100 protein-coding genes and 4 pseudogenes (1 of these 104 only partly in view) are annotated in these 115343 nt (G+C 37.1%); 8 read left to right on the top strand and 96 right to left on the bottom strand.

Translation table 11 applies throughout. The annotated features are described in order from the left end of the window. Nucleotides 1-259: the 5' portion of an amphi-Trp domain-containing protein gene (locus tag CD003_RS17190; protein ID WP_096202482.1), read on the bottom strand. It extends 23 nt beyond the left edge of the window; the window shows 259 of its 282 coding nt (coding positions 1-259); its start codon is at nucleotides 257-259; its stop codon lies off the left edge, out of view. Between the two features lie 391 nt (nucleotides 260-650). Between CD003_RS17190 and clpP the strand changes: the two genes are divergently transcribed. Beyond that, nucleotides 651-1238 carry an ATP-dependent Clp endopeptidase proteolytic subunit ClpP gene (gene clpP / locus CD003_RS17185; protein WP_096202481.1) on the top strand — a complete coding sequence of 196 codons (588 nt, stop codon included), beginning with the start codon at nucleotides 651-653 and terminating at the stop codon, nucleotides 1236-1238. Between the two features lie 331 nt (nucleotides 1239-1569). Here clpP and CD003_RS17180 read toward each other — a convergent pair whose 3' ends face one another. The 39 genes from CD003_RS17180 to cspD all read right to left on the bottom strand — a co-directional run bounded on the left by CD003_RS17180 (nucleotide 1570) and on the right by cspD (nucleotide 41997). Next, nucleotides 1570-1824 carry an HPr family phosphocarrier protein gene (locus CD003_RS17180; protein ID WP_096202480.1) on the bottom strand — a complete coding sequence of 85 codons (255 nt, stop codon included), beginning with the start codon at nucleotides 1822-1824 and terminating at the stop codon, nucleotides 1570-1572. 89 nt (nucleotides 1825-1913) lie between these two features. Then, nucleotides 1914-2858 (bottom strand): DNA-binding protein WhiA, encoded by a 945-nt coding sequence (gene whiA / locus CD003_RS17175; protein ID WP_096202479.1) that lies wholly within the window; start codon nucleotides 2856-2858, stop codon nucleotides 1914-1916. Between the two features lie 73 nt (nucleotides 2859-2931). Continuing rightward, nucleotides 2932-3876, bottom strand: coding sequence for a gluconeogenesis factor YvcK family protein (locus CD003_RS17170; RefSeq protein WP_096202478.1), 945 nt, complete (start codon nucleotides 3874-3876; stop codon nucleotides 2932-2934). Further along, a complete protein-coding gene (gene rapZ, locus CD003_RS17165; protein ID WP_096202477.1) occupies nucleotides 3873-4769 on the bottom strand; it encodes an RNase adapter RapZ in 897 nt (298 codons plus the stop codon). The genes CD003_RS17170 and rapZ overlap by 4 nt, the downstream gene beginning before the upstream one ends. A 292-nt stretch (nucleotides 4770-5061) precedes the next feature. Beyond that, nucleotides 5062-5526, bottom strand: coding sequence for an NUDIX hydrolase (locus CD003_RS17160; protein WP_096202476.1), 465 nt, complete (start codon nucleotides 5524-5526; stop codon nucleotides 5062-5064). Between the two features lie 528 nt (nucleotides 5527-6054). Further along, on the bottom strand, nucleotides 6055-6987 hold the full coding sequence (gene trxB, locus CD003_RS17155; protein ID WP_096202475.1) for a thioredoxin-disulfide reductase: 933 nt from the start codon (nucleotides 6985-6987) through the stop codon (nucleotides 6055-6057). Between the two features lie 119 nt (nucleotides 6988-7106). Next, on the bottom strand, nucleotides 7107-8138 hold the full coding sequence (locus tag CD003_RS17150) for a tetratricopeptide repeat protein (protein WP_096202474.1): 1032 nt from the start codon (nucleotides 8136-8138) through the stop codon (nucleotides 7107-7109). A 284-nt stretch (nucleotides 8139-8422) separates the two neighbouring features. Continuing rightward, nucleotides 8423-9067, bottom strand: coding sequence for a bifunctional phosphoribosyl-AMP cyclohydrolase/phosphoribosyl-ATP diphosphatase HisIE (hisIE, locus tag CD003_RS17145; protein WP_096202473.1), 645 nt, complete (start codon nucleotides 9065-9067; stop codon nucleotides 8423-8425). Beyond that, nucleotides 9064-9822 (bottom strand): imidazole glycerol phosphate synthase subunit HisF, encoded by a 759-nt coding sequence (gene hisF / locus CD003_RS17140; RefSeq protein WP_096202472.1) that lies wholly within the window; start codon nucleotides 9820-9822, stop codon nucleotides 9064-9066. The genes hisIE and hisF overlap by 4 nt, the downstream gene beginning before the upstream one ends. Beyond that, nucleotides 9812-10555 (bottom strand): 1-(5-phosphoribosyl)-5-[(5-phosphoribosylamino)methylideneamino]imidazole-4-carboxamide isomerase, encoded by a 744-nt coding sequence (hisA, locus tag CD003_RS17135; RefSeq protein WP_096202471.1) that lies wholly within the window; start codon nucleotides 10553-10555, stop codon nucleotides 9812-9814. Before hisA ends, hisF begins: the two co-directional genes overlap by 11 nt. Before the next feature lie 2 nt (nucleotides 10556-10557). After that, on the bottom strand, nucleotides 10558-11190 hold the full coding sequence (gene hisH / locus CD003_RS17130) for an imidazole glycerol phosphate synthase subunit HisH (RefSeq protein WP_096202470.1): 633 nt from the start codon (nucleotides 11188-11190) through the stop codon (nucleotides 10558-10560). Next, nucleotides 11191-11781: an imidazoleglycerol-phosphate dehydratase HisB gene (gene hisB / locus CD003_RS17125; RefSeq protein WP_096202469.1), complete on the bottom strand. Its 591-nt coding sequence runs from the start codon at nucleotides 11779-11781 to the stop codon at nucleotides 11191-11193. Further along, nucleotides 11778-13052: a histidinol dehydrogenase gene (hisD, locus tag CD003_RS17120; RefSeq protein ID WP_096202468.1), complete on the bottom strand. Its 1275-nt coding sequence runs from the start codon at nucleotides 13050-13052 to the stop codon at nucleotides 11778-11780. Before hisD ends, hisB begins: the two co-directional genes overlap by 4 nt. Further along, the gene (gene hisG / locus CD003_RS17115; RefSeq protein WP_096202467.1) at nucleotides 13052-13693 is read right to left on the bottom strand and encodes an ATP phosphoribosyltransferase; all 642 of its coding nucleotides are present in this window, start codon (nucleotides 13691-13693) and stop codon (nucleotides 13052-13054) included. Before hisG ends, hisD begins: the two co-directional genes overlap by 1 nt. Then, nucleotides 13693-14877, bottom strand: a complete 1185-nt coding sequence (locus tag CD003_RS17110) for an ATP phosphoribosyltransferase regulatory subunit (RefSeq protein WP_096202466.1) — start codon at nucleotides 14875-14877, stop codon at nucleotides 13693-13695. Before CD003_RS17110 ends, hisG begins: the two co-directional genes overlap by 1 nt. Nucleotides 14878-15368: 491 nt before the next feature. Beyond that, entirely contained in the window at nucleotides 15369-15737 is a 369-nt protein-coding gene (locus tag CD003_RS17105; RefSeq protein ID WP_096202465.1) for a hypothetical protein, read from the bottom strand. Between the two features lie 180 nt (nucleotides 15738-15917). Next, nucleotides 15918-16442: an acyltransferase gene (locus CD003_RS17100; RefSeq protein WP_096202464.1), complete on the bottom strand. Its 525-nt coding sequence runs from the start codon at nucleotides 16440-16442 to the stop codon at nucleotides 15918-15920. Then, entirely contained in the window at nucleotides 16439-17086 is a 648-nt protein-coding gene (ppaX, locus tag CD003_RS17095; RefSeq protein ID WP_096202463.1) for a pyrophosphatase PpaX, read from the bottom strand. Before ppaX ends, CD003_RS17100 begins: the two co-directional genes overlap by 4 nt. Next, on the bottom strand, nucleotides 17076-18029 hold the full coding sequence (locus CD003_RS17090; RefSeq protein WP_096202462.1) for a nucleoside recognition domain-containing protein: 954 nt from the start codon (nucleotides 18027-18029) through the stop codon (nucleotides 17076-17078). Before CD003_RS17090 ends, ppaX begins: the two co-directional genes overlap by 11 nt. 24 nt (nucleotides 18030-18053) lie before the next feature. Beyond that, nucleotides 18054-18923: a prolipoprotein diacylglyceryl transferase gene (lgt, locus tag CD003_RS17085; RefSeq protein WP_096202461.1), complete on the bottom strand. Its 870-nt coding sequence runs from the start codon at nucleotides 18921-18923 to the stop codon at nucleotides 18054-18056. 547 nt (nucleotides 18924-19470) lie between these two features. Next, entirely contained in the window at nucleotides 19471-20403 is a 933-nt protein-coding gene (gene hprK / locus CD003_RS17080; RefSeq protein WP_096202460.1) for an HPr(Ser) kinase/phosphatase, read from the bottom strand. 163 nt (nucleotides 20404-20566) lie between these two features. Continuing rightward, nucleotides 20567-20926 (bottom strand): phage holin family protein, encoded by a 360-nt coding sequence (locus CD003_RS17075; RefSeq protein WP_096202459.1) that lies wholly within the window; start codon nucleotides 20924-20926, stop codon nucleotides 20567-20569. Further along, nucleotides 20926-21126, bottom strand: coding sequence for a PspC domain-containing protein (locus CD003_RS17070; RefSeq protein ID WP_096202458.1), 201 nt, complete (start codon nucleotides 21124-21126; stop codon nucleotides 20926-20928). Before CD003_RS17070 ends, CD003_RS17075 begins: the two co-directional genes overlap by 1 nt. A 520-nt stretch (nucleotides 21127-21646) precedes the next feature. Then, the gene (locus tag CD003_RS17065) at nucleotides 21647-22738 is read right to left on the bottom strand and encodes a DUF4097 family beta strand repeat-containing protein (RefSeq protein WP_096202457.1); all 1092 of its coding nucleotides are present in this window, start codon (nucleotides 22736-22738) and stop codon (nucleotides 21647-21649) included. A gap of 198 nt (nucleotides 22739-22936) precedes the next feature. After that, nucleotides 22937-25807, bottom strand: a complete 2871-nt coding sequence (gene uvrA, locus CD003_RS17060; RefSeq protein WP_096202456.1) for an excinuclease ABC subunit UvrA — start codon at nucleotides 25805-25807, stop codon at nucleotides 22937-22939. 7 nt (nucleotides 25808-25814) lie between these two features. Further along, complete coding sequence (uvrB, locus tag CD003_RS17055; RefSeq protein WP_096202455.1) at nucleotides 25815-27791, bottom strand: excinuclease ABC subunit UvrB; 1977 nt, start codon at nucleotides 27789-27791, stop codon at nucleotides 25815-25817. A 270-nt stretch (nucleotides 27792-28061) separates the two neighbouring features. Next, nucleotides 28062-28286, bottom strand: a complete 225-nt coding sequence (locus tag CD003_RS17050) for a DUF2198 family protein (protein ID WP_096202454.1) — start codon at nucleotides 28284-28286, stop codon at nucleotides 28062-28064. 31 nt (nucleotides 28287-28317) lie between these two features. Beyond that, nucleotides 28318-29511, bottom strand: a complete 1194-nt coding sequence (locus CD003_RS17045) for a PDZ domain-containing protein (RefSeq protein ID WP_096202453.1) — start codon at nucleotides 29509-29511, stop codon at nucleotides 28318-28320. Between the two features lie 165 nt (nucleotides 29512-29676). Then, on the bottom strand, nucleotides 29677-31137 hold the full coding sequence (locus CD003_RS17040; RefSeq protein WP_096202832.1) for a S41 family peptidase: 1461 nt from the start codon (nucleotides 31135-31137) through the stop codon (nucleotides 29677-29679). Nucleotides 31138-31324: 187 nt separating this feature from the next. Next, a complete protein-coding gene (locus tag CD003_RS17035; RefSeq protein ID WP_096202452.1) occupies nucleotides 31325-32605 on the bottom strand; it encodes a murein hydrolase activator EnvC family protein in 1281 nt (426 codons plus the stop codon). A 36-nt stretch (nucleotides 32606-32641) separates the two neighbouring features. Beyond that, entirely contained in the window at nucleotides 32642-33535 is an 894-nt protein-coding gene (gene ftsX / locus CD003_RS17030; RefSeq protein WP_096202451.1) for a permease-like cell division protein FtsX, read from the bottom strand. After that, nucleotides 33525-34211, bottom strand: coding sequence for a cell division ATP-binding protein FtsE (gene ftsE / locus CD003_RS17025; protein ID WP_096202450.1), 687 nt, complete (start codon nucleotides 34209-34211; stop codon nucleotides 33525-33527). Before ftsE ends, ftsX begins: the two co-directional genes overlap by 11 nt. 430 nt (nucleotides 34212-34641) lie before the next feature. Then, nucleotides 34642-35034 (bottom strand): c-type cytochrome, encoded by a 393-nt coding sequence (locus CD003_RS17020; protein ID WP_096202449.1) that lies wholly within the window; start codon nucleotides 35032-35034, stop codon nucleotides 34642-34644. A 68-nt stretch (nucleotides 35035-35102) separates the two neighbouring features. Continuing rightward, nucleotides 35103-35969, bottom strand: coding sequence for a YitT family protein (locus CD003_RS17015; protein WP_257008392.1), 867 nt, complete (start codon nucleotides 35967-35969; stop codon nucleotides 35103-35105). 342 nt (nucleotides 35970-36311) lie between these two features. Continuing rightward, entirely contained in the window at nucleotides 36312-36710 is a 399-nt protein-coding gene (locus CD003_RS17010) for a hypothetical protein (RefSeq protein WP_096202448.1), read from the bottom strand. A gap of 126 nt (nucleotides 36711-36836) precedes the next feature. Beyond that, nucleotides 36837-37944, bottom strand: a protein-coding gene (prfB, locus tag CD003_RS17005) for a peptide chain release factor 2 (RefSeq protein ID WP_096202447.1) whose coding sequence is annotated in 2 segments (ribosomal slippage) — nucleotides 36837-37871 and nucleotides 37873-37944 — 1107 coding nt in all. Because the reading frame shifts where the segments join, the coding sequence is not laid out codon by codon here. A 76-nt stretch (nucleotides 37945-38020) separates the two neighbouring features. Continuing rightward, nucleotides 38021-40537: a preprotein translocase subunit SecA gene (gene secA, locus CD003_RS17000; RefSeq protein ID WP_096202446.1), complete on the bottom strand. Its 2517-nt coding sequence runs from the start codon at nucleotides 40535-40537 to the stop codon at nucleotides 38021-38023. Nucleotides 40538-40958: 421 nt separating this feature from the next. After that, entirely contained in the window at nucleotides 40959-41498 is a 540-nt protein-coding gene (hpf, locus tag CD003_RS16995) for a ribosome hibernation-promoting factor, HPF/YfiA family (RefSeq protein WP_096202445.1), read from the bottom strand. Between the two features lie 301 nt (nucleotides 41499-41799). After that, on the bottom strand, nucleotides 41800-41997 hold the full coding sequence (gene cspD / locus CD003_RS16990) for a cold-shock protein CspD (protein WP_096202444.1): 198 nt from the start codon (nucleotides 41995-41997) through the stop codon (nucleotides 41800-41802). Between the two features lie 732 nt (nucleotides 41998-42729). Here cspD and CD003_RS16985 point away from each other — a divergent pair. Next, nucleotides 42730-43572: a DUF6612 family protein gene (locus CD003_RS16985; protein ID WP_096202443.1), complete on the top strand. Its 843-nt coding sequence runs from the start codon at nucleotides 42730-42732 to the stop codon at nucleotides 43570-43572. Between the two features lie 82 nt (nucleotides 43573-43654). On the opposite strand, the gene CD003_RS16980 is transcribed toward CD003_RS16985, so the two are convergent. The 33 genes and pseudogenes from CD003_RS16980 to CD003_RS16835 form a co-directional block, all read right to left on the bottom strand. Beyond that, nucleotides 43655-44236, bottom strand: a complete 582-nt coding sequence (locus CD003_RS16980) for a Uma2 family endonuclease (protein WP_257008373.1) — start codon at nucleotides 44234-44236, stop codon at nucleotides 43655-43657. A 146-nt stretch (nucleotides 44237-44382) separates the two neighbouring features. Then, nucleotides 44383-46176 (bottom strand): flagellar hook-associated protein 2, encoded by a 1794-nt coding sequence (locus tag CD003_RS16975; RefSeq protein WP_179295604.1) that lies wholly within the window; start codon nucleotides 46174-46176, stop codon nucleotides 44383-44385. Between the two features lie 145 nt (nucleotides 46177-46321). Next, nucleotides 46322-46516, bottom strand: a complete 195-nt coding sequence (locus tag CD003_RS16970) for a YjfB family protein (protein WP_096202441.1) — start codon at nucleotides 46514-46516, stop codon at nucleotides 46322-46324. 52 nt (nucleotides 46517-46568) lie between these two features. Then, entirely contained in the window at nucleotides 46569-46793 is a 225-nt protein-coding gene (locus CD003_RS16965; protein WP_096202440.1) for a hypothetical protein, read from the bottom strand. Nucleotides 46794-46948: 155 nt separating this feature from the next. Continuing rightward, the gene (locus CD003_RS16960) at nucleotides 46949-47311 is read right to left on the bottom strand and encodes a flagellar protein (protein WP_096202439.1); all 363 of its coding nucleotides are present in this window, start codon (nucleotides 47309-47311) and stop codon (nucleotides 46949-46951) included. Continuing rightward, the gene (gene fliS, locus CD003_RS16955; RefSeq protein ID WP_096202438.1) at nucleotides 47311-47706 is read right to left on the bottom strand and encodes a flagellar export chaperone FliS; all 396 of its coding nucleotides are present in this window, start codon (nucleotides 47704-47706) and stop codon (nucleotides 47311-47313) included. Before fliS ends, CD003_RS16960 begins: the two co-directional genes overlap by 1 nt. A gap of 51 nt (nucleotides 47707-47757) precedes the next feature. After that, a complete protein-coding gene (fliD, locus tag CD003_RS16950; RefSeq protein ID WP_096202437.1) occupies nucleotides 47758-49803 on the bottom strand; it encodes a flagellar filament capping protein FliD in 2046 nt (681 codons plus the stop codon). 128 nt (nucleotides 49804-49931) lie between these two features. Beyond that, nucleotides 49932-50324 carry a flagellar protein FlaG gene (locus CD003_RS16945; protein WP_096202436.1) on the bottom strand — a complete coding sequence of 131 codons (393 nt, stop codon included), beginning with the start codon at nucleotides 50322-50324 and terminating at the stop codon, nucleotides 49932-49934. Between the two features lie 333 nt (nucleotides 50325-50657). Next, on the bottom strand, nucleotides 50658-50963 hold the full coding sequence (locus CD003_RS22390; RefSeq protein WP_257008372.1) for an IS66 family transposase: 306 nt from the start codon (nucleotides 50961-50963) through the stop codon (nucleotides 50658-50660). Nucleotides 50964-51065: 102 nt separating this feature from the next. Then, a complete protein-coding gene (locus CD003_RS22385) occupies nucleotides 51066-51368 on the bottom strand; it encodes an IS66 family transposase (protein ID WP_257008371.1) in 303 nt (100 codons plus the stop codon). A 128-nt stretch (nucleotides 51369-51496) separates the two neighbouring features. Further along, nucleotides 51497-51724 (bottom strand): hypothetical protein, encoded by a 228-nt coding sequence (locus tag CD003_RS16935; RefSeq protein WP_179295603.1) that lies wholly within the window; start codon nucleotides 51722-51724, stop codon nucleotides 51497-51499. A 183-nt stretch (nucleotides 51725-51907) separates the two neighbouring features. Beyond that, the gene (locus tag CD003_RS16930; protein ID WP_096200279.1) at nucleotides 51908-53023 is read right to left on the bottom strand and encodes an IS4 family transposase; all 1116 of its coding nucleotides are present in this window, start codon (nucleotides 53021-53023) and stop codon (nucleotides 51908-51910) included. Nucleotides 53024-53887: 864 nt separating this feature from the next. Continuing rightward, a pseudogene (locus CD003_RS21550) lies at nucleotides 53888-54016 on the bottom strand (transposase); the annotation flags it as partial. Between the two features lie 284 nt (nucleotides 54017-54300). Continuing rightward, nucleotides 54301-54648: a hypothetical protein gene (locus CD003_RS16925; RefSeq protein ID WP_096202434.1), complete on the bottom strand. Its 348-nt coding sequence runs from the start codon at nucleotides 54646-54648 to the stop codon at nucleotides 54301-54303. 11 nt (nucleotides 54649-54659) lie between these two features. Further along, nucleotides 54660-56570, bottom strand: a complete 1911-nt coding sequence (locus tag CD003_RS16920; RefSeq protein WP_096202433.1) for a motility associated factor glycosyltransferase family protein — start codon at nucleotides 56568-56570, stop codon at nucleotides 54660-54662. A gap of 70 nt (nucleotides 56571-56640) precedes the next feature. Next, nucleotides 56641-57102, bottom strand: a pseudogene (locus CD003_RS22740) (flagellin); the annotation flags it as partial. 990 nt (nucleotides 57103-58092) lie between these two features. Next, nucleotides 58093-58401, bottom strand: a pseudogene (locus CD003_RS22735) (flagellin N-terminal helical domain-containing protein); the annotation flags it as partial. Nucleotides 58402-58989: 588 nt separating this feature from the next. After that, complete coding sequence (locus CD003_RS16910) at nucleotides 58990-59175, bottom strand: hypothetical protein (RefSeq protein WP_096202431.1); 186 nt, start codon at nucleotides 59173-59175, stop codon at nucleotides 58990-58992. 105 nt (nucleotides 59176-59280) lie between these two features. Then, on the bottom strand, nucleotides 59281-59517 hold the full coding sequence (gene csrA, locus CD003_RS16905; RefSeq protein WP_096202430.1) for a carbon storage regulator CsrA: 237 nt from the start codon (nucleotides 59515-59517) through the stop codon (nucleotides 59281-59283). Beyond that, entirely contained in the window at nucleotides 59518-59973 is a 456-nt protein-coding gene (gene fliW / locus CD003_RS16900) for a flagellar assembly protein FliW (protein WP_096202429.1), read from the bottom strand. Nucleotides 59974-59990: 17 nt separating this feature from the next. Next, nucleotides 59991-60401 carry an HI0074 family nucleotidyltransferase substrate-binding subunit gene (locus tag CD003_RS16895; protein ID WP_096202428.1) on the bottom strand — a complete coding sequence of 137 codons (411 nt, stop codon included), beginning with the start codon at nucleotides 60399-60401 and terminating at the stop codon, nucleotides 59991-59993. Beyond that, nucleotides 60389-60697 carry a nucleotidyltransferase family protein gene (locus CD003_RS16890; RefSeq protein ID WP_096202427.1) on the bottom strand — a complete coding sequence of 103 codons (309 nt, stop codon included), beginning with the start codon at nucleotides 60695-60697 and terminating at the stop codon, nucleotides 60389-60391. The genes CD003_RS16895 and CD003_RS16890 overlap by 13 nt, the downstream gene beginning before the upstream one ends. A 258-nt stretch (nucleotides 60698-60955) precedes the next feature. Continuing rightward, on the bottom strand, nucleotides 60956-61537 hold the full coding sequence (locus tag CD003_RS16885) for a DUF6470 family protein (protein WP_096202426.1): 582 nt from the start codon (nucleotides 61535-61537) through the stop codon (nucleotides 60956-60958). Nucleotides 61538-61708: 171 nt separating this feature from the next. Then, complete coding sequence (gene flgL / locus CD003_RS16880) at nucleotides 61709-62800, bottom strand: flagellar hook-associated protein FlgL (protein WP_096202425.1); 1092 nt, start codon at nucleotides 62798-62800, stop codon at nucleotides 61709-61711. Between the two features lie 18 nt (nucleotides 62801-62818). Beyond that, a complete protein-coding gene (flgK, locus tag CD003_RS16875) occupies nucleotides 62819-64504 on the bottom strand; it encodes a flagellar hook-associated protein FlgK (protein ID WP_306453965.1) in 1686 nt (561 codons plus the stop codon). After that, on the bottom strand, nucleotides 64488-64982 hold the full coding sequence (locus tag CD003_RS16870) for a flagellar protein FlgN (RefSeq protein WP_096202424.1): 495 nt from the start codon (nucleotides 64980-64982) through the stop codon (nucleotides 64488-64490). Before CD003_RS16870 ends, flgK begins: the two co-directional genes overlap by 17 nt. A 15-nt stretch (nucleotides 64983-64997) precedes the next feature. Next, nucleotides 64998-65258, bottom strand: coding sequence for a flagellar biosynthesis anti-sigma factor FlgM (gene flgM, locus CD003_RS16865; RefSeq protein WP_096202423.1), 261 nt, complete (start codon nucleotides 65256-65258; stop codon nucleotides 64998-65000). Nucleotides 65259-65419: 161 nt separating this feature from the next. After that, nucleotides 65420-65866, bottom strand: coding sequence for a TIGR03826 family flagellar region protein (locus CD003_RS16860; protein WP_096202422.1), 447 nt, complete (start codon nucleotides 65864-65866; stop codon nucleotides 65420-65422). 136 nt (nucleotides 65867-66002) lie between these two features. Next, nucleotides 66003-66722, bottom strand: a complete 720-nt coding sequence (locus tag CD003_RS16855; RefSeq protein WP_096202421.1) for a ComF family protein — start codon at nucleotides 66720-66722, stop codon at nucleotides 66003-66005. After that, entirely contained in the window at nucleotides 66719-68221 is a 1503-nt protein-coding gene (locus CD003_RS16850) for a DEAD/DEAH box helicase (RefSeq protein WP_306453964.1), read from the bottom strand. The genes CD003_RS16855 and CD003_RS16850 overlap by 4 nt, the downstream gene beginning before the upstream one ends. A 414-nt stretch (nucleotides 68222-68635) precedes the next feature. Beyond that, the gene (locus CD003_RS16845) at nucleotides 68636-69490 is read right to left on the bottom strand and encodes a DegV family protein (protein WP_096202420.1); all 855 of its coding nucleotides are present in this window, start codon (nucleotides 69488-69490) and stop codon (nucleotides 68636-68638) included. Nucleotides 69491-69586: 96 nt separating this feature from the next. Next, entirely contained in the window at nucleotides 69587-70294 is a 708-nt protein-coding gene (locus CD003_RS16840; RefSeq protein ID WP_096202419.1) for a response regulator transcription factor, read from the bottom strand. A 72-nt stretch (nucleotides 70295-70366) separates the two neighbouring features. After that, entirely contained in the window at nucleotides 70367-71491 is a 1125-nt protein-coding gene (locus CD003_RS16835; protein WP_096202418.1) for a sensor histidine kinase, read from the bottom strand. 176 nt (nucleotides 71492-71667) lie between these two features. On the opposite strand from CD003_RS16835, the gene CD003_RS16830 reads away from it, so the two are divergent. Next, nucleotides 71668-72300 (top strand): YigZ family protein, encoded by a 633-nt coding sequence (locus CD003_RS16830; RefSeq protein WP_096202417.1) that lies wholly within the window; start codon nucleotides 71668-71670, stop codon nucleotides 72298-72300. Nucleotides 72301-72477: 177 nt separating this feature from the next. Here the strand turns inward: CD003_RS16830 and CD003_RS22090 are convergent, their stop codons facing one another. From CD003_RS22090 to CD003_RS16800, 6 genes are all read right to left on the bottom strand, one after another. Continuing rightward, nucleotides 72478-72672 carry a nucleotidyltransferase domain-containing protein gene (locus CD003_RS22090; RefSeq protein WP_218838265.1) on the bottom strand — a complete coding sequence of 65 codons (195 nt, stop codon included), beginning with the start codon at nucleotides 72670-72672 and terminating at the stop codon, nucleotides 72478-72480. Nucleotides 72673-72778: 106 nt separating this feature from the next. Beyond that, a complete protein-coding gene (gene nikC / locus CD003_RS16820; protein ID WP_096202827.1) occupies nucleotides 72779-73681 on the bottom strand; it encodes a nickel transporter permease in 903 nt (300 codons plus the stop codon). Nucleotides 73682-73729: 48 nt separating this feature from the next. Next, nucleotides 73730-74731, bottom strand: a complete 1002-nt coding sequence (locus CD003_RS16815) for an ABC transporter permease (RefSeq protein ID WP_096202416.1) — start codon at nucleotides 74729-74731, stop codon at nucleotides 73730-73732. A gap of 156 nt (nucleotides 74732-74887) precedes the next feature. Further along, a complete protein-coding gene (locus tag CD003_RS16810) occupies nucleotides 74888-76543 on the bottom strand; it encodes an ABC transporter substrate-binding protein (RefSeq protein ID WP_096202415.1) in 1656 nt (551 codons plus the stop codon). A gap of 54 nt (nucleotides 76544-76597) precedes the next feature. Next, on the bottom strand, nucleotides 76598-77566 hold the full coding sequence (locus CD003_RS16805) for an ABC transporter ATP-binding protein (protein WP_096202414.1): 969 nt from the start codon (nucleotides 77564-77566) through the stop codon (nucleotides 76598-76600). After that, nucleotides 77559-78551 (bottom strand): ABC transporter ATP-binding protein, encoded by a 993-nt coding sequence (locus CD003_RS16800; protein ID WP_096202413.1) that lies wholly within the window; start codon nucleotides 78549-78551, stop codon nucleotides 77559-77561. The genes CD003_RS16805 and CD003_RS16800 overlap by 8 nt, the downstream gene beginning before the upstream one ends. 443 nt (nucleotides 78552-78994) lie before the next feature. Here CD003_RS16800 and CD003_RS16795 point away from each other — a divergent pair, with 443 nt between their 5' ends. Then, nucleotides 78995-79957, top strand: coding sequence for an LCP family glycopolymer transferase (locus tag CD003_RS16795; RefSeq protein ID WP_096202412.1), 963 nt, complete (start codon nucleotides 78995-78997; stop codon nucleotides 79955-79957). 135 nt (nucleotides 79958-80092) lie between these two features. On the opposite strand, the gene CD003_RS16790 is transcribed toward CD003_RS16795, so the two are convergent. The 7 genes from CD003_RS16790 to CD003_RS16760 all read right to left on the bottom strand — a co-directional run bounded on the left by CD003_RS16790 (nucleotide 80093) and on the right by CD003_RS16760 (nucleotide 89322). Then, the gene (locus tag CD003_RS16790; RefSeq protein ID WP_096202411.1) at nucleotides 80093-80446 is read right to left on the bottom strand and encodes a hypothetical protein; all 354 of its coding nucleotides are present in this window, start codon (nucleotides 80444-80446) and stop codon (nucleotides 80093-80095) included. A 117-nt stretch (nucleotides 80447-80563) separates the two neighbouring features. Beyond that, nucleotides 80564-81619 carry a glycosyltransferase family 4 protein gene (locus CD003_RS16785; protein WP_096202410.1) on the bottom strand — a complete coding sequence of 352 codons (1056 nt, stop codon included), beginning with the start codon at nucleotides 81617-81619 and terminating at the stop codon, nucleotides 80564-80566. A 431-nt stretch (nucleotides 81620-82050) separates the two neighbouring features. After that, nucleotides 82051-83709, bottom strand: coding sequence for a stalk domain-containing protein (locus CD003_RS16780; protein WP_096202409.1), 1659 nt, complete (start codon nucleotides 83707-83709; stop codon nucleotides 82051-82053). Between the two features lie 239 nt (nucleotides 83710-83948). Next, nucleotides 83949-85019 carry a polysaccharide pyruvyl transferase CsaB gene (gene csaB / locus CD003_RS16775; RefSeq protein ID WP_096202408.1) on the bottom strand — a complete coding sequence of 357 codons (1071 nt, stop codon included), beginning with the start codon at nucleotides 85017-85019 and terminating at the stop codon, nucleotides 83949-83951. Then, the gene (locus CD003_RS16770) at nucleotides 85019-86998 is read right to left on the bottom strand and encodes a DUF5693 family protein (RefSeq protein ID WP_142302889.1); all 1980 of its coding nucleotides are present in this window, start codon (nucleotides 86996-86998) and stop codon (nucleotides 85019-85021) included. Before CD003_RS16770 ends, csaB begins: the two co-directional genes overlap by 1 nt. Nucleotides 86999-87019: 21 nt before the next feature. After that, nucleotides 87020-88588 carry a putative polysaccharide biosynthesis protein gene (locus tag CD003_RS16765; RefSeq protein ID WP_096202406.1) on the bottom strand — a complete coding sequence of 523 codons (1569 nt, stop codon included), beginning with the start codon at nucleotides 88586-88588 and terminating at the stop codon, nucleotides 87020-87022. Next, nucleotides 88585-89322 (bottom strand): WecB/TagA/CpsF family glycosyltransferase, encoded by a 738-nt coding sequence (locus CD003_RS16760; RefSeq protein ID WP_257008370.1) that lies wholly within the window; start codon nucleotides 89320-89322, stop codon nucleotides 88585-88587. Before CD003_RS16760 ends, CD003_RS16765 begins: the two co-directional genes overlap by 4 nt. 185 nt (nucleotides 89323-89507) lie before the next feature. Here CD003_RS16760 and secA2 point away from each other — a divergent pair, with 185 nt between their 5' ends. Together secA2 and CD003_RS16750 are read left to right on the top strand one after the other, a co-directional pair. Further along, a complete protein-coding gene (secA2, locus tag CD003_RS16755; protein ID WP_096202405.1) occupies nucleotides 89508-91877 on the top strand; it encodes an accessory Sec system translocase SecA2 in 2370 nt (789 codons plus the stop codon). 5 nt (nucleotides 91878-91882) lie between these two features. Then, nucleotides 91883-92800 (top strand): accessory Sec system S-layer assembly protein, encoded by a 918-nt coding sequence (locus tag CD003_RS16750; protein ID WP_096202404.1) that lies wholly within the window; start codon nucleotides 91883-91885, stop codon nucleotides 92798-92800. 84 nt (nucleotides 92801-92884) lie between these two features. Here the strand turns inward: CD003_RS16750 and CD003_RS16745 are convergent, their stop codons facing one another. The 3 genes from CD003_RS16745 to CD003_RS16735 all read right to left on the bottom strand — a co-directional run bounded on the left by CD003_RS16745 (nucleotide 92885) and on the right by CD003_RS16735 (nucleotide 99114). Further along, nucleotides 92885-94633 carry an N-acetylmuramoyl-L-alanine amidase gene (locus CD003_RS16745; protein ID WP_096202403.1) on the bottom strand — a complete coding sequence of 583 codons (1749 nt, stop codon included), beginning with the start codon at nucleotides 94631-94633 and terminating at the stop codon, nucleotides 92885-92887. A gap of 125 nt (nucleotides 94634-94758) precedes the next feature. Continuing rightward, nucleotides 94759-96729 (bottom strand): S-layer homology domain-containing protein, encoded by a 1971-nt coding sequence (locus tag CD003_RS16740; RefSeq protein WP_179295600.1) that lies wholly within the window; start codon nucleotides 96727-96729, stop codon nucleotides 94759-94761. Nucleotides 96730-96852: 123 nt separating this feature from the next. Further along, a complete protein-coding gene (locus CD003_RS16735; protein WP_096202401.1) occupies nucleotides 96853-99114 on the bottom strand; it encodes an S-layer homology domain-containing protein in 2262 nt (753 codons plus the stop codon). A 327-nt stretch (nucleotides 99115-99441) separates the two neighbouring features. Between CD003_RS16735 and CD003_RS16730 the strand changes: the two genes are divergently transcribed. Beyond that, the gene (locus CD003_RS16730) at nucleotides 99442-101283 is read left to right on the top strand and encodes an S-layer homology domain-containing protein (RefSeq protein WP_096202400.1); all 1842 of its coding nucleotides are present in this window, start codon (nucleotides 99442-99444) and stop codon (nucleotides 101281-101283) included. A gap of 66 nt (nucleotides 101284-101349) precedes the next feature. Here the strand turns inward: CD003_RS16730 and CD003_RS16725 are convergent, their stop codons facing one another. Both CD003_RS16725 and CD003_RS16720 read right to left on the bottom strand, forming a co-directional pair. Next, on the bottom strand, nucleotides 101350-104505 hold the full coding sequence (locus CD003_RS16725; protein WP_096202399.1) for a carboxypeptidase regulatory-like domain-containing protein: 3156 nt from the start codon (nucleotides 104503-104505) through the stop codon (nucleotides 101350-101352). A 230-nt stretch (nucleotides 104506-104735) separates the two neighbouring features. Then, on the bottom strand, nucleotides 104736-106469 hold the full coding sequence (locus tag CD003_RS16720) for a stalk domain-containing protein (protein WP_096202398.1): 1734 nt from the start codon (nucleotides 106467-106469) through the stop codon (nucleotides 104736-104738). 361 nt (nucleotides 106470-106830) lie between these two features. Here CD003_RS16720 and CD003_RS16715 point away from each other — a divergent pair, with 361 nt between their 5' ends. Further along, nucleotides 106831-107730 (top strand): accessory Sec system S-layer assembly protein, encoded by a 900-nt coding sequence (locus CD003_RS16715; protein WP_096202397.1) that lies wholly within the window; start codon nucleotides 106831-106833, stop codon nucleotides 107728-107730. Between the two features lie 322 nt (nucleotides 107731-108052). Here CD003_RS16715 and CD003_RS16710 read toward each other — a convergent pair whose 3' ends face one another. From CD003_RS16710 to CD003_RS22370, 5 genes and pseudogenes are all read right to left on the bottom strand, one after another. Next, the gene (locus CD003_RS16710) at nucleotides 108053-109177 is read right to left on the bottom strand and encodes a TolC family protein (RefSeq protein WP_096202396.1); all 1125 of its coding nucleotides are present in this window, start codon (nucleotides 109175-109177) and stop codon (nucleotides 108053-108055) included. Nucleotides 109178-109469: 292 nt separating this feature from the next. Beyond that, nucleotides 109470-110702: a L,D-transpeptidase family protein gene (locus CD003_RS21985; protein ID WP_257008389.1), complete on the bottom strand. Its 1233-nt coding sequence runs from the start codon at nucleotides 110700-110702 to the stop codon at nucleotides 109470-109472. A 233-nt stretch (nucleotides 110703-110935) separates the two neighbouring features. Then, nucleotides 110936-112255, bottom strand: a complete 1320-nt coding sequence (locus tag CD003_RS16700) for a stalk domain-containing protein (protein WP_096202394.1) — start codon at nucleotides 112253-112255, stop codon at nucleotides 110936-110938. Between the two features lie 197 nt (nucleotides 112256-112452). After that, nucleotides 112453-114738 carry a beta-N-acetylhexosaminidase gene (gene nagZ, locus CD003_RS16695; protein ID WP_096202393.1) on the bottom strand — a complete coding sequence of 762 codons (2286 nt, stop codon included), beginning with the start codon at nucleotides 114736-114738 and terminating at the stop codon, nucleotides 112453-112455. Between the two features lie 385 nt (nucleotides 114739-115123). Then, nucleotides 115124-115343: pseudogene (locus tag CD003_RS22370) on the bottom strand (IS110 family transposase); the annotation flags it as partial.

The following is a 115343-nucleotide window of genomic DNA, read 5'->3' as shown; positions in this document are numbered from 1 at the left end:
CGTTTCTCGCTTCTCCTTCAACCCAGTCAAACTCAAATTCAAAGGAATGCTTGTCACCCTTTTGAGTATATTCGATTTCAGTTTTTACCATAGCGCTTGGTTGAACCGTAACTTCTTCCCCATTTTGAACTAACGTAAATTCTTTATTTTCTTTTAACTTTTTCGCGATTGTTTCAAGGAAATTTGCAAGCTCTTCTATTGACTGTTTTTCTTTATACTTAATTAGTGTATTTGTTACTAATGGATTTTGTTCGTTCATTAAATTTCACCTCTATAGTAATTTTAAAAAAGCTACTTTTCTCCATTATAATTAATTTTTGTTAAATTACCACATAAACTAAGAATTACAAGCTGTTAAGATGCACTAAAATTTGATAAACGTTTGCAACAGTGGTATCTTATAGAAGTTTTTAATTTACTGTTTTCATTTAATTCTTATTATTTCCCTCGAAAAGTTTGAAATGCAGAGATTTCGGATAACATGTTAGAGGGATTAAAAAGAAAACAGAGAAATAGTATTATAGAGTAGGTTATTTTTTGTTACTTTTTTTGGTGATAAACTTATCAAAAGGTAAATTATTTGACCTATTTTGACCATCGAGGTATGATGTACATAAGAGAAATAACCCAAATTAAAGGAGGACTAAATTATGAATTTAATTCCAACAGTCATTGAACAAACGAACCGCGGGGAACGTGCCTATGATATTTACTCTCGTCTTCTAAAAGACAGAATTATCATGTTAGGTTCTGGTGTAGACGACAACGTAGCAAACTCGATTGTTGCTCAGTTACTATTCCTTGCAGCTGAGGATCCTGAGAAGGATATTTCATTCTATATAAACAGCCCTGGTGGATCAATAACGGCTGGTATGGCAATTTACGATACAATGCAGCACATCAAGCCAAAGGTATCAACAATTTGTATCGGTATGGCAGCTTCTATGGGTGCATTCCTACTAGCAGCTGGTGAGCCAGGAAAACGTTTTGCACTTCCAAATAGTGAAGTAATGATTCACCAACCATTAGGTGGTACTCAAGGTCAAGCATCTGATATTGAGATCCATGCTAGACGTATCATTGAAATGCGTGGAACGCTAAACCAAATCTTAGCTGATCGTACTGGTCAACCACTTGAGGTTATCCAGCGTGATACAGACCGTGATAACTTCATGTCTGCTGCAAAAGCAAAAGAATATGGACTTATTGACGCTGTTATCGAACCAACGAAAAAATAATATTTACTTATAAGCCGACTTTGTTCGGCTTTTTTTATTTGAATTGAATTATGCAGTACCTTGTAGACAAACGGACAGCGGTTCCTTTATTTCCAAGAAACATTCAACTTTCGTGATGTACCGGTCAACAGTTCCTTTATTCTTAGAAAAATCCTTAAAAATAACTCTCCTATTAGATTATAACGGACCCTTTGTCCGTTCCCTTCAACAAAACATCTATTTTTACATATATAGCAGACTCAGAGTCCGTCTAAACTCATTCCGGCACACTGAACAAGACAAAAAGAACCGCATAGGATTTTGCAAAATCCAAGCGGTTCTTTTCGATACATTATACTTTTTCTAGAAACGTAACTAGCGCTTCCATTGCTTCCTCTTCATCATTACCTTCAATGACTAGATTGAACTCTGTGCCTACGCCTAACGCAAGACTCATTATTCCCATTATGCTTTTCGCATTGACCTTTTTGTTATCTTTTTCAATAAATATATCCGATCTAAAGCGACTCGCTTCCTGTACAAACATAGCTGCAGGACGCGCTTGTAGACCTGTTTTCAATTTAACTTCTACTTGTTTTTCAATCATGCTTAACCCTCCATTCTACACTACTTACTTTACTCACCTTTTCAGTAAAAAGGATCATATTTGAACCTCATCAATAGGTTTTACACTTACTATATACTCTCACCAGATCGAATTCTTTCTGCTATTTCATCAATTTTACGCAGTCGATGGTTCACACCTGATTTGCTAACCTTACCACTTGCCACCATCTCACCTAGCTCCTTAAGTGTAACATCTTGATGTTGCACTCGAAGTTCAGCTATTTCTCGTAATTTATCAGGCAACCGTTCTAAGCCAAAATACTTCTCAACAAAGCGAATATTTTCCACTTGTCTAAGTGCAGCCCCGACTGTCTTGTTTAAGTTAGCGGTTTCACAATTAACTAAACGATTAACCGAGTTTCTCATATCCTTCATAATACGAACATCTTCAAAATAGAGCAACGCTTGATGTGCACCTATAATATTTAAAAATTCTGTGATTTTTTCACTTTCTTTAATATACGTAATAAATCCCTTCTTACGCTCTAATGTTTTCGCATTGAGCTGAAACTCATTCATTAGTTCGCATAGAGCCTGGTTGTGCTCTTCGTAAAGAGAGAAGACTTCTAGATGATAAGATGATGTCTCTGGATGGTTGATTGAGCCTCCTGCAAGAAATGCTCCACGCAAGTAAGCGCGCCTACAGCAATGATCTTGAACTATTGTTTCAGAGATATTTCTTATAAATGTAAATCCTTCACCTATAATACCTAATTTTGATAATAAATTGCGAGCTTCCTGTGAAATTCTCACCAAATAGACATTATTTTTCTTTAATCTCATCTTTTTTCTAACTAATAGTTCTATGTGAATTTCTTTATAGAGCTTCTTTATTAAAACGTATATCCTTCGTGCAATGGCAGCATTTTCGGTTGTGATATCTAAGCCTAGCTTACCATTCCCGAAGGATAACGAACCATTCATTCTAATTAATGCAGCTAATTCTGCCTTTGCACAGCAATCATTCACTTCAGTTTGAGTGAGCTCCTTCTTTGTCTTTGCAGCAAACGACATTAGCCTCACCCCTTTTTTCTTTATCCAATTGTTTAAGCGTCACCGAAAAGGACGCAGAGCTATAACCATTATCTTACACTAACGAAATAAGTGCTTGTGATACCTTCATAGCATCATGTCGTAGTACGGAATCACGATACTGTATAAATTGATCGTTCATAATGGATAATTTCATTTTTGATAAATTATCTTCGTCATACACAACAGGTTCTGCCCCTTCTAAAGCATAACGTTTTAGCATATCATGAGGAACTTTTTGTTTATTAACAATGACATAGTCCAGTAAATCTTCACCACAATGCTTCACTAATGACTGTACATGGTCAGACGCACGATAATCATCCGTTTCTCCCTGTTGAGTCATAACATTACATATATACACTTTCTTAGCCTTTGCCTTCTTTACCTCTTCTGAGATTCCAGGTACAAGTAAATTAGGAAGGACACTTGTGTAGAGACTTCCAGGTCCTATAACTATCAAATCAGCTTTTTCTATAGCCTTAAGACTCTCTTGCAATGGGGTAATTTTTTCAGGAGTTAGAAATACTCTTTTAATCTTTTTCTTAGCTAACGGAATTTGCGATTCGCCACTAACAATTGTTCCATCTGTCATTTCAGCATGGAGAACGATGCTTCGATTCGCAGCTGGTAACACTTTCCCTCTCACATTAAGTACACGGCTTATTTCAGAGATTCCTCTAGCAAAATCTCCTGTTATTGATGTCATACCTGCTAGCAATAAATTACCTAACGAGTGCCCAGATAATCCATTCCCATTTTCGAACCGATGTTGGAACAACTGCTCTACTAATGGCTCTACTTCAGAAAGCGCGACTAATACATTGCGAACATCGCCAGGGGGCGGTATATTTAATTCTTGGCGTAATCGCCCTGAGCTCCCCCCATCATCAGCTACAGTGACAATCGCAGTTATATCAACAGGAAAGGTTTTTAAGCCTCGTAAAATAACAGAGAGGCCTGTTCCTCCCCCAATAACGACAACATTTTTTTTCTTCACTGAGCTGTTCCCTTTCCTTTCTCAATATCTCGATGACTGACATGAACCTTATAATCCTCTGCAAAAATATCACCGTAGTATTCTGCAAGTGTAACGGAACGGTGTTTACCACCAGTACAACCAATTCCAATTACAAGCTGGCTCTTACCCTCTCGCTTATATTGAGGAAGCATGTATTGTAAAAGCCCTGATAGCTTTTCAATAAACTGCTGTGTTTCAGTCCACTTTAATACGTAAGAAGAAACCTCTTCATCTAGTCCCGTTTTTGGTCTCATATGGTCAATATAGTGAGGATTTGGTAAGAAGCGTACATCAAACACTAAATCAGCATCAATTGGAATCCCATATTTAAAGCCAAAGGACATAATATTTACTGAAAATGGATGCTTTTCTTCCGAAGAGAAGCGTTGAATTAAGCGTTCACGTAATTGGATCGGCTTTAAGTCAGTCGTATCAATAATTTGCTGTGCACGCCCTTTAATATCTTCAAGAATCTCTCTCTCTAATTTAATACCATCTAACGGAAGCCCTTTCGAAGCAAGAGGATGAGATCGACGAGTTTCCTTGTACCTTTGAACAAGCTTAGCATCCTTTGCATCTAAAAATAAAATTTGTGGCTTCACACTTATATTCGAAGAGTTACTAATTGAGTCGATTGCCTCAAATAGATGATCAAAAAACTCACGTCCTCTTAAGTCTATGACGAGAGCCACCTTGTTCATTTTTCCTCCTGAGTTTTCAATCAAATCGACAAACTTAGGAATTAATGCAGGCGGTAGATTATCAACACAGAAATAACCTAAATCTTCAAAGCTCTGAACCGCCACTGTCTTACCTGCCCCACTCATTCCAGTGATAATGACAATTTGAATATCTTCATGAAGGTCCGTCAAAATAATCCCCCCGGTTTTTTAATTATGAGTTATGAATTATGAGTTATGAATTGCTAATTGCTAATTGCTAATTGCTAATTGCTAATTGCTAATTGCTAATTGCTAATTGCTAATTGCTAATTGCTAATTGCTAATTGCTAATTGCTAATTGCTAATTTTTCGTGGCTTTGCCACGAAAAATATATGCCAACCTAGAAAGCGTTGTTAACTATTCGAAATTTGCCATTTGCAATTCTACATTCGTAATTACTCTCTTAATTAATAACTCATCACTCAGCATTTATAATTCTCCTCAACCCACGTTTGGTTCTAATCTATATGATAATAGTTTGAAGTCTGGTGTGTAATGGAATGTTCCTAGAAGAGGTTCTTTGCTGTCAATTATGTGCTTGAAAATAAACTTATCTCCCTCTGCCATTCGTAATCCTAATACATCATCTATGTTCTTCCATTCTAAATCGCCTTCTGGAGATTGTTCCAATAAGTTACCTTCGTAATCACGAGCAACAAAGGTAAACATCATCCATTCAGAGACTATTTTGTCATCCTCTATCATGACAATCGTAAATATCCCTTTTATTTCAGGATTTTGTATCATTAACCCTGTTTCTTCTCGATATTCTCGTTTCACTGATTCTTTCACCGATTCACCAGGCTCCATCTTTCCGCCGGGGGCAACCCACCAGCCTCGACGTGGCTTTTGTAACATTAAGATTTTATCTTCATTCATTAAAATGCAGTTCGTTACTCTTTGCACCAACATCACCTCAGTTTCATAACAGCTATTTTTACACGTTATCGTCTAATGTTAGTATACTACCATTTCTTAAAGCTAACAATCAGAGCGCACGCTAAACAAAATACTTCTCAATACAAACTATAGTGAAAACAGTTTCACAAACTAAAAAACAGAGGACAAACAACCCTTTAAATTATACAGAAGCCATAGATTATAGCCTATGGGAATTTCTTGTAAGAGTGTGGGAGATTTTTGAAACTAGAGCCACGAAACCATTTCATGCTTTCGAAACATATTGAGTGCATAAAAAAGGCACGAGCCTATGCTCGTGCAAAAGGTAAATATATAAAAAAGGGGGTCAATTACTTAACTATATCCTACCCTTTTTTTATTTCATGACTGTTACAAAGGAGTTAAGATGGAGTTACGGAAATGTTAATTTAATTATGAATTATGAGTTATCGATTATGAATTAATTTCTAAAAGCGGATGAACAAAGTTCAACCGCTTTTAGCCAATTCATAACTCATAAATTAGAATTCATAATTACTTTTCCAAGCTCTCTATATAATGTTGAACATTTTGAGCTGCAATACTGCCATCGCCTGTTGCAGTTACGATTTGACGTAGTGACTTTTCACGAATGTCTCCTGCTGCAAAGATTCCTGGGACTTTTGTTTCCATCTCTTGGTTTGTTTCAACATAACCTTCAGCATTTGTAATCCCGAGGCCTTTAACAGATTCATTTAATGGAAGCATTCCGATGTAAACAAAAACACCGTCAGTTTCAAACTCTCGTTGTTCTCCATTTTCCGTACTTTCTAGAGTTACACTACCTACTTTTCCGTCTTTTTCATTAATTTCTTTTACGACATGGTTCCAGATGAATTCAACCTTGTCATTATTGAAAGCACGGTCTTGTAGTATTTTTTGTGCACGTAATTCTTCACGACGGTGGACAATCGTTACTTTTGAAGCAAATCGAGTAAGGTATACCGCTTCCTCAACAGCTGAATCTCCTCCGCCAATTACGACTAATTCCTTATTTTTAAAGAAAGCTCCGTCACAAACAGCGCAGTAAGAAACACCTCGACCACTTAATTCTTTTTCACCTGGTACACCAATCTTTTTATATTCTGCACCTGTAGCAACAATAACAGCACGAGCTTTGTATTCTTTACTACCTGCTTTAATTAGCTTATATTCGCCTTCATCAACGATTTCTTTAATATCTCCATATGCATATTCAGCACCGAATTTCTTCGCATGTTCGAACATTTTCGTTGATAGTTCCGGTCCTAAAATATGGTCAAACCCTGGGTAGTTTTCCACTTCTTCTGTGTTTGCCATTTGTCCCCCAGGAACCCCACGCTCAAGCATGACTGTACTTAAGTTACCACGTGACGTATAAACTGCAGCAGTCATTCCTGCTGGACCTGCACCTGCTATTATAACGTCATATACTTTTTCTTCACTCATAATTAACATCTCCTAACATCTAACCGATACGATTTACGTACTTTTTATATACTATCCATTTTCTATCCTAAAGAATCGCTATCATGATGTCTAATTATTTGCTCAGCATATGATTGGGATTAGTCATAAAATACATCTGCTTCTGTCAGCAAGTGATTTTCTTCTTTTGTTAGTATTTCTTTTGCCTTACCATCACCTAAATCACCAGCGATCTTCCAACTCGCAAAAGCCTTCTTCATATCACCATTATGATATGCAGCAACAGCAAGACAACGAAAGAAGCTTGGTTTTTGTCCATAAAACCGCTTTTCCAATTGAAGCAATAATTTATGAGCCTCCGCGTAATAACCTACCATACAAAGAGTTGACGCCACTTTAAAGCGATGATCAAAGTCGATTGGGAGCACACAAATAAGCAAGCGAATCATTGAATCCGCCTCGTCTTTTTGACCATTTTTATAATAAAATTGGGCTAAATTGCAACGAGCAATTAGGTTACCTTTATCTTTTTCAAGTACCTCTTTACACAACTGTAATGCTTCTTCTTTCCGTCCAATATCAAATAATACAGTCGATAGATGATTATATGCAGGCCAAAACGTAGGATACTCGTTCATCATCGTTTCCAGCCTCTTAATAGCTAGCTCGTACTTTTCCGTTTCTACCAGTCGGCATATATAATCATATTCAATAATTAAGTCCTCTTCCTCATCTAAATCATCATCTTCTTTTTCAAATTTAAGTAAATCAAGAAGATCATCTGAATCGTGAGAAAATTCCCCGTCAGGACTAATGCTCATATATTTCTTTGCGGATTCTTCTGCCTTATCAAATAGCCCTAAATAAGCAAAGTTATTTGCCATAAAAAAATAACATTCATCCATACTTGAGTCTAGCTCATCTAGTACATACTGTAGGATTTCATTCGAACGCTCGTATTGTCCTAATTCACTTAACACAGCAGCAAGCTGACAATGGAACATCGGTTCGTCCTCACTCAGCTTAATTGCTGTTTCCATTAGCTTAACAGCCTTTGGTACCTGCTTTTTTTGATATGCAATTAGACCCTTGTTAAAATAGAACTCACCATTTTGGTAAAAGGGAATAATCCTTCCTAGTTTCTCTCTCTTGTTGTGCCTCTCAAAATCCATCTAACAAATTGTACCTCCATCACTTAGATCATTATTAATGCAAGTATACTACACTTTTCCTTCGTTGAAATATGGATTTAGTAATTTTGTCATTTAAGATTTTACAAACCAAAAGGGAAGTTGAATTTTGAGTTATGAGTTATGAATTTTAATTGTTAATTAATGATCGTTTGTTTTGATTGTATTAAAAAACGGAGGCAGAACAAAGGTTCAGCTTCCGTTTTCTATTTTGCAATTTGCAATTCGCTATTAGCAATTCGCAATTAACCATTAACCATTAACCATTAACCATTGTCATTACCCTTCGAACTGTGTCTTTCCTCTAGCACAGCAAGTACATCATCTAATGGTAACTTTTGCTCTCGAAGTAATACTAATAGATGGTAAAGAAGATCAGCAGTTTCCCACTTCAATTCTTCCTTATCACGGTTTTTGGCTGCAATAATGACTTCACTAGCCTCTTCGCCAACTTTTTTAAGGATTTTATCTACACCTTTTTCAAATAAATATGTAGTGTACGCACCTTCTGGGCGCTCTGCTTCACGTTGGGCAATCGTTTGTTCAAGCTCGTTAATAATCTCAAAACGATTACTCATTGACTTAGTCTCATTTCCAAGTAATGATTCGTCAAAACAGCTATATACACCTTTATGGCAAGCAGGACCTTCTGGCACGACAAGAACAACAATTGCATCTGAATCACAATCATATTTCATATCAATGATCGTTTGTGTGTTTCCCGATGTTGCTCCTTTGTGCCATAGCTCTTGGCGTGAACGACTATAAAACCATGTTTCTTTCGTTTCAATCGACTTTTGTAGGGAATCTTCATTCATGTAAGCAAGAGTTAATACTTCTTTACTTACTGCATCTTGAACGATCGCTGGAACAAGACCCTTTTCATCAAATTTGATTTGGACATTGCTCATCGTACTTCAACCCCTTTTTCTTTTAAGTCTGCTTTTACTTCTGCCACTGACGTTTCTTTATAATGAAAGATAGACGCTGCTAATGCTGCATCTGCTTTTGCCTCTGTAAAGACATCGTAAAAGTGCTCTTTTGCCCCTGCACCACCTGAAGCAATTACAGGAACAGTCACAGCTTCGTTCACTGCCTTTGTTAAAGCGATATTAAAGCCATTTTTCGCCCCGTCTTGGTCCATACTCGTTAATAGAATTTCACCTGCACCACGACGAACTGCCTCTTTCGCCCAATCCGTTACTTCCCACTCAGTTGGTGTACGACCTCCATGAGTGTAAATACGCCAAGAGCCAAGCTCCTCATCGTACTTTGCATCTATTGCTACAACAATACATTGTGAACCGAAATAATCTGACCCTTCTGTGATTAATTCAGGACGTTTCACAGCTGCTGTATTCAAGGATACTTTATCTGCACCAGCACGTAATACTCGCTTCATATCAGCTAAAGAATTAATACCGCCACCAACTGTAAAAGGAATTGCTAGTTTACCAGCTACCTCTTCTACGACCTCTACCATCGTTTCTCTTCCTTCATGCGAGGCAGAAATATCTAAGAAAACTAGCTCATCCGCTCCTTGCTCGTCATAGAAAGCAGCAAGTTCAACAGGATCCCCAGCATCGCGTAAATCTACAAATTGAACCCCTTTTACTACTCGTCCTTCTTTTACGTCTAAGCAAGGGATAATTCGTTTAGTTAGCATCTTCGTTCCCCTCTCTTAGCGCTTCTTTTAACGTAAATTGATTTGTGTACAGTGCTTTCCCAACGATAGCCCCTGCTACACCTTTACTCTTCTCAGCACGAAGCTCAGTTAAATCAGCTAGGCTACTCACACCACCTGATGCAATAACCTCTTTCCCTGTTGCTTCAGCAAGAGCTGCAATTGCTTCCGTATTCGGTCCAGAAAGCATGCCATCACGAGAAATATCAGTAAAAATAAACACTTCCGCACCGTAGCTTGCCATTTCTTTAGCAAGATCAGTCGCTTTCACCTTTGATGTTTCTAACCAGCCTTCTGTGGCAACGTAGCCATCACGAGCATCTAGGCCAATTGCAATTTTTTCTCCATACTTTTGAAGCATTTCCTTTGTGAAGTCCGGAGCATTTACAGCGACACTTCCTAAGATTACTCGGTCTACACCATTGTCCAAATAGTAAGCTACATCCTCAGCTGTACGGATTCCCCCACCAATTTGTACCTTGGCATCAAGTTCCTTTGCGACACGTACAACAAACTCATGATTGACACGCTTTTTCTCTTTTGCTCCGTCTAAGTCAACCATATGAATCCATTCAGCACCATCTTCAGCAAATTGCTTTGCCATCTCAAAAGGCGAATCTCCATAAATCGTTTCTTGATTGTAATCCCCTTGAACTAGCCGTACACATTTCCCGTTACGCATATCAATTGCTGGATATATAATAAAAGAACTCATTGTTATTTTCTCCCCTCTACGATCGCACCAAAGTTACGTAGTATACTCATCCCAATTGAGCTACTCTTCTCTGGATGAAACTGTGTCCCAAGAACATTGTATCGACCAACGACTGCTGGCACTTCACCGTCATAGTCACTGCTTGCAAGGACAACCTCTTTGTCCTCCGTTCGCACGACATATGAATGAACAAAGTACACATGGCCCTTTTCAACATTTTCTAATAATGAATGCTCTGGATTATGAAACTGAAGACGATTCCAGCCCATATGAGGAACCTTGTACTTCTCGCCATCAGACGTAACACCCGAGAATCGTTTTACCACACCTGATAAAAGCTTTAATCCTTCCGTTTCCCCGTTCTCTTCACTTCCTTCAAATAACAACTGCATGCCTAAACAAATGCCTAAAAGTGGCTTACCATCATTAGCCCAGCTAGTAACAAAATCAGCTAACCCATCCTTCTGCAAAATCTCCATTGCATCACGAAATGAGCCTACACCTGGTAAAATTAAACCAGTTGCCTGTTTTAGCTCTTCTGGTTTTTCAGAGATAAAATACTCAAAGTCTAAACGCTCTAAAGCTTTACTAACGCTATGTAGGTTTCCCATTCCATAATCAATGATCCCTATCATCTATAACATTCCTTTCGTTGACGGAACCCCTTTAACTCTTGGGTCCAGCTGTGTCGCATCATCAATGGCACGAGCTAGCGCTTTAAAAATTGCTTCAATAATATGATGTGTGTTTGTCCCATAATGAACAATGACATGAAGGTTCATTCTTGCTTCAATTGCCATCTTCGCTAAAAATTCATGCACTAATTCTGTATCAAATGTACCGACTTTCGCACTCGGTAGTTCTACACGATACTCTAAATGTGGACGATTACTTAAATCAACAACGACTTGCGCCAGAGTTTCATCCATCGGAACAAAGGCATTCCCGTAGCGTTTAATCCCTTTTTTGTCACCAAGAGCCTCTTTTAAGACATGTCCTAAGCAAATTCCAATGTCCTCCGTTGTATGATGATCATCAATTTCTGTATCACCAGTCGCCTCGATTTTCAAATCAAAATGACCATGCTTTGTAAACAAATCAAGCATATGATTCATAAAAGGTACAGGAGAATTGATCTCTGATTTTCCTTCTCCATCAATCGCAAACTGTAGTTTGATTTGTGTTTCGTTTGTTATACGTTCAATACTAGAAATACGTTCACTCATTTCTTTTCCTCCATTCGCTTCTCAACGGCACGAGCATGAGCTTCAAGTCCCTCAAGTCTCGCAAGGCTCATAATTTTCTCACCATTCGCTAGAAGTGCCTCTTTGCTATATGAAATAATACTCGATTTTTTTGTGAAATCATCTACATTTAATGGACTAGAAAATCTAGCTGTTCCATTTGTCGGTAACACATGATTTGGTCCAGCAAAATAGTCTCCAACCGGTTCAGAGCTATAAGGCCCAACAAAAATTGCTCCAGCATGACGAATTTTCCCTACTAAAAGCATTGGCTCTTCTGTTAGTATTTCTAAATGTTCTGGAGCTAACTGATTTACAACATCGACAGCTTCTACTAGGTTATCAACAACATAAATTACTCCATAGTCCTCAATTGAAGCTCTCGCTATTTCTTCCCTTGGAAGTGTAGATAGTTGTACTTCTACTTCATTTGCAACCTTTTCAGCTAGTTCCTGGCTTGTAGTAACTAGAACAGCAGATGCAAGCTTATCGTGCTCTGCTTGTGATAAAAGGTCTGCTGCTACATAGGCCGGGTTTGCTTTTTCATCTGCTAGAACAACAATTTCACTAGGTCCAGCAATCATATCAATGTCTACATGACCAAATACCGCACGCTTTGCAAGGGCAACAAAAATGTTACCTGGTCCTGTGACTTTATCAACAGCGGGAATCGACTCAGTTCCATAAGCTAATGCAGCAACCGCTTGAGCTCCACCAACCTTATAAATTTCTTCTACTCCAAGCTCATTCGCTGCAACAAGAACTCCAGCTGGTAGGTTTCCACCCTTTTGTGGTGGAGAAACAATGACTATCTTTTTCACACCAGCAACTTGAGCCGGGATCACATTCATCATAATTGAAGAAGGATAGGCAGCCGTCCCACCTGGTACATATAAACCAACTGAATCAAGTGGTGTAATTTGCTGACCGAGAATCGTCCCATCCTCTTTTGTCGTCATCCATGACTGACGCTTTTGACGTTGATGAAAATCACGTATATTATCGATAGCGTCTCGTAAAGCAGGCATAATTGTCTCATCGATATCTTCGTACGCTTTCTCGATTTCTTCCTTTGTCACTTTAAAGTTAGATAGGGAGACTCCGTCAAATTTCTCCGTTAATGCTGATAAGGCTTTGTCCCCTTGTTCACGAACCTGAGCGATAATATTTGTTACTGCGTCTCGTTGCATCTCTGTTCCTGAGTCAATATTTCTCTTAAGACTCACCTCATCTGTCACACGCATGATTTTCATCACGATTCACCCTCCTCAATTATCGTTGACAACCGCTCGACTAATTGGTCTATCAATGCATCTTTCATACGATAACTAACAGGGTTTACAATTAATCTAGATGTAATTGGCTCAATATACTCAAGCTCAACTAATCCATTTTCTCTAAGTGTACGTCCAGTGGAGACAATATCAACAATTCGGTCTGCTAATCCTACAAGTGGCGCAAGCTCTATTGAACCATTTAATTTTATAATCTCCACTTGTTCTCCTTGCTCTTTAAAATAGCGCGTCGCAAGTAATGGATACTTCGAAGCTACTTTCGGCGCAATATTATCGCCTTTTTTAAAGCCTGGTAAGCCCGCAACTGCTAAATAGCATTCACTAATTTTTAAATCGAGAACCTCATACACATCTCGCTCTTCCTCGATCATTGTATCTTTCCCAGCAACACCAACATCCGCAACTCCATGCTCAACATATGTCGGTACATCCATTGGTTTTGCAAGAATGAAACGCATTCCAGCTTCAGGAGCATCGACGATAAGCTTTCTTGAATCATCAAATTCAGCAGGCAATTCATACCCTGCCTTTCTAAGCATATCAGCGGCCTCTTCAAAAATACGTCCCTTTGGCATTGCTACCGTTAATAGCTCACTCATCACTGTCCATCCTCCTTCTTCGCTTTCCCAATGCAATATACAACTTCAGCAAACTGCTCTGAAAATTCATCCATATCCTCAACACCAGATAAGTCCTGTAAAACTACAGCTTCTCCTGCCTCTCTTTTTTCAACAGCAAGAGCAATCGCTTCTTTCCTTCTTTCATTACTAAAAATAATACACGTTTGAGAAGGATCTTCTCCTTTTGCTCCAATCGCTTCTACTAAAAGATCTAAACGAATACCAAATCCTGTCGCTTGAGAAGGACGATTGAACTTCTCCAATAACTCATCATAACGTCCACCACTACTTAACGGAACACCAAGACGACTTCCGTACCCTTCAAATACAACCCCTGTGTAATAGCTCATGTGCATGACAAGATTTAAATCAATTTTTAAATGCTCAGTTACTCCGTAGCTCTCAAGAACATCCCAAATCTTTGATAAGTCACTTAACGCCTTTTCACCTTCTGCCGTCTGAATCAGCTCTTTTGCTTCTGAAATCTTCTCACTTCCACCACGTAGCTTTAACAGGCTGAGTAAACGACTTTTATCAATTGATGATAAGGACAAGCTCTTTACATGCTGACGATAGCCTACATAATTTTTTTCATATAAATAACGACGTAATGTATTTGCTCGTTCTTCATTTCCAACAACATCAAGAAGCAATGCATTTACATAGCCGATATGGCCAATCGCCACTTGGAAATCTTTTAAACCAGCTTTCTTCAATGCAGCAATCATTAACGCAATCACTTCACCGTCTGCACTTGCCGTTCCATCTCCAATTAGCTCTACACCAATTTGCTGAAATTCAGCAGCACGACCACCTTCTTTTTGCTGTGCTCGATAAAGATTTGTGTGATAAGAAAGGCGTAAAGGAAAAGCCTTCTCCTTTAATGATGACGCAACGAGTCTAGCAATTGGCGCCGTCATATCAGGACGAAGCACTAATGTATTTCCTTGCTGGTCTAACAGTTTAAATAATTGTTGATCAAGAATTGCCGAAGCAACTCCAACAGTTTCGTAATATTCTAACGTTGGTGTTTGAATTGACTGATAACCCCAACGTGCAATTTCTTCTTCCATATCTACACGTACATTTTTTTTCGTATCATACAATTGTGGTAATGTATCTCTCATACCTAATGGTTTTTCAAACATAAATGGCTTTGACATAGTTTCACGCTCCATACTTTAGTTCGCTAATGTGCTAACAAGATAAAGAGTATTTTATGTAAGTTTACACCGGTTCTTTTATAACGTCAACCGAGAACGGTGAAGGAATTAGATTAATTTTATTATTCTATTAATTCTGTATAAACTGAGGATTATTTACAGAAAAAAATTGAACTGGCATTGTATCCAAAAGGAACCCCAGTCCAACTTTTCTCTACTTCTTTTATTTTACCTTTTTTTAACTAGAAATTCATTTTTTTTTGAATTGTGTTACTAATCTAGTGAAATAGCAGTTAGAATGGTGTGATGCAGTGAGAGGTTTGAATTGAATGAAGTTAATTTTACACGGCTTGAAGATTGCCTAGTACTGGTAGGAAATTAATAATATAAAATTCAGTGTGGGATAAAAATTCAAAGAGGGTTAGTGGAAGTGGTTCCTTTACATTAACAATTAACCATTTACAATTACCAATTAAAAAGTTTTTTGTAATTCAGCTTTTTGCGTTTATTTGCTTTAGGAGGGCGACTACATCATTTTGCTGGTCATGCTCTATACGGTTTAAAGAAGAATGTACACTTTCGAAGTTTTCAGTTGTTTCAAATTTAAATTCATGGAAATCTTCTTTATGTTCATGAAAATCAGTTTTTAATACATGAAAGTCATCCTTTAGCTCATGCAATTCTTCACTTACATACTGAACGTCTCCCTTTAAGTTATTAAAATCTTTTTTATGCTCTTTAAATTGATTCTTAAAAACCTCCAAGTCAAGCTTAAGTCCATATACTCCGTGCTTTACTCCTTCTACTTCACCACTCAACTTCTCTAGTGCTCTTAGGATTAGATTTAGCTTATCTTCCATATTCTTTCAACTCCCTTCATATAGTTAAATTATGATTGTCAATAATCGAAAAAGTCATCATTATAGTTGTTTAAATTTGACAATTATAATTCCTTTTTATTTTATCATAAAGCCTTTTCAATTCAATATGTTTGAGATAACAAAAACAAAAAAAGCAACCTTCCCACATGTATGGGTCAGTTACTTTTCTTCTTGTTCGACTTTCCTTCTCTGTTCCATCTCTTCTTTTGTATAAATAACTCGCATCGGATTACCACCTACAAAACTACCTGGGGGAACATCTTGATGAACCAGTGTTCCTGCTGAAACGATAGCACCATCCCCGATTGTTACACCAGGTAAAATTGTTGAATTTGCTCCGACCATTACTTCATCACCGATGATGACATCACCTAATCGATATTCCTCTATTAAATACTCATGGGCAAGAATCGTCGTATTGTAGCCAATGATTGAATTTCTTCCAATTGAAATTTTTTCTGGAAACATAATATCCATCATGACCATGAGAGCGACCGCTGTTTGGTCGCCCACTTTCATTTTCAGCAGTTTTCGATAGAGCCAATTTTTCACAGATATAATCGGTGTATACCGAGAAATTTGGATCACAATAAAGTTTTTACACACTTTCGCAAATGGAACAGTTTTGTAAATTTTCCAAAGAGAATTTGCGCCCTTTACCGGATAGCGAGTCGTTTTTCTCAACGCACTCCCACCTCTAAGAATGTTAGCAAGTCACTCATATTAGATAACATGACATCCGGCTCGTAGGAACTGAGAAATTCTTCTCCCTTAATCGTCCAAGACACACCTGCAGTTAGAGTTCCAGCATTCTTTCCACCTAAAATATCGTATTGACTGTCTCCTACCATTAACGTTGTTTCAGGAGAAGAGCTTAGTGCCTTCATCGCCTTATTTAGCGGTTCTGGGTCTGGCTTTACTTTTTCAACATCATCAATTGAAACAAGGACATCAAAGAACTTATTTAAGCCAGAAACGTCTAAGCCTCGTTGTGCCGTATTACGTTTCTTTGTTGTTACAACAGCTAGCTTATATCCTTTTTCATGTAAGGTTTTGATTGTTTCATATACACCTTTATACTCAAGAATCAAGTCATCATGATGAGCTAAATTGTGCTCTCGATACATGCCAATCATTTCATCCACACGTCCCGAATCAATCCCGTAAAATGAATCATATAACGGTGGACCAATAAAATTTATCACTTTTTCACGAGTGTATTCACCCGGGTAGTAATGGTCTAACGTGTGCAAAAATGATGTAATAATCAATTCATTCGTATTAATAAGTGTTCCATCTAAATCAAATAAAATAGTATCAACTTTCATAAGTTGCTTCCTTTCTTGTTATGTCCTTGTTTTTTTCAAGACGGTTCCAAATATACGCAATTGCTACCGTCAATACGATGGCTGTTACTAGTCGGATAAGTAATAACGGCCATATCGGAATTCCTAGAGGAATGAATATGAGTGTATCCTCAATCACTGCATGACAGGCAACGAGAAAAATAAAAACTAAATATAAATCCTTTTTACTTACCCCATCCTCTTTCGCAGCTTGAATCATCACTCCCGCTCCAAATGCTAGACCGAAGAATAAACCTGATGCAAGTGTAGTAGAAGTATTTTCACGTATTCCAAGAACTCTTGTAAAAGGGGACATCCATTTAGATAAAATGCTTAGCCATCCTAAATCTTTTGCCACTTGAATGAACATCATAATCGGAATGACAATAAGTGCAAATTGAAATATACCAATAGTGGCACTTTCAATCCCTTTCCAAACGATAGCAAGCCATCCAGTCACCTCAGCCCCACTAGCAGATGGAACAAGACCGTATTTAGCTGTTTCCTGTCCACCCTGCCAAAACAAATTGATCAAAAAGGCTGAGAAAAGCGCCAATCCTATTCGAACAGCTAAGACGACAGAAATCCGTATTCCAACTTTCGCGGCCACAGCAGACTCAACGAATAGATTATGGGAAAAGGAGAGCATTACCGCTAATATAAATACTTCCTTCACCGTTAAATCCATCGTTAAAATCGCACCAATCGCGGCGTATAAATTCAACACATTACCTAATACTAGTGGAATTGCTGCCTCACCAGACAAGCCAATTAACCCCATCAAGGGAGATAATAATTGAGCTATCCAATCAAGAACAGGCGTATAGCTTAAAATTGTGATAATTAACGTAATCGGGAAAATAATTTTCCCTAACGCCCAGGTTGTCTGTAAGCCAACAATCAGCCCACGTTTAAGAGTCCCCATTGTTAGCCCCCTATCTCCCAATATTTACTTTTTCTTTTTTTTCTTTCTTTTTGCAGCTGTTTTTTTATCTTTCTCTAGACGACCTTCATCATCTAAATATCGAGATGTATCTATTTTATATCGACGGTACCACCAAATAATAAGTGCAGCGACGATAGAAATTATTGACACAAGCTGAGCCGTTCGAATGACATCCCCAATCATTAAATTATCTAAACGCATGCCTTCGATAAAGAAACGTCCGAAAGAATACCAAATAATATAACTTAAGAAAACCTCACCATGCTTTAAGTTAAGTCTACGTAAATACAATAGAATAGCAACCCCAACTAAATTCCAAATCGATTCATAGAGAAAAGTTGGGTGGTAGTATGTTCCATTAATATACATTTGGTCAATGATAAAGCGCGGAAGCATCATGCCTTCCAGGAATTCTCTTGTAACCGGTCCCCCATATACTTCCTGATTCATAAAGTTACCCCAGCGACCAATCGCTTGAGCAATTAAAATACTAGGTGCTGCAATATCAAGTAGCTTCCAAATTGGAATGCCTCTCTTCTTCGCAAACCAAACTGCCGTACCTACACCACCAATTAACCCACCATGAATCGCTAATCCACCTTCCCAGATGGCAAAAATCATCAATGGATTATCTATATAGTGTTCCCAACGGAATATAACATAATATAGCCTAGCCCCAATAATCGCAACAGGCAAGGCAATGAGAAGAAGGTCAGCAAATGTGTCCTTCGGATAGCCACGCTTGACCGTTTCCCTCGTTGCCATTAGATACCCAACAACAACTCCAAGACCTATTAATAATCCATACCAATAGATTGTTATAGGACCAATCTCTAAAAATATTCTACTTAGTGGTTCAATTTGTTCCTCCATTATTTCACCTCTTATATAGGCTGAAAGAATGCTTGCATCTCTCATGCCATTGTTTTTATTTAGTTTATAACAAAATAGGACCTTTTCTAAAAAATTGAGTGGTAGGTAATGCAAAAGGTGGCAATGGCTTCGCTCGCTGTGCGCTAAACTAGGAGAAAACCACTCCTAGTTACGCTTTAAAAGATTACAGCGGTTTCGCTCATTGCTTAGTCTGAAAGCAAAAAGGGAAAACCACCCTTTTTTTCTCAATAAATGAGTGATAATACTAAGGATGGCAATGGTTCCGTTCGCTGTGCGCGTAACTAGGAGAAGACCACTCCTAGTTACGCTTAAAACATGACAGCGACTTCACTCATTGCTTAGTGTATACCAAAAGGGAAGATCGCCCTTTATCAATAAATGAGTGGTAACACTAAAGTGGCAATGGCTTCGCTCGCTGTGCGCGTAACTAGGAGAAAACCACTCCTAGTTACGCTTTAAAAGATTACAGCGGCTACGCTCATTGCTTAGTCTATACCAAAAGGGAAGATCGCCCTTTTGGTATAGACTAAAACTCTCTATCTCCTTCTTCTATCACATCTGTTAGTCGGTCTGAGAATTGTTGGGCTGCATTCATTCCTAGTCGTTTTAGTCGGAAGTTCATTGCTGCAACTTCTACTATTACCGCTAAATTTCGTCCAGGTCGAACCGGTACTGTTAGTTTTGGTACCTCTGTATTAATAATTTTTAACGTATCTTCTTCTAACCCTAATCGGTCATATGCTTTGTTTTGGTCCCATAATTCAAGGTGAATTACAAGTACAACACGTTTAAATGGACGAATCGCACCTGCTCCAAACAAAGTCATAACATTAATAATTCCTAATCCACGAATTTCAAGTAAATGCTGAATTAGTTCTGGTGCACGACCTATTAATGTATCTTCATGCTCTTGTCTAATTTCAACTGAATCATCAGCAACTAGACGATGACCACGACGAACAAGGTCTAACGCCGTTTCACTTTTCCCTACTCCACTTGCGCCGGTAATTAGGACACCAATACCATATATATCAACAAGAACCCCATGTACAGCTGTTGTTGGAGCTAGCTTACTATCTAGGAAGTTCGTTAACTGACTACTTAAACGCGTTGTCGTTAACGATGAACGAAGAAGTGGGACTCCTATTTCCTCAGAAGCCTCTATCAACTCTCTCGGTGCATCTAAACCACGTGAAATAATAATTCCAGGTGTATCATATGTACAAAGCTTTAACATCCGCTCTTTTTTCTCATGATCCATCAACTGTTCAAAGAAAGACAATTCTGTTCTTCCTAGTAATTGCAATCGTTTTGCTGGATAATATGTAAAGAACCCTGCTACCTCAATACCAGGACGAGATATATCACTTGTTGAAATTGGTCGGTAAATACCTTCTTCTCCACTAATTACTTCGAGGTTAAACTTTTCAATTAATTCACTTGCCGTCACTTTCGCCATTAAAAAACCTCCATCTCATCATAACATACGACGTATCATTCTTATTCTCTGACACACTTGTACATTTTATCATGTTTTACCACTGAGATGAAAATAAGGCTGCCTCAGAAGTGTATTTCTATCTTTTTACAAGATGAAATGAACACCTAGACTGAGACAACCTTTATTTACGCTTTCTAATAGGCTCAACGACCATTTTATGAATGAGTAAATTAAGAGTAGCTATAATGATAGCTGCAAGTAAAGCCATTCCGAAACTAGATATAACAAACGCATCTCCCATAAGAGCCGCCGTTAACATAAGCATGAGTCCATTAATAACAAACATGAAAAACCCTAACGTTACCATCGTTACTGGCAATGTAAGTAAAATCAAAATTGGACGAATAAAAAAGTTTATAAAAGACAATAACACACTTGCTCCTACAGCTGCCCCAAATCCTGATAGATGAAAACCAGTAAAGTAACCAGCGACAACCATCAACGCCACACTATTTACTAACAAATGTACAAGCCAACCCATTAATCAATAACGTCCTGTTCATTCGGAATAATAAACGTTGCAATAAAATAGCCTAATAAAAAAGGAAATACAGCTGTCACAAGAGCCAAAACAACAGTTAACAATCTAACTAACGTTGGATCAATATTAAAATAATGAGCAATCCCACCACAAACTCCTGAAACCTTTCTATCTAATTGAGTACGATATAACTTTTTCAACGATAACACCCCTTTTTAAGTGCAATTGTGAGTTATGAATGATGAGTTATGAATTGGGTCTTGCCCCTGAATAAATTCAGCGGCAACACCCCACCATAATTCGCTAACACAGATTGTTTTGCAGTCACTTACAAAATTCATAACTCATAACCCGTAATTCATAATTAAAATCATAACACCTCTTTTTAAGTGCAATTATGAGTTATGAATGATGAGTTATTAATTGGGTCTTGCCCTGAATATAAATCCAGCAGCAACAAACCTATTTACCACCATAATTCGTTAACACAAAACCTTTCTCAGTTTCCCTTACAAAATTCGTAACTCATAACGCGTAATCCATAATTAAAATCATAACATCCCTTTTTAAGTGCAATTATGAGTTATGAATGATGAGTTATGAATTGGTTGTTGCCCTGAATAAATTCAGCGGCAACAACCCACCATAATTCGCTAACACAGATTGTTTTGCAGTCACTTACAAAATTCATAACTCATAACGCATAATTCATAATTAAAATTACTTGTGTTTCACCGTAATCGATCCTGTGTTTGTTGATGCATCTAGTTTCATTCTTGGTGATTTTTCTTTGTTTGCAATTAGAGTTACGCTTTTTTGAACAAATTCCTTTTTCTCTTCCACGATTTCCATGTCTTCTAAGTCACATGAAACCCCGCCAACGTTGGTTTTTAACTTTCCTTCAATTCGTAGTGAATATGGCAGGTGAATATCGATACTTCCTGTTGTTGCGCTTAAATCTGCATAACATGGCTCTTGACTGTCTACTAATTGATAGATTATCATCCCGTTGACCGTTTCAACTTCAACATCTAATAGCTCTCCGTGAACAGTAATTCCTCCATTGACCGTTTTTATATCAGCTGTATCAATATGAACATCCCTAATATCAACTGGTCCATTAACTGTTTCACCGTTTAATTTCTTCGCATGTAATCGTTCAAGCTCAATACTGCCATTGACTGCTTTTATTTCCATTGAACTTACTTTAATACCTTTTCCCTTTAAGTGCCCATTAAAAGTATAAAGCTTCATTGCCTCATATTCTTTCTCAGGTATATAAATTGTCGCTTGGAGCTTAATCGACTTGACCTTTGAACGTAATCGAAGCTGTTCACCATCACCTTTAAAAAGGACATCCTTCAAAAAGGCTTCCTTAGCTTCTTGTGTATCCTTTACTCGATATACTTTTGCTTTACACTCCACACGAACATCATGTTCATCCCAAGGTAAAACAGTCACTGAGCCATTCTCTAGAGAAACGTCTAGTACCGTTTCAGCCATATTACGGTGATGAAAAATATGTTCAATTTCAACAAAAGAACCGAAGTTAAAGTCTAAATCTAAATCTTTTATTTTTTGAATAGCGGTTTCAATAAATCCTGTTAGCTTACTCGCTCCCGATGTTTGACGATAGCTTTTCCTCGAGCGATTTCCTTCTTCCCAATCAACAGAAGTTGAGAGATTCCCTCCCTCAGATTGTGCTGTTGCCTTTTTATCGGCACCTTCAAGCGCATTCAGAAGCTTAACCCCTTCTTCCGCTGTAATCTTTCCATCCTCAACCATCTTCAAAATCATCTTACGCTCTTCCATCAAATCACCCCGGTTTTCTTAATTATGAATTCTGAGTTATGAGTTATGAATTGGAGTTATTGCCGCTGAATAAATTCAGCAATATGTTTGCCTTTAACTTTTCTTTTTAGTGTTTTTGCTCTTTACATTCATAATTCGTCATCCATAATTCATAATTGCTTTTCTAACTATACGTTTCTCCCCACGAAAAGGTTTCATTTATTTTACTGTTTCTACTTCTTCTATTCGTTTTTCCATTCTTGCTCGGTCTCGTTCGAGGATTGGTTTGAGGTAGTGTCCTGTGTAGGATTCTTTTACCTCTGCTACTTTTTCAGGAGTGCCTTCTGCGACAAGCTTACCACCCTTGTCTCCTCCTTCAGGTCCTAGGTCAACTATATAATCAACTGTTTTTATCACATCTAGATTATGCTCGATAACTAGTACCGAGTCACCATTTTCAACAAGGCGTTGCAAAACTTTTAACAGACGGTCAATATCATGTACGTGAAGGCCAGTTGTTGGCTCATCTAAAATATAAATAGTCTTCCCTGTTGAACGCTTATGCAGTTGAGATGCTAGCTTTACTCGTTGTGCTTCCCCACCTGATAGAGTCGTCGCTGGCTGCCCTAGCTTCATATAGCCTAAGCCGACATCATAGAGAGTTTGTATTTTACGTTTTATTTTTGGTATGTTTTCAAAGAATTCAAGACCATCTTCAACTGTCATCTCAAGGACATCCGATATCGTTTTACCTTTATATTTTATTTCTAACGTTTCTCGATTATAACGATCGCCATGACAAACTTCACATGGAACATATACATCGGGAAGGAAGTGCATTTCAATCTTTATAATTCCATCGCCACGACACGCTTCACAACGTCCGCCTTTTACGTTGAAACTAAAACGACCTTTCTTATAGCCACGGACTTTTGCTTCATTAGTCATCGCAAATACATCTCGAACGTCATCAAACAGCCCTGTATAGGTTGCTGGGTTGGAACGAGGTGTTCGGCCAATTGGTGATTGGTCAATTTCTATTACCTTATCTATTTGCTCAATACCTTCTATTTCTTTATGCTCACCAGGCTTTTCCTTCGCGCGGTTGAGTTTCTGTGCTAAAGCTTTATATAAAATTTGATTTATTAATGTACTTTTTCCTGAACCAGAAACGCCGGTAATCGCACAAAAAAGACCAAGAGGAATCTTTGCCGTTAGCTTTCTTAGGTTATTTTGATTCGCCCCTTTAATCGTTAAGTAACGGCCATCTGGCTTTCGTCTCTCAACCGGAAGAGGAATAAACTTTTTCCCTGATAAGTATTGACCTGTTAACGAGTTCGGGTCATTCATAATTTCCATAGGAGTTCCAATAGCAGTAATTTCTCCACCGTGAACACCGGCACCTGGACCAATATCGATCAGATAATCAGCAGCCATCATCGTATCTTCATCATGTTCAACGACAATAAGCGTATTACCTAAATCACGCATATGCTCTAGTGCACTAATTAAGCGGTCATTGTCACGCTGATGCAAGCCAATTGAAGGCTCATCTAATATATACAAGACTCCCATTAGGGATGAACCAATTTGGGTCGCAAGTCTAATTCGTTGCGCCTCTCCCCCTGACAACGTTCCAGCAGGTCTGCTTAATGTGAGATAATCAAGTCCTACATTTATTAAAAATCCAAGCCTCTCATTTATCTCCTTTAAAATAAGACGAGAAATTGTTTGTTCCTTTTCAGTAAGGTCAAGATTTTCAAAAAACACCTTCGCTTCCTTTACTGATAAGGCTGCAACATCACCAAGGTGTTTTCCACCGATTAGTACCGATAGAGCTTCCTTTTTCAAGCGATTTCCTTTACATGTAGGACAATGCTTATGAGTCATGTAGCCTTCCATTTGCTCACGAATGTAATCAGAGCTCGTCTCGTGATAGCGACGTGCAATATTGTGAATAACGCCCTCAAAGACTATGTCATTTTCTCGAACTTGTCCAAATTCATTTTCATAGTGAAAGAAGATTTTTTCGCCATCACTTCCAAATAGCACTTTTTCAAGGAGGTGTTTCGGAATCTTTTCTACTGGTACGTCCATATCAATTCCATAATGATCACAAACTGCCTCTAATAGCTGAGGATAATATTGGGAACTAGTTGGCTCCCAAGCCACTATCGCATGCTCTTTTAACGAACGTGTGCGATCTGGTAAAACTAAATCTAAGTCTACTTCTAGCTTCGAACCTAACCCATCACAAGAAGGACATGCACCAAACGGACTATTAAATGAAAACATTCTTGGCTCGAGCTCTGGAATTGAGAATCCACATTGCGGGCAGGAATGATGCTGACTGAAGAGAAGTTCTTCCTGGCCAATAACATCAACTAATACTCGACCTCCACCAAGCTCGAGCGCTGTTTCTAGTGAATCGGCTAGACGTGTTTCCACTCCTTCTTTCACGACGATCCGATCGATTACAACCTCAATGCTATGCTTTTTATTTTTATCAAGCTGAATTTCTTCTGCCACTTCTCGTATTTCCCCATCAACTCGAAGGCGAACAAACCCTTGTTTCTTTATATCCTCAAGAGTCTTTACATGCTCCCCTTTTCTACCTGAGACAATCGGTGATAGAATTTGAAGCTTTGTACGCTCTGGTAATTCCATAACTCTATCGACCATTTGCTGAATCGTTTGCGAGCTTATCTCCACTCCATGGGTAGGACAAACAGGGCGTCCTATTCTTGCATACAACAGTCGTAAGTAATCAAAAATCTCTGTCACTGTCCCGACTGTCGAACGAGGATTTCGACTCGTTGTTTTTTGGTCAATTGAAATCGCCGGCGACAACCCTTCAATCGCATCCACGTCCGGCTTGTCCATTTGCCCTAAAAACTGTCTTGCATAGGCTGATAGGGATTCAACATAACGACGTTGTCCTTCTGCATAAATAGTATCGAATGCTAAGGAAGACTTACCTGACCCAGAGAGCCCTGTCAGTACAACGAGCTTATCCCGTGGTATTGTAACATCTATATTTTTTAAATTATGAGAACGAGCTCCCTTTACAACAATGTTTTCTAATGCCATAAGCACGTCATCCTTCCGCTTTTAACTCTAAAATTAAATCACGTAACTCAGCCGCACGTTCAAAATTCAAGTTCTTTGCAGCTTCCTTCATTTCAACCTCTAACCGTTCAATCATGGCTATTCTATCCTTCTTACTTAACTTCTGTGTCGGTGCAGCAGCATACTCATTCTCTTCCTCTGCTACATATGTTGCTTGAATAACTTCAGGAATCTTTTTCTGAATTGTCATCGGTGTAATACCATGCTTCTCATTGTAAGTTTTCTGAATTGAACGCCGTCTCTTCGTTTCATCAATCGCAATTTCCATTGATTTCGTCATTTTATCCGCATACATAATGACATGTCCATTTGAGTTTCTCGCCGCACGTCCAATCGTTTGAATTAATGATCGCTCTGAACGTAGGAAGCCTTCTTTATCTGCATCTAAAATTGCCACAAGAGACACCTCTGGAATATCAAGTCCTTCACGTAGTAGGTTAATCCCAATGAGAACATCAAACGTCCCCATACGAAGCTGACGAATAATTTCAATTCTTTCTAGCGTTTTTATTTCGGAATGAAGATAACGAACTCTTATCCCAATCTCTTTTAAATAATCTGTTAAGTCCTCTGACATTTTCTTTGTTAATGTTGTAACTAATACACGCTCATTTCTCTCCGCACGTTCATTAATTTCACCGATAAGGTCATCAATTTGCCCTTCAATCGGACGAATATCAATAGTCGGATCAAGCAAACCTGTTGGACGAATGATTTGCTGAATCATCTCTGGGGTTTGCTCTAGCTCATACGGACCTGGTGTAGCAGATACATATACAATTTGTGATACCTTTTCCTCGTACTCTTCAAACCTTAATGGACGGTTATCCAGAGCCGATGGTAATCGAAAGCCATGATCAACTAACACCTGTTTACGTGCCCTATCTCCATTGTACATTCCCCGAACCTGTGGAAGTGTAACGTGAGACTCATCAACAACAATTAAGAAGTCATCTGGAAAGAAGTCTATTAGTGTATATGGTGTTGCTCCCTCATTCCTTAATGTTAAATGACGGGAGTAGTTCTCAATACCCGAACAGAAGCCCATCTCACTCATCATCTCAATATCATAGCGCGTCCGTTGCTCTAGGCGCTGTGCTTCAAGGAGCTTTCCTTTTTCATGTAGCTCTTTCAATCGAGCCTCTAATTCTACTTCAATATTTGCTATTGCCTTTTTTAGTTTTTCTTCACGAGTAACGAAGTGAGATGCTGGGAAAATTGCAGCATGATTACGCTCGCCTTTAATTTCACCTGTCAGCGCATCCACTTCTGTAATTCGGTCAATTTCATCACCAAAAAACTCAATACGAATACACTGCTCGTCTCTTGAGGCTGGGAAAATCTCTACCACATCACCACGAACTCTAAACGTCCCGCGAGTAAAATTAATATCGTTACGGTCATACTGAATATCTACTAAATTACGAAGCAGTTCATTTCTCTCTTTTTCCATACCAACACGTAAAGAAACAACAAGGTCACGATATTCCTCAGGCGAACCTAAACCGTATATGCACGAAACACTGGCAATAATAATCACGTCATTTCGCTCAAACAACGAGCTTGTAGCCGAGTGTCTTAATTTATCAATTTCATCATTGATGCTAGCATCTTTTTCAATGAACGTATCAGACTGTGGAATATACGCTTCTGGTTGGTAATAATCATAATAACTAACAAAATACTCAACCGCATTATTCGGAAAGAACTCTTTAAACTCACTATAAAGCTGACCAGCAAGCGTCTTATTATGAGCCATCACTAGCGTCGGCTTGTTCACTTCCTTAATTACATTAGAAATCGTAAACGTCTTTCCCGTTCCAGTTGCTCCAAGCAACGTCTGATGTCGCTTTCCTTCATGAATCCCCTTCACAAGACTTTCTATCGCCTTAGGTTGATCCCCTTGTGGATCATAATCCGATACAAGCTCAAAAACTCCATCCAAGAAAATAACCTCCAGTTTTTTTAATTATGAATTATGAGTGATGAGTTATGAATTGTGCTTTTTATTTATAAATCGATATTCATAATTCTAAATTTACTTATCCTATTTGTCATTTTTTCCAATTAATTTATTATAGCATAGCCTTAATACTCAAATACAATAAAACGAACATGCATTCCTATAAAGAATACACAAAAAAGAAGGTAGCCTAACCCAGCCCCTTCCTTCCCCTAATTCATAACTAATAACTCATAATTCATAATTCCCCTACTACATTCCTGGCTTCTTTCTCAATAACTTTTTCGATTGAATCCAACCAAAAGTTAGTGAAGCAAGTGCTAGTCCTATTTCGAGATAAGAACGTTCATGGAATTGTAGTGCAAATACAAGAATCATTACTGTTACAATTAATGCACCTACTATACTAAATGCTACCCTCGTGACGACCCACATTAATATAAATGGCAACACAAGAGCTAGAAGTAAATCGATCATCTGAACGAGGTCTCCTTCTATATAAAATCTTCTATACAACCGAATCTTGTAGTACATAATCTTCTTTCGTAAATAATACACCAATTTGATGATGTTCACCATCATATAGGGCTGTTTGTGCAAAGCGAACTTCACCTGCAGAATCAACAACATCTAACTTGCAAAAAGCTGAATTTTTTTGTAATGCCTCATAAAAATTATATTCATTTGTAACAGGGATACCATTTACCTTCATGATAACCTCGCCTACTTGTAAGCTCATTTTCTCGGCCGGTGAACGTGGAATAATTCCTAGGATTACTAGTCCATTTTCTCTCAATGAAAAACAACTTTGTTGAGATTCTTCTCGTACTCTATGGAATGCTGTTAAAGCTTCCCTTCCAACAATTGCGATTACCGCTGTGATTGGAATTAACCATGAATAGAAAGACGAACCAATTGCAAACGCAGACAACAATATGCCAAAACCAACGACACGTAGACCCACTTTTTCAATCTGTTCATGAGGAAGAGTTGAGCGAACAAGCTGTTGGAAACCTATGAGAAAAGGCACTAGAATAAAAGAAAAGCCTTCTTCTCCACCGACTGTTAATAGTGGCCATGCTTCATACGAAGGAATCACACCATTCGGTAAAAAAAATCCGACTGGAACGACCCACAGCTTTTTCGATTCGTGGGACCCCATCAATTTTCCTCGCTTGCTTTCTAGCAATCTCGGGGACGTTCTTTTTCCACCCTTATATCGAATTAGTAACCCTTCAACTATCACTAAAACTACTAGTAATATTACAGCGTTTCGTAGCACAATAGCATCTACTTGTGTAGAGAGCACATCGATAAACGTAATACCTATCTCCACATAGGTCAGCGTAATTGCTAGTAAAATAGATATACCTATTGCAAAGGATGGTGATGCTAAACGTGGTTGCAACGTACAACTTAAAAGAATGTACACAGCAGCTACTAATACGAGCCATTCAAACGGAAACACCAATCCTCCAGCGACTAAAAGAATAGTCACACCAAGACCAGCTAGAATACTAGGTAGTAGAGGGTTCACTACATCCTCTATCACATCAAATACCCTCGTATTGAAATTCTCTCGTTCCCGCTTCACTCTCTTAACTCCAATAAAAATCATAAATAAAAATGCAATATATACAAGTGGATGTAAAAAAAACATTCCAATTCCCTTCAAAATATCGAGCGAGATTTCCGCTACCATTCCCGTTCCTCCTATCACTACTTTTTCAAATAAAAAAGCACACCCATAGTTTACCACTAAGGATGTACTTCGACAAAGCCCTAAAATTTTCCTACATAAAGCTCAATTATCATTTTAAATACAAACTGGCTGATGAAATAACATTCACCAACCAGTTCCACTCTTTTAGTTTAGTTGCTGCTTCACTAATTCAATGGCAGTATTGAATTGACGATCGTTTTTCTTGTCTCTTACGAAAGTCATGATTTTTTGATGAAGTGCTGCTGCTGTTTCTTCATCAATCTCCCCTGTCACTGATAAGCCTTCTGTTTGTTGGAATGCTCTTACAGCTTGAGCTGTTTGCTCACCATAATAACCATCCGTTCGACCTGGCTCAAGACCAATTCCTTTTAGCATCATTTGTGCATTTTTTACTTGCTCGCTATTCATATCAAAGCTTAATGCTTCCTCTTTTACGTTTAACGGAGGAAGGTAAAAATAGTCCGGTTGGAGTACTTCGATTGTAGGCTCTACACCCTCTTGATTGATAAAGTTTCCATCAGTTGTTAACCACTTAAATAGAGTTAACTTGATTTCACTACCATCACCAAGCTTGATTGCTTGCTGAACTGTTCCTTTACCAAATGATGTTTCACCTACGACATCATAGCCGCCACCTTCTTTTAATGCCGCTGCTAAAATTTCAGAAGCTGAGGCGCTCCCTCTGTCAATTAGCCCTACAATTGGATACGGTTTTGTTTCCTTTAAAGAGGATAGTACGCGCATTTTCTCCCCTTCACGATTTTCAATTTGTACGACAGGCTTTCCACCTGGAATAATTAATTTACCAATGTCTTCTACACTGTTAAGGTACCCACCAGGATTACCCCTAACATCAATCACTAGACCTTCAATTCCCTGTTTCTCAAGCTCTTGCAATTCTTTTGTGAAACGTTCAGCCGTATCTTCAGAGAATGAGGTAATTTCTAGTACACCAATAGAAACTCCGTTGTCTTCAACGACCTCAGCACGAACTGTTTCAATAGGGATCTCATCACGAGTCACATCAATCATGATCGGATCTGAAGCACCTGGACGCTCAATCGTCAGTTCGACAATCGTCCCTTTTTCCCCACGAATCTGTAAAACAGCTTCGTATAATGAAAGTCCTTCAATTGACTCACCATCAATTTGTAAAATCCGGTCATTTGGTTGTAGTCCCGCTTTCTCAGCCGGTGAATCACGAAATGGAGCAACAATTGTCACTTGTCCATTCGTCATACTCACCTCTGCTCCAATTCCTTCAAAATGGGAGTCTAGAGATTCCATAAACTGAGAAGCTGTTTCTTGATCCATGTACACTGAATATGGATCATCAAGAGATTTGAGCATTCCTTCAATTGCTCCCTCTAGTAAATCTTGATGGTCTACATCCTCAACGTAACGGTCACTAATTAACTGAAATGCTTTAGAAAACTTAGCAATGGCATCATCATTATCCGGTTCGACCTCTCCTGTTGGAGCAGAGGCAACAGGATCATTTTGGTTAAACAAACCACCATCAACGTACGACATACCTGCGTACATTCCACCGGCGCCAATGAAAAATGCTAAAAATACGATAAGTGCGACGACTCTTCCGTTGATATTCATTTCATCCTCCTCTTCTTTTTGCAGGAAAAGGCACTACACCAAATGATGCAATGCCTTGACAATCATGTACTTAACTATATGTCCAGCTTGTACGTTATATGATTAATTCTTCAATGAGCAGAGCTACTTTAGCTCTAAGTTTACCACATTAAAATGTCGTATTCTAGTTGAAGCAATCAGCCTAGTTTGGAATATACTTCATCGGATTTACTGCGTTTGTTTTGTTCTGATTCCATGGCCCTTCATGAACCTCAAAGTGAAGATGAGGACCAAATGATCGACCTGTATTACCCATAAATCCTAGACGTTGTCCCTTCTCGACACGGTCACCATTACTTACTTCACGATTTTCTAAATGCGCATATAATGTTGTAATAACTTGACCATTGACGTTATGAGAAATCATAACTGTATTTCCATAACTAGAAGAGTAATACGAACGAATAACTGTACCTGCTTCAGCAGCAACAATCGGTACATCTCCAGTACGTCCATTTTTACCAATATCAATTCCATGATGCATACGTCCACCAAATGTAGCACGTGGACCATATCCAGACGTAATTCGGCCTGTTGCTGGTCTCATGAAGTCCCCTTCTCTAGTTACTTCAGGAGCAGCATGTGATGAACCACTACTACCACCAGATTGAGCCTGTCGTTGTTGCTCTTGCTGGCGTTGTCTTTCTCGTTCTTTAAATGCTTCTAGCTCTTGTTTCATCGCTCGTTCTTGAGCTGCTAATATTTCATCCGCTTGCTCTAACTCCCCTAAATCAGCATGTAATTCATCTTCACGCTGTTCAAGCTGAGACATTATTGCATCTTTTTGCTTTCTTTGGTCATCAAGAGTTGCCATTAATCGCTCTAGCTCAATTAAATGACCTTCAAGCTTTTCAAGTTCACCTTCCACTAACGCCTTCGTTTCTTCGACTAGACGCTGGTCCTCAAGATGAGCTTCTAAAATATTACGGTCCTGTTGAGCAATAACTGATAGCGCACTCACACGATCTAAGAAATCTCCAAAACTTCTAGCGCCAAGAATTACTTCAAGATAGTTTACACTCCCACCATTTTGGTACATAGTGCGGGCTCTTTCTTTTAATAGACTATCTCTCTCTGCAATTCTCTCTTCAAGAATTCTCAACTCTTCCTTTAACTGTTCTATATATACACGAACTGCTTCAATTTCTTGTTGTTTCACACGAATTTTTTCATTTGTGTCTGCTACTTGATGGTCAATTGTACGCATTTCTTCTTCTAACTGACGCATTTCTCTTTCAATTTTTGCAATTTCTGCTTCGGTAAGTTCCGATTCCTTTTGTTTCTCAGTGCGTTCTGTTTGAATATCTTGTATTTTCTTTTCTAACTGTGCATTGGCAGAAACAAGTTGTGGAGCTCCTCCTGCTAGTAAAGATCCTGCAGCTAAGGATATTGCTAGTGCTACTAGTGCAATTCTTCGCCTCATCCAATAAATCCTCCTCACCATAATCCAACAATCTATCTATACTTTTAAAAACTTTCGGACAGACATCATACTTCCCCAAATCCCAATAAATGCACCAATCAGGATAAGTATTCCTCCTATTTGGTAAACACTAGGGAAGATTGGTATTAATTCAAAGAACATTAACTCAATCCTACTGCCTAAATAATCGAATATATACGTGTATCCAAAGAAGATTACTAGTATCGGAATCAGTGCCCCAATTACCCCAAGAAGAAGACCCTCGATAAAGAAAGGCCAGCGAATGAATCCGTTTGTAGCGCCTACTAGTTTCATAATTTGAATTTCACGTTTTCTCGCTACAATTGTCAGTTTAATCGTATTAGCAATTAAAAACATTGCCGTAAACATCATACCAACAACTAATACTAGGCCAGCATTTCTTAAAAAGTCAGTCACAGTAAACAATCTTTCTACTACATCTTTTCCATAATTAATAGATTCTACATATGGTAGCCCTTCTATTTGATTAGCAACCGTTTCCGTTAATTGTGGTGTATTAGCGCGGACAATAAATGCATCATTAAACGGATTTTCCTGACGAAGGTTTTCGAATACTTGTCCCATTTCGTCCAAGCTATCAATGAACTGTTCTAAGCCCTCATCTTTATCTAAAAAGTAAATTGTATCAATATGATCCACCAGTTCAATTTGGCGTCTTAACTCTTGCTGTTGCTCGTCGGTTGCTGTTAACTCAATATAAACCCTTATTTCTACATCCTCTTCAACCATAGTAGCAATATGATTCATATTCATAATTAATAGTAAAAACACACCAACAACAAATAGCATAATCGCGACCGCACTAATGGAGGCAAATGTCATCCAGCCATTACGACCGAGGTTTTTTGTTCCTTCTTTCAAATGACGAGTAAGAGTTCTAGCCTTCATAGCCGTAATTCCCCCTTACCTCATCCCGAGCAATTCGTCCGTTTTCAATTGCAATGACTCGTTTACGCATAGTATTAACTATATCTTTGTTATGTGTTGCCATAACAACTGTTGTTCCACGGTCATTAATTTCTTCAAGAAGGTCCATAATTTCCCACGCTGTTTCAGGATCAAGGTTTCCAGTAGGCTCGTCCGCAATTAAGACGCTTGGTGTATTGACTATCGCTCTCGCAATTGCCACACGTTGCTGTTCTCCACCTGAAAGCTCATCAGGGATGAATCTTGCTTTATTCTTCAGCTTAACAATATCAAGTACATTCATTACTTTACGCTTGATCGTTGCTGGGTTCTCTTCAATAACCTCAAGAGCAAATGCCACATTTTCATAAACTGATAACTTCGGTAATAGCTTAAAGTCCTGAAAAACCACACCAATACTTCTTCGTAATATTGGAATTTGTTTTTCCTTTAAGTTACTTAATGTCATACCATTGATATTTATCGTTCCCTTTGTTGGTTTCTCTTCTCGGTACATCATTTTAATAAACGTAGACTTACCAGCCCCACTAGGACCAACAACATAAACAAACTCACCATTACTTATTGTTACATCTATTCCATTAATGGCCTTTACACCATTCGGATACGTTTTCCAAACATCTTTCATATCGATCAATGTTTACCACTTCCCACTATAATTAAATGCGTATTCATGTTGAAACTCTTTTAATTTTCGACAAAAACACTAGTAAAACCTCTATAATAAAACAATAAAGGCCCAGCATCTCTAATGTTGTTGGACCAAACGTTGTCAAATGCTCTCTATAAAACTCAGCAATACAATAAAAACGAAAAGTAATGTCGATTTCTCACACCACTATATTATAGCACCAATAAAAGAATCATGAATGAACAATTTTATTACAATTTCATTTCAGAAAAACAAATCAATTAAGAATTGCGAATTGCAAATTGCGAATTAAGTTCTTTATAGCTCAAACACAATTGGCAAACAGCCAATTAGCTCCCCCTAATTCATAACTCAGCATTCATAATCGCACTAAAAAAAGCCCTCCCATCCGTAGATAGAAGAGCTCTAGTTTGTATTACTGGTTAGCTAACCATGCAGAAAGATTTTCTGCTTCTGCACCTTCAGCTAAGTTTGGAGGCATAGTACCAATTCCATTTTCGATAGCATGCATAATTTCTTCATACGTATATGCGCCACCTTCTAGTGATGGACCTACACCACCTTGAAGATTACCACCGTGACATGCTGCACAGCTTTGGTTGTACTTTGCTTCAGCCGATGCAACATCATATGTAACATCTCCCGCTGTCTCTTCAGCATCATCCTCTGCTGGTGCCTCTTCAACTGGTGCTTCCTCTGCTGGAGCTTCCTCTACCGGTGCTTCTTCAGCTGGTTCGTCTGCTCCGCCACCACATGCTCCTAAAGCAAGTACTGACGCCCCCATGATTGCCATTAAAAACTTTTTCATGAGTATAGACCTCCTCATATACTTTACAAATTTTTGTAGTTGTCCCCTACATTACCATTATAACGCATTTATTCTCTTTTGAAACCCTCACCAAGTACCTCTGTTGCATTGGTAACGACTACAAACGCAGTCGGGTCAACACTTTTTACTATTTGTTTCAATTTTGTGACCTCTGTTTGGTTTACCACGCACATAAGAACTGGTCGTTTTTCATCAGTATATCCACCATACCCCGAAAGTCTTGTTACGCCACGGTCAATATCGGTTAAGATGGATTTACGTACTTCCTCTTGCTTTTTAGAAATGATAAGGGCAACCTTTGAATAGCCTACCCCCATTTGGACAAAATCAATCGTTTTTCCAGTAATAAATAATGAAATTAGTGCATACATCGCTAACTCAATATTAAAAACAACAGCGGATGTAGCAACTATTAGTCCATCCATGATTACAATACAAGCTCCAAGTGATAGTCCTGTATACTTATTAACGATTTGGGCAGCTAAATCCGTACCTCCTGTGCTGGCACTCGCTCGGAAAACAATCCCCAAGCCAAGCCCAATACCAACCCCACCAAACAATGCACCTAAAAGAGGATCAGTCGTAGCCGGCTCTAAATTACGCGATAGAAATACGACAAAAGGTAAAAACAAAGTCCCTACTAATGTTTTTATCCCGTACTTCATTCCTCCAAGAAGGAGTATCCCTAAAATAAACAAAGGTATATTAAAAGCCCACTGAGTAAACGCCGGCTCTATTCCAAATACCTCAAAAACAATCGTACTAATCCCGCTCACTCCACCAGAAGCAATACGGTTTGGTAGTAAAAACAAATTAAAAGAAAGAGCTATTAGGGCTGAACCGAGCAATATGTATCCATATTCTAAGAACGTACGAGCAACTGGGCTCATCGGTTCCCCACGTTTCGTTGTCATCATCATCATTTCATACACACTCACCTTGCTGTCAATAGAATCTGTAAAACACCGAAATGAAGTATATCACTGACTTACTATCTTGTAAACGAGAGCCGGGTAACGCTTTAATTAAGTGAATTATGAATTATGAGTTATGGGTTATGAATTGAAGGGCAAATTTTTAATGGTTAATGGTTAATGGTTAATGGTTAATGGTTAATGGTTAATGGTTAATGGTTAATGGTTAATGGTTAAATAATGATATTGGTTATTGGTAGTATGTGTGGGAGATGGGGATATAATGTGGATTACATTTTTAATTCAAAAAAAATCCTCGGCAATGGACAACTGGGGGTGTTGTTATTGGGAGGATTCTAGTTTTCTTATTCTTGGTTTTAAGCGGAATGTTTCTTCTAAAACAGTTGTGGCATATTCTTTATTGAATAATACTTCATCTCTTAATAAATCGAGAGCATCTTGTAATTTTTCTTCCCTTCCATTTAGGTGCTCTACACTATTGGTTAACTGTACAATCATAGTAGTATGCTGTTCTTGCGTTTTCTCTACATTTTCTAATCGGATTTCTACATTTCCTAGTCGACTTTCTACACTCTCTAATCTGTTTTCAATATTATCTAAACGATTTTCTATATTCCCTAATCTGTTTTCAATATTATCTAAACGATTTTCTACATTTGCCACTCTTCCGTCGATCGATTTTACAGTTTCAAGTATTTGTTGCAATATGTTGTTATCCATTTTATCACCTCACTTTTTTCTTATTATAGCATTTTCAACTGAAAATAGAATACTGTTTTTGAGCTAATGTAACATTTTTTTACAAAAATAAGGTTGCCTACTAGAGACAACCCTTTAACCTTCATATTAACTTTTATGAATGTTTGAACGTAAGTAGGCATCGATGAATGGGTCTAGTTCTCCATCCATAACTGCTCCTGTGTTTCCGATTTCATGGTTAGTACGGTGGTCTTTCACTAGGCTATACGGATGGAAAACGTACGAACGGATTTGACTTCCCCAGCCAATTTCCTTTTGCTCTCCACGGATTTCATCAAGCTGTTGTTGTTGTTCTTCAATTTTTAATTGATAGAGCTTTGCTTTTAACATTTTCATTGCTTGCTCACGGTTCTTAATCTGTGAACGCTCGTTTTGACATGTTACAACCGTATTTGTCGGTAGATGAGTAATACGAACAGCTGAATCCGTCGTATTAATATGCTGTCCACCTGCACCACTTGCACGGTACGTATCAATTTTTAAGTCCTCTGTTAAAATGTCAATTTCAACATCGTCACTTAATTCCGGCATAATTTCACATGAAACGAACGAAGTATGACGGCGACCTGAGGAGTCGAATGGAGAAATTCGCACAAGGCGATGTACCCCTTTTTCAGCCTTCAAATATCCATAGGCATTGTGACCTTTAATTAATAAAGTTACACTTTTCACACCTGCTTCATCACCAGGTAAGTAATCCATTGTCTCTACTTTAAAGCCTTTTTTCTCAGACCAACGAGTGTACATACGTAATAACATAGACGCCCAGTCTTGAGATTCCGTACCACCAGCACCTGGATGGAGCTCCAGAATCGCATTGTTTTTATCATATGGCTCACTTAATAATAGTTGAAGTTCATATTCATTTAAATCATTTAAAAGTTGCTTCACTCCACTAAATAATTCTTCTTGAAGAGAAGCATCTTCTTCTTCCTTACAAAGCTCATAAGAAACTTCCAAATCATCATACGTTTCTTGAAGCTCTTTATATGTGTTGACCATTTCTTTTAATGCATTTGATTCATTAATTACGACTTGAGCTTCGTCTTGATTGTTCCAAAAATCTGGATCAGTCATCTTCTCCTCAAGCTCAGCAATACGCTCTTCCTTTGCCTCTAAGTCAAAGAGACCCCCTAAAGTCGACTAATCTCTTTGCCATTATTGCAAGTTCTTGCTTAACCTCTACTAATTCCACGTTCATCTACCTCTCTAAATGTATCTTTTCAAGTTGGTTAGGACTTATCTTTCTAACTTTCTAACCTTCCAACTTCTTACCCACAACAGTTCTTATATTTCTTTCCACTTCCGCATGTACAAGGGTCATTTCTTCCGATTGTACTTGTGTTACGAATTGGTTGACGTTTCTTTTGCTTTTCGCCACCAGCGTTTGCACTCGCATGAACAGCTTTCCCTTCAGCAACCTCTTTTCTTTCAAGGTTCTGCTCAACTTGAGCTTTCATGATGTACATCGCAACTTCTTCTTCAATCGAATTAATCATCTGCTCGAACATTTCAAAGCCTTCAAATTTATACTCACGAAGAGGGTCATTTTGGCCATATGCTCTTAAGTGAATTCCTTGGCGAAGCTGGTCCATCTGGTCGATGTGGTTCATCCACTTACGATCAACCGTACGAAGCATAATTACCTTTTCAAATTCACGCATATTTTCTGGCGTAAATTGCTCTTCTTTCTCATCATAGCTCTTAACTACCTTATCGTAAATTAGCTCAATCATTTCTTCAGGATCTAGACCATTGATATCCTTTTCTGTTAAATCCTCTTCTTTTAAAAGCGTTGCCTTCATATGAGTGACAATTCCACCAAGATCCCAATCTTCCGGTACCTCGTTTTCTGGAGTATGAAGCTGAACTGTACGCTCGATTACTGATTTAATCATTTTTAAGACAATTTCACGTAGGTTCTCTGACTCCATTACCTCCATACGCTGCTTGTAAATAATCTCACGCTGTTCACGCATAACATCATCATATTGAAGGATTTGCTTACGAGCATCAAAGTTATTACCTTCCACACGTTTCTGAGCAGTTTCTACCGCACGAGAAACAAGCTTACTTTCGATTGGTTGGTCTTCATCCATCCCAAGCCTTTCCATAACTGCTCTCATATTATCCGAACCGAAACGACGCATTAATTCATCTTCCATTGATAGATAAAATTGAGACTTACCTGGGTCCCCTTGACGACCAGCACGTCCACGAAGCTGGTTATCAATACGGCGACTCTCATGTCGCTCCGTGCCTAGAACAAATAGTCCTCCAAGTTCACGAACTCCATCTCCAAGCTGTATATCCGTACCACGACCTGCCATGTTTGTAGCGATCGTAACCGCTCCTCTTTGACCAGCGTTTTCAATAATTTCCGCTTCTTTTTCATGATTTTTCGCATTTAACACATGATGAGGAATCTTTTTCTTTTTCAGTAATCCTGCTACAAGTTCAGATGTCTCTACACTTACAGTACCAACAAGAACAGGTTGTCCGGTTTTATAAAGCTCTTCAATCTGAGCAACAACAGCCTTAAACTTACCTTCCATTGTCTTATAAATAAAATCAGCATTATCTTCACGAGCGATCGGCTTATTCGTCGGAATTGCCATAACGTCCATACCATATATATTACGGAATTCTTCTTCCTCCGTTTTCGCTGTACCCGTCATCCCAGCAAGCTTCTCATACATACGGAAATAGTTCTGGAACGTAATTGAAGCTAGAGTCATACTCTCACGTTGAACTTGTAAGCCTTCCTTCGCTTCAATCGCTTGGTGTAGACCATCACTATAACGACGACCTTTCATTAAACGACCAGTAAATGAATCAACGATAACTATTTCACCGTCTTCAACAACGTAATCTGTATCACGAAGCATGACAACATGAGCTTTTAACGCCTGATTAATATGGTGATTTAATGTTACATATTTCTGGTCGTAAAGGTTTTCAATATTAAATGCACGCTCAGCTTTATTTACCCCTTCTTCAGTCAGCTGAACGTTCTTTGTTTTTTCATCATATGTGTAATCTTCTTCCTTTTTCAATATACGAACAAACGTATTCGCCTGTTGATATAGCTGAGTTGTACGCTCAACTGAACCTGAAATAATTAATGGCGTTCTCGCTTCATCAACTAAAATTGAATCGACCTCATCGACAAGGGCGAAATGAAGAGAACGTTGAACCATTTGCTCCTTATAAAGAACCATATTATCTCTCAAATAATCAAAGCCAAATTCATTATTCGTTCCATATGTAATATCACACGCATACGCGTCACGTTTTTCTTCTTTTGAAAGACTATTTAGATTTAACCCAACTGTTAATCCTAGAAAACGATATAGCTCACCCATGATTTCACAGTCACGACTCGCTAAATATTCATTTACAGTGACAACGTGAACGCCTTTTCCAGTTATCGCATTTAGGTATACAGGCATTGTTGCTACAAGGGTTTTACCTTCCCCTGTCTTCATCTCAGAGATATTCCCTTTATGAAGAACAATCCCCCCTAAAATTTGCACAGGATACGGTGTCATTTTTAATACGCGAGTAGAACCTTCACGAACAACTGCATACGCCTCAGGTAAAAGTTGATCTATAGACTCCCCGTCCTGATAACGCTTTTTGAATTCCTCCGTCTTTTGACGTAAACCATCATCAGAAAGCTTTTTTATTTCATCCCCTAATGCTTCAACTTGATCCACGATTTTTTGCATCTTTTTTAAATCACGTTGGCTCGGGTCACCTATAACCTTTTTTAAAAGTCCAAACATTCAACATTCGTCCTCTCTTCTCTTTTTACACGTCTTACACGTCCGTACAACTATATGTAGAGTTTTTCAATCCTAATTCTAGAAAAACGTACTTAAATACAATTTTAGCAGTTTGCCCCTATAGTTACAAGGAGGGGAGGGAGGGAGTTAGTGTCGAATTGTGAATTATGAGTTATGAGTTATGAGTTATGAGTTATGAATTGTTAATTGCAAATTGCAAATTGCAAATTTGAAGCAATTCAAATTTTTGTCTAGACCTGCCGAGGGATTGTTCTACATTGTTCCTGTTTACTTAAGGTCTTAAGGTCTTAAGGTCTTAAGGTCTTAAGGTCTTAAGGTCTTAATTCATAACTCATAACTCAGCATACATCATTAACAAGCAAAAAGCACAGCTGCTATAGCTGTGCTCTTTTGCTTGTGATCATTCTGGCTCAATTAATCCGTATCTTCCATCTTTACGACGGTAGACAACGTTTGTATCACCATTTATTGAGTTTGAGAATACGAAGAAGCTATGGCCTAGCATGTCCATTTGTAAAATCGCTTCCTCAGCATCCATTGGTTTTAAGTTGAATCGTTTCGTACGTACTACTTCAAGTTCGTCCTCATCTTCCTCAACAGTTTCAATGTCATTTGTAAACATGTATTTCAGACTGCCCTCTTGACGGAACTTGCGGTTTACTTTTGTTTTGTACTTACGAATTTGTCTTTCAAGTTTTTCAACTACAAGATCAATTGCAGCATACAGATCATTATGAGTATCCTCTGCACGTAATAATAATTGCGGCATCGGAATTGTAACCTCGATACTTTGCTGATTATTGTGCACCTGTAAATTTACATTTACATCTGCGATTGGGGTAGTATCAAAATATTTTTCTAATTTCCCCACTTTTTTCTCAACATACTCTCTAATTGCTGGAGTTACTTCTAGGTTCTCACCACGAATGTTGTAGTTCATGTTTGAACTCCTCCTTTCCTCTATGTATTATTATTCTATATACCCCGCATTTAATCCTTCTCAAACTAAAAATAATTTAGAAAAATATGTCGAAATGATGAAGAACAATTGCGAATTGCAAATGGCAAATTGCGAATGAAAACAAAAGAACTTTAAATTTGCAATTCTACATTTGCAATTTGCAATTGAATTCTTAATTCATCACTCATAATTCAGCATTAAAAAACCCACCTCAATCAAATGACTGAGATGGGTATATTTTGTCTAGCTATTATTCAAATCCTTGATCCAGGAATGTGAATTAAAGCTTAACTACGTTTGCAGCTTGAGGTCCACGAGCACCTTCAACGATTTCAAATTCAACTTCTTGTCCTTCGTCTAAAGATTTGAACCCTTCAGAGTTGATAGCTGAGAAGTGAACGAATACATCGTCTCCGTCTTCGCGCTCGATGAAACCAAATCCTTTTTCTGCATTAAACCATTTTACTTTTCCTTGCATGTTTTCACATTCCCTTCGTAATAAAAATCTCTGTGGAAACCCTTCCACAGTTTAACTATAACAGAAATATTTAATAGGCGTCAAACTATTTTGTCTATTTCTCAAAATAATCATTGACTTTTCAATCGAAATGACATAAGTAGACAAAATTCTACTTTATTTCTTATTGGGTGTACATCTATTGCCCAATACACCTACTAATCATTCTGTATAGTCTCAATTTTACTTTACCCGTTTTTTAAAATAGTATTCACCACTAATATCACGTAATAATTAAAATATTTATAATTTTTAAATTTTTGTGTTGCAAATTTCTTTTGTGTCAGATTATAATAAATTTATTCAAAATATGACAGATTGGTAAATGATTTGGCATTTTTTGATACCTTTCACAGTGACACTCTTTTGAGTCTCCAGAGAAGGCTGTGATTTTCCACTTGGTACCTCCCTCTCCTTTCTTTTAGAGGGGCCGATTCCCCGGTAGCAAGTTTTGACACACGTTGCTCAGTAGTCTTTTATCCTCGATTATTGATAAGGTGTACGTGTGTATCTTTTTAACCATTTATGCTCTACCTGAGCCGCAATACATATATCGATGCCTCATCATTGCTTCTACTTAATTCCTTCCTTATATTACAGTCACACGAAATAATCCACAAATCACTACTATTCTGTAAAATTTTTTAATAGTATGGTAATGTTTCATCATGAAGATTATTAGGAGGTTTTGTTTTGAATAATGTAAAGAAAGCATTACTTTTACTTAGTTTCATGATGCTTTTAGTTGCCTGCGGTGATGCACAGGAAGTTGATACAAATGAAGTAAGTGCATTAGGGATTATTGAGAAGTCAATAGGAACGATGCAAGAATTAGAAAGCTTCTCAATGGAAATGTCCTCCGAACAAGAAATGTCAGTACCTGGTGAAGAGTCTTTTACGATGTCAATGGAGATGCAGTCGGATATGACAGTTAATCCACTTCGCTTTTCACAACAAATGGAGATTGCTAGCGACCAACCAGACATGGGAATGGCAGTAGCAGAATCATACTTCACTGAAGAAGGGCTCTTTATGAAAGATTCTCTACAAAATCAGTGGATTAAGTTCCCCGAAGAGTTTGCAACTGAAATCGCAGCTATGGCTAACATGCAAATGAATCCAGAAGAGCAAATGAAAATCTTGAGTAACGTAATCGAAAATGTCCAACTCACTGAGGAAGATGGTCATTATGTACTAACATTAATTGGCGATGGTGAAGATATTCAATCACTAGCTCAAGAATTAATGGGGCAATTAGGTGATCCCTCTGGCACTGATATGATGATGGACGACATCTTTGACATGATGGAGATTAAACAATTAGAATACGTGATCCACATCGACAAAGAAAGCTATTACCAAACGCAACTGATGATGCTGATGGAAATGGAAATGACATTTGAAGGAGAAACAATGTCCACAATTCAACGAGTAAGTGGAACGATGTCTAATTTTAATGAGATTGATGAAATCGTTGTGCCTGAAGAGGCGTTAGATGCAGAGGAGTTTTCTTTGGAGCATGGGTTTTTGAATTAACCTATTATGTTAGCCGGCTCAGTAGATTTGAGTCGGCTAATTTTTATAAAACACTATTCTATATTTAATAATGTCACATTTTTTACTCATGGAACACTTCTTTCAAGTCAACCTCTAAATCCTTTATTACCTCTACCTTTACACAATTATCCCTATCATAGACCTTGGGTTTACCATATGTTCCATCTTCTAAAACAAATACCAATACAACTTGGTCAGTTGGATGAACTATCCAATATTCATTTACTCCACTTTTTTCATAAAGGTTCATTTTTTGAATATAATCAGTAGAAGCAGTTGAAGGTGAGATGACTTCTATAACAAAGTCAGGCGTCCCCTTCAAACCTCTATCGTCTAATTTAGATTTATCACAAACAATTGTTAAATCAGGCTGAACAACTGTATAGATATTGTCATCTTCATCGTCTTCATTTTCTAAAAAACGTACATCAAAAGGCGCTATATAGACATTACATCGATTTCCCTTTAAAGAATTACTAAGTTGGCGTCCTATTTCAAGTACTATCTCCTGGTGTTTTCTAGATGGGGCAGGAGTCATCATGTATACTTTACCGTTGATTAATTCCAGTCTGTCTCCTTCTTTCCACTGCAAATAATCAGCATAAGAGAAAACTTTTGATTGGTCTGGTCTCATAGCACTCATGATATCCCCCCATTGAATAGTAGCTATCTTTTACTTGGATTATACCATATTATTTACATATTGTTTTAATACGAGTACAAAGAAGTAGTTCATGAATTTTATAAACAGAAACTAAAACAACACTTCCTGTTTTAAGAATTAATTATCTACATAGGCGCCTGTCCTCCACCTGCTAGCATCGAGAACATTGACTCAGCTTGTGCATTTGCTTGGGCTACAGCTGCCTCCATAGCGTTGAACTGATTCCAATATCGTTCTTCAACCTGTTGCATTCGACGTTCAAAATTTGAGATTCGATCATTAACACTTTGAATCTCTCTTCCAATAGTATACTGACCTTTGGTTGTTATACCAGACCGCCCCGCTCTTTCAGATACCTGTTCAATTGTTCCTTGTAGAGAGTCACGCATTCTACGAGCTATTCCCTTTTCTTCATATGACTCACCATCACTAGCAAATATTTGATAAACTGCCTCCGGGTCTTCTTCTATCGCTTGGCGTAGTCTCTCTTCATCTACCTCTAGACGTCCCCCATCTTGATAGTTGCTAGTCGTTGTTATACCTAGTTCTGCTATTTGAGAAAAACCTATATCACTTGAACTGTGTCCCACATTACTGTAAATATCAATTCGTAATTGATTTAATCCAGCACTTAACATTCTATCATTACGAATCATTCCACTACGTGCCTGCTCTTCCCAACGTTCAATCTCTTGCTCGGACATTGCCTGTTTCTGTTCATCTGTTAAAGGGTGAAAGTCTCGATTACGATCTTCACTTAGTTTTCCATTCACAGTATCTATAAGTCCATTATAATCCTCAACAAACTCCATAACCGTATCAAAAACATGGTCATTATTAACATTTACATTTACTGTAACTTGGTCTTCAAACGTATCATGTAATGTAATTGAAACACCATCAATTGTAAAGTTGTTTTCCTGACGTTCTGTGCTAAGTCCGTTAATTGTAAACTTAGCATTTTCTCCCCCTTGTTCTTGACTTGAAATTAAATTCAAGCCATCGTTTAAAAATGACCCACTAAAGTTCATTTCTGAGCCTTCACCGTCGTTGTACTGACCTGTCTCAGAACGAGTAATTGACACCTTATCAGCAAACGGATCATAAAAGGCATTTACCGGTAACTCTGAATCGTTCACTTCATCAAGTATCTCATTCAAGGAACTAGAGCCATTAAATTCAAATACTTCTTCTACTTTTCCATTAGAGCTATAAGCATCGATACCAAACTCAATGGATTGATATGTATAATCGACTGTAACATCATCACTACTACCAACTTCTTCATTAAAAACTAAGGTACCTTGTTCTTTATCTACGTAAACTGCTTGTTCATTCATTTCTAAATCCTCTATAGAACTTACAACCTGATAACCGACATTATTTATACTCACATTGATAAATTCATTGTCTTCCCCTGCAGTTTTAATAGCTCCGTTAGAAAGCTGCAACACATTCGTCGGTTCCTCAACTACTACTCTTTCATTTTCAACTACTTCTTCACTCATAGTAAATGCATCAGAAAGGTGTTCTTGTTGTGACCAAATACTAGCATTCGGGTCGATATTTCCTTCACTTATTTTTTCATTGCTCACATTATAAGCTGCAGACGCCAACTGCTCTACCTTAGAAATTGTATAGCTTGAAGCAGATGCAGAAGCACTCGCATCTGCTGTCACTCTTGCAGGATATGAGCTTGTTGCTTCTTTCGCACTCATATTAGAAGCACGAATGACCCCATCAAATAAATTATCACGAAATTTAGTGAGCTCTAAGTTCATCTCCCGGTAATCTTCTTGCTCCCATCGTAGCTGCTCTCTTTGTTGAATCATGTTATCAATGGGCTTTCGCTCGGCACGCATTAAATCAGCGACAGTCTGCTCTATGTCCATACCCGTTGCTAGGCCTGTCATACGCATAGTAAAACCTCCAAAGAATAGTTTAATATTCATTAACCAATAAAAAGAAAAAAGAGTAGAAGCACAAGTGTCTTCGACTCTTTTTGGTTTTCAAAATTATTACTTACTTCTCTTATCGGACAATGTTAATTAATCTTTAGTCCTCTTATAACTTTAAATCAATACTTCCTCCTAAATGAGGTTGTGCAGCTTGTTCTAATGCTTTTGTATCGCCCATCATTTTATTTAAAAAATCTGCATTTTGCTCTGCCGAGCCCATTGCCTGCTTCATGATTGAAATACTAGCCTGTTGCTTAACTTGTCCTTCATTCATCGCCATTGATAACGCTGCTATATTCAATGTATTTCACCTCCTTAAGTATCTACTCTCAATTAAGTTCACTTTATATTTTTTAAGTTGAACGAATCAAACCATCTTTTATATATTGCAATACTCGCTCAATTGGAATATTTGTACCAAAGGAAATATCCATTGCATTTGCAGTAGGTGTGTGCTTTAAAAAATCCTTTATAAACTCAAAATTATATCGATATACTTCATAACACGTTTGACAGTATGGTAAAGATTTCTCTTCTTTCACCTTACCACACTCACGACAAAACCCATAGTCCTCCATATGTTTACTCCTCAAAGTAATGAATTAATTAGTCAACAATATCTAACGTCAAGGTCAAAAAGATATGTACATAAACACCACTTCAACATTCCTATGAAAACATCTTTTACTTGAGAAAAGTGTAACCCCCTATGAGAGGTTACACTTATGAAGTTTTACTCACGTTTATCAAAGAAAATACCGTCAACCGTTCGACCTTCATAAGGGTTTTCGTATTTTTGTCCCTTTTCTTTTTTTGCTTTTAAAGCTGAGATATCTATTCTAATTTGGTTCCTTAAAAAGGCTAACTTAGGATTAATTTCTTTATTTAACTTTAGCACCTCTTCACCTAATTTGATTTCGGAAGTGCTCAAGTTTGAAGAATCACCTATTTTTTTCAGGGACACCTCACGTTGATCCAACAAGTCATTTATTTTTTCTATATATACATCTCGTTCATCATCATCTTTTGGTAGTGGAGATTCTAAATGGTCCAACAGTTCTTTAGATTGCAGATAAAGTTCTTTGACACCTGACACTACGCTTTCCCACCTGAACCGTGGCGTTGTTGTCTATCTAATTGTATGACTTCCTTCCACGTATCACGAAAATCAACAACCAATTCTTCAGCTTCTAGTAACGCCTTTGAATCATTTTTAATGTTTGCTTCAATTAGACGATTAAGAATAAAGTCATATAGTGTTAACATATTTTTTCCAACTTCAGAATCTGTCTTTAACGTGACCATTAACTCACGTACAATATTTTGTGCCTTAGTAATATTAGTACTTCTTTCTTGAATATTATTTTCTTCTATAGCACTTTTCGCCTTTTTTATAAACTTTAAGCAGCCATTATATAGCATTAATGTTAGTTCCCCAGGTGATGTTGTTTTCATCGCATTTAGCTTATAAGCTTGTAAGTTTGTAGACATGGCTGTGTTCCATCCTTCCTAGTGGTTGAGTAATATTTTAATAATTTAAGACTACATTTGGTTTCCAAATAACTGTGCAAACATAGCTTCTGCTTGTTGGTTTGCTCTCATAACAGCAGATTCCATCGCCGTAAACTGCTTCCAGTAACGCTCTTCCACTTGTTGTAAACGACGTTCAAAGTTCGTAATTCTATCATTAATGTTATTTAAATTACGTCCAAGGGTAAACTGGTGATTTTGAGTCAACCCGCGACTACCGCCTGCTCGTTCTGCAATAGATTTCATCGCACCATCAAGCGTATCACGCATCCGACGAACAATCCCTTGTTCACTTCTAGTAGGTCCATCAGCCGCAAAAATTGCTTGAATAGCATCAGGATCCTGTTCAATAGCCTTTCTTAGCCTTTCCTCATTTATCTCTAACTTTCCTCGGTCCATAAAATCTCTGGAAGTTGTAATGCCTAAAGCCGATAATTGTTTGAAATTCGTATCTAATGAGGAGTTAATTACACCATAAATATCTACACGCAAACGGTCCATAGCATTAGAGATAATCGAATCATTTCGAATCATCCCGCTTCTCGCACGTTCTTCCCAACGCTCAATTTCTTTGTCGCTCATAGCCTCTTTTTGGTCATCAGTTAAAGGTCGATAATCACGATACCTTTCTTCCTTTAACATACCGTTTATACTATCTAAAAGTTCATTATAATCATCTACAAATTTCTTGATGTTATCAAACACTTTATCCACATCAGTATTAACATTTAATGAAACTGGATTCGCATCATTTACATCAAATGTATCCTTCAATGTTATCGTCACACCATCAATAGTAAAGCTATTTGAACGTCTTTCTGTTGCAAGTCCATTAATTGTAAATTGGGCGTTTTCAGCCTTACCTACATCTTCCTCCATATCACTATTTAAACCTAAAATTCTAGTGAAGAAGGTTCCCTCAAATAACATTTGCGCCTGGTATACCGTACCGTCGGTAGTTCCATTTGATATACCTGTTTCTTTTCTCGTAACTGTTACTCTATCAGCAAACTCATCATAAAAACCACTTACACCCACATTTGAGCGACTTACTTGATTCATAACCTGGTTAATCGTTTGTCCACTTTGAATAATAAAATTATCCTTCACTTGCTCTCCAGATGTACTATAAGTTGTTATGCTAGAAGTAGTATAGTTTTGAGTATACGAGACATTTATTGTTCCAGTAACTGGTCGACTAAAAGTAAGCTTACCTGTAGCAAAATCTACTAATACTTTGCCGTCTGCTAAATCTTCCGGCTTCGTAACAACGTCATAACCCGAAACCGTGATATCATTTGCAATAGATCCCTTCGCGAGTCTCACTTCCGTTCTCGGAGTAGGTGAGTTTAAGACCTCTGTTTTTCTATCCGCAAAATAATCAACAGTTACATTTGCACGATTTGCCAAAGGCTTGCTAAACTCTAATCTTGCACCAGTTTCTCCAAATTCTACTTTCACCTGGTTTTCAGCTGGGTCTCCTTCTGTTATTACTTCATATAATTTTCCACTGACCTTAACAACCATATCTTTTTCAGATTTAGGGGCTAGCTTTGTACCATTTGCTATTTCAAAAGCTCTTTGATTATCCGTTGCTGTCATAGTTGCTCTTTCCACCACCCCTTGTTTCCACTCAAAAGATCCATCATCTAATTTAAAACCTAAATCATGAATTGCTTTGTTTCCATCTACTTTTTGAATTGCTGATTTAGATATTTCTTTTTCACTAAAGTTAGAAGCAGCAGTAGCTAACTGCTTCACTTCTGAAATTCGATACGTAGTATTCCCTGCATTCGCTGTTGCTGTTGCTGTTACTTTTGCACTATTTGAACTTGTAACTGTCTTCGCTTGTAAGTTAGCACGAGTCAAGACAAAGTTATCTACTATACTATTTCGAAAAGTATTAAGCTTTCTATTTACATCACGATATGACTCCATTTGCCACTCAACCGTTTGGCGTTGTTGGAGCATTTTATCAACTGGCATACGTTCAGCACGCATTAAATCAGTGACAATTTGGTTTAAATCCATTCCCGTTGCAAAGCCAGCCATTCTCATTCTGCTCACCTCATATATAAATCAGAACTATTCTATTAATTGTATCGGTAAAAAAAATATAATGTTTAGATTGGCATTAAAAAAGAGCAAAAAGAAAGTTCCTTTTGCCCTACTTTTCTATGTTCCTTTTATACTCGCTCATCAATAATTAATCCAACATGTTGTAACATCGCAGCCACCATATCCAAAAATTGCTCTGGTGGTACCTCACGGACAACATCATCCGTTTCCTTGTCAACTACTTGTACGTAGATACGATCAAGCTTCTCATGGATATTAAACTTCAATGATGTTAAGTTAGATTCAAGAAACTTGTTCATGCCTTCAACTTGTTTATCAAGCTCTTCCCTAGAAATTTTAGCTTTATTTTTCCTAGCATGTTCATTAATTTTTTCGGTAACAGACATTGTATCTCTAAATTGCTCAATTTCTTTTCTGTCTAATGATGTATTCTCCGCTTTAGGATTACTTTTACTAGAATAAGTACCGCCACCCGAACCCACTAAAGATTTTATCTCCATACCCTCGCCCCCTAATTTAATACTTTAATTAATATATCGGATTTTCTACATATATCTTCATAGAAATTTATACTATTCTGAAAATAGCCATTTGTAACTATCCATCCGTTAGGTTTATCAGTTCAAGGCATGTACTGATTTAAAATCTCAAGGTTTTAATGGATATCGATATTCAGTAGTTCCGTGAAAAGTTTCTTTATGTATTCGTAGAAATCCACACCGTTACTTTTGGCGGTTTCTGCGATCCCCAAACAGAAGGCATTCGCCTTTGCGAGGGCATTTTCCGAAGACTGGTGATGTCTCAACCCAGTTAAGGAATTCTTCATTATTGGCTTAGAGTATTTTTATCGTTTTTTTTCTACGCTTACTCGGAGACAAATCTTTAAATTTCCTTTCGAGACGATATAATTGATCACAATAATTCACACCGACTTGGCCATTATTGTTGTCTGCTTTCAACCAATATCGACGAACATGCGCCCACCAATTTGCGAAGGTAACTCCGCCATTTTTATCATTGGCAGAGTTACCAGCACAAATGATCATCCTAGTATAACCTTCTATGAAACTACCAAGAACAGAGCGCGCTCGTGATAGGGAGCTTTTAGACAGAATCATCGTTTGTCCTTGACTTGGCATACTATGCTATACCCATTAGCGTTAGAATGACCTGACTTTCCATCAGAACGACGGATATTTTTGAATAAGTTTCGTCGACATATAAGACAGATTTAAACATCATCATGGCTTTATTTGGTCGTAACTCTTCAATGACCAATCATGTGCAGAACCAATGACCCAGTTAGATAGGTTTTTATCATTTGTATTTAGTCCGTAACGTTCCCATTCATTGACCTGACTGCAAAGTGGTAAGTATAGCGCAAATTTATCATGAATGACTTTGGCAAATACACTAGGACTTGTGATATTACTTTGAATAACTGACTGTGGCGCTCTTCCATGAATTACTTGTGCCGGCTGAGATGACTCGCTTATAAAAGATTTACATTCATAAGCATGTTCGACATGCTGTACTTTCTTCATATTTGCAGGAATAAAGATGCTTTTTCACGAGCTATGTAACGACTAACTTCAATCATTTTCCTTTGATAACAATCACAGACGGGGTTTTCTGGGTGATGGTAAACTTCTTCTTCCTCTACATCATCACGCTAGGAGTCATTTCTTTTTTTCTTTTGAATTTTAAAAACAACAGTATAAGAATTCGTCTGTTGGCTTTGTTCTTCTGTATGCTCAGAAAAACTAAATGATGGATCATCCTCAAATAATGACAGTTGCCCATCGGGCGAATTATATATAGGTTTCTCTGTTTTAAATCCATAAAAAAGCTTAGTTAAACGCTGAATTAGTGTGGTTAATCCGTCAATGCCTTTTCGCATATCAGTCTTCTCACAAATGATATATATATTTTTCACCACTAGTGTTGCATAAATATTGTTGGAATTTTCAGTTTTAATGTTTTCTCTGCTTAGAGCCAAAAAAGGAAATACCTAACCAAAGGTGGTTCCATCCATTTGGATTTTTTTTACAATTGAGCATAAGTAACGACGACAATTTGTTTATTAAGGGACTGCTTTTCCTTCAATTTTTCGAATCCAGATATACGCTGGTTTCCATAGCGCAGCCCTTAAATAACGGCTAATTTGTAAGGTTTTTCGCTTGCTATTCGTTTCGATTTGAACGAGAACATGCAGGCAAAAAACAATCAGTGCAATAAACACTTGATTTTGAATCGCCCATTCGCTGTGACCATAGAACTTTTTAATGTTGAGATGCTGTTTTATCCATTTGAAAAACAGTTCAATTGCCCAGCGTGATTTATACATCTCAGAAATCTCTTCAGCACTCAAATCAAAACGGTTAGTGATTAAATGAAGCTCATTTCCTTTTGAATCCTTCACTTTTAATAGGCGAAAGTAATTTTCACTACGGTTTTGAGTTGTACCAATCAATACCATTTGATCTGATAATACTGCTGAACCTTCTGGTAGTTTAAATTCATAAACTTCGCGTACGACCGCATTTTTACGTAGTCTTGAAAGAAAAAAGTAGCCATCATCCGTCATGCGATCAAATCGCTCGTAATCAAGGTAACCACGGTCAAACACATACATGCATTCTTTGTTATCAATCATCACTTCAAGTTGACCACGATCGTGTTCTTTTGCCGTTGTAATAACAGCTTTTTCAGGATAGGAAAGTCCATTTTCCATAAACACAAGACGCAAATGCACCTTAACTCCCGCTTTTGTTTTGCGGAACTTAGCCCATTTATGATGGGTCAAATTAAGTGGCAATGTGCTTGAATCAATGATTTTTAACGGCATAATCAGTTTTGTAGGGTGTGTTTTGACATGAATTTGTGCTACTAGATCTAAGAAAAGCTTTTGAAATAAGTCAGGATTCATATTATTTAATCGCCGTGATAGCTGAGAGATACTGATAGAATCTAGGTTAACTTCTTTTTGCAGCTTGTCATCAAAAAGACTATCGCCCAGTGCATGAAGACTTTCGATTTCTTGAAGTTGTGCAAAAAGAAGTAATTTTAGAAATGATTCGGTCGTTAACTTTTTTGTATAGTAATCTAATTTCAACGTTTTCACGTTTTCTTCAAATAATTGAAGGTTAATGGGTGAAAACCATTGTCCAAATGAAGTTTTTCGTGTAATCTTGTCCATAGTGTGAGTCCTTTTTTAGTGGATTTGGACGGGTTACCACCTGACTTATCCATTATAAAGGACTTTTTCTGTGCGTAAAATGAGATTATTGAAGATTTTGAGTCTTTTTAATATTTGAAATTAATTAATGCAACACTAGTGATTTTTCACGTTTCAATAATTGTGTTTCATAGATGTTTCAACTCCCTCATTATGGCTTGGATGGTACGCTCATCTACGCGTGGGAGATGGAGATTTCAGCGTTTGCTGTTTTAATCATGCAAGTGCTCATTGAAAGTGTTGTAGGAGGCGTAGATTTGCCGAGATTTTTGATTTCAAGTTGAAGTGTAATGGTGACAATTGTTAATTTTTTGTGGCATAAGAAAAGCACCTCCTTTATATGATTCATGTATCGTCCAGGAGGTGCTGCCTCTTTATATGCGTTGTTAGAAGTAGGGCTTACCCTTATTGTTTCTACTAGAATACCAAAAATCTAATCTATAGCCTATCTTACTATTAAGTACGGTAACTTCGTAATTTTCAACAAAAAATAAGTTAGCATAGAAGATTACACGTAGCCTACTAATGTTGAAAATTAATATTCAATACTTAATTAAGAAACTTCCATCAAGGCTATGAAACAGCCGAGAAGAGATAATCCGGTTGGATTCACAATCCCTGAAAATCACCGGAACAATTTATGGAATTAGACAATAAAAACAGAACTGAAACGCACAATATAGATTTTCTCTTATTGAAGTAGCGAAAGTGGACCAAAAGAGAAGGCTCCCTGGCAAACGTTGTGGTGTATAATTTTCCCATTTTTTCTCTTTAGATTGGGTTAAGCCGCATTGGTTTTAACCATTTGTCGCCTTAATATTTTTTTCATAGTCTTTCGAAGCTCTTTATTCCATAAGAAATAGGCTTAAAAACTTTTGCTAAATTATTTACATCCTCAATATAACCTTTACTATATGGATACATAAAGGAGGATTGTAGTATCTCCAATTTCCAACGTTTATATGTTTAAATAACTCTTCAAAATCTTGATTCTCTAATTTTTCAACTTTCTTAAACCAATATCTATTCCTTTTTTAATTTTCGAAAAAAAATTGAGCTCTCTCTTAAATGGTGGCTAAAAGTTGAAGATTTGGTATTTGTCAGTTACTGTGAATCACCATTCTCAAGTTACCTAGGAAAACTGTTACTAGAAAAAACACATTCTAAATCTATAACTTCTCTTGACATATTGCTTTCTAATAGTATATTAGAGTACATTTTTAAATTAAATATCAAAACTAATTCTTAAAGTTCTCATTTTGCCATTCCTCTAATTTAGGAATGATTTCATAACTAAGTATATCCGTTAAAAGTATTTCATCGTTATTTTCAATCGCTTCAGCCATCTCGTTTAATCCTTCGTTAAAAACTTCAATATTTATTTTAAACTGTTGCTTGTCTAAAGTTAGTTCAATAGCTTTTGTTACCCAATCTAAACCTTCTACTATTTGTGGCAACAGGGAAAATGCCTCTTCTCTTTGTCCATTTTCCAATTTATTACTAAAACCTTTAATCCCACTTATCAGTTTAGTATTATATTCACGTAGTGATTCTAAGGTTTCTACCATCAGCTTTTCTTCACTCATTATCTTTCCTCCTAGTCCTCGTACATTTCTCCCATCCAAGGTGTGTCAATTGTATCAACTACTCCGGTACGAAGAATTTTCAATCCTCTTTCATACTCTTTTATCGTCATTTTTAGTAGTTCTTTTATTTGCAATGTTTTACTTAATACATATTGATAAAACACTTCAAATTCTTTAATTTCCTTTACAACTGTATTACTTTGTACAAACTGAACTAACTGCACGATTAAAGGTTGAATTATTTGCTTAAAAGTTAATGAATGCTCAAATAAATCATGTAAATTGGTCATTGTGCTCTCAAATGTTCGAATTGCCTTCTTTAGTTTAACTTTTTCAATTTCCTTGTTCATAATCCTATCTATCATCGTTAGATTACTCTCGATTTTATCAAGTTTACTTTCAACTTCTTTTAAAGTTTTAAGCTCCTCATTTAAAAATTTTGTAGCAATTTTCCTATTACTTTGGTTACCCGTTTCACAATTTATTTTAATGGATTCCATAAAAGACTTCTTGGGTTCACTCTCCTTCAGATACTTTTCAATGGCTTCTTTAAAAGACATATGAATTGCTCCGTCTATATAAGCTCCACCTTCGGTTGCATTAATATAAGTAAAGGAGCCATCTATTTGTATAACACTTTCAAACCATCTTCTAAACATATCCCAAATAGGGGTAGTTTTAACAACGTTATCTTGATTATAACTCGTTACAAATATAGTTTCCTGTCCATTATTATCCGATTCCGTGTTATTTTCTGCATAAGTACCTCGAGCGTGAGTAAATCCAGTTTCACCATATGCTAAGTCTTGTCCTAATAAAATTATCGGATCACATTTTAATGCTTTGGCTGTAGCAAAACTTACATGAGCACAACTTTGACCAATATCCAAATTATTTAATGACGGAATACTCTCTCCCAAACTTCTATCAAATGTCGTACCTGTTCGACTATAAATCACTTTAACTCCTGGGTACTCTTGCAAAATCTTCGGATATACTACCATATTAGCAAGCAATGCAGTATTTTCATGAAACACTTCAGATTTACCTTTATATAATATATTATATACTTTCTTCGGCCTTTCAATAATAGAAATGCCATCAGCTACTATCCCATTATCTAACAGCTTTTCATATATTGTATCCGCACAAAAAATTAATGCTTTATCCTGTACTTCCCTCAACATGTCAATATTCTTTTCTAAAGAGGGACCAGCTGCTACACAGATAGCAGGATATCCTTTATATAATTTTTCTAAATTGAAAATATTAGGAGAGTCTAATATATGCTCCATATTAGAAAAAGTGTGATTAATCCCTAGAAGTGTGTCTTCAACACTATTCCCCACACCTTTTAGTTGGGCAACTACCGTATTTTTCATTTCATAAATTATTTCTTTTAGAGAGGTTTGGTCGTATACCTTTAAGCCATATGGCAAAAACACCATTTCTGGAGATTTAGTTAAAAAATACATCATACTTCCTTTTAAAACTTTTAGTTGATACTTTATATTCTCTAAATTGCCCCCTGCCAAAAAGACATAGTTAGAAGACAGTACTTCTTCTAAATCATTATATTCTAATGCCATTTTTAATATATTAAGGTTTGGTTCTAGAATTAGTACTTTTGTCCCTTTAGCCTTACGAGCAATAATTTCTTTTACTTCATAACCCATACCTAGTCCAATACACATAATTACACTAGAATCAAAATCTACAGGTTCTAATAGCTTTTTAATGTTACTTTTTGGGTCGTACTTACTATTACTATAAATTTCTCTATTATCAAGAGTACTGACTTTTAATACCCATTCTCCATTTTTTGCTCGAATGGGTTGCACCCCGTCACTACTTGCATCTCTCACAATTAAGTCAAATAGAGGCTTATTTTTTTCTTGTAATAATTGATAATTTTTTTCCATAATTACCACCTTAAATGTATAACTAGTATTAGAGACCCTAGCATAGCTAGAGTCTCTAATACGATATTATTTATCCAAGTAACTGTAATACTGATTGTGGTTGTTGGTTTGCTTGAGCAAGCATAGATTGAGATGCCTGTGAAAGAATGTTGTTTTTAGTCATTTCCATTACTTCACGAGCCATATCAACGTCACGGATACGCGATTCAGCAGCTTGTAAATTTTCAGAAGCGTTATTTAAGTTAGAAATCGTGTGCTCTAAACGATTTTGAATCGCACCTAGGTTAGAACGTTCTCCTGATACTTTCTCAATCGCATTGTTAATTGTCGTTATTGCCGCAGATGCACTTTCATGTGTTGAAACATCTAATGCTGCTTCTGCTTTAATATCATTTGTACCATTCGTTACATTATTATCTTTAGAGAATCCTTGTTGACCTGCATTACCTGTAATACCTAATGCAGAAGCTCTCATGTCATTAATATTTAAATTAATTGACTGACCAGTATTTGCTCCAATTTGGAACTTAGCGGTAAACCCTGAACCTTGTGCTCCAGGTCCAACTATCTGCTGTACATTTCCTAGTTCAGCATTTGTATCAAGTCCCGTGTTATCTTTAATACTATCTGAAATCTTTGTAATCTCAATGTCTTTTCCTGTCTCTGAGATTAACTGTATTTCATTATCTTTAGATAGTGAAGCAGTTACTTTTCCATCCAATCCAGCATTTTGAAGAGCTGCATTTAAATCTTTAATGAATTCTGCACGCATCGCATCTTGTTGTAATTCATAATCATCACTAGAAGTGTCCACAGTATATGTTTTTTCTTGATTGAACTTAATGTCTACTGCATTCTCACCTTCAATTTTAATCGTCATGCCATCGCCTTTTTTAACTGTGAAAGTGCCTGTCATGTCAAAGGATCCAGTTGCTTGTAAACCATGTTTTTGAATAGTAGTTGGATCACCCGTTTGCTTTCCTACACCATTTAAAGTAGCTGCATCTCCAAAACCAAAAAGTCCTGCAACTGAATCTTCATCAGCACCGCCAACTGTTACTGTAATTGAAGCATTGGCACCTTCTGCCTTAGAAGTCATTTCAAGCTGGTTACTACTGTTGAATTTTATATCAACAACATCTGATAACTTAGTACCACCAGACGTTACATTCTTTAAATCTGCCAAAAATTTATCTTGATCTAATGCATCAAACCCCGCATTGAAATTCCCATTTTCATCAGCTTCTCCGTAAGATTCAAATAGCTCATTTAAACTAAATGTTGTATCTCCTACTTTAATTGACCCCGTAGCTGAAATGGCAGTAGCACCAGTTGTTGCTGAAATTGTTCCTCCAGCTGTAAGTGTAAATGCTGTAGTTAAAGCATCCCCTGCTGAATCTACTCCACCAAACTTAGCTGCAGTAGCAGGTGTAATAACATCATTTCCTTTGGAGTCCATTCCACCGTTAAGGATTTTTTGCGTATTGAACTCAGTTGTATTACCAATACGGTTAATTTCAGAAGTTAACTGATTCATTTCTTTTTGGATCTCTTCACGGTCTACTTCTACGTTTGTATCATTTGAAGCTTGAACAGCAAGCTCGCGCATACGTTGTAGAATGTTATGTGTCTCCTGTAGTGCACCCTCAGCTGTTTGGATCATTGAGATACCATCTTGAGAGTTACGGCTTGCTTGGTCTAAACCACGGATTTGCGCTCTCATTTTTTCAGAGATAGCTAGACCCGCAGCATCATCACCTGCACGGTTGATACGAAGACCTGAAGCTAGTTTCTCCATTGAGTTTGCAGCTGCACCTTGGTTAGCGCCCATCTGACGATACGTGTTTAACGCTGGGATATTATTGTTAATAATCATAATAAAATTCCTCCTTGAATTTTGTTCTGCCCACATCCTTGTGGTTAGAATTATTATTTAAGCAATATGTACTACGTCGGCCGTCCATAGTAACATTCTGCCTTACACTATTATTATCGTCATATTTTAGTGAGAGTTTAGTAGTATTTTAGATTTTTTAGAAAAAAAAGTGTAGGGAGGAATTTGAATTATGAATGCTGAGTTATTAGTTTTGAATTAGCGAAAGTAATTGCGAGCCTTGACCTAATATTTCATCACTCGGAACACATAATTTAGGATTAGATTATGCACTTTCTCTTCCATAACAGCCTCTCCATTTTTTGAAAGTAAAAATAGAAAAAGCAGACATCACTACATTCATGATAGTCTGCTTTCTTAAGAAGGTTGTTGGCATTCTAAATTACTAAAATAGGACAACTCCCACATCACCTCTGCAAAAATCTGTCCTGTATTTCTATATTTTCTATTGTTGCGCCTGCACAAGCCGATTAATTTCTCGAGTTTGTAGTGCGCTCTCTTTGAAAAGAAGGGTAACATCAGAATCTAATAGTCTTTGAGTTTGTCCAGCTCGCTAACATCTTCCTTCACTTCTATTTCAAACCGGTCTAATCGTTTATTTGTTTCAGCAACCATTGTAATTAATTGTGTAAGTAAATCCTCATGTCGAGTAAACCTCTCATCCATCTTCTTTTCAAGATTCTTTACTACCTCAATTACCTCTTTACTCATGATTTCCAACTCCCATTCACAATTTTCACGTGGCAAGAGCAACGATCGTCTGTTCTTACTTTATAGTAAATAACTGTTTATGAGAAGAGTTTTTACTATGTTTTATTACTTATTGTCTGAGGGAGTAGAACCTAGGAACTTCTTAAGTGAATCTACGGAAGCTGTAGCAGCTTTATTGTTTTCTTCCTGTATCGCTAAGAAAATTTCTTTTCGATGGATGTCCACATTCTTTGGGGCTTTAATTCCTAGCTTCACTTGGTCTCCTTCAATCGCGAGTACCATTAGTTCAATATCATCACCGATTTGGATAGATTCCTTTAGCTTTCTCGTAAGTACTAGCATCTATTTGCCCTCCCCTACTTTAGTAGCCTCTTGGGGCATTAGTATATGCTTTGTTTGATAACCACTATCACTCATCACCTGTTGCTTACCTTTTTGCGTTTTCAAATTGATAACTACCGGCGCTTGTAAATTGGCTGTCGACTGGGCAAATGGGTCTTTCACTGTCACCATTACAAAAATTGCCACGTCTTCTTCCTTTTCCACTTGTATTTGATCAATTGTTGCATCAGAAAGCTTTACCTTATAATCACTATAAAACCCAAACGGGTTCACAATGATAAACGCTACTTCGACATCATTCACAGACTGTAATGTAAAAAATGCTGATTCATCTTCACTGAAAGGAAGAACTATAAATTCCTTTTCTTCTTCAAAGGCAGGAAGTCCTTTTTCAAACTGAATCACTCTACTTTCACTTACCTCTACTTCTCCAACATACTTTGTCTGTACTTTCATTTCATTCACCACGATTCTTAATAATTATTTGCTTCGTTAATTTTTGTTTCAATTGTTTGGTACCATTTAATTAATATTTCGACATGTCTAGGGATACGTCCAAATATCTTTTCAGCTAAGTCTTCATTGTATGTATGTGATGTTAAGTTTCTATCATCAACCATTTCTAACGCTTTAATCGTCTCTTCTGAAGTAAACATACCAGCTTCTCGACAAGCTCTTATAATTCCTTTCGGAGTCGCAATATCAACTCCTTCAATATCTCGCAAATATTGCTTGCCAAGTTTCCACATTGCTTCAAAGGTATATTCAAACCGTTGAATTGTTGCATCTCTTTCTATAATGGAAGGTTCTTTAATGTTTGTAACTTCCACCAGAGTCTGTAATGCTCTTTTCGCTAATCTCTTCCTTTGATTTAAACGTTCCAACGAATCCCCTCCTCTACTACCTTATTTTTAAAATCAATATTTGTATCATCTAAATTAACAACTTCAATCCTATACGGAATAGTTGATTCTTCAAATGCTTCTCTAATAGTAGATATGACACCTTTTGAGGAAGGGTTTACTAGTTCAATCGCAATATCAATATCAGAACTATTACGCTCTCTATGCCTTGCCCATGAACCGAACAAATATACTTTAGCAGTTACACCTTGTAGGTGATATCTTACTATTTCTTTAATCTGTTTAAGAATCTCTTCTCGATGTTTTTCTGAATTCAACTCACTCACAACCTCTTATTAACTACTTTTCCTTATTATAGCATTCTCATTCAAGATTCATAAATCATCACTCTTAATTGCTTAAGAAAAGCGCGTTAAACGTCTTTCTTATAAGCAATTTGCGGAGCCACTACTGTATTTTGAGATTAACAACAAGCGGGTTTCTTGCTGTAGACAGTGCGCGGAGCCATTACCATCTTTGAATTTTCTTACAATGGTTTGTACTTATTAAAATAGCTCCAGAGTTCACCCCTGAAGCTATAATCCCCTATTCACATTTAATCCAACTGCTTGAATATTTATCGAATTCTTTTGCCTAATATATACATCCGTTTGCCATTTCTCCATATTTATCGATGGTGGATTAACACTCACATTTATAGAAGGCATGCTAAGACTAACATTAAAGCTTAGCTCCGATGGTTGAAAGTTAATTTTTACTTTGTCAGCAGATTTCGGAGTCCAACCCATTCCAAACTCATGACGAATTAACTCACTATTTGCCGAAGCAATTCTTGGAATATCCCCACCACCGTTTTCAATTTTCATCAGTTGGTCACCCTGCTGAGAGGCTTTTGCTAGGTATTGCATAAGAGATTGCTTTGATTTTTGAAAGAATTCGTCAGCTCGTCGCAGTGGTCCTTTAACATCTGCATCTGCAAATGCTTCATTTTGGTCAATATGTAATTGAGAGGCTCTTCTACTTATTTGTATATTATCAATATGATTTTGCCTAATTTGTAAATCTGCATTTCTCTGTTGAATTTGCACATGTGGTTCTTGTTTTTTCATTCCAATATGAGCGTGTGTAGAATTAATTTGTAGGTAGGGTGCTTGCATTAGTATTCCCCCTTTTTAAGAGCAATTATGGATTATGGATTATGAATTATGAGTTGCGAATTAAATACTGAAAGCTAAACATTAATCAACTAACCCCTAACAAACTTTCCCACTCCATATACCAAAAGAGCCGGACCTTTAGTTGGTCTGGCCCCTTGGGTAGGTGTTATGTTATCTTAAAAAGTCCATCAACGTTGGTTGAATGATTCTTGCTCCTACTGCTAGCGCTGCTCTATGAACACTTTCTTGGGTTGTTAAATCGATAATGACTTTTTCCATGTCTGCATCTTCATTGTCTGAAAGTATACGTCTTGAGACAACTTCTTGCTCCCAAACTCGGTTTTGTATCATATCAACACGATTTACTCTTGCACCAAGTTCTGCACGTTCTGAAACGACATCATCTGTAAATCCACTTAGTACATCAAGAAATTTAGTAATATCCTCAGACTGCTTAGTAGGATCTTCAAGGGTATTGGCAATAGCATCGAGGTTTGCGAACATATGAGCTGAAAATACATTTTGAGGACGAATGTTAACTGCCATTTCAATCCCCTTCATTACTTCTATTTTTACATCATGGTTATTAGTAGAAACAGCTTTCCTGTTTGATATAATTATGTTTTCTTCTTTAAAATCCCCAGTCTCACCGTCAGGATCATTATAGGTGAATGTCAACGGTTCATCGCTAACTGTAATTGTTTTATTACCACTTTGATATACATTTTCCCCAACATACCTAAACTCTTTCCCTTGATATGATAATGCATAATCACTTCTATCATCAAAATTATAATTTTCTAGTTTAATCGTAACGCCATCAAGATTAACTGGTGGATTTGTTGTATTAGTACCGTTAAAGATATACTTATCATTAGCCTTAGTATTTGCTAGAGATGCGATATGGTCATTTATTTGCCTTATCTCCTTTGCTATATTCGCTCGTTGGGTTGGTTCGTACGTATCATTTGAGGCTTGAACCACAAGTTCACGAATTCGGTGAATTGCCTGATTAACCTTATCCAGTGCAGAATCAGCATTGTCCATCCATGTATTTACTTCAGATAAATTGCGTTTAAATTGCTCAACTTCTGTTACTTCTGTTCGATAACGCATCCCTTTCATAGCAATTACCGGGTCTTGGTGAGCACGTGTAATCTTCTTACCACTTGCTAATTGATCTTGAATACGGCCTAAATTTTCATATCCTTGACTTATATGACGTAAAGTATTGTTTGCTAACATTGTTTGTGTAACTCTCATTTATTTTCACCTACCTATTTATCTACCAACAAGACCCATACCATTAATTATACGATCTAGCATTTCGTCTACTAACGTAATACCTCTTGCAGCAGCATTATATGCGTGTTGATACTTAATCATATTAGTCATCTCTTCATCTAAGGATACATTACTTACAGAATCACGCCGAAACTGAACACTTCCTCTTAAAATATCTGAATTCCCCTTTAATCGAAGTGCTTCTGAAGTATCAACTGCCATGTCCCCAATAACACTACGGTAAAAACTTTGAATATTTGCATTGCTACCTTTAATAGAAAAGATAGTATCTTTCATATTAGCCATTAACAAAGCATTGCTACCATCTCCAGCAAATGCTTCTCCATTTTTATTTGACGCTACCGCTATATAATCCGTTGAATTATGAATGTCTAATGAAACTCCAATTCTGGCAGCGAATCCAACCTTATCACTTTGATTTTCACTAAATATAAGTTTACCAGATTGATCATGGTTAACATTACCTAAGTCACGGAAAAAGGATGTTCCACTATCATCTTCTTTTCCGTTTTTTATATCCACTAAGTTCCATCCTTTTTCGTGCAATTTGTTAAATTCAGTAGCGAACACATACGCCATTTCATCTAAGTTACTCAACATTTCTGGATAGATACCTTTTGCTGTACCATCACTCGCCTGGTAACCATAAGCCTCCATCATACCTTTTAATTTTCCAGATGAAGGAAACTGGTCAAGACTACTCCAACTTATACCAGCTGTTTCGGTTATATAATTATCCTTATCTAATTGCCCAAGTTGAATTGAACTCATTAATTTATTAGTGCCTTCTCCTGTAAAGGACAGCTTTAAACCTTGAACTGCTTCATAATCAGCCCCATTAATAAGTACAGCATTTTCAATTGCATTTCCTGCACTATCAGCCAACCAAATTGTCATTTTACCTTCTGCTACTGGATTAGGATTACCACTACTCTTAACAAAATCAGTTTTAATATTTAAATACTGTGAAAGTTGATCAACTAATCTATCTCGCTCATCATATAAATCATTCGTTACATAGCCATGTGGTTCTGAATCTCCAATTTGGCGATTCACGTTATTTATTTGTCTAATAAGAGAGTTAATATCTCGCTCTGTTTGACTAACTTCTGTTTCATAGTCTTTACGAATTGCCGATAACGAATCATGAGCATAACGAAAAGTTTCGGCAACAGCAATTCCTCTTTGGCGAACTACAGCACGTGCACCCGCGTCTTCAGGCTGTACTGCTAAGTCCTGCAAAGATTGCCAGAAACGATCAATCGTGTTAGCGAGCCCCTGTTCTGATGGTTCATTCATAACGTCTTCCATTTTTTGAAGAGCTTCAAAACGTGCATCCCAATAACCAAACTTTTGATTCTCATTTCGATACTGAACATCTAAAAATTGGTCCCTCATTCTTTGAATTGAGCCCGCTTCAACTCCAGTTCCTAAGTGTCCTGGTATCCTAGGTCGATTCATCGCCGCAGCTGGGTAAGGCTCAGTTTGATTGAAATTTACCCTCTGCCTTGAATACCCCTCTGTATTCGCATTGGCAATATTATGTCCAGTTGTATGCAAAGCAGCCTGTTGCGCCATCATTCCACGACGAGCTGTTTCTAATCCATGAAAAGTTGATTGCATTTGAATATCCTCCGTCTCTCCGTTATGCTTTTGAATCAAACAACGACCGCCCCGTATTCTCTTCATAGCTTGTTTTCGTTGGTCGCTTGTAATTTACTTCCTCTGGTTCAGGTGCGATTAAATCGAGGGAAAGGTTGACAAACCGTAACGAGTCTTCTATTAATTGTTGATTTAATTCGTTTCGTTTTCTTAATCTATCTATTTCTGATAAGAGGGCCTTTTGTAGTTTTCCTAGGAGTACTTGTTCTGTACTCGGTACGAGCTCTACCAAATTCCCCATCGTTACGCCTTCTGTTACCAATCCCTCATTGGCTAAGTATTGATTCACAACAAAAAGACGGTCTTCTTCAAGCTTTCGTAACTTTTTTACATATGCCGTCTCTTGCTTTAGTAACTTATCGAGAGACGGCATATCACTATTTTTAATTGCTTCTGTTTTCTCTACTGCTAGCTGGTTAAATGTTTGATGCAGTTTTATCAAATCCGCCATTACATCCATAATTGCCTTCGTCGACATACCGTCACCTCGTTTCTATTCATTCCAAAACTCATAGAATTTTTTTGCTACAGCGTGAGGATCAACTTTATATTCACCACTTTGAACCTTTTCTTTTAACGCTTCTACTTTTTCCTGTCTTGCTACTTCAGCTTTAGTAACTTGTTGCATTTCCTGGGCAGTCTTTGATATTTCAACTTTGTCTCTTTTTTGCTTAACCTCAGAAATCGCTTCTTGCCTCTCGATTTGCTTCCGATAAGGATTATTATTCATCGGTCCTAATGGATTAATTTTCAACTATCTCACCCCGCTTTTGATTAATTATGAATTATGAATTATGAATTATGAGTTCGTAATTAAGGAATTACTTAATTAACTTTGCAATTTGTAATTTGCAATTCTATATTGCTTTTCTATTTATATCGGTACTTATAAAAAAATGTTTACTTTTTTGTTAATCAATCATCTAGATACTCATTTAGGGATTTGTAGGTTCCTTGTCTGTTTGCGATTCTATCTTTCTCTTTCTCTCTAGCTATGTTACGTGCTTGTACTTGCTTACCTGTGTCATATTGCTTTAAGTCTTGGCTTATTTGTTGTTGACAAGAACTACATAATCGTCCTTCACGTATCATTGTTCCACATGAATCACATGGATATCCTAAATTCGGAAAATGAGATAATTTCAGCCTACCCTCTTTTATAAAACGATAAATTTGTTCCTCAGGCACCTCTGTCTTGCTACATACCTCCTCCATAGAAGCCATCCTGTTTTCCTTTTTCCGTATGAATCCATATACCTTTTCAAAATTTGCATCTAATTCTTTCTGGCACTTTTCACAAATATTTCGAAACGCTTTGATAAATAAGCCTCCACATTGTGGACAGTTTTCTAAGTTTGGCATGGTGGTTCCCCCTATCACTTATAGTATATTATATCTTGTTTTGGAAGTTTATTTAAATTATGAATTCTGGGTTATGAGTTATGAATTATTGATGGTTAATGGTTAATTGTTAGTTGTTAATGGGTAATTAACTTCTTTATCCCCTTGCGATTGTTAGAGATGATACTGATTTGGCTTCGTTGGTTAGTAGTTCTTTTGCTGCATGGCGGATGGTTGCTCCTGTTGTGTATATGTCATCTATAATTAGTATATCGGCAGATTGGGTTTGTTGTTTAAAATTAGGGTCAAATTTAAATATAGGGGATTTTGATTCGAGTCGCTCTATTCTGTTTTTTTTACTTTGCTTTTCTTCATTTGTAACTTTAATTAAAGCTAGAATTGGTTTTCTGAGTAGTTCTGCAATGAGTTCTGCTTGGTTAAATGCCCGTTCATATTTCCTTTCGCCACTTAATGGTATGGGAACAAGGAGATGTTTGGGGAATTCCTTTTGAAAGACTTTTTGTAGAGGCTGTTGAAAAATTTTTACAAGCTCAGCGTCACTTCTAAATTTGAATCTAGCCATAATCTCTTTCAAAAACGAGTTATAGCTGTATATCGAACGGTTTTTCAACAACACCCCACGCCAATATTCATCTTGCTCCCAACGGGCACAGTCATAGCATTCATTTTCAAATCGAAAAGAAGAATCTAATAATGCAAATGGTCTTCCACAAATAGAGCAAATTTCTCCATTAATCTCATCTAACTCATTACTACATTTCAAACATAAACAACCTTCTTTCTGCATTCCAAATGCATTAAGCCATCCTACTTGAAAAGTTAGTGGAGTATCACATAATAAACAGTTCGCGCTCATTGTTTACCCTCCTCCTTATTCATCGCCTCAATATGATTTTTCGCTGCAATCATTGCCTTTGTTTTCCCGAAATGAAAAAAGCGTACATCACCACTCGGAAAAGAAGCACTTCTACCAACACGTCCAGCCATTTGCACTAACGCACTTTCTGTAAATACAGGTTCATCACTCCCAAATACAGCTACATCAATATTTGCTACAGTCACTCCTCTTTCCAAAATTGTTGTTGTAACAAGTACGAGCGTTTCTCCATTTCTAAACTTCTCCACCTTTTCATGACGGTTTGGATCCTCAGCATGAACTCCATCCACACGAGAAGTGATTTTTTCGATTAGATTCGTCACTTGTTCCAACATATCCACAGTTGGTACAAATATAAATAACTGTTTGTTTATTTCAACTCGCTCTTTTATCCACAAATCAATAACAAGAGGTAGCTTATTCTTCTTTAATTTCTTTTGCCAATTGCCACACCATTCAAATGTTGGTACAGGAAGGTTATAACCGTGATATCGTCTGGGGATTTTTACAACTGGAAGGTCTTTTTTAGTTATGCGATTTTGCATTTCTATTGAAGGAGTTGCAGTTAAGTAGATAATTGAGGCATGTTCTTTCTTTGCTTGATTCACTGCAAATACAAGGCTACGGTCGGCGGAATAAGGAAAAGCATCTACCTCATCAATTATGAGAACATCGAAGGTTTGATACAAGCGGAGAAGTTGGTGAGTCGTTGAGATGAGAAGCTTCCCTTGGGCACTTTTATCTTCACTTCCACCATAAAGAGAGGATACTTCTACTCTCGGAAAGGCTTGCTTTAAACGAGGAGTTAGTTCTTTCACAACATCTGTCCTTGGTGTAGCTATACATACACGCTTCCCATTCTTGAGAGCATAATTGATTCCTTCAAACAGCACTTCCGTTTTTCCGGCTCCACATACGGCCCAAACAAGTAACTCTGACTCATTATCAATTGCATTTACAATATGCTTTGAAGCCTGTTCTTGCCCTTTTGAGAGTGTTCCTTTCCATTGAAGGGGGTTGTCTAAAGGATTATATTCAACAAGTGGACCTATCCAATGAACTAGCGGTGTGCACTGACTAACTCGTCCTAGCATGAGACAATGACGGCAATAAACACATTGCTTTTCACAACGAGCACATAAAAAGCTAGCAAATAATCTCTGCTCCTCATTACCACAGCGCACGCAACTATATTGGTTGTTTTTATTGGTAATGCCCTTTGAATACTTCGCGTACCCGTTCTCATAATGCTCTTGTAAGATATTGATTTGAAAAGGTATATCGTCGAGAAGGAGTCGCCTACCTGATAAAATGCTTTGTAATTCAGTAGAATACTTAAAGGAAGAGTTTAACTCAGGGGAATGAAACGAAGGAAGCTTACTAATTGCCTCTACATGGAGATGAGGAATTCTTTTATCCACAAGCTGCTCAGGACAAATCAACATTAAATCATCTTTTTCATACAATACAAACCTCAAAGTTTTATCACCTCTTGAAATAATTGTTAATAACTAATCTTACCCACAATTTTATCCACACTATCCACAGAAACACCCGTTTGTAATGTGTATAACTTTGACCATAAACATAATTTCGACAAAACCCCACAAATATAACTTTTAGATTGTTGAAAATTGAAATACAATCGGAAATTTGTTGAATAAGTTATCCACAGAAAAGGAGGTAGTTAATTATGAATTATGGGTTATGAGTTATAAATTAAGACCCGAAAAACCATATTTACTATATCTTTTGCTCTTCAAATTCATCATTCATAACTCAGATTTTATATCTCTCTCGCTCTTCCAATTCATAACTCATAATTCAGAATTAATAATTAAAAAAGAGAGTATATCCAACTTCTTGTTGAACATGCTCTCATGATGTATATATTATTGATTGCACCAGCTGATTCCGATGCTTCCTTGTCCAAGATGCGTCCCGATAACAGGACCAAAATAACTAATTTGAATATCAACGTCGTTACCATACTTAGTATGTAATTCGGCTATAATTTCTTCAGCCTTGTCTTTTCTGTTTCCGTGTATAACCGTTATGACTGATGGTGGTTTGTCTTTTTGCATATCTTCATCAAGCATACCTAGTATTCGACTAAGTGCTTTTTTCTCTGTTCTTACTTTTTCAAAAGGAACAATTACTTTCTTTTCAAAGTTGAGAACAGGCTTTATTTTTAACAAACTACCGACAAATAGCTGTGCCGTATTTAGTCTTCCACCGCGATGTAAGTGATTTAAGTCATCCACCATAAAGTAAGCTCTTACATTAATTCTCATGGCATCCAGATGAACTAAAATTTCATCAACCGCTCTTTCTTCTTCTATCAACTTTGCAGCCGCGTAAACGTAGTATCCTTGAGGAGAACAACTGACTTCTGAATCAAAACAATGCACATCAATTCCCTCAACCATACTAGCTGCACTCACCGCTGTTTGGAATGTACCACTGATACCGCTAGATAAATGAATTGATATAACAGCATCATAGCCTTCCTTTGCTAATGACTCATACATTTCAACAAAAGCACCAATTGCTGGCTGCGTTGTTGTTGACAGCTTGTCTGTTGTTTTCATTTTTTCATAAAATTGCTCAGTCGAAATATCAACTTCTTCTTTAAATGCCTCTTCCCCAAAAACAACACTAAGAGGAACGACTTTCACCTCAAGCTTGTCTATCTCATCAACAGAAAGGTAAGCCGTACTATCCGTCACAATCGCAATCCTACTCACAAGAAAAGCCCCTTCCTTTTATAATTATGAATTATGAGTTATTAGTTATGAATTGGTTTTAATTCATAATTCAGCACCCATAACTCATAATTCCTTTTATCTCACCATCACCCAACCATTTTTTATCGACTCTACTACTGCTTGGGTACGGTCGTTTACGTTCATTTTTTGGAGGATGTTACTTACATGGTTTTTTACGGTTTTTTCACTGATAAATAATGCTTCACCAATCATTCGATTGCTATAGCCGTCTGTCATTAATTGAAGAACTTCACACTCACGACGAGTAAGGATATGAAGTGGTTTACGATATTCTACTTCTCTAAAACCAATTTCTCCATTTTGAGTTTCATCTTCATTCGCAAGACGACGGTATTCATTAATTAAGTTGTGAGTAACTTTCGGATGAATATATGCTCCACCAGAACCGACAACTTTTACCGCCTCAATTAGTGAGTCTGCATCCATTTCTTTTAATAAATAACCTGAAGCTCCAGTTTTTAACACATGAGTTACATACGTCTCATCGTCATGGATTGATAATATTAAAACCTTTACATTTGGGTACGCTTTTATTAATTCACGAGTTGCCTCTACACCATTTACTTTCGGCATATTAATATCCATTAGGACGACATCTGGTTGATGCTCTTCAACAAGCCCCATTGCCTGTGAACCATCTTCCCCTTCAGCTACAACTTCAAGTCCTGGCTCCATTGCCAAAATACGCTTAACACCTTCTCTAAATAGCTGATGATCGTCTATAATTACAATTCTGATTGTTGTTTCTTGCTGTTCATTCATACTATTTCACCTCTCCTATTCAAAGCTTTTTTATTTATTACATCGTCTATTATAGTTAACATTCATTAGGATTTACTGAATTGGAACTCCGATAATGACTGTCGTTCCAACATTAATAGCCGATTCAAGTCTCATTTCTCCTTTTAGCATATTCACACGTTCTTTCATCCCCATAATGCCAAAAGAGCCTTCCTTTTTTTCATTCATATCAAAGCCTTTACCATCATCTTTTACTATAATAATGACTTTGGTCGGTTTGATTTCAATTTTCACATGAACCGTTTTCGGATTAGCATGTTTGTAGCAGTTTTGCACCGCTTCCTGGACTAACCGGAAGAGGGCAATTTCAAGCTCTTGACTTAAACGTCGCTCTTTTCCTAGATTCTTAAATGAAATCGTCATTTTTGTATGCTCTTCAAAATTTTTGAGATACTTAGATAATGTTGGAATTAGACCTAAGTCATCAAGTGCCATTGGTCGTAAATCGTAAATAATTCTCCTTACTTCAGCGAGGGAGGATTTTACCATTTTTCGCAAATCTCGAATCTCATTAAGTGCTTCATCTATCCCTTGATCCTGGTAAATTCTTTCAACTAACTCCGAGCGAAGTAGGACATTAGCCATCATTTGGGCTGGTCCATCATGAATTTCCCGGGACAATCGTTTACGTTCTTCCTCTTGTGCTTTTATAATTTTTAGACCAAATTCTTGTTTTTCTTTAGCATCCTCTAATGCCTCTGTCACTTGCTGTAAATCTCCAGATAAAAAGTTAAATACAACCGACATTTGTCCAGCTAAATTTTCAGCGCGCTCAATTGTATCTGAGATCGCCACCAACCTTCGTTCAATTTGGTCTCGACGGTCACGTAGTTGCTTTTCTTCTTGCTGAAGAACAGCTAATTGCACTTGATATTCATTCGCATGCTCATATGCTTGACGAACCTCTTCATTACTGAACTTAGCAAAGTGCTTACTTACCTCTGCAAGTCGATTACGTGCAAACCTGGCATGTAATTCTGTTTTGTCTGTTTTTTCAATGATCTCCGCTACTTTAATTCTTATATCTTGTAGCTCTTTTTGTAATCGCTGATGTTCTTGTCTAGATTGTTCACCAATTTCAAAAATCTGCTCTCTACTATTTCCGACAGTTTCAATTGTTTTATCAATAATTTTTTCTAACGCTTTATCTTTAACCAATCATGTGCACCAACCTTCTAGTTCATGCTGCAATTGACCCTCAATTATGAAGGAGCGTAGCATTTGCGTTGACATACTTCTTCATATAATATGTATTTTATCATATTTCGCTAGGAAAGAACGAGTTGTAACAATTTTTAGGACAATATTACACATTTATAATATAGGGGGAACTCATGCTATCACGTTACTTTACAGTCAAAGAATTTGGAGAACATGAGATTACGATACAGAAATCAAGATTTATCGCATACATAGATAGAGCAACAACAGAGGAAGAAGCCCAAACCTTTATTGAAAAAATAAAAAAACAACACTGGAATGCCACTCATAATTGCTCTGCCTACCTTATCGGAGAAACTGACCAAATCCAAAAGGCAAATGATGACGGAGAACCGAGTGGAACAGCTGGGGTACCCATTCTTGAAGTATTAAAAAAGCGAAAATTAAAGGATACTGTCGTAGTAATCACTCGCTATTTCGGTGGGATTAAACTTGGTGCAGGAGGATTAATTCGTGCTTACGGAGGAGCTACTAGCGAAGGCCTAAATGCAATTGGTATTGTTGAAAGAAAACTGATGCAAATCATCCATACAAACATCGACTACCACTGGCTCGGAAAAGTAGAAAACGAACTAAGACAATCAGTCTATCAATTAAAAGAGATTAACTACCAAGACAAAGTAAACGTTCAAACGTATGTTGAAGTTGAAAAGACAGAAGATTTTATTAATTGGATGACTGATTTGACAAATGGACAAGGGGAGATCTTTGAGGGGGAAGTGGAATACTTAGAAGAGCAATTATGAATTATGGGTTATGAGTTATGAATTTTAAGATCTAATTGCAAATTGCGAATGGTTAATGGTTAATAAATCAGGGGGACGGTTTTTGTTGCCGTCAGTTTGATTTATTCGATTTTGCTTTTGGAGTATATTTCTTTTGCTTCTGTGTCTATGTGCTGTTTTAATTTTTCATTTGTAATATCATGGTATGAAATGACAGAAATATGGAAGAGGGTATTCTTCCTTTAATAAATCATTTAACTCAAAGAGCACTTTTTGAGATATGTTATCTCCCACTATAGCTAGGTCTACATCGGAGCCCTTTTTATAATTCCCCATTGCTCTACTACCGAACACTAATGCCTGTTCAACAGAAAAAAGAAGAACTGTAAACAAAAGTCTACAGTACTCCCCTTAATCTAAATTTGCAATTTGCAATTTGCAATTCGCAATTCGCAATTTAATTAACCACTAGCCATTACCAATTAACCATTAAGAACTTCTAGTTCTTCATCTTCGGATCCAGCGCGTCTCTCAACCCATCCCCAATCATATTAAACCCAAGTACAACTAACATGATAGAGAAGCCTGGGAATAAGACGGTCCATGGTGCTGACTGGATAAATTGTCTTGAATCAGAGAGCATTTTTCCCCATTCTGGATTTGGTGCTTGTGCTCCTAAGCCTAAGAATCCAAGTGCTGCTGCTTCTAGTATTGCTGTACCAAATCCTAGTGTTGCTTGAACAATGATTGGCGCTAAGCTATTCGGTAGAATGTGATGGATAATAATCCGTCCATTTTTCATCCCTTGTGCTTTGGCTGCCATAATGTATTCTTCTTCTCGCAAGGAAATTACCTTTGAGCGGACAAGCCGTCCAAATATCGGGATGTTTATAATCGCTATCGCTATCAAGGCATTTTCTAATGATGGTCCTAAAATAGCAACGATTGCAATTGCTAGTAGAATACTAGGGAACGCAAGCATGATATCAAAGATACGAGAGATAATCATATCAATCCAGCGACCATAGTAGCCCGCAACGATACCTAATAATGTACCAAACACGAGCGCTCCTGTTACTGCAAAGAATCCTACCCATAACGAGATTCGTGCCCCGTACACAATCCTTGAAAAAATATCTCTCCCCAAATCATCAGTGCCAAACCAATGTTCAGCTGATGGTGGCTGAAGTCGATTCGGTAGATTTGTATCATCATAGGCATAGCTTGTAAATAGTGGCGCAAAGACAGCTACGAGAATAAAGAATATGATGATAACAAGCCCTACTACAGCCAGTTTATTTTTCAGTAACCGTCGAAAGGCATCTTTCCAAGGTGAAACCACTTCTACCTTCTCTTCTGGTAGTGGCGACCCATTGGGAGCAGGAGAAGGATTGTTTGCCATATTATCTGGGTGATTCAGTTTAGCATTTTCCATTTAATCTCCTCCTCATCAATATTTAATCCTTGGGTCAATATACGAGTACAACAAATCAACAATTAGGTTGATCATGACAAAGATTGTGGCAACGACCAAAATTCCTGATTGAATAACCGGATAATCACGGTTTCCAATCGCATCGAATATATAACGCCCTATTCCTGGCCAACTAAAAATCGTTTCTGTTAAAATCGCTCCACCAAGCAATGCTCCCGTTTGTAACCCGACAACCGTTAGTACTGGTATTGTCGCATTTTTAAGAGCATGTTTATAAACAACATAGAAATCATGAGACCCTTTGGCATTTACTGTTCGAATGTAGTCTGAACGTAAAACCTCAAGCATGCTTGAACGAGTCATTCTCGCAATTATCGCCATTGGAATTGTCCCAAGTGCAATACCTGGTAAAATTAAATGTTTTATCGTGACCCATAGTTGGTCCCATCGTCCTGAAATAATTGTATCAATTACGTATAAATTAGTTACTTGAGCAACAGGATCTCTTGGATTGTCACGCCCGAAAGCTGGAAGCCAGCCAAGTTCTTGAGCGAATACCCATTGCTGCATAAGAGCTAACCAGAATATCGGCATCGATACACCGATAAGCGCGATAATCATACTAGTATAATCAAACCATGAGTTCTGTTTCCAAGCGCTTATAATCCCAGCATTTACACCAATAATTATTGCAAAAATCATTGCAAACATCGTTAATTCAATCGTTGCGGCGAGATATGGCCACATTTCTTCAGCAATCGGCTGTTTTGTTCGCAAAGACGTACCTAAATCCCCCGTCACTAAATCTTTCATATAATATCCGTATTGAACTAAATAAGGTTCGTTTAACCCTAATCGTTCTTCTAATTCAGCAATCGCCTGTGGCGTAGCTTGTTCTCCTAACATTGTTTGTGCCGGACTTCCCGGTATTAAATGAATGATAGAGAACGTTACAATTGACATTCCTAGTAGTACAGGAATGAGCATTAATAATCGTCTAATTGTATAGGCTAACATCTCATCTCACCTCAATCCTTTTTAGGTAATAACAGTTGGTTAGTTGGAAAGTAGAAAGGAAAGGGAAAAATAGATTAATCATCTTTCCACTTTCCAACTTTCTAACTTTTTTTCGTAAAAAAGAGTAGTAGAGCATGCTCTACTACTCTCTATTAATTAGTTAGTAAGCTCTACGTTGATTAATACTTCACTTGTTGATGGATGCGGTACATATCCACTTACTCGACTGCTACCTGCTACAGTAGGAATTGAGTGTACCAATGTAACCATTGGTGCATCTTCATGGATTAATTGTAGTGCTTCTTCATATAGTGCAGCACGAACATCAAAATCTACTGTTGTCTTCGCTTCATCAAGAATTGCTGTTACTTCATCATTGCGGTAGAACGTACGGTTTCCACCTGGAATTGCATGTGTACTTAATAAGTTTGATAAGAAGTAATCTGGGTCACCATTTACACCTGACCATCCAAGCATAAATAAGTCTTGCTCACCTTGTTCAGTTTTCTCAAGGTACGTTGCCCACTCCATTGTTACAATGTTAGCTTTTAATCCAACTTGAGCAAAGTCAGCTTGAAGCGCTTCAGCTGCACGTTGCGGATCTGGCATGTAAGGACGAGCTACAGGCATAGTCCATAAATCAAACTCAAAACCATCTGCAAATCCTGCTTCAGCTAATAATTCTTTTGCTTTTTCAGGGTCAAAATCATATGCATCAATTGCATCGTTGTAACCAAGGTAACCTGGTGGAATTGCGTTCTTTGCCGGCTCAGCTAAACCACCATATAGAGCACCAATTAATGCTTCTTTATTAACTGCATGGTTAATTGCACGACGTACTAGAACGTTATCAAATGGCTCTTTATCCATGTTAAATCCTAGGTAACCAATGTTATTTGTTGCACGCTCAAATATTGCTAATTCAGGATCAGCTTCAACTGTTGCGATATCATCAGGGTTTACTCCATCCATGATATCGATTTGTCCTGAACGTAAAGCTGTAAAACGAGCTGAGTTATCAGGGATTACTTGGAAAATCACTTTATCTAACTTAGGTAAACCTTCTTGCCAGTAATCTTCATTTTTTTCTAGAACGATATTATCGTCACGAGTCCAGCTAACGAACTTGAATGGTCCAGTTCCAACTGGATTTTCATTAATTCTGTCTCCATACTCTTCAAATGCTGCTGGAGATGTAATTGCAAAATAGCTCATCCCCATGTTTTGTAAAAACGAACCTAGCGGATGATTTAAAACGAATTCAATTTCATGGTCACCTAACACATTGATTTCTTTAATCGCGTGACCTTCATCACCTTTAAATCCACCAAATTGTGTACCATATACACTATACGTATAGCCTGCATCTGCAAAGTTATACTCGTGCTCTTGGTCAGCCCAACGCTCGAAGTTAATTTTTACTGCTTCAGCGTTAAAGTCTGTTCCATCATGGAATTTTACTCCTTCACGCAGTTGGAAAACAAAACGTTTACCATCATCATCAAAGTCCCATGAAGTTGCAAGTCCTGGTCCAATATCAAATGAATCTTCATCAAATTCGATAAGAGTTTCAAAGATTTGAACCGTTACACGCGAAGATTCTCCGTCTGTAATACTTGCATAATCAAGACTTACTGAGTCTCCACCACGTGCGAAAATTAATGTTTGATCTCCTGCTGGTGTTGCTTCTTCTGTGTCAGTGTCCCCATCTGTTTCTTCGCTTGTTGTAGGTTCATTGTTCCCACCACAGGCAGCAAGGACAAGCGCTAACGCTAGCATAAGCATTAGCAGTAATGAAGGTTTCTTCTTCATTATGTGTTTCCCCCTTTTAATCTTAAATAAGATATTTTTATCTGTGATTGTCTTCTATTCATATAGATGACAAGCCACAAAATGATTATCAGTAGTTTCTTTAAATTCTGGGCGGTCTGTTTTACAAACCTCCATACATTCAGGACAACGAGTGTGAAACGCACAGCCTGTTGGTGGATTAGAAGGACTTGGAACATCTCCTTCAAGAATCATTCTTTCATTTTTTTCATCTGGATCTGGTACAGGGACAGCCGATAATAACGCTTTAGTATAAGGGTGCATCGGATTTTCATATAGCTCATCTTTCTCAGCTAGTTCTACCATTCTACCTAAATACATCACACCTACTCGGTCACTAATATGTTTGACTACACTTAAATCATGGGCGATGAAAAGATAGGTTAGCTTAAATTCCTTCTTTAAATCATCCATTAAGTTTAGAATTTGTGACTGTACTGAAACATCAAGGGCAGATACAGGTTCATCACAAATGACAAGCTTCGGATTGACAGCTAACGCTCTTGCTATACCAATTCGCTGCCTTTGTCCCCCACTAAATTGATGTGGGTAACGTGAAGCATGATAAGCACTTAAGCCAACAGTTTCTAAAAGCTCCTGTACCTTCTGCTTTCGTGATTCTTTGTCACCAATGCCATGAACCAATAACGGCTCACTTATAATTTTTTCAATCGTATGTCTTGGGTTAAGAGAGGCATATGGATCTTGGAAAATGATTTGCATGTCTCGACGAAGCTTACGCATTTCTTCAGCATCAAGCTTCGTCACATCTTTACCATCAAAAATGACCTCTCCCTCACTTGGTTCAATTAGTCGTAAAATTGACTTTCCTGTCGTTGATTTACCACAACCACTCTCACCAACGATTCCTAAGATTTCACCTTCGTAAACAGTAAAGGAAACATCATCGACTGCTTTTACCTCGCCGACTTTTTTTCCAAATACGCCACCTTTTATATCAAAATATTTCTTTAAGCCTTTTACTTCTAATATTGGATTAGCCAACGTTCTCGCCCTCCACTTCTTCATATAGGAAGCAACGACATTGATGGCCTTCCTCTAGTGATAATAATTCGGGATTCTCTTCATAGCACCTAGAAAACGCACTTTCACAACGAGCAGCAAAGCGACACCCTTTTTTAATCGAGCCAGGCTTCGGAACACTGCCAGGAATAGAGTATAGGCGCTCTTCTTTCAAGTGTATTTTAGGTAACGAACGAATTAACCCCTTCGTATAAGGATGCTTAGGCTGTTTTAATATTGACCTAACGTCACCTTCTTCGACCACCTGACCTGAGTACATAACAACGACACGATGGCAAATTTCTGCTACAACCCCTAAATCATGAGTAATCATCATAATTGCTGTTCCATTCTCGTCGTTTAATTTCCTCATTAAGTCAAGAATCTGAGCCTGAATTGTTACGTCTAGTGCCGTTGTAGGTTCGTCTGCAATCAAAACTTCAGGGTCACAGGCCATTGCCATCGCAATCATCACACGCTGTCTCATACCACCAGATAATTGATGAGGATACTCATCAACAATTTCATCTGACCTAGGTATTCCTACCTTGTTTAACATCTCAATTGAGCGCTGCCTTGCTTCCTTTTTACTAATTTTGTTGTGATTTCGGATACCTTCATTCAATTGGTTTCCAATAGTAAAAAGCGGGTTTAATGAAGTCATTGGTTCTTGGAAGATCATCGCAATTTCATTTCCACGAATTTTTCTCATACGGCGCTTTGACGCTTTGACTAAATTCTCACCTTTAAATAGAATTTCACCGCCAACTATCTTTCCTGGAGGATTTGGAACAAGACCCATAACCGAAAGTGACGTAACACTCTTGCCACAGCCAGATTCACCAACAATACCTACAACTTCCCCTGCATGTATCTTTATACTCACTCCATCTACTGCAGGTATTTCACCTGAATCTGTAAAAAAATGAGTTCTCATTTCTTTCATTTCTAATACCACTTGTGACATTTGCTGTCCTCCCTCTTCGTAATCTATCTACAGCCACAGATTATTTTGCTAGTATATGTATTCTGTTCGTTCACACTATACAAATTTATAAGATTAGTAGTAATTTTCTAAAATTTCATATTATTAAGTTACTATTATTTGCTCGAATAGGCAAGCATTATTTTCATTTAATAGAAAAATTAACGTTAATCTTTCTTACACGCTAAAGCTATGTTCGTTCACTCTATGTGGACAAATGTCCTTCTACTGTTTAACCTAAAATAATTTCATTGAATTTATGTAAACGCTTACTTATATTATACTATTTCTATTTATTCACAGAAATACTAACAAAGTTTTTTCCGCTCTACTTTACGAAAAGTAGCATATAAGATACTATAGGATGGATATGTGTAGTTTACTATCAAACTACTATAGATTATAGAAATGAGGGCTCATAAAAAATGGCTCAATCAAGAATAGAAAAGCGAAAATATAAATGGAAGAAACTTTTGAAACTGATGACAATTGTAGGTGTCGTTGCATTCTTTGTTTTGGGCGGTGCCACTATATATTTATTAAATAAAGTATCAAATGTAACGTCCAACGTTAGTGAAGAGCTTGACCGTGGCGACAAATCAGACATGCGTGAAGTTGCAGTTGACCCTGGTAAGGATAATATATCAATCTTGTTTTTAGGTGTAGATGACCGTGATGGTGAACTAGTTGGACGAACAGACGCTATGTTACTTACCACATTTAATAAAGGGGAAGGGACAATTAAACTAACGAGCATACCAAGAGATGCGTTAGTTGAAATCCCAGGGAGAAGAAATCCTGATAAAATCAATCATGCTCACGCTTTTGGAGGAACCGATTTAGCAATTGAAACTGTTGAGAACTTATTCGATATCCCAGTTGATTATTTTGTAAAATTAAATTTTATGGCTTTTATTGAAATTGTTGATGCACTAGGCGGAATTGAAGTAGACGTACCATTTACGTTTAGTGAGATGGACAGTAATGATAATCAAGGGGCTATTACATTATATGAAGGAAGACAGTTGTTAAGTGGAGAAGAAGCATTAGCTTTCTCAAGAATGAGAAAAAAAGACCCTCGTGGTGATTTAGGAAGAGGCGACCGTCAACAAGAAGTCATTAAAGCAATTATCGAAAAAGGAGCATCACTTTCATCTATTACAAGTTACGGGGCTGTGCTAGATAGTATTGAAAAGCATATATCAATGAACTTAAGTTTCGGTAATATCCTGTCATTACATTCTTATAGCGGTGGATTAAATGATATTGAATCGCTTTATCTTGAAGGTAACAATAGAAGAATAAACGGAGTATTTTATTATGAGCTTACAGAGGAATCAATTGGAACAATCTCTACTACGTTTCAAGAACATTTAGAAATAAAATAGGATTGTAATTTAGAACATCGACTTACTTAGTCGGTGTTTTTCTATGTATTGGGGGTGAAAGCGAATGTTGCTAGTTACGTACAGAAGAAGGTATATGTTTTGTTTTATAATAGTATGACGAACCCCCGAATTACATTATCTCGCTTTTTGTCTCATTAATTTTTGAATATCTGTCTCCACAGTAAATAATCGCTTATTTAATGCATCAGTTTGGCTATCAACATACTCTACGATTTTTTCTGTGTTTTGGCCCAAGCTATCAACAAGGTTCTTCTGTAATTGTTCTTGTCCAACTTTTAATTCTTTAATATCTCTTTCTAATGAATCAAATCGACTATCGAATCCATCCATTTGTTTTTCTAAGCCGACAAATCTACTCTCAAGTCCATCCATTCGTTTTTCCTGCCCACCAAATTGACTTTCGAGACCACCGATTCGAAGATTTACTTTTTGGATTTCCTGAAGAATTAATTTTAATGTATCTTCCATATTATCACCTCCATTCAAAGCTAATTATACACAAAAAAGATGTAGTTTGTACTACTTAATTTATTCCTCTTAAACATAAAAAGGAGAAGTAGCTCATAGTCTACCTCCCCTTTATTTTTACATTCGTTTTACACTTGTTATTCGGCTAAAGAAATTTAGCATTGGACGATAATTTGAACTTACAAGACCGACACCTTCAACAATTAATTCGATTGCGATTAGTAATACTAATACGATGAAAAGTGCCACCCAAACTGTCGATATTGTCAGCATCACAGCAGCTAAGCCAAAAAATGCACTCATTGCATAAATTAGTAACACTGTTTGCTTGTGTGAATATCCTAGTCGTAATAGACAATGATGTAAATGTGATTTATCTGGTGCTGATAATGGTTGTTTGTTTACTATACGTCGAATAATAGCAAAGAACGTATCAGAAATTGGTACCGCTAAAATGATAATTGGAATGATAATCGAGAATACAGTAACACTTTTTGCAACACCCATTAATGACATAACAGATATCATAAACCCTAAGAATAAAGCTCCTGTATCACCCATGAAAATTTTTGCTGGATTAAAGTTATGAACTAAAAATCCTAATGTACTCCCGAGCATAATTGCTCCTAATGCCACAACAAACATATTTCCATCAACCATTGCTAATACTGTAATAGTAATAATTATGATCGATGATACACCTGCTGCTAAACCATCTAAGCCATCAATTAAGTTAATTGCATTCGTTATCCCTACAATCCATAAAATTGTAATTGGAATACTTAACCACCCTAAATTAAAGCCATCAATAAATGGTAGGTTAATGTACTGTAATTGAACTCCTCCAAAAACAACAACACACGCAGCCACTATTTGACCAAGAAGCTTCCATTTAGCTGAAAGCTCAATCATATCATCTAAAAACCCAGTTAAGATGATGATAAAGCTCCCAATTAATATTGGAACCATAAGTGGACTCTCAGGCTGAACAATAATGTAACCGACTAAGAATGCAATATATATCGCAAGCCCACCTAAGCGAGCCATTACTTTTTGATGAACTTTTCGATGATTTGGTTTGTCTGTAGCACCAATTTTAATTGCAAATTTCTTTACAACTGGTGTGATCAGTACAGCTACAATAAAACAGATCAATAACGACAAATAAATCATATTGACCCTCCCTTTTTTATACCTTTTCCCACTAAGGATTTTTTATTATCTCTTTTGTTTCCAGTTCAACTGTATAATTATTTTTCTAATGTAAATAATACAGATACACAGTTTCTCGAACTCTACATATGTAATTAATTGCATATATAGTTCTTCCAATCTAGCACACAATGGATTATATCATAGGTGCAACTTATTGGGTATAATATTTTACATCTTCATTTATCTTTCACATGTTTTTACATAATCATTTACATATTTCACACACAAAAAAGAGACTAGAAAACAAGGTCCGTTTTTGACCTTTTTTCTAGTCTCGAAGCAATGTGCGAAGTCTCTACATCTTTTAAAAGTTTTGAAGGGAGTGGGTTTCTCCTTTCAAGGAGCGTAGCGAACGGAGCCATTGCATCCTCTATTGAAGTGTCCTAACCTCAACTTGAGCTAAATACTAATGTCCTCCCTCTTCCCCAATCTACCTTTGTATTGAACTGTTCTGAAATAAACCTAACTGGAACAAAGGTATTTCCTTCTTCGATAATTGCAGGGCTATCAAGAATCGTTTCTTTTCCATCCACCATTACTATTTTTGAATTAATCGGTATGGAAATAGTCGTATCACTATTTTTTCCAGTTACCACTCTACTCTTTGGTTCATAATTTAATGATAATCCAAATTGGTTAAACAGTGCTCTAACAGGTAATAACAATCTACCTTCCTTCATAATAGGCTCTATATTTGTAACAAATAATTGGTTATCTAGTGAAACTTTGTACTGTTGGTTATTTGTTATGAACGTGTTTCCGTTATTTGAAAGTAGTGCTGTAAGTTCAACTGGAACATACTTAATGCCTTCATAGTCTATTAACCCATTTAATAGTTTAAGCAATTTTCCATTTAAGAAAATTGGTAAACGTTCTTCCCTTATCGTTATTTGCTGTTTATGAGCTTTGTCATACTCAGAGCGCTCTTGTATCGCTCTTTTTACAATTCGCTCAGTATCAATATAACGCTGATCTCTAGCACCTTTTAACATCACAGAAATAAAATAGCCTTCTTTAGCTTCTGCCACACTAACAAGATTATGTCGTGATGCACTTGTATATCCAGTCTTACCACCAACAATTACATCGGAAAAATGAGGACTATTCTTTCTTATTTGCTGGTTTGTTGCATTCCAGTTTCTTGTTACTGGTTGTCCTACATTATTCTTGTAGTTTCCTTGGAAATACGGAGTGCTAATTAAATCTAGAAAAAAAGGATGGTTTAATGCTTCACTAGTTATTTTTACTAAATCATGTGGGGTAATATATTGATTTGGATCGTGATACCCATGAGAGTTAACGAAATTAGTTTGCTTCGCACCTAGCTCTTTTGCTCTTTGATTCATTAATTTAACGAACTCTGCTTCTGTTCCAGCAATATGTGCAGCAACCGCAACTGCGGCGTCATTTCCTGATGGAATCATCATCCCATAAAGAAGTTGCTTCATAGTCATAGAATCTCCTGGTCGTATATGTGCTCTAGAGCTATCATGCGGAATGTTTTTAGCTTCACTAGAAACGGTGACTCTTTCACCAAGATCAGTGTTTTCTAACGCTAATAAGGCTGTCATTATTTTTACCGTACTAGCGGGATAAAAGTGATTATGTCCGTTTTTCTGAAACACTATATTTTCAGGCTTGTCTTCGATAAGAATGGAACCACCGGCTTCAACATTTGCATGAAACTGAATTCGATTATTAAGAGGGTTTACTGTCTCTTTTGGTAAAGTACGTGATAATAATTTTGAACTCTGACGTAAATCATCATCGGCCATTTGCGAATCGATATGAATCTCTGTTGAGGTAATTTCAACATCCAAATTAAAAACCTCACTAAGATCATCAAGTGGTACATACTGCTGGTCAGCAATCGTGAGTAGTTTATGTTCAGCATAATGTTCAGTAGAACCTTTTTTAATAAAGAAATTCTCAACTACTGCATCAACTCTTTTTATTTCCTCAGCATAAGAAATAGTAGAATCTACAACAAAGGCTAGAAATAGTATGACAATGGCTAAAATAACGTTATTCTTCCTACTAGAATGCACCTATTCAATCTCCCCCTCTTCATTTACTAGTTTTATATATATTTGAGAGAGGAGGAATTATTACTTTTATAGCAAATAAAACAATAATACATAGGAAAAAGGCTGGGACAAAAGGTCAGTTGGTAGTGACCTTTTGTCCCAGCCTCGAAGCAATAAGAGGAGTCGCTACATCTTTTAATAGCCTTGAAAGGTTTGGGTTTCTCCTTTCAAGGCGCTTAGCGAACGGAGCCATTGCACCTCTATTTAAAGCAGTCCATTGCCATCCTTGCTGTATTTCTAGCAGCAGGTTGAGCTGACTTCATAAATTGCTCTAATTTTTCTTGCTCTCTTACACGGTAATGCAATTGTTCGGTAATTATAGAGTTTAACTGCTCTACTGGCCACTCTTCACAGACATGTCCTGCAACAGGCTGATTTGATTGACTAGCAAATGAATCAATTTTCGGGTCGTATGATAGTGCCACAAATGGTGTTCTTGTGACAGCAGCAAATATTAATGCATGGAGCCTCATTCCTACTAATAGATGAGATTTCCCTATAATCGCGACCTTCTCTTCGATAGATGCATCATGTGGAGCGATTATTACTTTCTCCTTCATCATAGCAAGAACTTCCTTCGACGAGACTTCGTCGTGCTCCCCATGCATCGGTAGAAAAACAATCTCATATCCCTTTCTAGCTGTTTCATCTAAAGACTGAGCAATTCGTTCCTTATAATTTACTTCACTTGGCCAATCACGAACAGATACAGCCACGATTGGCTTTGTGATTTCAATACTATTTAACCAAGGACTCTCAAATGCAGAAGCCTCTAATCCGAGGACGGGGTCTGGAACTAGTGTAATTTCGTTTTTCACCCTGATATTCTCTAGAAGTTCCTTTGACTCCTCATCACGAATCGTAACCTTCTTTGCCTTGGAAATAATACTTTTAACTATTCTTTGATTACTAGTTTTATCTACAGGTCCTATCCCTTGTGCATAGATAAAAAATGGCTTTCCAACTAGTTTTGCGATCATCATCACGCCACTATAGTAGATGACACTTTTCATCCCGGTTTTATCTTGAAGAAGGCTTCCACCACCGCTAATGAGTCCATCAGAAGAACGAATTACATTCAGCACTTCTTTCAGCTTCCAACGGTTCACAGCATTTACCCCGTATACTTTCTTCGTGTCCTCAGGGTCATTTGAGAGAACCGTAATTTCAATATTTGGGTCCTCTTCTTTTAATGCAGAAATGATCGATAATAAAATCGCATCATCCCCAACATTATGAAAGCCATAATATCCTGACAGTACGACGTGCATTAGTCCCACCTCGATTTAATTAGAGGATATACTTTCTTTTCAATTAGATTGTAAACCACGATTAGAATCGCACCTATACCGGCACCTATTAGAACACTGTACAATGTACGAAGTCCCGAAATAAAGATTGGTGTATGCAAGTGTGTAAATGTACTTATCATCGAAGCAAAGCCAATAAATCCGATTGCTAAAACATATGGTGCCCATTTCTTCTTTTTCATCGTTAAATATAAACCTAAGAAAAAGAGCGGGAAACCAACTAGAAACTCTGATGTTCTCGGCCTTACGTATAAAATACTCTCTAACCAGTTACGGAAAGTTATTTCTATATCTAGTACACTCGCTTCATTTCCTGTACGGATGACATAATAAGCAAAAATTGCTCCTACTACAACAAATACAAGCACTTGCCAGTATCGAACTGTTTCTCCTAAAAAGGCTATTAACTGTTTTCTTAATAATATCGCTCCACCAACTAAGAATGGAAGAGCAGCCAGTACTTTAACTCCTGTAAATTGGTCTGTTTTTACAAGAAATTCTGTTCCGTACAATAGTTGAATAACAAACCAAGCACCAATAAGTCCAACTCCTACTGACATAAAATATTGCAAAATTAGTGCTTTCATATCTTTAATTTCTTTAACTAGCAATACTGCATAAATCGCTGCAGACACCGCTGCAAGTAATGCTATTGCTTTTAGTGCAAGATTCATTCCTGTCCCCATATAAATAATAGATACAAGTAAAACCCCAGCTCCACTAGCATAAGCTAGTATTGGATATTTCGGTGCAATCGCCAACAAAAGTAACATAACTAAAGCAGTTACTCCAATAAAGCTAATAAGTTTCACAAATGGCGATTGATTAAGTTCTGAAAACGAGCGAGCGTCTCCTAACTGGTAATTACTACGTATATTCTCATTTGCTGTTTTAGCAACTTTTGTTATAGCTTCTAAACCAGCTTCTGCATTATCTGTACGTGTATAATTTTGATTAAACTGAGTATTTAGTCCATTAATATAGAAAGAACGCATGTTTCGTTCTTTCACAGCACGAACAATCTTATTTGCTTCCTCTTGAATGGTCTTATCATTTTCATTTCCCATACCGATTGTCACACTTAATAAACGGACTACATCTTGCTCTTGTTCAGCTATTGTTAATAGGCTACCCATTCCCACTTGAGGATTAAATTCGATAGTCACGATAGAATAGCCAAGCTGATTAATTTTAGAAGAAAACGTTTTTAATTCTTCAGGTTCACCTACACCAACGACTTCCTGGCCTGAAAATAGGACTTTATTTGAACCAAGTGAAGCTAGCATTTCCAACTCTTCATACAAGTAATGACCTTCATACTCAACAAATGTCATCTGATTACTAAGTCTAGGTATAATCGTAAAACCTTCACTTATTAATTCTTCTACTAGTTCTTGATCAAACCCAAGTGGTTGATAAAAGGCAGAGGCTGTTTGATATGGTAAGAAGAAAAATTCTCTATCCCCAAATACCAATTCATGCACACGAAGATCACTATTAACTGGATATATACTTACTTCTGATCTTTTTCTGTATTCAAAATCAAATGCATTCTTTACCATATCTACATGAGGATGAGTACTATTAAAAACTTCCAAATAAACTCCTGTCATATCTGGTAATTCATTTGAAGGTATCTGATATTGCCTGATTATATCCGCTTTTGTTACCCTTTGTAGTACCCCTTCCTTTATATCCATAATTGTTAGAGGCTCTAAGCCTAAAGAATATATTTCTGCTTCCTGCAGTTTCCTATAAACTTCTTCTTTAGACAAGTCAGCAGACAAACCATCTGTTAGTTTTATAATCTGGTCAATTTGGTTATAAGGCACAGCAAGCTCATACACATTATTCTCCTGCTCTACCTGTATCCGCTCTATCATAGCTGGAATTGAAAGGACTATCGCTAGTAGGACGATCCCCCATAATACTTTTTTCAACAATTTTTAACATCCTCTCAATTATGTTGTTTCTTTTCTTTTTATAAACTTCCCAACAACCGGGAATGACTGTAGCTCTTCCTTTGATATACCTTTTAATAGGTAAATACAAATGCCATAGACTATTATTCCGACCCCAATCATAGCAATAACGTAGACTAAGCCTAAAAGCCTTGTCCAACTTGCAACATCTACAAACTGAAGGGGAACGAAGATGACTAATCCCATCACAATGCTCGAGACAGCAAATACTACATCCGGTCGTTGAACTACTTTGAATGGAATTGTACGATACATCACGAAAAGATTGAGTGCAGTTAATAGCATGTACGTGAGTAATGTTGACCAAGCAGCACCTACTAATCCGAACTGCTGTACAAGAATGATGTTTAATACAACCTTAACAACTGCACAGACTACAACTATTATTGCAGCTTGATTCACTTTGTTCATTCCTTGCAGCATTCCAGTCGTTAAAACTGAGAACGAAGTAAATAATGCACTAATCACTAAAATAGCAATAATGTCACTACCTTCTACATTCGTGAATAACGCTAAGTTTAACGGCAACGTTAGTGCAAATAAACCAACTGCTGCAGGCCATGCTGTTAAATTTGTAAATCGATTCCCTTTTTCAATAATCTCTCTCGTTTTTCCGATGTTTCCTTTGGCTAACTCTGCTGTAATTGCAGGTATTAACGGCAGGATGAGTGCACTTGCAAAGACTACAGCAATTTGGACTAAAGCCAATCCACGACCGTATATCCCGTACATATACTTCACTTCATCCTCTGAATGGCCTATTGAGCCTAGTTGTAACGGAACTGTTAAAGAATCAACCATATTTAATAAAGCCATCGTTAATGCACCGATACAAATTGGAATTGATAGCTTTAAAATTTTCTTTGTCCAAACGATGAAAGCTTCTAAACTATATTTTTGCTCACTTCTCGGTTTCAATCCTGATTTCATAAAAACAAAACGGAGATAGGTAAGTGAAGCTAACGCACCGATAGAGGAGCCGATCATGACTCCACCAGCTACAACTTCATCTGTTGCAAACTGTCTCGTAAGTACCCATGCGACAATTAAAATCAATCCAACTCGTACAAGTTGCTCCAACACCTGCGAAAACGCAGTAGGTGTCATGTTTCCAAAGCCTTGGAAAAACCCCCGATACACAGCCATATATGGAGCAACCAGCAATGTAATTGAGACGATCATAATTGAATAGACTGCATAGCTGCCGCCTAGAAACATAGCAATTTGTTCAGCAAAACCAAACATAAGCGCAAAGCTGAAGATACCAAACGCAAAAGCTAAAATACTAGCTGTCACAAAAATATTACGAATATGCTCTGTGTTTTGATGAACTCGAGCCTCTGAGATTAGCTTTGATATGGCAAGAGGAATTCCTGCTACTGATAAAATAAGAACGGACATATAAACAGGGTAAACAATTGTAAAAATACCTAATACTTCATCTCCAGCAATATTTTGCAATGGAATACGAAAGACGCTTCCGAGAACCTTTGAAAGCATCGTCGCAATCGTTATAATAAGAGCGCCTTTAATAAATGACTGACTCATCGTTTCCCTTGAACCCTTTGTCCAACTACTTTAAGTGCAAACTTAGGTAATGCAAGCATTCTTCTCCAACGAGTCGGCTCTTGTACTAAACGATATAACCATTCTACGTTTAATTTCTGCCATATCTCAGGAGCACGGTTAACTTCGCCTGCTAACACATCAAAGCTACCACCTATCCCCATGAAAACTCCTTTATCAAACTGGTTGTAATGCTGGGCAATCCAATTTTCCTGTCTAGGTAGTCCAAGAGCAACAAAAACTAAATCAGGCTTCAACTCTTTAATTTGCCTATCAATACCATCCTTCTCCCAATCAAAGAACCCATGGTGAGAACCGACAATCTTTATGTTTGGAAACTGCTCATTTATTTTATTAATAGCACGCTGTAATACCTCATCTTTTGCTCCAAGAAGATAGATAGAAAGACTTTTTTCGTTTGCTAATTGTAATAACTGCATAAACATATCAAAACCAGTTACTCGCTCTGGTAATGGTTTACCTAATAGTTGCGCTGCCTTCACAACTCCAATCCCATCTGCTGTTACATACGACGCTTTTTGTAACACTTCCTTATAAGAAGGATTTTGATGAGCATGTAATACGATTTCTGGATTCGCTGTAACGACAAATGCTTTTTCTTCATTATCAAGGTGAGTTGCTAACTGAGTAACCATTCCACTCAACGTTGTATTTACAAAATCGACACCAAGAATCGACACTTTATCAAAAGACACAAAACCACCAACTTAATTATTTATATTCTTTTACTAGCAAATCATATCAAAAAAAGTCGTACTTGGGAATTAGCTTCTTGTTATAATCAATTTTTACATTTATTTGTCATTCTCCACAGCTATTATAGAAGCTGTAAAACGTGTTATAATTAGTAATGATGTATTTTTTAAGGAGAGAAGCTACTATGTTCAGTTCGATAAAAAAACTAATTGGTGATGAACAACAATGGAAGTTAAAAAAGTACCTACAGATTGTTGAACAAATTAACAGTCTTGAATCAGCTTTAGAAAAACTTTCTGATGAAGAGTTACGCGCAAAAACTGACAAGTTTAAGCATGATTTGCAAAACGGAAGTACGGTAGAAGATATAAAAGTTGAAGCCTTTGCTCTCGTTAGAGAAGCTTCAAAACGCGTGCTAGGTTTACGCCATTACGATGTACAACTTATTGGTGGTCTCGTGTTAAACGACGGAGACATTGCTGAAATGTCGACAGGAGAGGGAAAAACACTAGTTGCATCTCTCCCAAGTTATTTACGTGCCCTTGAAGGTAAAGGGGTTCATGTGATTACAGTTAATGAATACTTAGCCCAACGTGACCGTGAATTAGTTGGACAAGTCCTTGAGTTTCTAGGACTAACTGTTGGTTTAAACGTTCCGATGATTACACCTGATGAAAAACAAGCTGCTTACAAAGCAGATATAACATATGGGGTAGGTAACGAGTTTGGATTTGATTTTTTACGGGATAATATGGTTTACGACAAACAACAACGAGTACAACGACCCTACCACTTCGCTATCTTAGATGAAATAGATAGTGTCATGGTTGATGAAGCCAAAACACCATTAATTATTGCTGGGAAAACCAAAGTTAGCCCGAACCTTTACTATATATGCGCCAAAGTGGCTCGAAGTTTCAAAGAAGAAACAGACTATCTTTATGACCCTTTATTAAAATCAACGAATTTAACAGATGATGGAATAACAAAAGTTGAAAGATCATTTGGAATTGACAATCTCTATGACCTTGAACATCAAACTCTCTTCCACTTTGTATTACAAGCATTACGTGCAAGAGTATTATTCCGAAAAGACGTTGACTATATTGTTGATGATGGGGAACTTAAGCTTGTTGATATGTTCACAGGTAGAATTATGGAAGGCCGTACCTTTAGTGATGGTCTTCATCAAGCGTTAGAGGCAAAAGAAGATTTAAAAATTACAGAAGAAAACAAGACACAGGCACTTGTTACTATTCAAAACTATTTTCGCATGTACCCAAACCTTTCGGGTATGACAGGAACAGCTAAAACCGAAGAAAGAGAGTTCCAATCTCTTTATGGTATGGATGTCTTTCAAGTTCCAACAAATAAAATTAAAATTCGCGAAGACCGGGAAGACCTTGTATTTGTGACTGTTGAACAAAAATATACTGCTGTTGCAGATGAAGTCGAGAAGCGTTATAAAAAGGGTCAGCCTGTATTAGTTGGTACTACTTCCATCATACAATCGGAAACAATGGCAGAATACCTTGATGAAAGAAACATAACTTACGAGCTGCTTAATGCTAAAAGTGTGGAAAAGGAAGTTGAACTAATATCAAAGGCCGGACAAAAGGGACAAGTAACAATTGCAACAAACATGGCAGGTCGAGGCACTGATATTATGCTAGGTGAAGGAGTAGCTGAATTAGGCGGCTTATTTGTCCTTGGTACAGAACGTCATGAAAGCCGTAGAATTGATAATCAGCTAAAAGGTCGTGCTGGTAGACAAGGTGATCCGGGTGAGTCCCAAATCTATATTTCAATTGATGATGAAATGTTACTACGCTTTGCACAAGAAGATATTGATAAGTATAAACTTCAACTAAAGACAACCAAAGAAGGTCTTATCTTAAATAAGGATGTTCATGAATTGGTAGACAAAATTCAAAAGATGTGTGAAGAGCACAACTATTCTGCTCGTGAATATACGTTAAAGCTTGATGATATCATTAATGAACAACGTAATGTCATCTATCACCTCCGTAATAAAGTACTTAACGAAGAAGAAAACTTAGCAATTGTTAAAGAAATGATTTCTTCTAGCACAAAGGAATTTGTCGGGCAGTACTGTCCCGATAATCTATTACCAGAAGAGTGGAATTTAAACGAGTTAGCCACAAGGCTAAATCACATCCTAATTACAAAACCAGTAACTTTTAGTGATGACCCACAGGACATTAAAGAAATTCAGGAGAAACATGAGAACAATCTCCATGAATTTTTACAACATATTGATTTACTTTCAGAAAATTCCATGGTTCTTCAATCAGCTAAACAAGCACTTTTATTGAACATTGACTTCTATTGGTTACAACACATCGAGGATATGGCAAGATTAAAAGAAGGAATTGGACTTAGAGGGTATAGTCAAGAAGATCCTATGAGAATATATACTAGAGAAAGCTTCCAACTGTTCACAAACATGTATCAAGCAATTGAAAGAGATGTAAGCTTCCATTTCGGAAAGATTTCAAAGCCATACCTAAATGAAGAACAATTAGGAGGATAATAACCATGATACCTTTTTTCAACCGAAAAAAAGGAGAAATGCCACGGTTAGAAGGGATAGAAAGTGTACATTCTACAAATGAAATCTTAAATAAAACAGATGAACTAAACGAAAACCAGGACGAAAAAATAAATACAGTTCTGTCAATGCATCCAGAATGGAACCTACCTAGAGAAGATATATATGCGTTTCAATTCTTAAATCAAGAATGTGAACCACTTAGACCAAACCAACTGTCATTGTCAGGTATCAATATTATTCCAGAAGAAGGTGGTGACTTTCGTGTAACAGCCTTGGTGCGAAATACCCTTAGTAAATCAATTAAATTAGAAGAGACTCCACTAGTACTTATTAACGAAAGTGGAGATACTGTCGCAAAAAGAATATTCAATCTGGTAGACCTAGGAGATATTCCTCCAAATAGTAGTCGTCCATGGACTTTTCATTTTTCTAAAGAAGACTTATTAGCTAGTGATTTACCTAAGACAAAGTGGAAGCTTGCTTTTCAATTTTCATCACAAAAGAAAAATCACAAGCTTGAACTAGAAGAGAGTTGGAAAAAGTCGTTAACATTGGAAAGTAAAATTCAACTCGAAGAAATGGTAAAAAAGTTGACTCCACCAAAACAAGGTGAGGTTAACTTTATGGGAGTACAAGCAAAGCAAATAGAAAACAACAGCATTCATGTAACTTTACTAATTAGAAATGGAAGCGATAAGAACATTCATATAGAAAAGCTACCACTACAAGTAACAGATGCAACGGGTGAAATAGTCGCTAAAGGGGCTTTTCACCTTGATAAATTAGCAGTTAGAGCTCACACAAGCAAACCATGGACGTTTATATTCCCTGATTCAATGGTAGTAAAAACAAATGCTGATTTAACAAAGTGGCAAGTCTCCCCCCTCTCTCAAAAAAAGTAATGATAAAAGGCTGTCCTATACGCGCTACTCATCCAGAATAATACAGATGAATAAACTTAGATAGGACAGCCTTTTCACTTTCTTTTAATGGTAATATTTCTTAATCCCGTCCAAAAGTGCTGCTGCTGCATTCTGACGAAATTCCTCACTAGCAAGCTCTTTCGCTTCCTCTTCGTTGGTCATGAAACCAAGCTCTACAAGGACACTTGGCATTGGTGTATTTTTTATTACATAAAATTGACCCTCTTTGACACCACGATCATTAGTTTTCAGTGTATCAATCAAGCTGTTCTGAATGTTCTCCGCTAGCGTTTCACTTCTTCCCGCTGCAAACGTAGAGTCCCAGTATGTCTCTGTGCCATGAGCCATTACATTACTTGCAGCATTGGCATGAATACTTATAAACGAATCTACCTTTTCTTTTTTAGCTATTTCTACTCTCTCCGCTAATGTTAAAAACATATCAGTTGTTCGAGCCATAATGACATCAGCCCCTTCTGCTTCAAGAAGCTTCTGAACTCTCTTACTTAAATCCAATATTATTTCCTTTTCCTTAAGTCCATTAGCAACTGCACCAGGATCACTACCTCCATGACCAGCATCAATCATAATTCGTTTACCTTTCAAACCATTCGGTGAAAGTGATAATTCTAGCTCGCCATCTGAATGCTTTAGTGAAACATGGCCTTCAACATCCATTAGAATAGTTATTGTATCTGTACTTTCATCCTTTATGTATTCAATATTTTCAATTCCATTTACATTCTTTTCTAATGTAAGTACTTCTTTTGCATCCGTAATAATTTCAATTCGATTTCCCAATATTCTATGTTGCGTCTCAACCTTACCACCTATTTTCGGCCAGGTAATGACGGTACGATTATCATCAAAAACCAGGAGTGGCTCACCTAAAATAGATGTTAAACCCTTATCGTTATATAGATGTAAATAATATGAATGTACATAGCCTACTTTGTCATGATAGCGTATTTCAGCCCATTGATTATCAAAATTAATTATTTCTATATTTTCCCCTTTTTGCAATTGACCTTTCGATTCAAATTCAACACTTGGACCTTGGCGGACATTTAACGTGTCTGATCTAACCTCCCCAAAGTAGACCCCACTCACTTCCTGTTCAGGAACTACCACTGAAGTTTCTTCTGTCACTTCAGTTACTCGTCGTTGAATATGTACTTCTCTTGTTGTTTCATCCCATTTTACTTCTGCACCAAAAGTTTCAGAAAAAAAGCGCAAAGGAATAACCGTTCGCTCATGAACAATTGTAGGAGCAGGTTTTATATTGATAACTTGATTATTAATAACCGTACTTATATCCCCTATTGTAAATACTACGTTAGTTTCAAATTCATTAGCAAATACCTGTCGAGTATCTGGATTCCACGTTACATCAATCTCAAGAGCTTCCCCTATTGCACGGAAAGGTATGAGTATATGGTTATCAACTATTGGTAGTGTATCAAAGGGAAGTTCCACCTCTACATCATTTACATATACCGTTACATCCTCTTGAGTATTGTCATCTTCTTTAGTATATTGCTGAAGTTTAATATAATCAGTATGTACATAGCCAGTAATGGAATCAAAGGAAATCTTATACCACTCACCAACAGTTTCATGTATCGTTACAATCTCACCCTTCTTTAATGACCCTACTTTTGTAGAATTTATATCAGCCTCAGACCGAATATTTAGTATGTTTGTCGTTACAGCTCCAGTAGTCATAGCAAACGTTGTTGAGACTGCTGAGAATATAGCAAAAGCAAGAGCTATTACTACTACAATTTTAATTGGTAAACTTTCTTTTCCCATCTATATTTCCTCCATTCTAAAATTACTAGCAGAAGTGCTATAGGATAGAATATTATGGTATTAACAATGTATATAAAAAAAGAAATACGTCTCTTAATGAGTTGTATTTCCTTTTTCATACTAAACTACTTTACTGTTTGAATTCTTTCAACATAAGATCCATGTACAAATGCATATTCATAATCAGAATGGTCTGAATAGACTTTATACCAACTTCCATCATTTTGTTCACTTTCCTCTACAATAACAAGATAATAATTTGGGTGAGGAAAAGTAAATTGTGCAGCACGCAATGTATTAGGTTGGTGCCTTACATTCAAGAAGCTAGTTGTTCTTCCTATTTCATATGAATTCATATCTTTTTGACCTAGGAAACTATCAGCACGATACATATGTCCTGCTATCTTTTGACCCCAAAATGGATCAGATGCATATCTCACGTTCATACCATGACTTTTATTCCCTAAAACAGCACCTCGATAATTCTCTCCACAACTTCTAGTTTGTCCGTTATACTGACATAGTGTACCCGTTCCAGATACACCACTATAAGTATCTGCAGGAGGGGTTAAATACCTACTATTCATTGATTCCGCAACAAATATAATTGAGTCTTCAAAGCTTTCAAATGGCTTAGCATTATTAAGAGGGTCTCTATCATACGCTTGGTAACCAAATAAATTTTTCTTTTCTTGTGCTATCTGGCTTGTTCCAAAGTTACTTTCGTGTATCGCCTTAGCAAACAAGTAAAGTGCATTAATTTGATAGGTATCCTCTGCCTTCTTAAAAGCATATCCTAAATCTTTTAATGGGCTGTCTGTGATATTTGGATTACTAGAAATCACATAATTAATATATGAATCTAACTCTTCCGCTGTATAATTTGATTTTGTTCGTAGTGGTAAGTAATTAAAATACTGGTGAGCTTCCCCCACCCTTTCCCCTGAAAGACTAAAATATTCAATACCATCCCAACTATAATAAGTTCCAGTTTGACTCATAAAGCTTGGCGCTTTACCATACGTATAACTTCCATACCGTTTCGTTATATGATTATACACAAAATGGACAAGCTGACCATTTTCATTTTTATAATAAGAACGTCCACTGAGTAGCTCAGTCGGTACCAACATTAAATGTCCTTGCTTGACATACCCTTTTTTCCCTGCAATTTCTACAGTTACTTTTTCTTCATTTGCATCAATATACCTCATTTCTACACCAGAAGAAACATAGGTTAATTGCGTTCGTAATGCTTCGTCTGAATAAATAATAACAATTGCTTCATCTTGTGGTGGTCTAGAAACAGCGATTCCTTTCGCCATCTTCATAATTTCTTGTCCGTAGTAAATCAAATGATGACGAGTAGGAACATAGTTTTTTACTGCATCTTCATAGTTTATATACCTCTGATTATCAAAAGTAATATTCCCTTGCCCATCCATACTTGCTAATTGAAAGTGCACATTTCTCTTTCCATTAGTTTCAATAACGCCTAGCATTCGATTAATAAATGCAGCGGCATGAGCCCTTGTTGCATTTTCTTTCGGTCCAAATCGAAATTTACCATTTCCAGCCGGCATACCACCGATAATTCCGAAATAAGTATTATTTGCAACAGATACACGAAACGTTGGATGAATCTGCTCTACATCTGTAAAGGAAAGGAAAATCGAATGTCCTTCAATTCCTTTATAAGTTAGAGCCCGATCAATCATAACAGCCATCTGTTCACGAGAGATATTTTCATTCGGTTTAAATACATTACCAGGATACCCACCTACAATTCCAACGGACGCAGCTCTTGAGATACCATCTCTTAAATGATAATTCCCTGGCACATCAGAAAAGTCAGAATACCCACCTGGTAGTTGCAAGGCTCTCGCTAAAAATGTTGCAAATTGAGCCCTTGTTATTGAATCATTAGGCTTATAAACGCCATTTCCATAACCTGCCATTATCCCTCTTTCTACAACAGATCTCATTTCTCCTTCAAGGACATGTCCAGTTAAATCATCCTTCGTTTGAGCTTGTGTTGTCAGTGGTTGGGCAAGTAACAAGCCAAAAATACAGAGTGTAACAATCAGGCGTTGCACATATAAAACTCCTTTCAGCATAAAAAAGATTAGATACTAAACAACACATTGACTTACTATATTCTATCAAAACCTGTCAAAAGAAAATAGACTTTTAGTGAGATTAATAGACTTTGACAAATATTATCGAATCACACGATATAAAAATGACGAAAACTCCGCCCTTGTTATTGATTTACTTGGACGATAAGTTCCATCAGGATACCCACCTGTTATCTGGTTTGCTGCTAATGCTTGAATTGCAGGCTCTGCCCAGTGAGTTGATGGGACATCAACAAATTGAACAGAACTAGTTCCAGTTAATTGGTATGCCCGTTCAACAATAACTGCCATTTCCGCTCTTGTTAAAGTATCACTTGGATCAAAATAGCCTTCTCTTTTTCCTGTAATTAGACCTTGAGCTGCTATCGTTGCTATGACATCATAGTAGGGGTGATTTATATTGATATCTCTAAATTCAGAAATTTGTTTAGTATCTGTTTTTAATTTAAGCTCACGTGAAAGCATGATAGCTGCTTGTAAACGAGTGATACTTTCATTCGGTTTAAAGGAGCCATCAAAAAATCCAGTAATTACGTTTCTATTGTTCAACTCAACAATATCATTAAAAGCCCAATGGCTAGACTGTACGTCTTTAAAGCGTTCTACTTTATAAGCAGGACTATAGATCGCTTCTATTTGGTCGAAGTAAACAGTGCCTTTAGTTTTCATACTTTCATTTGGTTGAGCAAGATAGATTCGTTCAAAATAAATAGGATATGCTATATCAGCTGGGACTTTTGCTTTTACATAACGCCAACCAATCCACTCAAATTGCCCTTCCTGTGTAAAATTAATCGTATGTCTATTCCCATTACGATCGACAATATTCCCTCTGAGCCAATGTGAATGGCCTTCCCCGAACGCCCAAACACCTATTTCCTGAGGTTTACCTTTTAACATTATTGGATTCCTAGCACTCAAATAGGCTGCTGATGTACCCTCATTATGATTAGTAAAATCATATGATAATTTTGCAGAAGAATTGCCTATACGTATTGGCTCAAACTGTCCAGCTTTTGCTAAATTTGTCGTTGCCCTAGCTGATTCAGCCTGCCATTTTTCAACAGTATCTAATGAATCTATTACAAGCATTGGTTCTGTAACTGGTTCAGGTGGCGTAGAACTAATTACCTGTAACGTAGCAGATACCCTTCTCTGACTACCATCTGATGGCCGATTCACCACTACTGGATAGTCAAATCCCTTGAGTCTTGCTGCCATTGTTGTTGACCCGCCACCATCTAGATTTATGGCATGATGCGCCCCTTTACTAATCAGGTATTTTGCTAAGTCTTCTAAACTAGTTCCATCACTATAACCAGCTTGTCTTCCATCAACAGTAACCATAAAGATTTGTGAACGGTCTTTCGATATACCAATTGCTGTTCTCGGTTGTCTATGTGCCGCAAAAGAGCTAGTTGGATTCATCCCAATTGCAACTTTTCCATCTTTTACCAACTCTGGTCCAGTAGCAAGCATATACTCAGCATCCTTCCATGTTTGGTCAATGGACGCCTGAATCGTCACTTTGTCGCCAATTTGTACACCAGCTAGCTTTGTTGCCAATGCTTGTCCATTAGCGGAAATAACAAACCCTTCTTCAGGAATTGTCGCATTTGCCTGTTGTCCAAAGGGAATAATTTCAGAAACTGTTCCTGTTACTGTTTGACCAAAAGAAAAGTGTGAAGCATCTTGAGATGTGTTTGTAATAACAAACTCTGTGGCATAAGGACTTGGATTATCTCCTGGTTTAGAACGGTGGTATGTTGGTGTGAAAAGAACCATCTCGGATGTTAGTCTACCACTATTGACAGATGCTATTGGAGTGCTTTGTCCGTTATGTGTAAAAGTGAGTTTTGTATTATATCCCCCAATATGAGCCTGACCATCCTTTAACATTCCGAACGCAGCCTGTTGATTTATTGGTCCATTAGCATCAGCTGATAAAGTACCATAATTAATGATTCGATTATTTTTTATGATAAGATTTGCAGGGAATCCACTCGCCGGAACAAAGAAAGCCCCATTTATAGCACCTACAACATAATGCCCATCATAAGTATTATTAATAGCTTGCTGAGTTGTTGTTGAAAGTTGATTTAAAGGTGATGGAATGTATAAATCTAACTTCCCACTCTTCGCATCCATCTCAACTAAATTAATTGCACGTTTAAAACTACTACTACCATAATGCTCTTGATAATAATTAACACCTGGTGCAAGTTCCATTTTAGTATAAGATACTTTTTGTCCATAAACACCACTTGCTTCAATAGTCGGTGCTGCAAAAACAATCCATACTAGAAACATAGCTACATACACTAATAACCTATTACGTTTCATTTTTAATCTCCAATCTCTTGTACTGACAGATTTCTACCTCTATATACACTATTCTACAAGATTATTAAACCTTTGCACATAGGTAAGAGGTCGACGATAAAAGAAAGGTAAATATACTATCCCAATTAACATACTGAAATGTGTAAAAATAACAAAAAATTTTGTGGCATTTATTAACTGAAAGTGATATATTTTTCTATGTAACTAAATTACTAGTTAATAGGATACAAGTATCTTTATTGGTAATTTTTCAAAAAAACTATTAAATTATTACTAGTTATTACCGATAACATTCTTGAATCAATAAAATTTTTTAGGAGGAATATTATGAAAAAGCTTGTTGCAGTAGTTTTAGCATCTGTACTAGCACTACCAGTGTTTGGTACAACTGGATTTGCAGACTTTGCAAACCCTAGTTTGGATGCAGGCCTTAATGGTCCAACTCAAAATGTTTCCGAGGATGTGGAAGTAAACAGTACTAACGGTAACTATACCCTCACAATTGAATCTTCACTGCTTAGAACTACTTCTAACTTGTTAGATTTGGAGTTTTCAATTGAAGAAAATGATGGAGGTTCTCCAGTTAATTCAGTAACAACCGTTGATGCAACTGGTAAGAAGTTTGATGCTACAGAAGGTGTATCAAACTTTAGAACTGGATTATCACGCTCTGGAAATTATAAAATGACGTTAAATGTTAACGAAGGTGAAGACCAAATTGAACTTAACTTCCAGTATTACCATATGAATAACCCTGGAGCAAAATTCTTAACAGAGTATAGTGATCGTAGAATTGAAGCATTTAATCGTGAAATTTCAATGGAGTTTGGTCGTAGTAGTTTTCTGGTTGACGGAACTAGCACGAGTGCAGTAGCTCCCAACCAAGAAGTTTTATTCCAAGTTGGACAAAAGCCACAAAGCACTAATAATTTAACGTTTATTAGTAACCAAATTAAAATTTCTGATGTAAATGGCAACGTAGGTGCAGTTAAACCATCTCGCCCTGGTACATTAACAATTGAATACGATGTAGACTTACCATCATCAGTTGCTAAACATAACGTTACAATCGCTAAGAATATTAATGGTGAATGGATTCCAGTTGGTGGTGTTGTTGATAGCCGTCGTAGTACAGTAACAACAACAATTTCAGATTTTGGAACATATGCTGCAACTTTAAACTATCAAACTTTTGGATTGCCAAATGAGAGCTGGTATCAGCCGTATGTACTAGGATTAGCATATAAAGGAGTTATCGTTCCACAAAGAGAACTACCTAGATTTACAAATGATTTTAATACAAATTTCTCAGATGCTGTAAATGAAGATATTAAACGCCTTGACTTTGCTGCAATGACTGCAAAAGCGATGGGTTGGATGCCAGTTGAGTATAATGCTCATTTTGCTGATGTAGTGGAAGAGTTTAAATCTACTACTCTTACTATTCCAACAGGCTATGAATTTAATAGTAATTCGACAAGTGATACAATTCAACTAAATCCCTCCTCTGTAGGTAGTGCTACTATTGCTGGTTCAGCGACAAGTGGTGATGTTATCACAATCAATGTACCTAATGGTCTTTCAGGTGACACACAAACAGAGTTAGAAAGTGCAATAAGTAATATTCCGGTATTAGGGTCTCCATCGGTAACAACTAGCTCTAACCAGATAGTTATTACTTTAGGAAACAACCACCAACTAAATGCTGGCGATAACTTTACTATTGGGTCTGTAGTAACTACAAAACTAGGAAATACCGAAGAAACAGATTACTATGGTTATGATGTACTAGGCTATTTAATGACTGCTGTTAACAACGGATTATTACAAGGTGTTGGAACAGACGCAAACGGTCAAAACATTATGGACCCAGATAATATTTTAACACGTCAAGAAGCTGCTATTTTCGTCTCTCGTGCCTTAAAATTACGTACGAATGATATCGGAAATATGGAACGTATCAACAGAACCCTCGTTCGTAACTACAGCGATGTAGCAGATATTGCACCATGGGCACGTCCTTATGTTGAAGCTGTTACACGTGCAGGAATTATGCAAGGTACCGGAGGAAAGTTTGAACCAAAAGGCGCGAACGGTACTCTTACTATAGCTCAAGCTTCAACAATGATTTACCGCATTATGGAAACAGAAGGGTTATTCGGAAGGTAACATCTTCTTATTAAATGACAAAAAAGCTAGATGCCTAGGCATCTAGCTTTTTCTTCTATACAACAATTACTTAACTTCAACTAATTGCACTAATTGTGCATTTACGTTTCTGTTATTTACAGTTACTTCTTGTTTTGCAACAATGTGACCATTTTCAATAACTGCTAGAGTATAAGTTCCTCTTGTTAATTCTAAAGTTACTTGTCCAGTACCCGAAGTAGTATCCATTTCAACAATTTCTCCATCTTTATCGAACGCTACTACTGTTGCATTTTCAAAGTTAGCATTTGTCTCAGCGTTAACTACTCGTACATTTACATTATATGCAGGGTTTGCTGCTACAGTTGTAAATGATACTTGAACTGTTCTTTCTTCATTTTTCGTTACTGTGATTTGACGAGTTACATCATTGTATCCATCAGCAGATAACTTCACTGTGTACGTTCCAGCAGCAAGGTTATTAAATGTTAGTGAGTCCCCAGTTGTTGAACCAGTAACAAGTGCAACATCTTCTGATCCGTCACTTGAATCTGCATATGCATCATAGATTGAATAAGTTACTGCTAAATCACTTGCATCCAACTCGTTACCATCTTCATCAACTAATTCTAACTCTAACGACGCTTCTCCACCTTTTTCAAGTAGATAGTTTACATTCTTTCTTTCATCTCCAGCAGCAACTGTAATTGTTGTTACAAACGTTTCATGGTTTCCACCATCACGAACAACCACTTGGTACGTACCTGGTAATAAATCATTCATTGTATACTTACCAGCTGTCACATCTTCTTCTTTCATTATTGTTCCAGCGTCAACAGCTTCGTTTCCATCTTGTACAGCAAGAGCGTAATAAGTTACTGTTGCATCGTTAGCAGCAGCTAAGCTACCTTGAGTACGAACGTAACCTTCAACTGAAGCAGTAGTCGAAACTGCAGTAAGGCTAATTGCAGTAGGAGTTGCTTGATTATTTCTTGTAACTGTTACTCTTTCTACTGTTTTCGTTACAAAACCTCGTTGTGATACTTCAAGGTTGTAATCTCCAACTGGTAAACTTGTGAATGTGAATGTATCTCCAGTAGTTCTTACTGAATCTACTACTTCACCGTTTTGCATTAAGCGAACTGTTGCATTATCTCCAGCTGCAGTTACAGCTCCAGAAATTGTACCAGCTAATGCTACATTACCTTCAATAGTGTTAACTGCAGTTTGATTTCTAACTGTTAGATCAAACTCTTTTACTTGAACGTACTCTCCAGATACACGAACTTTGTATTCTCCAGCTGGGATACGGTCAAAGTCAAATTGTACAGAAGCTACTGCACTATTAGGAGTTACTTCATCAGTATCAACAACTACACCATTCTTAACTAATTCAGCAGTTACTGTAGCACCATTTCTTATAGTTGCAGCTACACCTTCAGCTCCAATTGTTGCTTCTACGTCAAAACCTTTTACTAGGTTAATACTATTATCAATATCTTGGCCTTCTGTTACATTAAGAACAGTAGTATAGATTGCAAATGGAGATGACACATCACCTTCAAAATCTACACGTACAAAGTATTCACCTGTTGGTAACGTAAGTTCTTCAACTTCAAATTCACCATCAGAATTTGAGTTAACTGTAAATAATTCATTACCTTCTCCATCAAGGAATTCAATAGTCGCCCCATCAATTTCAGTAGTACCGTCTAGTATTGAACCAGCAAATGTTAATTCTTCAACTGGTACTAATTCTACTCCATCAAGTCCAATTTCCACTTGGTCAGCTGGAATATCAAACTCAATCCACTCCGTAGAATGATATACTTCATCTAAGTTATCTGAAGATAATTCTTTTGAGATTTGTAGACGTAGTTTATCATTAAAATCTAAGATACTTCCACTTTCATTATTAATCTCATAAGCGCCAGTAGCATTTGTTGTCGTAGAAGTTAATTCTTCCCACACGCCATCTTCTTCGTTGTATACCTCAAACTTCACGTCTGCACCTTCAACAGCAGCACCGGTTACACTATCTACTACCACAGATGAAACTTCAATATTTGATTGTGATAATGACACTAAGTCATTAATAACAACACCTGTTGCTTTTTCATCCAACACTTTAACTTTTACTTCTTTAGTTGCATAGCCTGCTTTGCTGATAGTAACTGTATGTTCACCAGCTGTTATTCCTCCAATTGCAAAATAACCATCACTATTTGTTACAGCCTCTTTACCATCTACAGAAACTTTAAATCCATCATTATCCGTACCTTCAAGTGCAACGAAACCAGCAACACCAGTTTCAGCAGATACTACCGCTACATTAGTCGTTTTCGTTTCCGATGCAACACCGTTATTGTAAGCTACAACTGATACTGTGTAAGCTCCTACCGGTAATGCTTCTGATGTATATTCAAACTTACCTTCTTCATTTACTTCCACTTCTTTTGTTTCATTGTTTAATGTAATTTCTACCTTATCAGCATTTGTCACTTCACCAGTAACTGTTACTGTATTGTTATTGTTAGCTACAGCAGTAATTTCTACAACTTCAGGAGTAATAACATCAGTACCAATACGAGCTTCAACTTTTTCTTGTACTGAAGCTTCACGGAATAAGAATGTAGCGAATTCAGCACGTGTTACTGTGTTTCCTGCTTGGAATGTACCGTTTGGATAACCAGTCGTTAAACCAGCTTGGTACACAGCTTTAATTTCATTTTCGTAAGCATGACCAGCTATGTCAGTTAAAGGTACTTCAACTGTTTGGTCAACTTCTAAGTTAAATGCACGCGTTAAAAGTACTGCCATCTCACCACGAGTCAATTTATCAGCTGGTGCAAATGTTGTTTCAGTTTTACCACGGATTAATCCAACTTCTGCAGCTTTTGCAACTGCATTATGGTAATAGCGGTCAGTCTGAACATCTGTGAAACTTGAAGCATCAACACTGTTAACATCCCACTCTAGAATTCTTGAAAAAAGAACTGCAGCATCACGACGTAGTAAGTCAGAATTTGTACCAAATTCAGTAGCTGAGAACCCTTGAATGAACTCTGCTTGAGCCATTTTTGTAACAGCTTCTGTATAAAACTGACCTTCTTTAACGTCAGCAAAATTTGTTCCTGCAGCAGCTACTTGTGTTGGCATCATTGGTGCAGCAACTGTTGCTACCATTGCAGCAGATAATGAAGCAGCTAAAAACTTGCGGTAAGACTTTGGTTGATAAGACATAATGTAAATTCCCCCTGATGTGTTTTAGTATTTTAATAGCTACCTTGTAAGATGCTATTTGTTAATCTTGTTTAGTGCCTTTCACAAGTTATACTTTACTTGATATCTAACTTTATATCTATCGGAGGTTATTGGTAATAAAATGTCAAATTTAATGTAAGGAAGGAAAAAATAAGAAGAAGGCTACCTAAGAGGAATAGTTCCTTTTAGATAGCCTTCTTCAACTAAGTTTAGTTATTTTGAGGAATAAATAATAGATTAATAGGTAAGTTACTACCCGCTGGAGGCATGAATTTCAACTCTACACGCTCTTCACGTGAACCAGTACGATATAAAGGAACCGCTTCAGTAGGCCCTTCAAGGATACCTTGCTCTGGAGTACCTACCACTTTCCCATTCACTATGAAGGAGCCAGCATATTGGCCTCCTCGTGGATTTAATAATATAGTTGTATTTGGTGCCACTTTTTCAAGTTGAATTGTATAAACTACACCAAAATTACCTAGGTTTCTTTCATCTGTTTTCGTCATTATATCAGTGCCAGTAACAAAGGAATCTACTCCTCCATCAGCAATGATTAGACGTCCCATCTCAATGCCAAGAGTCTCTTTCACTGTTACTTTTTTGTTTCCTTTAGGAAATGATCCACGAATATGGATTCCATCCCTTAATGGATTGACCCCTCTTAAAAATGGTAACGTATCAGCCAATTTATTATTACTATCAAGGGCAATTATCTGATATTCCATTGGCACCGGCGTATAAAAATCAGCGATTGCCGTTACTGTTTGCCCTTTTCTGATAGGTACCGAACTCAACTGCGGGAGAAGGACAACAGCTTCCCCTGGTTGAATGACAAATTGATTCTCTTGACCTGAACTTAGCGATTGCAAATATCTAGTCGTTGCACTTTTCCCAGCAAATGATACATACTGGTTTGGCCCACCAATCCCAAGACCTTTTTGAGTAACAAGGACGGGTTGGTTTCCTCTATGTCTTGCAATGACATATAAATTAGTATTTTCTTCTCGAGCGTTTTCATGGTGAATAAAGAGACGTACATCTCCTTCAGCAGTATCCTGATAGAAAACCCCTTCACGATGAATCTTTTCTGGACTATTGCTTCTAACTAAATAATGCTCAACTTCCTCTATCTCTTTTGCGATAACTGGGTAGGTTAGCACACTATGACGATCAATTGAAATCTTATCACCAATAGGTGAATGCTTCATTAGATATTGGTCCTTCGTATATAACACTTCATCGTTTATCGTAATCGTACGGGAAGTTTGACTTATTTCGCCACGATTATTTTCAATTTCGAGAGTGATTGTTTGTCTACCCGGTTGAAAAAATGCCGGTTCACGATTTGACCATGTATGACGAATAATCGATGTACCACCGTTCTTGCTCATGTCACGGTACTGAATCGTCTCTCCCATTTTATAGAAAGCTTTGTCTGTTTCAAAATTTGCTTCTATTGTTGATACTTGCTCTTTTGATTGTCCTGATCTGACTACTAAATCGACCTTCTGTTCTGCTAGCTTCGGTACAATATTCGCATTTGCATGCTCAGCGACCACACGTAATGGCAACATTAGCGTTCCCCTTTCAATATATGGCATACCATGCTTTAAGTTCGCACTTGAGCCATTATACTGATAAGACGTTTGATTCGCTACAAATCGAATATCCATACTCGAATTCTGCATAATTGCTTGTCTAGTTACCTCATTATATGAAATCGTAAATCCAAATAATTGTGCAACAGAACGCATAGATACATAAGTTACACCATTTCTAACAACATGAGGCTCCCTACTATGTAGTAGTTTCTCACCTTCATAGATTTGGGTAGTATTTAATAAAATTGTTACTCGTTTTTCTCCGCTAGCCTCTGCATTAGTAGTTGTTAACACTAGTAATGTTGTTAAGAAAGTTAATAACGTCAGCCAATTACGCACAATCGTTCCTCCTAATTTCTAGTTATTTCTATTTAATTACCCATAGTTAGTTTACTTGAAAAAGATTCTTACTTCAATGGAAATGTTGGTACAATTAAATTAATAACTTTCTCCCTACTATCTTGAGAGTTATCGTAACAAAAGCTAAGTATTAGCACATCTATAAACATAAATTTTTTTCACTTAATTTTTCCAAATCAACTTAATTGTACCTTACTACCAATAATGACAGACACATTTTGAAATGATAAGATAAACACATATATACAAAAAACTATAAAAGATGACATTCTTTTATAAGAGCTATTTCAAAAAAGGCTCTTAATAGATAAGAGTGTTAAATAAAAGGGGGAACTAACACATGCTATCCTTTTTTAAAAGAAAACATAGCGACGATGAATTAAAACGAACTGGAGAGGACAGTAGCTTCTCTGCAGACGATATTGTTGAAGACGGTGATGGTGAAGTAAATAAAATAGTAGAAACTAGTTTATCCTTGCATCCAAGCTGGACTGTTCAAAAAGAAGAAGTATATGTTTATCAGTTCTTAAATAATGATTGTCCGCCACTTAAACAAAACCAAGTTGGTATATCTGGTATCGAATGGAGTTACGAGGAAGACAAAGGCTTATACCGTATTTCTGCATTTATCCGAAATAGTTCAAATAAAACTATTGCATTTGAAACAAAAACGCTAGTACTTCTTAATCAAGAAAATAAAGTACTAGCACGTAAACAGCTAAATTTATCTAATATCGGTGAAATACCTCCAAAGACAAGTCGTCCTTGGCACTTTTACTTTGAAGAAGAAGACCTTCTAGTTGAAGAAATACCAAAAGAGGGGTGGAAACTTGCATTCGAATTCAAAAATATTTCGAAAAAGCATATGCTTGATTTGTCAAAAGAGTGGGAAGAACAGCTTCACCCTGACGACAAGGAAAATCTTCATAAACTAGTCGAACAACTCCGCCCATTACAACCTGGTGAAGTAAATTTGTTCGGTGTCGATGCTAAACAAGACCCTCAGGGTATGATTCATGTTGTAGCCTTATTGAGAAATGGTAGTGAAGAAAACATACGTATTGATAAAGTACCTCTTATTTTCAAAGATGCAACAGGTTCTGTCGTTGCGAATGGTGAATTCCATTTGAAAGACTTCACTGTAAAGCCAAACACAAGTAAACCATGGAGATGCATCTTCCAAGCACCGATAAAAAAGAAACTTGACCTTACAACTTGGGAAATCCAGTTACCACAATAACTAATTAAATACTAAAAGAGTTCAACTACGAATGAGTTGAACTCTTTCTTTTCACTTCAAGTACATTCGGCACCTCTGAACCAGTAGAAATATCCCATTATTAATATTAGGATTATAAATTTCCCAATAACTGAAAGAAATTAGCGGACATATTGCGGGTATTGAAACTAACGTATTATGAAAGGTTTTCTCCTCCGGTCACCATTAAAGTGAAGCCTTCTGAAAAGACTAAATCGATTCACCTTTACAATGAGCTTCATTGGCCTTTCTACTTCCCCGTCGCACAAAAAAACCGAATCAGTTACGATTCGGGTTAATGTGTTTACGCCCCACCTGGCATATATCCTTGTTTCAATAAAAGCAGTTCTTGTTTTGTTTCCATATAGTCTTTCTTGGCAGCTACTAACTGAAGGTTCGATCCTAACATATTAATACGTGCACTCTCTAATTCAGAAAATGTCGATAGACCCTGCTCAAATTGTCTTTCTGCCATTTGATAGGTCCTTTCTCCATGATTAGCATTCTGTTCATATAAGCGAATTGCCTCTTCAAGACGTTTTAATTCATCTACATAGTTATACACTAGCATTTCAAGCTGATTCTTTTGTTGACGTAAGCTAAGATTATAGTAATCAACCTCACGCTCAATATAGATTGGTAAGCTTTCGAATTGAGGCGTGTAATTATCTGCAGTAACTATATTATGCGTTACTTCAAAAGCAGTCAATAAAATCTTATTACCTTTTAAATATGGATGGTTATTAAATAATTCTTCTGTCAGAGCATTTACTTGAAGTTCATTAGAAGATAAATAGGTAATATTAGGGACTGTAATCAAAATATCTTGAGTGATTGGTTGTTCCAACTTTTGATTAATTTGATATTTCAACATGGAATGACTATTTTTTGCTTCCTCAAAAGAAGCCTTTGCAGTATTAAAAGCCATTTCTGCTTGAATGACGTCCATCTCAGAGGCAACACCCTGCGCTTTTCTCGCTCTTGTATTTTCTAAATCTCTAGTAGCTTGTTTAAAATTTTCTTCCTCTAATTCTTTGTTTTGTGCAACGAGCCAATAATTATATAATTGTTGATAAGATGACATTTCACGACTTAATTCACTATTTAGATCTTGAAAGTCCTCCATCGCATCTTGGAATTCTCTTTCAGCAGGCTCTATATTCTGACGAAAGGTTGCTGTCCATGAATTTGCATTGCTATTGTTAGAAGGATAATTACCTGATCTTCTAAAAGCCGCCCTCATATTTCCCAATTCATCATCCTGCATAGTTATTTCAGTTTGCAAATCATTTTCTTTCATTATCTTAGCTGCCTCTTGAATTGATAAACGCTCATATATTTGCTGCGCGAAAGAAACTACTGGTGTAACCGCAATTGCACCGGCGATTAAGGCCACCGCAACAATGGAGGTTTTCTTATATTTTTTCATCTACTTCACCTGTCCTATGTAAGATTCCTAAAACTGACCGGCTAGTCAATTATTCAATTTCATTATAATTCTATTATATTAAGCCGTCAATCTTAATCTATTATTAAAGGCTTGTCCAAAATGACTTCTTCTATTCTTCCCAAAGCAATACAAGTCATTTTTCTACTTTTAAGACAGCCTACCTATTTGCCTTATCTTCTATTTTCCTCCTAACCCAAAAATGCCCGCACTTTATTTTAAAAGAAAAAAGGTCGACAATATTGTCGACCTTTTTAGCTAGTTTCTCTTACTACTATTTAACTATATTTACTTCTTTCTTCTCTGAATCCCATTGAACAGCCGCTCCTAATGATTCACTTATAAAACGAGCTGGAACAACTACAGATCCATTGACGTTTTTAGCTGGTTGACTTAAATGAACCTCAGTATCATTTATTATCGCTTTTGAACTACCTACTTTTAATTGAATGTTTATATCCTCATTAATCGCACGTATTGTTTGTGTTGCACCATCCCAACCTAGAGGAACACCTAACGCTTCAAAAATTCCCCTCATTGGAACCATTACAGTTCCGTTTTCTAGGAAAGGATCTGTTGCAAATTTATAATTCTCTCCATTCACTTTCACTGTCGCTATTTCTTTCTTCGGTTCAACTACTTTAGGGGTATGGTTAATTGTTAGTAAACGTTTCTCCCCACTCCAGCTTACACTAGCTCCTAATGACTCACTTATGAAACGAACCGGAACAAGAGTACGTCCTGACTGTGTTATAGCAGGTACATCTAAACTGACTATTTTCCCATTTACGGTTGCCTTCCTATCTCCTATTCCTAAAGAAACATTTGTCGTTTGATTCCAAGCATGAACGGTTTGATTACTTGGATTCCAACTAACAGTCGCCCCTAATTCTTCAAAGATCCCCCGAATTGGAACAAGAATTCTACCATTTCTTACGATAGGCTCTTGAGGTAATGCCAACTCCTTATTGTTTACCTTTACCTTAATCGGCTCTAGCATAGAATAACCATTAGCTCTAGCAATCTCTTCAAAGGACTTCTGAGATTTTAAGATGATGACATTCGTATGAAGTCGTACCCGGTCAAATAACCATTTAACTTCATCATTATACATACGCACACAGCCTGCACTTACATACTTTCCTATCGAGCTTGGGTTGTTGTTTCCATGGATAGCATAAGTCGTTCCATAAGTTCCTCTTGCATCAAGTCCTAGCCAGCGATCTCCTAAAGGGTTCGCAGGGTCACCGCCTCGAATACCTTCTTTATAATAAGGACGGTTTTTAATTTTGTTTACAATGGGGAATGTCCCTTCTGGTGTTAATTCATCTGTTCTTCCTGTTCCAACATCAAATACTCTTACCAATTCCCCTGCTTCAAAAAAAGCAAGTTGATTAATAGATTTATTAATAATGATTAGTTGACCAGTTTGGGACCCCTGCGCTTCATTAGGTGCTACAAAGGTAAAATTTGCAATCATTAATATACATACTAGAAACCATTTCATCACTTCAGAACCCCTCCCTAATAATTTCTTTGTTTTACTAAATCTATCTATATAAGGTACATAGACTTTTAAAGGTAAACTACCTTCCTACTGTATTACTATTTCACAGTTTCTAAACTATTCCTATTTCCATAAACATATTTTAATAGAAAAGCTCCCAAGTAAGAAGCTTTTTTTATACAGCGTGAAAATCACCTCTGATTCGATTACTAGAGGTGATTTTGAAACGATATTTATTCTGCACTAAAAAATTTCTGAGTGAAATAAGGAATATCCTTAGAAAAAGCAACTCCAACTCCTAACTCTTCAAATTGTTCGTGTAAAATGTTTTTTGAATGTCCTTCTGAATTCATTAATGCATGTAAAGCAAAGATAGCACTAGTCTGGCCCATAGCAAGGTTTTCTCCTGCTACTCGAAAGGTAAATCCATCCTCTTTCATTCTCTCAAATGGCGTATCACCTTTTGTATTTACATGTGAAAAATAATTGTATTTCGCCATATCCTGACTATGCTTTCTAGCTGTATAACTCATCTCTTCACTCCAATTAAGAGGAGAGATTCCTTTCCTTACTCTAGTTACATTTGTTAGTTCAAACAATTGCCGCTCATAGCCTACTCGTAATTCACTAGTTCCTGTAGCATAAAAAGCTTTGAACGATTCTTCTAATGGTCTATTAATCAGCTGAACCGCCTGTAGTCGGCCACCTTGTAATTGGTCATAGAAAAATGTAATATAACTGTCGTCAAGTAAGTAGAGAGCCCATTCTCCTTTTGAATCAAATACAAAGTTGGTATTTCCTTTTGTAATCGATTTCTTTGGCTCCCCTAGTATTTCTAATACTTCTTTATCTGTCGTTTCACCAACTTTTATTCCATACGAGTTCTTAAATAAATCCGCGCTTGTATATATAGCTATTACTTGGTTATTTTTCATCCCTATTTGTACATAGTTCTTATATTCTTCATGATAGATATCCCATTGAAATCCGTATGTACTAGTGACTTGTGTATGAGGCATTCCTAGACGTTTGGTTACTTCTTCTTCATTGTCACCAATTGATAGATTGTTTACTGAGAGCTTAGTTTGTACTTGTTGTTTTTCCTCACTCTTTACCTTTTCATGACTTGTTTCAATATTAATTGTTTGGGTTTCACTATTCCAACTAACATATGCACCTAGAGATTCAGAAACAAACCTTAATGGCACAAGCGTTCTTTCGTTTATCAATATAGCCGGTTGCTCCAACGTTGCAAGGTTGTCGTCAATTATGGCTGTACTGGAATGAATCGGTAGGATAATTTGTTGGTTTTCAGTTTCCGCAACTACTTTTCTTTCAGCAGAATTCCATTCTACTTTGGCATTGAAAGCTTCAAAAATGGCTCGAAATGGAACCATTGTATAACCATTCATAATCATAGGATGTTGATCATAGTGTTGTTGAACAGAATCTACATATACTTGTATTTCCTTTGCCTCACTAGAATTTTGAGGAAAGGTGAGGAATAGTAATAGCAAACAAGAAACTATCCAAATCCACTTAGTTATTTTCATAGCTTCACCACCTAATTCTTAATTAATTCTACCTCTGTATCTATAATCCCTTTTACTAGAATTTATTCTTTTCTATGTGAACATTTTTATTAACTATTTCCCGAAAACGAACGCAAGGAAACACGTTCTTCTCTTTCTATAGAAAAAGAAAAGACAGACCAACTAATGATAATTCATCAACTGGCCTGTCTAGTACCTTATTTGCTATTAGATAAAATGTCAATAATATCAAAATTGTTTTCTTGTTGTAATGTTACTGGAAGTACTCCCTTTGGATATAACTGACCAAACACAACTTGAATGGCAGAGTGAATATTAACTTCTTGATCTCCATAGGTTGCTATTTGTGTCTTGGCATTTTCGAACAGTAATAAATCATACGGATTCCCTAAGGATAAGACGACATATGGAGTGTCTTGTTGTTCTGCCGAGAGAATGGTATCTCGAATCTTCTGAACATCGGTATGCAAAGTATCCTTATAATGATAAGTTGCTAGCAAAACGATATCTGACTCACTCAGAGATTGTTGGGATAGTTCTTTATGAATACGGCTTGTTACTGTAACTGAAAGTCCACGCTCTTGCGCAAAATTAGTGACCGAATGTTTAATTTTCTCTGCTTGTTCTTTTAAAGGTGCGGCGATTAATATATGATCACCATCTTTTAAAGTATAAGGAAAGGAATTCATCTCATTTCGTACTAGCGTTGTAGAGCTTTCTGCGATTTTTGTAGCAACTTTCTTATGTTTAGTTGATCCAACCACTTCAGTAGCCTTATCGCTAGAGCGGTTTTGTTGGAAGAGGCCTTTATCCATTTTCAATGTCAAAATTCTTTCAACAGATTCGTCGATTTGATCACTAGATAACGCTCCTTTTTTCACTGATTCAACAATCGCCTGAAATGCTTTAGGCGTATCTTGTGGCATTAAAATAATATCCGCGCCTGCAATAATCGCTTTGATTACTGCTTCCTCTTCTCCGAAATGATCCGCAATTGCTTTCATAGTAAATGCATCGGTTACAACAACTCCGTTATACTGTAAATCCTTCCTTAATATATCCGTTAACATTTTCTTAGAGAGTGTTGCTGGAAGCGTTACATTTGATCCGTCCTTTTTTGATACAACAATCGTATCATCTATTGAAGGAAATGTAATATGAGCTGTCATGACCATATCTACCCCATGCTGAAACGCTTGTTTGAATGGAAGTAGCTCCACCTGCCGAAGACGTTCTAATGAATGATTCAGGACTGGTAAGCCAAGGTGAGAATCGACTGACGTATCCCCGTGACCTGGAAAATGTTTAACTGTCGCTATCACACCTTCATCCTGGATACCTCGCATTACATTTGTCCCGAGTTCTCCAACAAGTTGTGGATTCTCACCAAACGAACGGATGCCAATAATCGGATTTTCTGGGTTGTTATTTACATCAAGTACGGGAGCGAAATTTAGGTTCACACCTAGTGCCTTTAGCTCCGCTCCAAGCACACGACCTGCTTCATAGGATAGCTGAGCTGAACGAGTGGCACCTAACGCCATATTTCCTGGTAAATGCGTAGCTTCTGATAACCTCGTGACCGCTCCACCCTCCTGGTCCATGGAAATAAATAAAGGAATATCCCCTACTTCCTTCTGAAGCTCGTTAGTAAATGTAGCCATTTGAGTTGTGTTTTCAATGTTTTTATCAAATAAAATAATCCCGCCCAAATAGTGATCACGTACTAGCTTACTAGTACCTGGATTCATTCTCGTCGTATTCTTTCCACCATACATACGAATATCAGGCATGAGCATTTGACCAACTTTTTCCTCTAGAGTCATGTAAGACATTAACTTTTCGATATCACTGGCTTGAATAGCTGAGTTTCTTTGGAACTGAATTATACGTGTTAAAAATGAAGCAAACTCTGCTCTAGTTACATTTTGATTTGGACGAAACGTGCCGTCAGTATACCCACCAATCAACCCATTAGAAGCCATTAGATGTAATGAGTCTTTTGCCCACTTCGCACTTTCTAAATCCGATAGATTTAAAGGTTTGTTACCTGCTTCTAATTCATACGCTCTCGTTAAAATAGAGGCTGTTTCAGCTCGAGTGATTGGATCATTAGGTCTAAATGTTCCATCAGGGTATCCACCTATTATTTGCTTAGCTACCGCATTAGCAATATCACTAGCAAAATAGTGATTTGCACCTACATCATGAAAAGAAATAATCCCTTTCTCTTTACTTTTCCCAAGCTCACGTGTTAAATAAGCAACCGCTTGCCCTCTCGTAATCTCGTCATTCGGACCAAACCTTCCTTGTCCATAGCCTGCCACTGTTCCTCTGTTTACAAGATAGTAAATACTATCCTCAGCCCAAGACACATTCTCTATGTCTGAAAATGTAATGCTTCCATCCACTATCTTTGGAGAAGTGCTTATCAAGCAAAGTGCAAGTAAACAAAAAGCAATGAATTTAATTTTATTAGTCATTATTTCTACCTCCCTCTATAAATATTGATATATCAACGGTTTGACCCGTTTGTGAGGTGTCAAAAAAATATTTTTCGACACGACCTCTAACAGTAATTTAAAATTATGTGAAACTATTCCAATCTATGGGTGCGCTACGCGGTCACTACTGGATATTAATGTAAGTAGCGTTGAAGAAATATACGATGCACCATGGATCTCTGCGTAGCTTATGATGACGTACCCTCCCATGTCTCTGGACATCTGTGTGCCTACATTCCTTCGTTCGGTCTAGTCATAAGGCAGAGGCTAGCGAAGCTCCTTTAGGGACTCTAGGTCGAATGGTGAAAATAGTGCCAGCTTCTCCGTGTCATCCAATTGTCTAGTTCATTCAAGGAGATGCAGACTACATAGCCTCTTCGAGACTAGGTACATCCCTCATCATTCTTTGTGCATCGAATGCTTTATGCTTCGTACTGATTCCATGTAATACTTTTAATAGTTTTCCGCAAAGGACCACAATTGATTGTTTCTTTCGTAACGGGTTGACTGTGCGATTTGTGTAATATTCATGTAGTTTACGAAAGGCTTCGTTATGACGGATCATTGGCATCATCACTCGAAAC

It is taken from the genome of Bacillus sp. FJAT-45350 (assembly GCF_002335805.1).
In the GTDB taxonomy this organism is placed as follows: domain Bacteria; phylum Bacillota; class Bacilli; order Bacillales; family NISU01; genus FJAT-45350.
This window is presented reverse-complemented; position numbering and strand designations above follow the sequence as displayed.

Excerpts from the sequence above, each read along its gene's own strand:
- CD003_RS16935 (WP_179295603.1), bottom strand. The coding sequence starts at position 51,724 with ATGCGAAAAGGCATTGACGGATTAACCACACTAATTCAGCGTTTAACT.
- CD003_RS16860 (WP_096202422.1), bottom strand. The coding sequence starts at position 65,866 with ATGCCAAACTTAGAAAACTGTCCACAATGTGGAGGCTTATTTATCAAA.
- CD003_RS16715 (WP_096202397.1), top strand. The coding sequence starts at position 106,831 with ATGCTATCCTTTTTTAAAAGAAAACATAGCGACGATGAATTAAAACGA.
- CD003_RS16870 (WP_096202424.1), bottom strand. The coding sequence starts at position 64,982 with ATGTCGACGAAGGCAATTATGGATGTAATGGCGGATTTGATAAAACTG.
- CD003_RS17105 (WP_096202465.1), bottom strand. The coding sequence starts at position 15,737 with ATGGAAGATAAGCTAAATCTAATCCTAAGAGCACTAGAGAAGTTGAGT.
- hprK (WP_096202460.1), bottom strand. The coding sequence starts at position 20,403 with ATGGCGAAAGTGACGGCAAGTGAATTAATTGAAAAGTTTAACCTCGAA.
- CD003_RS16830 (WP_096202417.1), top strand. The coding sequence starts at position 71,668 with ATGCTATCACGTTACTTTACAGTCAAAGAATTTGGAGAACATGAGATT.
- CD003_RS16925 (WP_096202434.1), bottom strand. The coding sequence starts at position 54,648 with ATGAGTGAAGAAAAGCTGATGGTAGAAACCTTAGAATCACTACGTGAA.
- fliD (WP_096202437.1), bottom strand. The coding sequence starts at position 49,803 with ATGAGAATGGCTGGCTTTGCAACGGGAATGGATTTAAACCAAATTGTC.
- CD003_RS17075 (WP_096202459.1), bottom strand. The coding sequence starts at position 20,926 with ATGGGTTGGCTTGTACATTTGTTAGTAAATAGTGTGGCGTTGATGGTT.
- CD003_RS16975 (WP_179295604.1), bottom strand. The coding sequence starts at position 46,176 with ATGCGTATGACAGGCCTAGCAACGGGTATGGACATAGAGCAGACTGTC.
- CD003_RS17045 (WP_096202453.1), bottom strand. The coding sequence starts at position 29,511 with ATGGTAGCGGAAATCTCGCTCGATATTTTGAAGGGAATTGGAATGTTT.
- CD003_RS17035 (WP_096202452.1), bottom strand. The coding sequence starts at position 32,605 with ATGAGGCGAAGAATTGCACTAGTAGCACTAGCAATATCCTTAGCTGCA.
- fliW (WP_096202429.1), bottom strand. The coding sequence starts at position 59,973 with ATGAAAGTACAGACAAAGTATGTTGGAGAAGTAGAGGTAAGTGAAAGT.
- whiA (WP_096202479.1), bottom strand. The coding sequence starts at position 2,858 with ATGTCGTTTGCTGCAAAGACAAAGAAGGAGCTCACTCAAACTGAAGTG.
- secA (WP_096202446.1), bottom strand. The coding sequence starts at position 40,537 with ATGTTTGGACTTTTAAAAAAGGTTATAGGTGACCCGAGCCAACGTGAT.
- CD003_RS16910 (WP_096202431.1), bottom strand. The coding sequence starts at position 59,175 with ATGAGTAAAGAGGTAATTGAGGTAGTAAAGAATCTTGAAAAGAAGATG.
- CD003_RS16730 (WP_096202400.1), top strand. The coding sequence starts at position 99,442 with ATGAAAAAGCTTGTTGCAGTAGTTTTAGCATCTGTACTAGCACTACCA.
- CD003_RS16920 (WP_096202433.1), bottom strand. The coding sequence starts at position 56,570 with ATGGAAAAAAATTATCAATTATTACAAGAAAAAAATAAGCCTCTATTT.
- CD003_RS16980 (WP_257008373.1), bottom strand. The coding sequence starts at position 44,236 with ATGAGTGCTATGAGACCAGACCAATCAAAAGTTTTCTCTTATGCTGAT.
- secA2 (WP_096202405.1), top strand. The coding sequence starts at position 89,508 with ATGTTCAGTTCGATAAAAAAACTAATTGGTGATGAACAACAATGGAAG.
- CD003_RS17090 (WP_096202462.1), bottom strand. The coding sequence starts at position 18,029 with ATGGGGACTCTTAAACGTGGGCTGATTGTTGGCTTACAGACAACCTGG.
- csrA (WP_096202430.1), bottom strand. The coding sequence starts at position 59,517 with ATGCTAGTACTTACGAGAAAGCTAAAGGAATCTATCCAAATCGGTGAT.
- CD003_RS17020 (WP_096202449.1), bottom strand. The coding sequence starts at position 35,034 with ATGAAAAAGTTTTTAATGGCAATCATGGGGGCGTCAGTACTTGCTTTA.
- nikC (WP_096202827.1), bottom strand. The coding sequence starts at position 73,681 with ATGGCAAACAATCCTTCTCCTGCTCCCAATGGGTCGCCACTACCAGAA.
- clpP (WP_096202481.1), top strand. The coding sequence starts at position 651 with ATGAATTTAATTCCAACAGTCATTGAACAAACGAACCGCGGGGAACGT.
- CD003_RS16945 (WP_096202436.1), bottom strand. The coding sequence starts at position 50,324 with ATGGAGATAAAATCTTTAGTGGGTTCGGGTGGCGGTACTTATTCTAGT.
- CD003_RS17015 (WP_257008392.1), bottom strand. The coding sequence starts at position 35,969 with ATGACAACGAAACGTGGGGAACCGATGAGCCCAGTTGCTCGTACGTTC.
- hisIE (WP_096202473.1), bottom strand. The coding sequence starts at position 9,067 with ATGAGCAATGTCCAAATCAAATTTGATGAAAAGGGTCTTGTTCCAGCG.
- hisF (WP_096202472.1), bottom strand. The coding sequence starts at position 9,822 with ATGCTAACTAAACGAATTATCCCTTGCTTAGACGTAAAAGAAGGACGA.
- flgL (WP_096202425.1), bottom strand. The coding sequence starts at position 62,800 with ATGAGAGTTACACAAACAATGTTAGCAAACAATACTTTACGTCATATA.
- fliS (WP_096202438.1), bottom strand. The coding sequence starts at position 47,706 with ATGTCTACAAACTTACAAGCTTATAAGCTAAATGCGATGAAAACAACA.
- CD003_RS17050 (WP_096202454.1), bottom strand. The coding sequence starts at position 28,286 with ATGATCGATTTACTTCTAGCTCTTGTGTTGCCATTTATATTAATGTGG.
- CD003_RS16745 (WP_096202403.1), bottom strand. The coding sequence starts at position 94,633 with ATGGGAAAAGAAAGTTTACCAATTAAAATTGTAGTAGTAATAGCTCTT.
- hisA (WP_096202471.1), bottom strand. The coding sequence starts at position 10,555 with ATGAGTTCTTTTATTATATATCCAGCAATTGATATGCGTAACGGGAAA.
- hisH (WP_096202470.1), bottom strand. The coding sequence starts at position 11,190 with ATGATAGGGATCATTGATTATGGAATGGGAAACCTACATAGCGTTAGT.
- ppaX (WP_096202463.1), bottom strand. The coding sequence starts at position 17,086 with ATGAAAGTTGATACTATTTTATTTGATTTAGATGGAACACTTATTAAT.
- hisB (WP_096202469.1), bottom strand. The coding sequence starts at position 11,781 with ATGAGTGAACGTATTTCTAGTATTGAACGTATAACAAACGAAACACAA.
- nagZ (WP_096202393.1), bottom strand. The coding sequence starts at position 114,738 with ATGACTAATAAAATTAAATTCATTGCTTTTTGTTTACTTGCACTTTGC.
- CD003_RS16855 (WP_096202421.1), bottom strand. The coding sequence starts at position 66,722 with ATGAGCGCGAACTGTTTATTATGTGATACTCCACTAACTTTTCAAGTA.
- CD003_RS17180 (WP_096202480.1), bottom strand. The coding sequence starts at position 1,824 with ATGATTGAAAAACAAGTAGAAGTTAAATTGAAAACAGGTCTACAAGCG.
- CD003_RS16750 (WP_096202404.1), top strand. The coding sequence starts at position 91,883 with ATGATACCTTTTTTCAACCGAAAAAAAGGAGAAATGCCACGGTTAGAA.
- cspD (WP_096202444.1), bottom strand. The coding sequence starts at position 41,997 with ATGCAAGGAAAAGTAAAATGGTTTAATGCAGAAAAAGGATTTGGTTTC.
- CD003_RS16735 (WP_096202401.1), bottom strand. The coding sequence starts at position 99,114 with ATGAAACGTAATAGGTTATTAGTGTATGTAGCTATGTTTCTAGTATGG.
- CD003_RS16710 (WP_096202396.1), bottom strand. The coding sequence starts at position 109,177 with ATGAAAAAATATAAGAAAACCTCCATTGTTGCGGTGGCCTTAATCGCC.
- CD003_RS16930 (WP_096200279.1), bottom strand. The coding sequence starts at position 53,023 with ATGGACAAGATTACACGAAAAACTTCATTTGGACAATGGTTTTCACCC.
- CD003_RS16700 (WP_096202394.1), bottom strand. The coding sequence starts at position 112,255 with ATGAAAATAACTAAGTGGATTTGGATAGTTTCTTGTTTGCTATTACTA.
- hpf (WP_096202445.1), bottom strand. The coding sequence starts at position 41,498 with ATGAACTACAACATTCGTGGTGAGAACCTAGAAGTAACTCCAGCAATT.
- CD003_RS16965 (WP_096202440.1), bottom strand. The coding sequence starts at position 46,793 with ATGGAGGACTATGGGTTTTGTCGTGAGTGTGGTAAGGTGAAAGAAGAG.
- CD003_RS16765 (WP_096202406.1), bottom strand. The coding sequence starts at position 88,588 with ATGAGTCAGTCATTTATTAAAGGCGCTCTTATTATAACGATTGCGACG.
- CD003_RS22385 (WP_257008371.1), bottom strand. The coding sequence starts at position 51,368 with ATGAAGAAAGTACAGCATGTCGAACATGCTTATGAATGTAAATCTTTT.
- CD003_RS17150 (WP_096202474.1), bottom strand. The coding sequence starts at position 8,138 with ATGGATTTTGAGAGGCACAACAAGAGAGAGAAACTAGGAAGGATTATT.
- CD003_RS21985 (WP_257008389.1), bottom strand. The coding sequence starts at position 110,702 with ATGAAATGGTTTCTAGTATGTATATTAATGATTGCAAATTTTACCTTT.
- csaB (WP_096202408.1), bottom strand. The coding sequence starts at position 85,019 with ATGCACGTCGTACTGTCAGGATATTATGGCTTTCATAATGTTGGGGAT.
- CD003_RS17010 (WP_096202448.1), bottom strand. The coding sequence starts at position 36,710 with ATGGATAACAACATATTGCAACAAATACTTGAAACTGTAAAATCGATC.
- hisD (WP_096202468.1), bottom strand. The coding sequence starts at position 13,052 with ATGAAAATCATGCGTGTGACAGATGAGGTGAGTCTTAAGAGAAATATT.
- CD003_RS16795 (WP_096202412.1), top strand. The coding sequence starts at position 78,995 with ATGGCTCAATCAAGAATAGAAAAGCGAAAATATAAATGGAAGAAACTT.
- trxB (WP_096202475.1), bottom strand. The coding sequence starts at position 6,987 with ATGAGTGAAGAAAAAGTATATGACGTTATAATAGCAGGTGCAGGTCCA.
- CD003_RS16785 (WP_096202410.1), bottom strand. The coding sequence starts at position 81,619 with ATGATTTATTTGTCGTTATTGATCTGTTTTATTGTAGCTGTACTGATC.
- CD003_RS16810 (WP_096202415.1), bottom strand. The coding sequence starts at position 76,543 with ATGAAGAAGAAACCTTCATTACTGCTAATGCTTATGCTAGCGTTAGCG.
- ftsX (WP_096202451.1), bottom strand. The coding sequence starts at position 33,535 with ATGAAGGCTAGAACTCTTACTCGTCATTTGAAAGAAGGAACAAAAAAC.
- CD003_RS16885 (WP_096202426.1), bottom strand. The coding sequence starts at position 61,537 with ATGCAAGCACCCTACCTACAAATTAATTCTACACACGCTCATATTGGA.
- CD003_RS16725 (WP_096202399.1), bottom strand. The coding sequence starts at position 104,505 with ATGTCTTATCAACCAAAGTCTTACCGCAAGTTTTTAGCTGCTTCATTA.
- CD003_RS16815 (WP_096202416.1), bottom strand. The coding sequence starts at position 74,731 with ATGTTAGCCTATACAATTAGACGATTATTAATGCTCATTCCTGTACTA.
- lgt (WP_096202461.1), bottom strand. The coding sequence starts at position 18,923 with ATGGAGGAACAAATTGAACCACTAAGTAGAATATTTTTAGAGATTGGT.
- CD003_RS17065 (WP_096202457.1), bottom strand. The coding sequence starts at position 22,738 with ATGGAAGAGCGTAAGATGATTTTGAAGATGGTTGAGGATGGAAAGATT.
- CD003_RS16840 (WP_096202419.1), bottom strand. The coding sequence starts at position 70,294 with ATGAATGAACAGCAAGAAACAACAATCAGAATTGTAATTATAGACGAT.
- CD003_RS16800 (WP_096202413.1), bottom strand. The coding sequence starts at position 78,551 with ATGTCACAAGTGGTATTAGAAATGAAAGAAATGAGAACTCATTTTTTT.
- hisG (WP_096202467.1), bottom strand. The coding sequence starts at position 13,693 with ATGAGTGAGCTATTAACGGTAGCAATGCCAAAGGGACGTATTTTTGAA.
- CD003_RS17110 (WP_096202466.1), bottom strand. The coding sequence starts at position 14,877 with ATGTCAAAGCCATTTATGTTTGAAAAACCATTAGGTATGAGAGATACA.
- CD003_RS16790 (WP_096202411.1), bottom strand. The coding sequence starts at position 80,446 with ATGGAAGATACATTAAAATTAATTCTTCAGGAAATCCAAAAAGTAAAT.
- uvrA (WP_096202456.1), bottom strand. The coding sequence starts at position 25,807 with ATGGCATTAGAAAACATTGTTGTAAAGGGAGCTCGTTCTCATAATTTA.
- CD003_RS22390 (WP_257008372.1), bottom strand. The coding sequence starts at position 50,963 with ATGCCAAGTCAAGGACAAACGATGATTCTGTCTAAAAGCTCCCTATCA.